Annotated in this window: 78 protein-coding genes and 1 pseudogene (1 of these 79 cut by a window edge); 46 read left to right on the forward strand and 33 right to left on the reverse strand. The window is 72.3% G+C overall.

Annotation, left to right across the window (positions count from 1 at the left end; all coding sequences use genetic code 11):
• The 3 genes from ACGFZL_RS08420 to ACGFZL_RS08430 form a co-directional block, all read right to left on the reverse strand.
• Window positions 1-59, reverse strand: partial view of a DUF4255 domain-containing protein gene (locus tag ACGFZL_RS08420; RefSeq protein WP_393690124.1) — the 5' end (the start) only. Its footprint begins 649 nt before the window's first position; 59 of the gene's 708 nt are visible here — the first part of the coding sequence; it begins with the start codon at window positions 57-59; the stop codon falls past the left edge of the window.
• Window positions 56-3307, reverse strand: coding sequence for a hypothetical protein (locus tag ACGFZL_RS08425; RefSeq protein ID WP_393690125.1), 3252 nt, complete (start codon window positions 3305-3307; stop codon window positions 56-58). The genes ACGFZL_RS08420 and ACGFZL_RS08425 overlap by 4 nt, the downstream gene beginning before the upstream one ends.
• A 575-nt stretch (window positions 3308-3882) precedes the next feature.
• A complete protein-coding gene (locus ACGFZL_RS08430) occupies window positions 3883-4629 on the reverse strand; it encodes a response regulator transcription factor (protein WP_355174465.1) in 747 nt (248 codons plus the stop codon).
• Between the two features lie 270 nt (window positions 4630-4899).
• Here ACGFZL_RS08430 and ACGFZL_RS08435 point away from each other — a divergent pair, with 270 nt between their 5' ends.
• Both ACGFZL_RS08435 and ACGFZL_RS08440 read left to right on the forward strand, forming a co-directional pair.
• A complete protein-coding gene (locus ACGFZL_RS08435; protein WP_393690126.1) occupies window positions 4900-6324 on the forward strand; it encodes a hydrolytic protein in 1425 nt (474 codons plus the stop codon).
• A gap of 155 nt (window positions 6325-6479) precedes the next feature.
• A complete protein-coding gene (locus ACGFZL_RS08440; RefSeq protein WP_393690127.1) occupies window positions 6480-7772 on the forward strand; it encodes a hypothetical protein in 1293 nt (430 codons plus the stop codon).
• 4 nt (window positions 7773-7776) lie between these two features.
• Here the strand turns inward: ACGFZL_RS08440 and ACGFZL_RS08445 are convergent, their stop codons facing one another.
• The 4 genes and pseudogenes from ACGFZL_RS08445 to ACGFZL_RS08460 all read right to left on the reverse strand — a co-directional run bounded on the left by ACGFZL_RS08445 (window position 7777) and on the right by ACGFZL_RS08460 (window position 12487).
• Window positions 7777-9069 (reverse strand): hypothetical protein, encoded by a 1293-nt coding sequence (locus ACGFZL_RS08445; protein WP_393690128.1) that lies wholly within the window; start codon window positions 9067-9069, stop codon window positions 7777-7779.
• 154 nt (window positions 9070-9223) lie between these two features.
• Window positions 9224-11212: a glycoside hydrolase family 6 protein gene (locus tag ACGFZL_RS08450; RefSeq protein ID WP_393690129.1), complete on the reverse strand. Its 1989-nt coding sequence runs from the start codon at window positions 11210-11212 to the stop codon at window positions 9224-9226.
• 569 nt (window positions 11213-11781) lie between these two features.
• Window positions 11782-11859 (reverse strand): annotated as a pseudogene (locus ACGFZL_RS08455) (DNA-binding protein); the annotation flags it as partial.
• Window positions 11860-11920: 61 nt separating this feature from the next.
• Window positions 11921-12487 (reverse strand): Uma2 family endonuclease, encoded by a 567-nt coding sequence (locus ACGFZL_RS08460; RefSeq protein WP_393690130.1) that lies wholly within the window; start codon window positions 12485-12487, stop codon window positions 11921-11923.
• A gap of 112 nt (window positions 12488-12599) precedes the next feature.
• Here ACGFZL_RS08460 and ACGFZL_RS08465 point away from each other — a divergent pair, with 112 nt between their 5' ends.
• The gene (locus ACGFZL_RS08465) at window positions 12600-14627 is read left to right on the forward strand and encodes a thioredoxin domain-containing protein (RefSeq protein ID WP_393690131.1); all 2028 of its coding nucleotides are present in this window, start codon (window positions 12600-12602) and stop codon (window positions 14625-14627) included.
• Window positions 14628-14645: 18 nt separating this feature from the next.
• Here ACGFZL_RS08465 and ACGFZL_RS08470 read toward each other — a convergent pair whose 3' ends face one another.
• The 3 genes from ACGFZL_RS08470 to ACGFZL_RS08480 form a co-directional block, all read right to left on the reverse strand.
• Window positions 14646-15368: a Mut7-C RNAse domain-containing protein gene (locus ACGFZL_RS08470; protein WP_393690132.1), complete on the reverse strand. Its 723-nt coding sequence runs from the start codon at window positions 15366-15368 to the stop codon at window positions 14646-14648.
• Between the two features lie 111 nt (window positions 15369-15479).
• Entirely contained in the window at window positions 15480-16088 is a 609-nt protein-coding gene (locus ACGFZL_RS08475; RefSeq protein WP_355174451.1) for a TetR family transcriptional regulator, read from the reverse strand.
• Window positions 16089-16109: 21 nt separating this feature from the next.
• Window positions 16110-16817 carry a hemolysin III family protein gene (locus tag ACGFZL_RS08480; RefSeq protein ID WP_355174449.1) on the reverse strand — a complete coding sequence of 236 codons (708 nt, stop codon included), beginning with the start codon at window positions 16815-16817 and terminating at the stop codon, window positions 16110-16112.
• 290 nt (window positions 16818-17107) lie between these two features.
• On the opposite strand from ACGFZL_RS08480, the gene ACGFZL_RS08485 reads away from it, so the two are divergent.
• Entirely contained in the window at window positions 17108-18928 is a 1821-nt protein-coding gene (locus ACGFZL_RS08485; protein WP_393690133.1) for a phosphoenolpyruvate carboxykinase (GTP), read from the forward strand.
• 211 nt (window positions 18929-19139) lie between these two features.
• Here ACGFZL_RS08485 and ACGFZL_RS08490 read toward each other — a convergent pair whose 3' ends face one another.
• Both ACGFZL_RS08490 and ACGFZL_RS08495 read right to left on the reverse strand, forming a co-directional pair.
• Window positions 19140-19556 (reverse strand): hypothetical protein, encoded by a 417-nt coding sequence (locus tag ACGFZL_RS08490; protein WP_355174445.1) that lies wholly within the window; start codon window positions 19554-19556, stop codon window positions 19140-19142.
• A gap of 48 nt (window positions 19557-19604) precedes the next feature.
• Window positions 19605-20816 (reverse strand): pyridoxal phosphate-dependent aminotransferase, encoded by a 1212-nt coding sequence (locus tag ACGFZL_RS08495; RefSeq protein WP_355174443.1) that lies wholly within the window; start codon window positions 20814-20816, stop codon window positions 19605-19607.
• Window positions 20817-21035: 219 nt separating this feature from the next.
• Here ACGFZL_RS08495 and ACGFZL_RS08500 point away from each other — a divergent pair, with 219 nt between their 5' ends.
• A complete protein-coding gene (locus ACGFZL_RS08500; protein ID WP_393690206.1) occupies window positions 21036-21890 on the forward strand; it encodes a serine protease in 855 nt (284 codons plus the stop codon).
• A gap of 7 nt (window positions 21891-21897) precedes the next feature.
• Here the strand turns inward: ACGFZL_RS08500 and ACGFZL_RS08505 are convergent, their stop codons facing one another.
• Both ACGFZL_RS08505 and ACGFZL_RS08510 read right to left on the reverse strand, forming a co-directional pair.
• A complete protein-coding gene (locus tag ACGFZL_RS08505) occupies window positions 21898-23508 on the reverse strand; it encodes an amidohydrolase family protein (RefSeq protein WP_393690134.1) in 1611 nt (536 codons plus the stop codon).
• A 9-nt stretch (window positions 23509-23517) separates the two neighbouring features.
• Window positions 23518-24831 carry an amino acid deaminase gene (locus ACGFZL_RS08510; RefSeq protein ID WP_393690135.1) on the reverse strand — a complete coding sequence of 438 codons (1314 nt, stop codon included), beginning with the start codon at window positions 24829-24831 and terminating at the stop codon, window positions 23518-23520.
• A gap of 141 nt (window positions 24832-24972) precedes the next feature.
• Here ACGFZL_RS08510 and ACGFZL_RS08515 point away from each other — a divergent pair, with 141 nt between their 5' ends.
• From ACGFZL_RS08515 to ACGFZL_RS08540, 6 genes are all read left to right on the forward strand, one after another.
• Entirely contained in the window at window positions 24973-26013 is a 1041-nt protein-coding gene (locus ACGFZL_RS08515; RefSeq protein WP_393690136.1) for a sugar kinase, read from the forward strand.
• Window positions 26010-26813 (forward strand): IclR family transcriptional regulator, encoded by an 804-nt coding sequence (locus ACGFZL_RS08520; protein WP_393690137.1) that lies wholly within the window; start codon window positions 26010-26012, stop codon window positions 26811-26813. Before ACGFZL_RS08515 ends, ACGFZL_RS08520 begins: the two co-directional genes overlap by 4 nt.
• Entirely contained in the window at window positions 26810-27220 is a 411-nt protein-coding gene (locus tag ACGFZL_RS08525) for a RidA family protein (RefSeq protein WP_355174433.1), read from the forward strand. The genes ACGFZL_RS08520 and ACGFZL_RS08525 overlap by 4 nt, the downstream gene beginning before the upstream one ends.
• A 119-nt stretch (window positions 27221-27339) precedes the next feature.
• Window positions 27340-28827, forward strand: a complete 1488-nt coding sequence (locus tag ACGFZL_RS08530) for a gluconate:H+ symporter (RefSeq protein WP_355174431.1) — start codon at window positions 27340-27342, stop codon at window positions 28825-28827.
• Window positions 28828-28907: 80 nt separating this feature from the next.
• On the forward strand, window positions 28908-29540 hold the full coding sequence (locus tag ACGFZL_RS08535) for a hypothetical protein (protein WP_393690138.1): 633 nt from the start codon (window positions 28908-28910) through the stop codon (window positions 29538-29540).
• A gap of 67 nt (window positions 29541-29607) precedes the next feature.
• Window positions 29608-30927 (forward strand): Nramp family divalent metal transporter, encoded by a 1320-nt coding sequence (locus ACGFZL_RS08540; protein ID WP_393690139.1) that lies wholly within the window; start codon window positions 29608-29610, stop codon window positions 30925-30927.
• Window positions 30928-31254: 327 nt separating this feature from the next.
• On the opposite strand, the gene ACGFZL_RS08545 is transcribed toward ACGFZL_RS08540, so the two are convergent.
• A complete protein-coding gene (locus ACGFZL_RS08545; protein WP_393690140.1) occupies window positions 31255-32973 on the reverse strand; it encodes a chitinase in 1719 nt (572 codons plus the stop codon).
• Window positions 32974-33272: 299 nt separating this feature from the next.
• Here ACGFZL_RS08545 and ACGFZL_RS08550 point away from each other — a divergent pair, with 299 nt between their 5' ends.
• The 14 genes from ACGFZL_RS08550 to ACGFZL_RS08615 all read left to right on the forward strand — a co-directional run bounded on the left by ACGFZL_RS08550 (window position 33273) and on the right by ACGFZL_RS08615 (window position 45360).
• Window positions 33273-34181 carry a hypothetical protein gene (locus ACGFZL_RS08550; RefSeq protein ID WP_355174419.1) on the forward strand — a complete coding sequence of 303 codons (909 nt, stop codon included), beginning with the start codon at window positions 33273-33275 and terminating at the stop codon, window positions 34179-34181.
• Between the two features lie 74 nt (window positions 34182-34255).
• Entirely contained in the window at window positions 34256-34963 is a 708-nt protein-coding gene (cpaB, locus tag ACGFZL_RS08555; protein WP_393690141.1) for a Flp pilus assembly protein CpaB, read from the forward strand.
• An 8-nt stretch (window positions 34964-34971) separates the two neighbouring features.
• The gene (locus ACGFZL_RS08560; RefSeq protein ID WP_393690142.1) at window positions 34972-36246 is read left to right on the forward strand and encodes a CpaE family protein; all 1275 of its coding nucleotides are present in this window, start codon (window positions 34972-34974) and stop codon (window positions 36244-36246) included.
• Window positions 36243-36662, forward strand: a complete 420-nt coding sequence (locus ACGFZL_RS08565) for a TadE/TadG family type IV pilus assembly protein (protein WP_393690143.1) — start codon at window positions 36243-36245, stop codon at window positions 36660-36662. The genes ACGFZL_RS08560 and ACGFZL_RS08565 overlap by 4 nt, the downstream gene beginning before the upstream one ends.
• 1 nt (window position 36663) lies before the next feature.
• On the forward strand, window positions 36664-37029 hold the full coding sequence (locus ACGFZL_RS08570; protein ID WP_393690144.1) for a TadE/TadG family type IV pilus assembly protein: 366 nt from the start codon (window positions 36664-36666) through the stop codon (window positions 37027-37029).
• A gap of 19 nt (window positions 37030-37048) precedes the next feature.
• Window positions 37049-38386 carry a CpaF family protein gene (locus tag ACGFZL_RS08575; protein WP_355174409.1) on the forward strand — a complete coding sequence of 446 codons (1338 nt, stop codon included), beginning with the start codon at window positions 37049-37051 and terminating at the stop codon, window positions 38384-38386.
• A 13-nt stretch (window positions 38387-38399) separates the two neighbouring features.
• Window positions 38400-39344 (forward strand): type II secretion system F family protein, encoded by a 945-nt coding sequence (locus tag ACGFZL_RS08580; protein WP_355174407.1) that lies wholly within the window; start codon window positions 38400-38402, stop codon window positions 39342-39344.
• A 30-nt stretch (window positions 39345-39374) separates the two neighbouring features.
• Window positions 39375-40262, forward strand: a complete 888-nt coding sequence (locus ACGFZL_RS08585) for a DUF5936 domain-containing protein (protein ID WP_393690145.1) — start codon at window positions 39375-39377, stop codon at window positions 40260-40262.
• A 689-nt stretch (window positions 40263-40951) separates the two neighbouring features.
• A complete protein-coding gene (locus tag ACGFZL_RS08590; RefSeq protein WP_393690207.1) occupies window positions 40952-42433 on the forward strand; it encodes a sensor histidine kinase in 1482 nt (493 codons plus the stop codon).
• Window positions 42430-43215, forward strand: coding sequence for a response regulator (locus ACGFZL_RS08595; protein WP_393690146.1), 786 nt, complete (start codon window positions 42430-42432; stop codon window positions 43213-43215). The genes ACGFZL_RS08590 and ACGFZL_RS08595 overlap by 4 nt, the downstream gene beginning before the upstream one ends.
• Window positions 43216-43341: 126 nt before the next feature.
• Window positions 43342-43530, forward strand: coding sequence for a hypothetical protein (locus ACGFZL_RS08600; protein WP_393690147.1), 189 nt, complete (start codon window positions 43342-43344; stop codon window positions 43528-43530).
• A gap of 5 nt (window positions 43531-43535) precedes the next feature.
• Window positions 43536-44120 carry a pilus assembly protein TadG-related protein gene (locus ACGFZL_RS08605; RefSeq protein ID WP_393690208.1) on the forward strand — a complete coding sequence of 195 codons (585 nt, stop codon included), beginning with the start codon at window positions 43536-43538 and terminating at the stop codon, window positions 44118-44120.
• Window positions 44121-44143: 23 nt separating this feature from the next.
• Window positions 44144-44722, forward strand: coding sequence for a hypothetical protein (locus ACGFZL_RS08610; RefSeq protein ID WP_393690148.1), 579 nt, complete (start codon window positions 44144-44146; stop codon window positions 44720-44722).
• Window positions 44719-45360: an OmpA family protein gene (locus ACGFZL_RS08615; RefSeq protein WP_393690149.1), complete on the forward strand. Its 642-nt coding sequence runs from the start codon at window positions 44719-44721 to the stop codon at window positions 45358-45360. The genes ACGFZL_RS08610 and ACGFZL_RS08615 overlap by 4 nt, the downstream gene beginning before the upstream one ends.
• On the opposite strand, the gene ACGFZL_RS08620 is transcribed toward ACGFZL_RS08615, so the two are convergent.
• Window positions 45349-45723, reverse strand: a complete 375-nt coding sequence (locus tag ACGFZL_RS08620) for a DUF192 domain-containing protein (protein ID WP_393690150.1) — start codon at window positions 45721-45723, stop codon at window positions 45349-45351. The two genes, ACGFZL_RS08615 and ACGFZL_RS08620, sit on opposite strands and share 12 nt — an antisense overlap.
• Before the next feature lie 153 nt (window positions 45724-45876).
• Between ACGFZL_RS08620 and ACGFZL_RS08625 the strand changes: the two genes are divergently transcribed.
• From ACGFZL_RS08625 to ACGFZL_RS08655, 7 genes are all read left to right on the forward strand, one after another.
• Entirely contained in the window at window positions 45877-46548 is a 672-nt protein-coding gene (locus tag ACGFZL_RS08625; protein ID WP_393690151.1) for a hypothetical protein, read from the forward strand.
• 524 nt (window positions 46549-47072) lie between these two features.
• On the forward strand, window positions 47073-47741 hold the full coding sequence (locus tag ACGFZL_RS08630; protein WP_393690152.1) for a hypothetical protein: 669 nt from the start codon (window positions 47073-47075) through the stop codon (window positions 47739-47741).
• Window positions 47729-48784 carry a hypothetical protein gene (locus tag ACGFZL_RS08635; RefSeq protein WP_393690153.1) on the forward strand — a complete coding sequence of 352 codons (1056 nt, stop codon included), beginning with the start codon at window positions 47729-47731 and terminating at the stop codon, window positions 48782-48784. The genes ACGFZL_RS08630 and ACGFZL_RS08635 overlap by 13 nt, the downstream gene beginning before the upstream one ends.
• A gap of 73 nt (window positions 48785-48857) precedes the next feature.
• On the forward strand, window positions 48858-49685 hold the full coding sequence (locus ACGFZL_RS08640; RefSeq protein WP_393690154.1) for a methyltransferase domain-containing protein: 828 nt from the start codon (window positions 48858-48860) through the stop codon (window positions 49683-49685).
• 986 nt (window positions 49686-50671) lie between these two features.
• Window positions 50672-51997 carry a PhoH family protein gene (locus ACGFZL_RS08645; protein ID WP_393690155.1) on the forward strand — a complete coding sequence of 442 codons (1326 nt, stop codon included), beginning with the start codon at window positions 50672-50674 and terminating at the stop codon, window positions 51995-51997.
• Window positions 51998-52413: 416 nt separating this feature from the next.
• On the forward strand, window positions 52414-53121 hold the full coding sequence (locus ACGFZL_RS08650) for a transglycosylase SLT domain-containing protein (protein WP_355174377.1): 708 nt from the start codon (window positions 52414-52416) through the stop codon (window positions 53119-53121).
• Window positions 53122-53239: 118 nt separating this feature from the next.
• The gene (locus ACGFZL_RS08655) at window positions 53240-54706 is read left to right on the forward strand and encodes an AI-2E family transporter (RefSeq protein WP_393690156.1); all 1467 of its coding nucleotides are present in this window, start codon (window positions 53240-53242) and stop codon (window positions 54704-54706) included.
• An 87-nt stretch (window positions 54707-54793) separates the two neighbouring features.
• Here the strand turns inward: ACGFZL_RS08655 and ACGFZL_RS08660 are convergent, their stop codons facing one another.
• Window positions 54794-55327, reverse strand: coding sequence for an alkyl hydroperoxide reductase (locus tag ACGFZL_RS08660; RefSeq protein WP_355174373.1), 534 nt, complete (start codon window positions 55325-55327; stop codon window positions 54794-54796).
• 6 nt (window positions 55328-55333) lie between these two features.
• Window positions 55334-55888, reverse strand: coding sequence for a peroxiredoxin (locus ACGFZL_RS08665; RefSeq protein WP_355174371.1), 555 nt, complete (start codon window positions 55886-55888; stop codon window positions 55334-55336).
• 168 nt (window positions 55889-56056) lie between these two features.
• Between ACGFZL_RS08665 and ACGFZL_RS08670 the strand changes: the two genes are divergently transcribed.
• Entirely contained in the window at window positions 56057-56995 is a 939-nt protein-coding gene (locus ACGFZL_RS08670) for a LysR substrate-binding domain-containing protein (protein WP_393690209.1), read from the forward strand.
• Window positions 56996-57380: 385 nt separating this feature from the next.
• On the opposite strand, the gene ACGFZL_RS08675 is transcribed toward ACGFZL_RS08670, so the two are convergent.
• From ACGFZL_RS08675 to ACGFZL_RS08695, 5 genes are all read right to left on the reverse strand, one after another.
• Window positions 57381-59732, reverse strand: coding sequence for an ABC transporter permease (locus ACGFZL_RS08675; protein WP_393690157.1), 2352 nt, complete (start codon window positions 59730-59732; stop codon window positions 57381-57383).
• Window positions 59729-60415 (reverse strand): ABC transporter ATP-binding protein, encoded by a 687-nt coding sequence (locus ACGFZL_RS08680; RefSeq protein ID WP_393690158.1) that lies wholly within the window; start codon window positions 60413-60415, stop codon window positions 59729-59731. The genes ACGFZL_RS08675 and ACGFZL_RS08680 overlap by 4 nt, the downstream gene beginning before the upstream one ends.
• Entirely contained in the window at window positions 60412-60936 is a 525-nt protein-coding gene (locus ACGFZL_RS08685) for a PadR family transcriptional regulator (protein ID WP_355174365.1), read from the reverse strand. Before ACGFZL_RS08685 ends, ACGFZL_RS08680 begins: the two co-directional genes overlap by 4 nt.
• A gap of 105 nt (window positions 60937-61041) precedes the next feature.
• The gene (locus tag ACGFZL_RS08690) at window positions 61042-61293 is read right to left on the reverse strand and encodes a hypothetical protein (RefSeq protein WP_393690159.1); all 252 of its coding nucleotides are present in this window, start codon (window positions 61291-61293) and stop codon (window positions 61042-61044) included.
• Entirely contained in the window at window positions 61290-62228 is a 939-nt protein-coding gene (locus ACGFZL_RS08695; RefSeq protein WP_393690160.1) for an SPFH domain-containing protein, read from the reverse strand. Before ACGFZL_RS08695 ends, ACGFZL_RS08690 begins: the two co-directional genes overlap by 4 nt.
• A gap of 238 nt (window positions 62229-62466) precedes the next feature.
• Here ACGFZL_RS08695 and ACGFZL_RS08700 point away from each other — a divergent pair, with 238 nt between their 5' ends.
• Window positions 62467-64785, forward strand: coding sequence for a transglycosylase domain-containing protein (locus tag ACGFZL_RS08700; protein WP_393690161.1), 2319 nt, complete (start codon window positions 62467-62469; stop codon window positions 64783-64785).
• 111 nt (window positions 64786-64896) lie between these two features.
• Here ACGFZL_RS08700 and ACGFZL_RS08705 read toward each other — a convergent pair whose 3' ends face one another.
• The 4 genes from ACGFZL_RS08705 to ACGFZL_RS08720 all read right to left on the reverse strand — a co-directional run bounded on the left by ACGFZL_RS08705 (window position 64897) and on the right by ACGFZL_RS08720 (window position 71135).
• Window positions 64897-66924, reverse strand: a complete 2028-nt coding sequence (locus ACGFZL_RS08705) for a SpoIIE family protein phosphatase (protein ID WP_393690162.1) — start codon at window positions 66922-66924, stop codon at window positions 64897-64899.
• Between the two features lie 238 nt (window positions 66925-67162).
• Window positions 67163-67840: a DUF402 domain-containing protein gene (locus ACGFZL_RS08710; protein ID WP_393690163.1), complete on the reverse strand. Its 678-nt coding sequence runs from the start codon at window positions 67838-67840 to the stop codon at window positions 67163-67165.
• 64 nt (window positions 67841-67904) lie between these two features.
• Window positions 67905-69290, reverse strand: a complete 1386-nt coding sequence (locus ACGFZL_RS08715; RefSeq protein WP_393690164.1) for a class II fumarate hydratase — start codon at window positions 69288-69290, stop codon at window positions 67905-67907.
• A 177-nt stretch (window positions 69291-69467) separates the two neighbouring features.
• Entirely contained in the window at window positions 69468-71135 is a 1668-nt protein-coding gene (locus tag ACGFZL_RS08720) for a fumarate hydratase (RefSeq protein WP_393690165.1), read from the reverse strand.
• A 150-nt stretch (window positions 71136-71285) separates the two neighbouring features.
• Here ACGFZL_RS08720 and ACGFZL_RS08725 point away from each other — a divergent pair, with 150 nt between their 5' ends.
• On the forward strand, window positions 71286-71960 hold the full coding sequence (locus ACGFZL_RS08725) for a DUF1707 domain-containing protein (RefSeq protein WP_393690166.1): 675 nt from the start codon (window positions 71286-71288) through the stop codon (window positions 71958-71960).
• Window positions 71961-72065: 105 nt separating this feature from the next.
• Window positions 72066-72431 carry a WhiB family transcriptional regulator gene (locus ACGFZL_RS08730; protein WP_355174349.1) on the forward strand — a complete coding sequence of 122 codons (366 nt, stop codon included), beginning with the start codon at window positions 72066-72068 and terminating at the stop codon, window positions 72429-72431.
• A 172-nt stretch (window positions 72432-72603) separates the two neighbouring features.
• On the opposite strand, the gene glpX is transcribed toward ACGFZL_RS08730, so the two are convergent.
• The gene (glpX, locus tag ACGFZL_RS08735; protein WP_393690167.1) at window positions 72604-73638 is read right to left on the reverse strand and encodes a class II fructose-bisphosphatase; all 1035 of its coding nucleotides are present in this window, start codon (window positions 73636-73638) and stop codon (window positions 72604-72606) included.
• A 125-nt stretch (window positions 73639-73763) separates the two neighbouring features.
• Here glpX and ACGFZL_RS08740 point away from each other — a divergent pair, with 125 nt between their 5' ends.
• A complete protein-coding gene (locus tag ACGFZL_RS08740; protein WP_355174345.1) occupies window positions 73764-74297 on the forward strand; it encodes a DUF4245 domain-containing protein in 534 nt (177 codons plus the stop codon).
• A 78-nt stretch (window positions 74298-74375) separates the two neighbouring features.
• On the opposite strand, the gene ACGFZL_RS08745 is transcribed toward ACGFZL_RS08740, so the two are convergent.
• Complete coding sequence (locus ACGFZL_RS08745) at window positions 74376-74966, reverse strand: malonic semialdehyde reductase (protein ID WP_355174343.1); 591 nt, start codon at window positions 74964-74966, stop codon at window positions 74376-74378.
• Window positions 74967-75120: 154 nt separating this feature from the next.
• Between ACGFZL_RS08745 and ACGFZL_RS08750 the strand changes: the two genes are divergently transcribed.
• On the forward strand, window positions 75121-75336 hold the full coding sequence (locus ACGFZL_RS08750) for a DUF4287 domain-containing protein (protein ID WP_393690168.1): 216 nt from the start codon (window positions 75121-75123) through the stop codon (window positions 75334-75336).
• A 47-nt stretch (window positions 75337-75383) separates the two neighbouring features.
• On the opposite strand, the gene ACGFZL_RS08755 is transcribed toward ACGFZL_RS08750, so the two are convergent.
• The 3 genes from ACGFZL_RS08755 to ACGFZL_RS08765 form a co-directional block, all read right to left on the reverse strand.
• Window positions 75384-75650: an exodeoxyribonuclease VII small subunit gene (locus tag ACGFZL_RS08755; protein ID WP_393690210.1), complete on the reverse strand. Its 267-nt coding sequence runs from the start codon at window positions 75648-75650 to the stop codon at window positions 75384-75386.
• A 21-nt stretch (window positions 75651-75671) separates the two neighbouring features.
• Entirely contained in the window at window positions 75672-76880 is a 1209-nt protein-coding gene (gene xseA / locus ACGFZL_RS08760; protein ID WP_393690169.1) for an exodeoxyribonuclease VII large subunit, read from the reverse strand.
• Between the two features lie 82 nt (window positions 76881-76962).
• Window positions 76963-78348, reverse strand: a complete 1386-nt coding sequence (locus tag ACGFZL_RS08765; protein WP_393690170.1) for an APC family permease — start codon at window positions 78346-78348, stop codon at window positions 76963-76965.
• A gap of 116 nt (window positions 78349-78464) precedes the next feature.
• Here ACGFZL_RS08765 and ACGFZL_RS08770 point away from each other — a divergent pair, with 116 nt between their 5' ends.
• The 4 genes from ACGFZL_RS08770 to ACGFZL_RS08785 all read left to right on the forward strand — a co-directional run bounded on the left by ACGFZL_RS08770 (window position 78465) and on the right by ACGFZL_RS08785 (window position 82045).
• Window positions 78465-79481, forward strand: coding sequence for a 4-hydroxy-3-methylbut-2-enyl diphosphate reductase (locus ACGFZL_RS08770; protein ID WP_393690171.1), 1017 nt, complete (start codon window positions 78465-78467; stop codon window positions 79479-79481).
• Window positions 79482-79533: 52 nt separating this feature from the next.
• Complete coding sequence (gene ppgK, locus ACGFZL_RS08775) at window positions 79534-80274, forward strand: polyphosphate--glucose phosphotransferase (RefSeq protein ID WP_393690172.1); 741 nt, start codon at window positions 79534-79536, stop codon at window positions 80272-80274.
• A gap of 77 nt (window positions 80275-80351) precedes the next feature.
• Entirely contained in the window at window positions 80352-80945 is a 594-nt protein-coding gene (locus tag ACGFZL_RS08780; protein WP_355174329.1) for a nuclear transport factor 2 family protein, read from the forward strand.
• Entirely contained in the window at window positions 80942-82045 is a 1104-nt protein-coding gene (locus tag ACGFZL_RS08785) for an amidohydrolase family protein (RefSeq protein WP_393690173.1), read from the forward strand. The genes ACGFZL_RS08780 and ACGFZL_RS08785 overlap by 4 nt, the downstream gene beginning before the upstream one ends.
• Before the next feature lie 6 nt (window positions 82046-82051).
• On the opposite strand, the gene ACGFZL_RS08790 is transcribed toward ACGFZL_RS08785, so the two are convergent.
• Window positions 82052-82678: a DUF6542 domain-containing protein gene (locus ACGFZL_RS08790; protein WP_393690174.1), complete on the reverse strand. Its 627-nt coding sequence runs from the start codon at window positions 82676-82678 to the stop codon at window positions 82052-82054.
• 198 nt (window positions 82679-82876) lie between these two features.
• Between ACGFZL_RS08790 and ychF the strand changes: the two genes are divergently transcribed.
• From ychF to ACGFZL_RS08810, 4 genes are all read left to right on the forward strand, one after another.
• Entirely contained in the window at window positions 82877-83965 is a 1089-nt protein-coding gene (gene ychF / locus ACGFZL_RS08795) for a redox-regulated ATPase YchF (protein ID WP_393690175.1), read from the forward strand.
• A gap of 579 nt (window positions 83966-84544) precedes the next feature.
• Window positions 84545-86206 (forward strand): CDP-glycerol glycerophosphotransferase family protein, encoded by a 1662-nt coding sequence (locus ACGFZL_RS08800; protein WP_393690176.1) that lies wholly within the window; start codon window positions 84545-84547, stop codon window positions 86204-86206.
• A 3-nt stretch (window positions 86207-86209) separates the two neighbouring features.
• Window positions 86210-86926 (forward strand): 2-C-methyl-D-erythritol 4-phosphate cytidylyltransferase, encoded by a 717-nt coding sequence (locus ACGFZL_RS08805; RefSeq protein WP_393690177.1) that lies wholly within the window; start codon window positions 86210-86212, stop codon window positions 86924-86926.
• Window positions 86926-87999: an NAD-dependent epimerase/dehydratase family protein gene (locus tag ACGFZL_RS08810; RefSeq protein ID WP_393690178.1), complete on the forward strand. Its 1074-nt coding sequence runs from the start codon at window positions 86926-86928 to the stop codon at window positions 87997-87999. The genes ACGFZL_RS08805 and ACGFZL_RS08810 overlap by 1 nt, the downstream gene beginning before the upstream one ends.
• The last annotated feature ends 130 nt before the right edge of the window (window positions 88000-88129 follow it).

Here is an 88129-nt window from a genome sequence, read left to right on the forward strand (position 1 = left end):
GCCTCCATGCCGGACTCGGAGAGCAGCCGGCGCAGCGCGGCGTCGACCTCGTGGATCACCGGCGGGTCACCTCGTCCGGGGGCTGCACGCTGCCGTTGACCACCAGGAAGTCGGTGTGCACCGGGGAGAAGCCGGGACCGCTCGCGGTGATCGTGCGCGGGCCCGTCTGGTCCTTGGCGAGGATCAGCAACTGGCCGATGAAGGTGCCGGCCGGACCCGGCACGGTGGGCGCCGCCGCCGCGGTGATGCCGGGCTTCCACTTGAAGCGCACCGGCACCCCGGGCGGGAAGTCCTTGCCGCGCACCGAGGTCACGAACCCCGGCTTGCCGATCTCCGGCACCGCGATGATCCGGGGCTGGAGGATCCGCACCCGGGCCCGGGCGGTGTTGTCGCGCGGGTTCGCGTCCGTGCCGGTGGTGGTGAGCACCCCGACGGCCCGGCCGGTCAGTGCCTTGTCCGGGCTGAGCACGACCTGGAGGACGGTGCTCGTGCCCGGCGCGAGGTCGGGCAGCGCGCAGGTCCAGGAGCGGTCGCAGCCGGGGGGCGGGCCGTTGTTCGGCACGCCCTGCGGCAGCCCGATGCTCAGCCGCAGCCCGGTGGCGAGGGCGTTGCGCCCGTTGCGCACGGTGTACGTCACCACCACGCGGCCCCCGACATAGCCCGGGGTGGGCTGCACCGTCACGCCGACCGCGGGCCCGGCGGCGGGCGCCGGCGGCTGCGGGGCGGGCGGGGGCGGCGGCGCGGGCGGACGGGGCGCCGGCGGCGGGGTCGGCGTCCGGGTCGGGGGCGGCGGCGTGGGCGTCGGAGTCGGCGTCGGGGTGGGCGTCGGCGTCGGCGTCGGCTCGGGGGCCTCGGCCACCGGCACCACCGTGCGGGCCGTGTTGTCGCCCGGCCGGGGGTCGAGCACGGAGCCGGTGACGTTCCAGTCGACCGGCTGGTCGCCCACGGTGTTCCCGGTGAGCACCACCGTCACCGGCACGGTCGTGCCCGGCTCGACCACGCCGAGGTCGCAGACCAGGGACGCGGCGTCGCAGGTGCCGCCGGGCCAGGTCATCCGCTTGACGCCGATCCCCAGCGGCGGCGCCACGGTCAGCCGGGTGCCGGGGGAGGCGGCGGGGCCGTTGTTCACCACGTCGACGCGGACCGTGGTGTCGTCCCCGACGGTGACCTCGGGGGCCGTGCCGGGCGCCCGCACCGCGAGGTCCACCGACTGCTGCACGGCGGGTTCCTTCTGCCGCCCGGGCAGGTCGGCGGTGAGGGGGGTGAGCGCGCCGGACGCCACGTCCACGAAGGAGAGGTGCTCGGGGCTGTTGGGCGCCACCTCGGCGCGCGAGCTGATCACCAGCGCCCGGCCGTCCGCGGTCCAGGCCGCGTCGCGCGGCTGGTGGGGGCCGGTGACCGTGGTGTCGGGCAGCTCCCGGCCGCAGGCGCCGGGCACGCCCCGGGCGGCGGCCGGCAGCAGCACCCGGCAGTCGTCGCCGGAGACGGAGGTCAGCAGCAGGCCGTTGTGCTCGTCGACCAGGCCGCCGCCGTTCTTGCGGTTGAAGGCGATGGTGCGGCCGTCCGGCGAGAAGGCCGGGCTGTCGTCGATCACCGCGCAGTCGCCGGGGCACATGCGCGCGCTGAGGTCGCTCTGCCGGGCCAGGTCGGCCACCGGCACGGTCCACACGTGCTTGTTGCCGCCGCCCCCGTCGATCACCTGGTTGCGGGTGAAGGCCAGCACCGTGCCGTCGGGGGACCAGGTCGGCTGGGCGTCACCCGTGCCCTGGCCGGCCGGCGGGGTGACGGCGCCGCGCAGCGCGCCGGTGGCCGCGTCCGCGATGAGGATCCGGCCAGGACCTGTGCCATTCCCGGCGCCGGTCGGCGAGGTGCGGGTGAAGGCGAGCAGCCGGCCGTCCGGGGACAGCGTCGGGTCGGTGTCCCAGTCGCCGGAGGCGCGCCCGGCCAGCGGCAGCACCCGGAGGTCGGTCCCGTCGGCGGCCGTCGTCCAGATCCGCTCGACGCGCTTGCCGGAGTCCGCGGGGGCGTCCGGGTCGTCCTCGAAGCGGGTGACGACGATCCGCCGGCCGTCGGGCGTGTAGGTCTGCCGCTCCGTCCACGGGTCGTGGTCGGCGTCGGGCTGGAACAGCGGGTCGCGGGCGGGGTCGGTGTTGGTGTCGGCCTCCGGGTCCTCCTTCAGGACCGGGATGCCGAAGTCGCGGGGGTCGGAGCCGTCCGACCGGATGTCCTGGAGCGTCACCGCGTGCGGACCCTCCGGCTCGTCCGCGGTGGTGCGGTCCACGACCACGCCGCCGCCGCCCATCGGTCCCGTCCAGGTGGGCGTGGAGACCTCGCGGTCCTCGCTGAGCACGAGGTCCGGCTCGGCGTCGGAGTGCGCGGTCACCCGGAAGACGTGGTCCCAGTCGCCCTCGCAGTCGCAGGTGCGGTTCGGGCTGAGGAACAGCAGCCCGTCGCCGTCCGGCTGCCACGCCGGGCCGTGCGTGTCCCAGTCCGCCTGCACCCCGGCGAGCAGCGGACCGCCGCCGCTCGCGCCACTCGCGTCGGCCCAGCGCAGGCGGCGCCCGTCCGGGGTGGTGGCGGTGTACGCGATGATGTCGCGGTTCTCCGCGTCGTCGACGGGGTTCCAGATCGGCTCCGACGCCGTGCCGTTCTCCGGCCCGGTGACGCGGGTCGCGGCGCCGCCGGCCGCCGGGCGGACGTAGACCTGCCGGCCCACGACCGGGTCGGCGTCGCTCGCGTAGGCCAGCCGGCCCCCGTCGGGGGAGACCGTCGGCCACTCCTCGTCGGCGGGGGTGTCGGTCAGCCGGGTCAGGCCGGTGCCGTCGGTGTTCACCCGCCACAGGTCGCGCTGGGTGCCGCCGCCGGCGCCGGTGGGCTCGGCGGAGTCGAAGAGCACCGCCGAGCCGTCCGGCGTCAGCCGGGGGTGCGCCGCGTCCCGGCCGGCGGTCAGCCGCCGTACCGAGCCGTCGGCGGCCCGCAGGTAGACCTGCGGCCGGCGCTCGTCGCGCCGGCTGGCGAAGACCAGCGTGTCGCCGAGCGCGAACGGCTGGACGTCGAAGTGGGCCGGCCCGTCCCCGAACAGCGGTGCGCTGGTGGTGTCGTCGGTCACCCGACCGAGGCTGCGGTGCCGGGTGCCGGCGTACGCCACCCGGGTGTCGGCGGCGTCCAGCACGCGCGGCCCGTCGCCCGGGGCGCCCGGGGCGCTCGGCGCGGAGGCCGCCGTCACACCGAGCAGCGGGGCCAGCAGCAGCAACGACGCGCCCACGCGCCCCGGGCGGACCCGCCCGCCGGCGCCAGTGGTGCCCATCACGGTCCACCTCACAGTCGAAACCCGCGGCCCGACGGTCCCGAGCCGCGTCCGGATCTCCCCGCGCGGCCTCGAACGCCGGCCGGGGCCCGGTCCCCGCCCAGCCTGCCCGTGCGCGTGGGCGGGCGGGGAGGGCGGCGGGGACCCAGTCGGGGGAAGCGCGGGGGGTGTGCGGGGGCAACACGGCTGCGCCGGTGGGGCGGTGGGGTCGGCCCGGGTGGCTCGGTGCCCGGGGCCCGGGGCCACCGGGGTGGCTCGTGCGGTTCCGGTGCCCTGTAGGGGCCGGGTGGCTCGTCCAGCCTCGATCGCCCCAACGGCCCAGACGTTTCCCGGCCTTTACGGGCCCCGACGCCCCCGGCCTGAACGGACCCCACGCCCCCCCGCCCCGACGCCCTTCGGCACTGACGGCCCCGCCGGCCCGGGCCAGCCGGGCCGGCCCCTGGCGACCCGAGCGCCGCCGGTCGTCCCGACGGTCCCGGTCGTCCGGGCGATCCGCTGGTCCCAGCCGCCCTGGCCGTCTCGGCGACCCGCTGGTCCCGCCCACCCGGCCGCCCCGGCGCCCGCGCCCCCGGCGGTCAGATGAGCCCGTTGCGCACCGCGTACCCCACCGCGTGCGCCCGGTTGCGCAGTTGCAGTCGGCTGATGATCTCGTGCAGGACGTTCTTGACGGTGCGTTCGGAGTACGAGGTCTTGCGGGCGATCTCGGCCGTGTCCAGGCCCTCGGCCACCAGGCGCAGCATCTCCGCCTCCCGGGCGTTGAGGGCGGACAGGGAGACGGCGTGCGGGTCGAGCGCGGAGCGTTGCAGGCGGCCGACGTGGGAGAGCAGCTGGCCGAGCAGGTCACCGGGGAGCACACCCTCCCCGTTGGCGACCGCGAGGACCAGGTTGAGCAACTGCTCAGGGCCTGCCTCGGCGCGCCGCAGCACCGCCGCGACCCCGCACTCCACCACGCGCTGGAGCGCCCCGCCGGAGTCGAGGGTGCCCACCACCAGACCGGTGCGGGTGGCGGAGTTGTGGCGCAGGCGGTTCAGCAGGGCGGTGGCCTCGTCGTCGACCGTGTCCACGACGACGAGGGAGACCTGGGCGGCCACCTCCGCACCGGCCGCGCCGTCGCCGCCGGCCAGGGCGATCTCCGGCCGCTGGCGCAGCTGTTGGACGACACCCACGTGCAGGACGGGGTCGGGGGCGTAGACGGCCACGGTCACCGGCTCGCGGCGTTCGGCGGCGCCGGTCGCGCGGCCGGGCCGGAGCTGGGCGGGGATGGAGTACGAGAAGGTCGGGGCGGGGTTCGGCGACGTGCCGTGCTCCCGGATGACAGTCATGGTGGGGCCTGTCCTCGAGTGGTGGAACGGTTGGAGGGACCGTGAGCGGTGGGGTCTGGTCTGGTCGTGGCCGCTCTTCCCGGTCGGGGCCGAGCGGGTGTCTCCTGGCAGGGAGACGGGGAGGCGCCCGGGCCGGTTCGCGGCGGACGGCACGGACCGGACGCCCCGTCCAAGAGGGGCCACCCGAACGGGCCTTGGGGGCACGGGGAGTGCCCGCCCGTTGCCTCCCCGTCTCTCGTCGTACCCGGCGCGCCGTCATAGCGTCCTGGTGTGACGTATCCAGCAGCCTCTTCCGGCCCGGGTGCGCCCGGCATCGAGATCCCCGCGGTCGCGGTCACGCCCGGCGAGACGGCCGAGACGACCCTGACGGTCCGCAACGACGGTGACATCGTCGAGGCCTACAGCATGGAGGTCGTCGGCGACTGCGCGCCCTGGACGACCGTCGAGCCGGCCCGGATCTCCCTCTACCCCGGCACCTCGGAGACGGTGACGATCCGGCTCGCGCCGCCGCGCTCGTCCGCCGTGCGGGCCGGCGAGGTGCCGCTCGGCGTCCGGGTCCTCCCGGCCGAGCACCCCGAGCTGGTCCGCGTGCCCGAAACCCTGGTGCGCGTACGCGAGTTCGCGGAGCTGCGCACGGAGCTGGCCCCGCGCCGCCGACGCGGCTGGCTGCGCGGCCGGTACCGCCTCGCCGTGCGCAACGAGGGCAACGCCCCGATCCGGCTGGGCTTCGCGCCCGGGCAGCCGGGCGAGGAACTGCGGTTCGCGCTCAACGTGCCGAAGCCGGAGCTGGAGCCCGGGGAGTCCATGGAGGCGGGCCTGCGCGTGCGCACGGGCAAGCCGGTGTGGTTCGGCAACCCGGTGGTGTGGCCGTTCACCGTCACGGTGACGACCGCCCCGGCCGGCGCCGCCGGCGACGGCACCGCGCCCCGTACGGACGCCCCGGTCGTCGCCCCCGACACGCCGGACACCGCCCCGCCTCTCGGCGCGGAGCCGGTACAGGCGCCGCTCGACGCGGAGTTCGTGCAGATCCCGGTCTTCCCGAAGTGGCTGCTCGCGCTGCTCGCCCTGATCATCGCGCTGCTGCTCCTCTGGTTCACCCTGGTGCGCCCCGCGGTACGCAGCACCGCCAAGGACGCCGCGGACGACGCGGTCCAGTCCCGCCCCACGCCCGGCGCCGACGCCGGGGGCCAGGACCAGCCGGGCGGCGGCGGCAGCACGCCGGGAACCCAGCCGGGCGGCGGAGGCAACGCCACCCCGGGCGCGCCGGGCTCCCAGCCGGGCGACGGCACCAAGCCGGGCGTACCCGGTGCCCAGCCGGGTGCCGGTGGCGGCGTGGGCGGCCAGAGCTCGGCCACCGTCGACCTGCTCACCAACGGCGCGTCGACCAACACCGGCACCTACAAGGTGCCCGAGAAGACCGTCTTCCGGATCACCGACCTCGTCGTCGCCAACTTCCAGGGCGACGAGGGCGTACTCACCATCGACTTCGGCGACCGGAAGATCACGACGATCGCGCTGGAGACCTTCCGCAACCAGGACTACCACTGGGTCACCCCCATCGAGATCGCCGCCAACGACACCGTGACCGCCGAGGTGACCTGCGCGAAGCCGGGAACTCCCGCCACCGGGCAGCGGGCGGAGCAGTGCCACGAGGTCCTGAACGTGAGCGGCGTGCTCGTCCGCACCGAGCAGTGACACCAGGGGTCTCGGACATCGTTGAACGCCGCGAGCCCCAATCGGAAGGGTGGCCCTCCGCATCGTCCGGAAATCGATCTGGTGGCCGAGTCTTGACGTGATGTGTTTCACCAGTTAAAAGGGCGTGTCCGCCGCAGGAGAGCGCGAGGAGTCGTATGCCCAGGCGACGTTCAGCGGACCCGGAGGAACTGGCGGCTGCCGCCGCCCGGGCGTCCCGGGCGGGGGTCCGCCCGCCGGACACCGAGCCCCCGGCGTCGGCGGACCCCCTGCAGAGCACCGTGGGCAACGCGGCGGTGACCCGCATGATCGCCCGCAGCACCTCGGTCCAGCGGGCCCCCAACCCCGGTCAGCAGCAGGCCCGTCGCCTGGAGGACGTGCTGCCCCGCGAGGAGTGGTACCGCGCCTACCTCGACCCCCTGCACCACGCGGAGGCGCGGGAGAAGCACCCGGAGAACCCCGGGGAGCTCTACGACCACCAGCAGTCCCCGGGCTTCCAGGCGAGCATGACGGCCACCTACGACCGCTACCTCAACGACCCGGAGACCATCAACGACCGCGTCGACTTCGCGGCGTACGCGGGCATGCACGACACGGTGGTCTCCGAGCTGAAGGAGAAGCCGGACAAGTCGGGCGCGGCCGGCTATGTCACCAGCTACCCGCTGCGCGCGGACTCCCCGACCCCCTCGGTGCTGGGCGAGACGGTCGGCGGCAGACCGCTCATGGTCAAGGCGGACCCCCTCATGGAGTTCGGCATCCGCCCCGACGCGCTCACCTGGTCCGGCCACTTCGAGCGCGGCGTGGACATGATGCTCAACCAGACCCTGTACAAGGACGACGAGGTCGAGTCCCTGGTCACCGAGGTCCTCGACCGCTTCTACGAGAAACTGGACGCGGCCTCGGCCGTCCGCGACCGCCTCAAGGCCATCGGCTGGGTGGTGCGGACGATCCACATCATCCACCCCTACGACGACACCAACCGGCGCCTCAACGTCCACGTCCTGCTGCCCCGCCTGCTCCTGGCGGCCGGTTTCCAGCCGGTGGTCTTCAAGGACATGGAGGAGCTGTTCCAGGGCGGCCGGTCACTGGAGCAGATCGCCGACGCCCTGGAGTCGGGCCAGGCCGCCGACCTGCTCTCCGACGACATCGCGGCCACCGACCCCCGGTACGCCTCCGACTGGTACGGCCGCAACCGCCCACCGGCCCGGGAGACCCAGGGCACGATCCACATCCCGTCCTTCGAGTCGATGGGCGTGACCGACGACCCCGCCCCCTCCCACCAGTACTTCGGGCAGCAGGCGGAGGACCTCGACTTCTTCGACCCGGACCTGGGCGGCCCGGGCCCGGCGATCACCTACGAGTCGGGCGCCCAGCGCGAGGAACTCCACGCCTACCTGACCGAGTCCCTGCGCCGCGCCCAAGAGGAGGCGGCGCAGGACCAGGACCGGTAGCCCGCTACCGCTGTCCGCCGGCGCGGCGACGTGCCACGACGACGGCACCCGCGCCGAGCAGCAGCGCCCCGGCGGCGGCACCGGCGAGGGGCAGGGCGGAACCGGAACCGGTCTCCGCGAGCCCGCCGTTGGCGGAGCCGGAGCCGGAGGTGCCGCCGGTGGTGGACGTCCCGCCGGTGGTGGTGGAGGGGCTGTCGGAGGGCTCGGGCGTCGGCGTCGAGCCGCTGCCGCCGGTGGAGCCGGAGCCCCCGGCCGTGTGCGTCGGCGTGGGCGTGGGCGTAGGCGTGGAGCCGGTGCCCCCGCTGCCGCCGGCATCGGCGACGTCGAGCGAGATGACCGCGGTGTCGTTGGACGTGACCTTGTCGAAAGGCCGGGGCGGGCTCACGATCGCCACCGAGCCCTCGGCCCCGGACACCGCCTTGTCGATCTTCAGCTGGAAGGTGTAGGTCGTGACCTCGTTCGCGAACATCCACGAGTTGTTGGTGCCGCACTCGTAGGTCCCCGGCTCGGACGCCCCGCAACCGCGGGCTTTCACGACGGACACGCCGGCCGGCATCTTGATGCGGACCTTCGCCGCGGAGACGCCGAGTTCTCCGTCGTAGTAGCCGGGTCCGGCGTTGGTGAGGATCACCGTCAGCGGGACCGTGTCGCCGACCTCGCCCTTGAGCCGGGCGCCGGTCACCTGGAAGTCGGCCGTGTTGTCGGCGGTCACGTTCGTGGAGACCGAGTTGCTGCCGGAGCCGGGGGTCGCCGGGGTCCCGTCAGGCCGCTCGACCAGCTTCACCGCGGGTCCGGTGCCCGGATCTCCAGGTCCCCATTCGCCCCCCGACGGCTCGATCTCGTCGGTGTCGGCCCACACGTCCAGCTCGTCGTGGAGCGCCCAGTCGAACGCCTTCAGGGACAGTCCCTCGGGTGCGTAGACGACGCCCGGTCTCACCGGCTGCTCGAACTTGCAGACCATCTCCCCGAGGTACGGCATCTCGTCCGCACCGCCGCCGTAGAGGGTCACGCAGTTGGAGGGCACCTGCGCGAAGCCGAAACCGTGGGTGACGGAGAAGCCCATCCAGACCTTGTCGACGGTCGTGGTGCCCGTGTTCGTGAAGGAGCCTGGGATGCCGACGACGCTGCCGGGCTGCACGCCGGTGATCGGGGCGATGGGGCCGAGCACCAGCGGGTTGTCCGTTTCCTCGGCGCCGGCGGGCGTGGCGCCCAGCGCCAGCAGGGCCATGGCACCGACGACACCGACGGCGCCGGTGGTGCGGCGGAGGGCGCGGGGGCCGGGGGAAGTGAGACGCATGGAGTCCTCTGGGCGGTGGCGGGATGAAGGGATCACGAACGACGGTCGCTCCACGGAACGACCTCGGCCACCGCCAAAGGGTTGTACGGCAACGCGAGGTCCCGCCCGCGCATCCGGGATGCGCGGGCGGGACCGTTGGGGTGTCGCGGCCGGGTCAGGACAGGGTGCAGGACGCCCCGTTGACGGTGACCGAGGTGGGCTTGGCGTAGGTGCCGCCGTGGGTGCCCTGGAAGCCGAAGGAGGCGGAGCCCCCGGCGGTCAGGTCCTTGTTGAAGTCCACGCCGCTCGCGGTGACCGCGCCCGACGAGGGGGTGATGACGGCGTTCCAGACGCTGGTGACCGTCTGTCCGGCGGGCAGGGTGAAGCTCGCCTTCCAGTTCTTCACCGCGGTGGTGGACGTGTTCGTGAGGGTGACGTCCGCGGTGAAGCCGGTGTTCCAGGAGTTGGCGGTCCACTTGGCCGTGCAGGCGCCCGGGGTGGTGCCGCCGCCCGCCTTCGTGGTGGCCGTCACGGCGGCCGAGGCCGCGGAGACGTTGCCCGCCGCGTCGCGGGCCCGCACCTGGTAGGTGTAGGCGGTCGACGCGGTCAGACCGCTGTCGGTGTAGCTGACGCCGGTCGCCGTGCCCACCTTGGTGGCGCCGCGGTAGACGTCGTACCCCGTGACGGCGGTGTTGTCCGTGGCGGCCGTCCAGCTCAGGGAGACGCTCGACGCGGTGGTGCCGGTGACGGTCAGACCGGCCGGGACGGTGGGCGCCTGGGTGTCGCCACCGCCGCCACCGCCGCCGCTGACCGCCGGGTAGGCGTTGGCGAGGAGCTGGCGGAACTGCGCGGAGAACCAGTGGCCCGCGAGCGGCGAGTTCGGCAGGGCGCCGGTCAGGTTGTTGCCGTTGCGGCCGTTACCGGTGTACGTGGGGTCGCACATCCGGTCGAAGCCCTTGCCCTCGTCGTTGGGCTCCGGCTGGCTCGCGCCGTCGGACTCGCCCGGCGGCTTGGCCCACACGTAGGCGTCGATACCGGCGGCCGGCGCCGCGGTCGGCCGCTCACCGAGGCCGGCACCGCTCTGGTTGCACCAGTTGCCGGCGTGGATGCGGCGGTCGATGCGCGAGCCGTCCACGTAGGCGTCGACGGAGGTCGCCGTCGACGGCCCCGTCGGCCGCGCGGCCCCGCCCCAGCCGTTGCGGGCGGTGTCGATCAGCATGCCGATGCCGGGGTCGAAGCCCTGCGCGACCAGGGTGGAGCGCAGACCCTGCGCGTAGGACTGCTCGTCGACGTACTGGTTCCAGTCGACCCACTTCGACTGGCGGACGGTCTGGCCGTTCACGGTGTCGGTGACCTTGAGATACGGCTCCACCGTCGCCGAGTTGTTGGCGGTGTTGACGATGAACCCGGCGACGTCGTTGACGGTGGCCCCGCTGCTCGTCGCGGCCTTCTTGAACTCCTGGGCGGCCGGCACCAGGTTGGAGTCCCAGCCGAGCCAGCCGTGGTGGGCGGCGTCGATGTAGTTGTAGACGTTCGGGATGGCGCCGAGCTTGTGCAGCGCGTATCCGACGCCCTTCTCGTAGTTGCCGTTCTGCTTCATCGTGGCGCACTGGGGCGTCGAACCGGCGGTGCCGCCCGCGTTGGTGACGATGTTGGGCAGCGAGTCCGGCTCGATCAGGGTGACGATGCGCAGGTTGGCGTAGGCGGGGTCGTCGAGGATGCCCGCGATGGGGTCGATGTAGTCGGACTGGTAGCGCGGCAGCTCGTCGGGGCCCAGCTCGCCGTTGGAGGCGAGGGCGGCGCAGTCGCGTCCCGGCAGGTCGTAGATGACGAGCTGGACCAGGTTGGCGCCCTGGGTGAGTGCCGTGTCCAGGTGGGACTTCAGGCTGCGGGCGCCGGTGGTGCCGGAGATGGCCGCGATGCGGTCCATCCACACGAAGGTCGGCTGGTTGGACACGGCCGAACCGCCGGGCTCGGCCGCGGCCTTGGCGGACCAGTCCGGGTTCACGTAGGGCTTGGCGCCCACGTAGGGGTTGTCCAGCCGGGCGGCGGCGGCGGCACTCTGCGGCACGGAGACCAGTGCCGTGCCGGCTGCCAGTAACAGCGCCGACAGGGCGGCGACGCGGCGGGCGGCTCTGCCGCCGCGGGGGCCACGAGATGTCATCTCTTCTCCCGAGAAGAAACGGAGGAAAACAGGGCATGCGCAACGTGCACGCCGGCGAATCGCTCAGTGCGGCGTGGCGCGGCTCAGAACTTGCGGGAGCGCTCCCACGGTGAGGGTGCGGGGAACGGGTGTCAAGGGTTCCGGATGGCTGAAGACCGCCTGAACACAGGCGAGCGCGACCGACCGGGCCCGGCCGCCACGCGGCGCGGCGGGTGACCGGCCCGGGCGGCAGGCTGGGACCTGCCGGGATCTTTTGATGTTTGCCATGGAGAATTACGAGTCGTCACCGAGACGCGGTGAAACCCTCGCCCCACGACCGCTGCGATCACGCCCCCGAACCGCGCTGGGCAGCCTCCAATGGCCGTCCGGGCCCACGTCGCCCGCCTCGCCGGGAGGCGTTCGGTGCACCCGGTCGCACCAGTGAACGTCTCGCCTTCCCGGGCGGTAGTGGGGGAGCCGGGCCGACGCGCACGATGCGGTCATCGGATTTTCGAGCGAGGGTCGGGAGAGGAACCGCACGCCTTGTCCGCACGGAACTTGTCCAGCCGGTACGGGGACGCCCCAAACCATCACACGTCTCTTATGACGACGCGCTCACCGCAGAGCTTCGGCCAGTCGTCGCGGTCGGAGGTCAGAACGATCACGGGGGGCTCTTGGGTTTGTCTGCCGACGTCGGCCGGCGAGGCTGCCTGCGAGGGATGTCGGCCGTCAGACGACTCCCAGGTCGACAGTGACGGGGAAGGGGACGGCGGCCTTGATCACGCCGGTGAACATCTCGCCGTCCTTGTATGCCTTGACGGCGGGGTCGAGGACGTAGGTGTGGACGATCGGGACACCGGTGGCGGCCTGCTCGACCCGCCAGTAGAAGGGGATGCCCGCCTTGGCGTACTGGTCCACCTTCACGATCCGGTCGGTGGTCTCCGAACCGGGCGACACCACCTCGACGACCAGGAGCACGTGCTCGGGGCGGGTGGGCGTGAGGTCGATGGTCTCCGCCCGGTAGACGATGACGTCCGGGCGGCGGTTGGTGAGCGGAACGTCCTGCAGGCGGACGTCGAAGTCCGTGTCGGCGTTCCAGTCCGGGCCCGCGGCGGCGTCCAGGGCATTGGCCAGGATCCGGGCCAGCCGGTTGTGCCGCTTGGAGGCGCTCGGGCTCACGACCACCATTCCGTCCACGATCTCGATGCCGGCGCACTGCTCCTCGGACCAGGAGTCGTACTGCTCGGCGGTGATCTGAGAATGCATCCAGGCGGGCGCCACCATCTCGGCGGTCATGGCGTGCCTCCTTCGAGGATCTCGGCAGTCCTTGGAGCTGCTCCGCCCAGCCTACTGACCCCCCGTGACAGGGTGCCCGATTCGGTACGGGCGCTGTGAGAGGCTGGCGCGTATGAACCGGCTGGCTGGTGTGACCTCGCCTTATCTGCTTCAGCACGCTGACAACCCCGTCGACTGGTGGCCCTGGACGCCGGAGGCGTTCGAGGAGGCGCGGCGGCGGGATGTTCCCGTGCTGCTGAGCGTCGGGTACAGCGCCTGTCACTGGTGCCATGTGATGGCCAGGGAGTCCTTCGAGGACCAGGCCACCGCCGACGTCCTCAACGCGCACTTCGTCAGCGTCAAGGTCGACCGCGAGGAGCGGCCGGATGTCGACGCCGTGTACATGGAGGCCGTGCAGGCGGCGACCGGGCAGGGCGGGTGGCCGATGACCGTCTTCCTGACGCCGGACGCCGAGCCCTTCTACTTCGGCACCTACTTCCCGCCCGAGCCCCGGCACGGCATGCCCTCCTTCCGGCAGGTGCTCCAGGGCGTCCAGCAGGCGTGGACCGAGCGGCGGGGCGAGGTCGCCGAGGTTGCCGGGAACATCGTGCGGGACCTCGCGGGGCGGGAGATCTCCTATGGCGACGCCCAGGCGCCCGGCGCGGCCGAGCTGGGGCAGGCGCTGCTCGGGCTGACCCGGGAGTACGACGCGCAGCGCGGCGGGTTCGGCGGGGCGCCGAAGTTCCCGCCCTCCATGGCGCTGGAGTTCCTGCTGCGCCACCACGCCCGCACCGGCGCCGAGGGTGCCCTGGAGATGGCACGGGACACCTGCGAGCGGATGGCCCGCGGCGGCATCTACGACCAGCTCGGCGGCGGCTTCGCCCGCTACTCCGTGGACCGCGACTGGGTCGTGCCGCACTTCGAGAAGATGCTGTACGACAACGCGCTGCTCTGCCGCGTCTACGCCCACCTGTGGCGAGCCACCGGCTCCGACCTCGCCCGGCGCGTCGCGCTGGAGACCGCCGACTTCATGATCCGCGAACTCCGCACCGCCGAGGGCGGCTTCGCCTCCGCCCTGGACGCCGACAGTGACGACGGCACCGGGCGGCACGTCGAGGGCGCCTACTACGTGTGGACGCCCGGCCAACTCGAAGAGGTGCTCGGCAAGGAGGACGCCGAGCTGGCCGCCCGCTACTTCGGCGTCACCCCCGAGGGCACCTTCGAGCACGGCGCCTCCGTGCTGCAACTCCCGCAACAGGACGCCGTGTTCGATGCCGAGCGCATCGCGTCGGTACGGGCGCGGCTGCTGGCCGCCCGGGAGGGGCGTCCGGCGCCGGGCCGGGACGACAAGGTCGTCGCCGCCTGGAACGGCCTCGCCGTCGCCGCGCTGGCCGAGACCGGCGCCTACTTCGAACGCCCCGACCTGGTCGAGGCCGCCGTCGCCGCCGCCGACCTGCTGGTCCGGCTGCACCTGGACGAGCAGGCCCACCTCACCCGCACCAGCCGCGACGGCCGGGCCGGCACCAACGCCGGCGTTCTGGAGGACTACGCCGACGTCGCCGAGGGCTTCCTCGCGCTCGCCTCGGTGACGGGGGAGGGGGTGTGGCTGGACTTCGCCGGCTTCCTCCTCGACCATGTGCTGACCCGCTTCCGCGACGCGACCGGCTCCCTCTACGACACCGCCGCCGACGCCGAGCAGCTGATCCGCCGCCCCCAGGACCCCACCGACAACGCCACCCCCTCCGGCTGGACCGCCGCCGCGAACGCCCTCCTCTCCTACGCCGCCCACACCGGCTCCGAGCCCCACCGCACCGCCGCCGAGCACGCCCTCGGCGTGGTCAAGGCCCTCGGCCCGCGCGTCCCCCGCTTCATCGGCTGGGGCCTCGCCGCCGCCGAGGCCCTGCTCGACGGGCCCCGCGAGGTCGCCGTCGTCGGCCCGGCGCCCGGCGACCCGGCCCTGCGCGGCCTGCACCGCACGGCGCTGCTCGGCACGGCCCCGGGCGCGGTCGTGGCCGCGGGGGCGGAGGGCGGCGAGGAGTTCCCGCTCCTGGTCGACCGGCCCCTGGTCGACGGCGGGGCCGCCGCCTACGTCTGCCGCCACTTCACCTGCGACGCACCCGTCACCGACCCGGAGGCGCTGCGGGCCGCGCTCGGGAGCTAGGCCGGAGCTGGGCCAGGGCTAGGTCACGTGCGCGAGGGCGCGCTCCACGATCGCCTCCAACTGCTCGTGGTGCGCGCCCTTCCAGTACGCCCGCCCGCACGAACCGCACTGCGCGAAGACGTCGTACGACCGCTGCGTGCCGCCCTCGATGCGGTCGGCGACCTGCTCCTTGGTGGCCGGCGTGAGCAGGCCGTTGCAGGCGGTGCAGCGGGTCCAGGGGCGCAGGGCGGGGCGGTACCGGTCGAGGACGCCGGTGAGCTGGTCCTCGGGGCGGGTGCTGTAGACGAAGCCGCCGGCCCACAGCTCCCGGCGCCGCAGCAGCCCCCGGTCCCGGCTGAGCAGCACGCGTCGCTCCGCTGCGGACAGGGCGGCCAGGGCGGGGTCGCCGAGGTCCGTCGACTCGTAGGCCGTGTCGACGCCGAGGAGGCGGAGGCGGCGGGCGAGGGTGCCGAGGTGTACGTCGAGGAGGAAGCGGAGGGGGGCGCCGGGCACCTCCTGGGGGTACGTGACCGAGCGTACGGTCACCGACTCGCCGCCGCTCGGTGTGTGGCTGCGGGGTGCCTCCTGGCCGTTGACCAGTAGCGTGCCGACCTCCGTGAGTGGCACGCCCAGGGACTCCACTACGTGGCCGAGTGTGGAGATGCCGTCGACGGCTGTCCGGGTCGTGCCGGTGGCGCGGGCGCGGGGCACGAAGACGTGCAGTTCCGGGGCGAAGGCGACGTCGATCGAGGGTCGTTCCACCCGGCCAGGATCGCACGATCACTCGAGTGGCCTGAGTGCGCGGGCGGGCGCAGGTGCGTCGTGGTTGCTCGCGCCCCGCGGCGGTGCCGCATATGTGACGGCCCCGCGCCCCTAGGGGGCTGGTGGCAGCCCGTGTTCCAGAACCGTCAGGGCGCGGTCGAAGAGTACGGTCAGGTCGTCCTCATGGCCCCGCTCCGCCCAGTAGCGCGCGACCTCCGTCAACCCGCCCACCAGCGACATCGACAGCACCCGCACCTCCAGGTCGTCCCGGTCCCGCCCCGTCCGCTCGGCCAGCGCGCCGGCGAGCAGACGCGCGGTCGCCGACATGCTCTCCAGCATCCGCGACCGCACCGCCGGCACCTCCGCCATCAGCCGGGTCCGCAGCCGCGCCACCTCGGGCTCCTCCGCGATCCCCGCGGCGACGGCCTTGCGCAGGACGTGCCGCAGGGACGCCCGCCAGGGCTCGCCGGCCGGGCGGGCGGCCAGCTCGGCCGCCATGACCTCGTCGTGCTCGTCGGTGACGACGATGTCTTCCTTCACCGGGAAGTACCGGAAGACGGTCGACGGCGAGACCTCCGCGCGGTCCGCGATCTGCTCGATCGTCGTGGCCTCGTAGCCCTGCTCCCGCACCAGTGCCCAGGTCGCCGTGCGGATCGCCTCGCGGGTGCGGATCTTCTTGCGCTCCCGCAGGCCGGGCCGGGAGGGTGTCGCTGCCGTCATGGGTCCATTCTCGGCCGGTGGCTAGTACGCCACCAGCGAGATCCCCACGTAGTGGGCGATGAAGGCGGCCAGCGTGAAGGAGTGGAACACCTCGTGGAAGCCGAACCAGCGCGGGGAGGGGTTGGGGCGCTTGATGCCGTAGACCACGCCGCCCGCGCTGTAGAGCACGCCGCCGACGATCACCAGGACCAGGACCGCGATGCCGCCGGCCCGCATGAACTCGGGCAGGTAGAAGACGGCGGCCCAGCCCATGGCGAGATAGCAGGGGGTGTAGAGCCAGCGCGGGGCGCCGACCCAGAAGACCCGGAAGACGATGCCGGCCAGCGCCGCCGCCCAGATCCCCCACAGCAGCCACTGCCCGTCGGCGCCGGGCAGCAGGAGCATGGTGAGCGGGGTGTAGGTGCCCGCGATGATCAGGAAGATGTTCGCGTGGTCGAGCCGGCGCAGCACGCCGTCGGCCCGCGGGCCCCAGTTGCCCCGGTGGTAGAGCGCGCTGACGCCGAAGAGCAGACAGGCCGTCAGCACGTAGATCGCGCAGGCGACGCGGGCTCTGGGGGAGTCGGCCAGGGCGGTGAGCACCAGGCCGGCGATGACCACGGCCGGGAACATCCCGGCGTGCAGCCAACCGCGCAGCGCGGGCTTGACCGGGTGGGGCAAGGAGAGCGGCACCGGGCCCCGGCCGTCGCCGGCCGGCGTGTCCCTGGGCGCGTCGGGAGCGGACGCAGTCATGTCCGCATCGTACCTACGGTCCCGTAAGTTACGCGTCAGTAGGCCGTCCTGACGGTCGGTAAGTGGCCAGCCTCTCACGCCCACCCGAGTGCCCGCGATGGCGGGATTCGAACGTGGCGAGCCTCACGCCGCTCAAGTGTGATGCCCTCTGGACAGATGGGCACTATCATCGGACGATCAAATGAGTGCGGTCGGCACCGGATGAGCGCCGTCGATGTCCGCATCGTCCTGCATCCGGGTCGCAGCCCCCACGGGGCCTCCAACACACATCCCCTCATCTAGGAGCAATCGTGGCGCGCGACATCGCGGCTCCCTCCGTCCCCACCCGGCACCAGGAGCTGATCTCGTGGGTGCACGAGATCGCCGAACTGACCCAGCCGGACGCCGTGGTCTGGTGCGACGGATCCGAGGCCGAGTACGAGCGGCTGTGCGAGGAACTGGTCGCCAAGGGCACCTTCCGCAAGCTCGACCCGGTCAAGCGCCCCCACTCCTACTACGCGGCCTCCGACCCGAGCGACGTCGCCCGCGTCGAGGACCGCACCTTCATCTGCTCCGCCAAGGAGGAGGACGCCGGGCCGACCAACCACTGGAAGGACCCCGCCGAGATGCGCGAGGTCTTCGCCGGTGAGAAGGGCGTCTTCCGCGGCTCGATGAAGGGACGCACGATGTACGTCGTCCCCTTCTGCATGGGCCCGCTCGGCTCCCCGCTCTCCGCCCTCGGCGTCGAGATCACCGACTCCGCCTACGTCGCCGTCTCCATGCGCACGATGACCCGCATGGGCCGCCCCGTCCTGGACGAACTCGGCGAGGACGGCTTCTTCGTCAAGGCCGTGCACACCCTCGGCGCCCCGCTGGAGCCGGGCCAGGAGGACGTGCCCTGGCCGTGCAACAGCACCAAGTACATCTCGCACTTCCCCGAGGACCGCGAGATCTGGTCCTACGGCTCCGGCTACGGCGGCAACGCCCTGCTCGGCAAGAAGTGCTACGCCCTGCGCATCGCCTCCGTCATGGCCCGGGACGAGGGCTGGCTCGCCGAGCACATGCTGGTGCTGAAGCTGACCCCGCCGCGCGGCGAGGCCAAGTACGTCGCCGCCGCCTTCCCCTCCGCCTGCGGCAAGACCAACCTCGCCATGCTGGAGCCGACCATCTCCGGCTGGACGGTGGAGACCATCGGCGACGACATCGCCTGGATGCGCTTCGGCGAGGACGGCCGCCTCTACGCCATCAACCCCGAGGCCGGCTTCTTCGGCGTCGCGCCCGGCACCGGCGAGCACACCAACGCCAACGCCATGAAGACCCTGTGGGGCAACTCCGTCTTCACCAATGTCGCCCTCACCGACGACAACGACGTGTGGTGGGAGGGCATGACCGAGGAGACGCCCGCCCACCTGACGGACTGGAAGGGCAACGACTGGACGCCCGAGTCCGGCACGCCCGCCGCCCACCCCAACGCCCGCTTCACCACGCCCGCCGCCCAGTGCCCGATCATCGCGCCGGAGTGGGAGGACCCCAAGGGCGTGCCGATCTCGGCCATCCTCTTCGGCGGGCGGCGCGCGACCGCTGTGCCGCTGGTGACCGAGTCCTTCGACTGGAACCACGGCGTCTTCCTCGGCGCCAACGTGGCCAGCGAGAAGACCGCCGCCGCCGAGGGCAAGGTCGGCGAGCTGCGCCGTGACCCCTTCGCCATGCTGCCGTTCTGCGGCTACAACATGGGCGACTACATGGGTCACTGGATCGACGTGGCCAAGGACAAGGACCAGGCGAAGCTGCCGAAGATCTACTACGTCAACTGGTTCCGCAAGGACGACGCGGGCCGGTTCGTCTGGCCCGGCTTCGGCGAGAACGGCCGCGTCCTGAAGTGGATCGTGGAGCGCCTGGAGGGCCGCGCGGAGGGTGTGGAGACGCCGATCGGCGTCCTGCCGACCAAGGAGTCCCTGGACACCGACGGGCTCGACCTGCCGGCGGCCGACCTGGACTTCCTGCTCAGCGTCGACAAGGAGGTGTGGCGCGAGGAGGCCGCCCTGGTCCCCGAGCACCTGAACACCTTCGGCGACCACACGCCGGCCGAGCTGTGGGACCAGTACCGCGCCCTGGTGGCCCGCCTGGGCTAGCCACAGCCCCCGAAGAGACTCCGCGGCCGGTCCGGCTAGCCCTGACCTGCATAGTCGTCACGAAGGCCGGTCGCGAGGGGGTCTCCTCCCGCCCCAGTAGCTCACCCTCAACCGGGGCGCGGGGGAGCAACCCCGTTCCGGGCCGGGACCCCGCACAACGGCGTGCGACGGTCCCGGCCCGGGCCAGTTCCAGCGGGCCGTCTCGGGAGCGTCAGTGCGCGGCCAGCTCGCGCGGCTCCAGGGCCGCGCTGTGCGCGTCCATCCGCTCGGCCGCCAGGATCGCCGCCGCCGTGTCGGCGCGGGAGGCGGCCACCACCAGCGCGCGGCCGGCCGCGGTGTGAGCGCGCCGGTGCAGGGCCGCGGCCCGGGGCCTGGGTCCCGCCGGGGTCAGCCGGGCCGGTGGCACGCCGTCGCGCAGCCGGGCCACCTGCTCGGCCAACCGCTCGGCGGCGGTGTCGAGGTCGGCGGAGGGCGCGGCGGCGCGCAGCTCGTCGGTGACGGCGAGCAGGGCCGCGAGGTGGCCGGCGAGCTGGATGTCCAGCTCCTCCTCGCGCGAGCGGTGCGGGAAGTCCGCGGGGGTGCCGGCCGGTGTGCTGTGGACCGACTTGGTGCGGATCGGTTCGTACATGGACGGCCTCCTCAACGTCTCAGGAAGCCATCCTACCTTGGATCGAGTCTAAAGTTGGCTGTAGCCGTCGAGGAAGTGGCCGATCCGGCCCACCGCGTCGTGCAGGTCGCTCGCCGAGGGGAGTGTCACGACCCGGAAGTGGTCGGGTTCCGGCCAGTTGAAGCCGGTGCCCTGCACCACCATGATCTTCTCCCGGCGGAGCAGATCCAGGACCATCTGGCGGTCGTCCTTGATCTTGAAGACCTTGGGGTCGAGGCGCGGGAAGAGGTACAGCGCGCCCTTGGGCTTCACGCAGGTCACGCCCGGGATGGCGGTCAGCGCCGCGTGCGCCGCGTCGCGCTGCTCGCGCAGCCGTCCGCCCGGCAGCACCAGCTCCTTGATGGTCTGCCGCCCGCTGAGCGCCGCGACCACGCCGTGCTGGCCCGGCATGTTGGCGCACAGCCGCATGTTGGCCAGTACGGTCAGGCCCTCGATGTAGGACTCGGCGTGCGCGCGGGGCCCTGAGATCGACATCCAGCCGACCCGGTAGCCCGCCACCCGGTACGCCTTCGACATGCCGTTGAAGGTGAGGGTGAGCAGGTCGGGGGCGATGGACGCGGTGGGGACGTGCACCGCGTCGTCGTAGAGGATCTTGTCGTAGATCTCGTCCGAGCAGACCAGCAGGTTGTGGCGGCGGGCGATGTCGGTGAGGCCGCGCAGCACCGCCTCGTCGTAGACCGCGCCGGTCGGGTTGTTCGGGTTGATGATCACGATCGCCTTGGTGCGGTCGGTGACCTTGCGCTCGATGTCCGCCAGGTCCGGCATCCAGTCGGCCTGCTCGTCGCAGCGGTAGTGCACGGCGGTGCCGCCGGAGAGCGAGACGGCGGCCGTCCAGAGCGGGTAGTCGGGCGCCGGTACGAGGACCTCGTCGCCGTCGTCGAGCAGGCCCTGCATCGCCATGACGATCAGCTCGGAGACGCCGTTGCCGATGAAGACGTGCTCGACGTCCGTCTCGATGCCGAGGGTCTGGTTGTGCATGACGACCGCGCGGCGGGCGGCCAGCAGGCCCTTGGCGTCGCCGTAGCCGTGTGCCGTGGAGACGTTGCGGAGGATGTCCTCCAGGATCTCCGGCGGGCACTCGAAGCCGAACGCGGCCGGATTGCCGGTGTTCAGCTTGAGGATGCGGTGACCGGCCGCTTCCAGCCGCATCGCCTCCTCGAGCACCGGGCCCCGGATCTCGTAACAGACGTTGGCGAGCTTCGTCGACTGGATCACCTGCATGCCGCGAGCTTACGGGCCGTCGGTGCGGCGTGCGCCGTGTCATCCGCCACGTGGGACGCGGGGCCGCGTGGGGCCGGGGGGCCGTTCACTCGCACGTGTGACGGGAGGCGTCGCGCGTCCGTTTCCCGCCGTTTCCGGTCCTCGCGTTGTCGTGTCCTTGTCGGGTGGGTCCCGCATCCGAACAATGTGCATGACAATCCGTCCATGAGGGGACCCCACATGAACAAGCCTCTCCTTGCCGCGCTCGCGATCCTGGCCACAGCCGGGACGGGCCTGGCACCCGCGGTCGCGGCACCCACGGCGACCGCACCCACGGCGACCGCACCCGCCCCCGCCGTGCGGGCCGTCACCTTCGCCGGCACCGTCTCGCTCAGCAACTGCTCCGGCTCCGTCGTCCGCCTCCCCGCTTCCGAGGACGACGACCCGGCGCTGGTGATGTCCAACGGCCACTGCCTGGAGACCGGCTTCCCGGCGGCCGGGCAGGTCATCACGGACCGCGCCTCCAGCCGCACCTTCGGCCTGCTCAACTCCGCCGGCACCAAGGTCGGCACCCTGCGCGCCAGCAAGATCGCCTACGCGACGATGACCGACACGGACGTCTCGCTCTACCAGCTCACGACGACGTACGGCCAGATCCGCAGCACCTACGGCATCAACGCGCTCACCCTCAACGCCACCCACCCTGTGGCCGGCACCGCGATCACCGTCGTCTCCGGCTACTGGAAGCGGACCTACGCCTGCAACGTCGACGGCTTCGTCTACCGGCTGAAGGAGGGCCAGTGGACCTGGAAGGACTCGGTCCGCTACACCTCCGCCTGCCAGACCATCGGCGGCACCTCCGGCTCGCCGGTCCTGGACACCGCCACCGGCCGGGTCGTCGCCGTCAACAACACCGGCAACGAGGACGGCGGGCGCTGCACCGACAACAACCCCTGCGAGGTCGACCAGAACGGCCGGGTGACCGTCCGCCAGGGCATCAACTACGCCCAGGAGACCTACCAGATCCCGGCCTGCTTCGGCCTGGACAGCAAGCTCGACCTCAGCAAGTCGGGCTGCGTGCTCCCGAAGCCCTGAGAGCTGATCAGCGCGGGGTGCGCCGCACCGAGCGCCCCGCGAGGACGTCCGTGCGCCGCCCGTCCTCGATGACGAACCGCCCGTCCACCAGGACGTGCGGGATGCCGGCCGGCAGGCGGCGCGGGGCGTCGTAGGTGCTGCCGGCCGCGACGGTCGCCGGGTCGAAGAGCACCAGGTCGGCCCGGTGGCCCTCGCGCACCAGGCCCCGGTCCGGCAGGCGCAGCCGGGCCGCCGGGCGCCCGGTGAGGTGGGCGACGCACTCCTCCAGGGACAGCACGCCCAGCTCGCGCACGTAGTGGCCCAGGTAGTGCGGGAAGGTGCCGTACGCGCGCGGGTGCGGCTTGCCGCCCTGGAGGATGCCGTCCGAGCCGCCGGTGTGGGCGCGGTGCCGCATGATCGCGCGGACGTTCTCCTCGTGCCCCACGTGCTGGAGGATCGTCGGCGCGAGGCGGTCGGTGAGCAGCAGGCGGCGGGCGACCGTCCAGGGCGTCTCGCCGCGCAGCCGGGCCGCGTCCAGGACGGTGTGGCCGACGTACTCGGCGAGGGACGGGTCGGTGACGCCGGAGACCTCGATCGTCTCCCACTCCACCGGCACCCCGTGGCAGCCGTCGGAGCCGGTCACCTCCAGGTCGTGCCGGATGCGCTCGGCGCTCTCGTCGTCCGCGAGGCGTCCGAGCACCGCCTCCGGGCCGCCCTCGCTCGCCCAGCTCGGCAGCAGGGCGACCAGGGTCGTGCAGCCGGGGGTGTAGGGGTAGGTGTCGAGGGTGATGTCGGCGCCGGCGGCGAGGGCCCCGTCCAGGAGGGTCAGCAGCTCGGGGGCGCGGCCCTCGTTGACGCCGAAGTTCATGGTGGCGTGCGCCAGGTGCAGCGGGCAGCCCGCCTCCCGGGTCAGCGTCACCATCTCCTCGTACGCCTGGAGCGCGCCCGCCCCGTACGAGCGGTGGTGCGGGCAGTAGTAGCCGCCGTACTCGGCCACCACCCGGCACAGCTCGGTCAGCTCGGCGTCCTCGGCGTACATGCCCGGCGTGTACGTCAGCCCCGACGACATGCCGACTGCCCCCTGCGCCATGCCCTCGGCCACCAGGGCGCGCATCCGCGCCAGCTCGGCCGGGGTGGCCGCGCGGTCCTCCCAGCCCATGACGAGCGCGCGGACCGTGCCCTGCGGGATCAGGTAGGCGGCGTTGACCGCGATGCCCCGGTCGAGCCGGTCCAGGTACCCGCCGACCGAGCGCCAGTCGAAGTCGATGTCGTCGCCGGGCCCGTTCCAGCCGGTGATGGCGCGGCGGACCTCGGCGAGGGTGCGGTCGTCCACGGGGGCGTAGGAGAGCCCGTCCTGGCCGAGCACCTCCAGGGTGACGCCCTGCGCGGCCTTCGCGCTGTGGTCGGGGTCCCGCAGCAGGGCCAGGTCGCTGTGGGCGTGCATGTCGATGAAGCCGGGGGCGAGGGCGAGGCCCTCGGCGTCCAGCGCGCGGCGGGCGGTGGGCCGCTGGCAGCCGGCCGCCGCCGCCTCCCGCACGATGGACGTGATGCGGCCGCCGTCGACCACCACGTCCGCCCGGTAGGACGGGCCGCCGGAGCCGTCGACGACCTCCGCGTCCCGGATGACCAGCTCTGCCACGGCCGCCTCCTAGAAGAACGTGCGGATGTAGTCGACCACCGTGCCGTCCGCCTCGGCCACCGGGATGAGCTGCCACTTGTCGAAGGACGTGCACGGGTGGGAGAGGCCCAGCCCGATCCAGTCGCCGACCGCCAGCTCCGCGCCGGGCGCGGTGCGCAGCCAGGCGTGCTGGTCGGACAGGGCGGTCACCTCGACGCCCTCGGCCGGGCGCTCGGGGCCGCCGTCGGCGGGCCGGACCACCTGGGCGAAGGGCAGGTGCAGGTCGTACGCCGCGTCCCGCTTGCCCGCGTTGGCGAATCCCTGCTCGGGGGTGGGGCGGGAGACGACCTGCGTCCACAGGCGGAAGGCGGGCTCCAGGGCGCCCTCCTCGGGGACCCGGTTGAAGGGGGTCAGCTCGCGGTAGTGACCGTCGTCGTGGGACACGTAGGCGCCCGAGCGCAGGAGCTTCAGGACCGGCGCGGAGAGCGCGGGGACCTCCGCGAAGACCTCGGCGACCGCGTCGAACCAGGCGCTGCCGCCCGCGCTCAGCACGATCTCGTCCAGGCCCGCGAACCGGCCCGCCGCGTCGAACTCCCCGGCCAGCGCGACAAGCCGGCGCAGCCAGGCCCGGACCCGCTCCGGGTCGGCGTCCGGGACCTCGCCCTCGTAGCCGGCCACGCCGGCCAGGCGCAGGGTGCCGGTCGCGGCCACCGCGTCGGCGACGGCCGCGCACTCGGCCTCGGTGCGCACGCCGGTGCGGGCGCCCTCGCCGGCGGCCAGCTCGACCACGACGTCCAGGGGGCGGGTCGCCCCGGCGTCCGTCAGGGCCGCGTCCATCAGCTGCACGCCGGTGACGGAGTCGACGTAGCAGACGAAGCGGAAGTCCGGGTCGGCGTCCAGCTGGGCGGCGGTCCAGCGCAGGGCGGCCGGGTCGAGCAGCTCGTTGGCGAGGAAGACGCGCTGGACGCCGAAGGCGCGGGCGACGCGGACCTGGTGGGGGAGGGCCAGGGTGATGCCCCAAGCGCCGTGCTCCAGCTGGCGGTGGAAGAGCTGGGGGGCCATGGAGGTCTTGCCGTGCGGCGCGAAGGCGAGGCCGTGCCGGGCGGAGTACGTCTCCATCAGCGCGAGGTTGTGCTCCAGGCGCTCGGCGGACAGGGCCAGCACGGGGGTGGTGAACCCGCCGGTGAAGAGGTTGCGGCGCTGGCCGGCCAGCTCGGCGACGGTCAGGCCCTCGGCGTCCGGGGGGAGGCCCTTGAAGCGGTGGTCGACGTGCTCCTCGGCGAGACGGGTGAGGGCGGCGTCGGCGCCGGTGCCCGTGTCGCTGATGCCGGTGGCGTGGGCCATGCGGGGCCTCCGTGAAATGGAATGTTGCATTCTGTGCAACAGTCGTTGCGTATGTCGCTCTGAGCTGTCTAACATCTCGGCCGACACCCGGTCAACGGACCCGCGGTGCCGCAGCAGCCCACCGAAGGAGCCTCAGCCATCGTGACCGCCCCCGGACCCACCCGCACCGCCCCCGGCGTCGTGGACGTCGTCGCGCTCGGCGAGTCCATGGTCACCTTCCTGCCCTCCCGCCCGGGGCGCCTCGCCGACGTGCCCTCCTTCGAACGCGGCATCGGCGGCGCCGAGTCCAACACCGCCTGCGTGCTGGCCGCCGCCGGGCACACCGCCCGCTGGGTCTCCCGGGTCGGCGCCGACGGCTTCGGCGACCACCTGGTCGAGACGGTCGGCGGCTACGGCGTCGACGTCTCCGCCGTCCGCCGCGACCCCGCCCGCCCGACCGGCGTCTACTTCCGCACCGCCGGCGACCGCGCCACCGACGCCCACGAGGTCGCGTACTACCGGGCCGGCTCCGCCGCCTCCGCGATGTCCACCGCCAACCTCGACCTGGCCGCCGTCCGCGCCGGGCGGGTGCTGCACCTCTCCGGCATCACCGCCGCGCTCTCCGCGGACTGCCTCGACCTGATGCGCGAGCTGACCGCGCCCCGCCCGGACCGGCCCCTGGTCTCCTTCGACGTCAACCACCGCCCCGCCCTGTGGCGAGAGGCCGCCGACGGGCCCGAGGTGCTGCGGGAGCTGGCCCGGGGCGCCGACCTGGTCTTCGTCGGCGACGACGAGGCGTGGGGCGCGGGCGATCCCGAGGCCGTGCGGGCCGCGTTGCCCGAGCCCGAGGTGCTGGTCGTCAAGCAGGGCGCCGCCGGGGCCACCGCCTTCCACGGCACCGAGTCCGTCTTCGTGCCCTCCCTGCGCGTCGACGTGGTCGCCGCCGTCGGGGCCGGGGACGCCTTCGCCGCCGGGTTCCTCTCCGCCACCCTGCGCGGACTGCCCGTCCGCGACCGGCTCCGGCACGGCCACCTCATGGCCGCCGCCGCCCTCACCGCCCCCGGCGACCTCGCCGCGCCCCCGGCGCGCGCGCACGCCGACCGGCTGGCCGCCCTGGACGACACGGCGTGGGGGAGACTGCGACTCGGCCCCGGCTGGACACAGGCCGACCGACGGGCCGACGAGGAGGTACCCACGCCATGAGCCAGACCGTCGACCGCGCGCTCAGCATCCTGCCGCTGCTCGCCGAGGGCCCCGCCGACCTGGGCCGGGTCGCCGACCGCCTCGGCGTGCACAAGTCCACCGCCCTCCGGCTGCTGCGCACCCTGCACGACCACGGCTTCGTCTACCGGCAGGACGACCAGCGCTACCGCCTCGGCGCCCGGCTCATCGCCCTCGCCCAGGAGGCGATGGAGAACCTCGACGTCCGCGAGATCGCCCACCCCCACCTCGTCCGCCTCAACGAGCAGTGCGGGCACACCGTGCACCTCGCCGTGTACGAGGAGAACGAGGTGCTCTACATCGACAAGGTGGAGAGCCGCTACCCGGTCCGGATGTACTCCCGGATCGGCAAGCCGGTCGCCCTCACCGTCGCCGCCGTCGCCAAGCTGCTCCTGGCCGACCTGCCCGAGCACGAGCGCCGCGCCCTGGTCGAGAAGCTCGACTACCCCCTGTACACGGCCCGTTCGACACCGCACGCCGACGCCTTCCTGGTGGAGCTGGCCACGGTGCGCGAACAGGGCTGGGCCACCGACCTCGGTGGCCACGAGGAGTCCATCAACTGCGTCGGCGCGCCCATCCGGGGCGCCGACGGCAGGGTGGTCGCCGCGATGTCGGTCTCCGCGCCGAACGTCGTCGTCACCGCCGAGGAACTCCTCACCCTGCTCCCGCTGGTGCGCCGTACGGCGGACGCCATCAGCGGCGAGTACTCCGGCCGGACCCCCGTGCCGCACGATGCCGCGCACCACGCGAAGAACACGAAAGACACGAAGGACACGGTATGACCGACAAGATCGCCCTCACCCCCTCCACCCACACCGTCCCGCCGGCGAAGTTCTCCCACGGCGTGAAGAAGGGCAACATCCTCCAGGTCGCCGGCCAGGTCGGCTTCCTGCCCCACGAGGAGGGCAAGGCCCCCACCCCGGCCGGACCCACCCTGCGCGAGCAGACCCTCCAGACCCTCGCCAACGTCAAGGCGATCCTGGAGGAGGGCGGCGCCTCCTGGGACGACGTGATGATGCTCCGCGTCTACCTCACCGACGTGGACCACTTCGCCGAGATGAACGACATCTACAACGCCTACTTCGCGGAGCAGGGCCTCACCCAGCCGCCCGCCGCGCGCACCACCGTCTACGTCGGCCTGCCCGCCGGCCTGCTCATCGAGATCGACGCGCTCGCCGTCCTCGGCTGAGCCCGCGCCTCCCTCTCCACCCGCACGTCCCGCACGGCGCGGCGCCACCCCTTCCCGGGGCGCCGTGCCGCGCCCCGCCCTGCCCGAAAGCAGTATGTGTTTACCGCGAGGTCCCCCGAATGCCCCATCCGCTCCTCCCGCTCGCCGCACCCGCCGCCCCCGAGACGCCCCCGCACACCGGTGGCCTGCTCCTCCTGATCGACGGCACCCCCGGTCTGCTGACCGTCGCCGCCCTCGGCATCGGGCTGCTGCTCTTCCTGATCATCAAGGCGAGGCTCCAGCCGTTCGTCGCGCTGCTCGCCGTCTCCATAGCCGTCGGCCTGCTCGCCGGACTGTCCGTCACCGAACTCTTCGGCACCGTGCAGAAGTCCGACGCCGTCTCCACCATCGAGTCCGGCATGGGCGGCATCCTCGGCCACGTCGCCATCATCATCGGCCTGGGCACCATGCTCGGCGCGATCCTCGAGGTCAGCGGCGGCGCCGAGGTCCTGGCCTCCCGGCTGCTGCGCCTCTTCGGCGAACGCCGCGCCCCGCTCGCCATGGGCCTGACCGGCATCATCTTCGGCATCCCGATCTTCTTCGACGTCGGCATCTTCGTCCTGGCGCCCATCGTCTACGCCGCCGCCAAGCGCTCCGGCAAGTCGATCCTCCTGTACTGCCTGCCCCTGCTGGCCGGCCTGTCCATGACCCACGCCTTCCTCCCGCCGCACCCCGGCCCGGTCGCCGCCGCCGGCCTGCTGCACGTCGAACTCGGCTGGGTCATCCTGATGGGCGTCGTCTGCGGCATCCCCGCCGTCCTCGCCGCCTGGGCCTACGCCGCCTGGATCGGCCGGCGCGTCTTCGTGCCCGTCCCGCAGGACATGGTCGAGGCCGCCGAGGAGGCCAAGCAGGCCGTCATCGACGAGCAGCGCAAGGCCGGCGTCGTCCCGCAGGAGAGCCCGGTGCCGCTCGGCGCCGTCCTCGGCATCATCGGCACCCCGCTGATCCTCATCCTCGCCGCGACCTTCTCCTCCATCGCCCTTGACCCCTCCACCCTCCGCTCGGTCCTCGAGTTCTTCGGCAACCCCTTCGTCGCCCTCACCATCGCGCTGCTCCTCGCCTACTACCTCCTCGGCATCCGGCGCGGCTGGTCCCGCAAGTCCCTGGAGACCGTCTCGACGGCCTCCCTGAAGCCGGTCGGCAACATCCTGCTGGTCGTCGGCGCCGGCGGGATCTTCGGCGCCGTCCTCAAGGCCAGCGGCGTCGCCCAGGCCCTCTCCGACACCTTCAACGGCGTCGGCCTGCCGGTGATCGTCCTCGCCTACCTGATCTCCCTGGTGCTGCGGGTCGCGCAGGGCTCGGCGACGGTGGCCATCGTGACGACGGCGGGCATCGTGGCCCCGCTGCTCGCCGAGGGCGACCACTCGCAGGCGTTCACCGCACTTGTCATCATGGCCGTCTCCGCGGGCTCGATCTTCGCCTCGCACGTCAACGACGGCGGCTTCTGGATGGTGGCCAAGTACTTCGGCATCAGCGAACGGGACACCCTCAAGTCCTGGACCGTACTGGAGAGCGTGCTCTCCCTGGCCGGGTTCGCGGTGGCGGCGGTGCTCAGCCTCTTCGTGTAGCCCCCTTCGGTTGTAGGCGTCTGATAACGAAGTTGGGGCTGGCTGTGTCCCGCACAGGATCTTCGACCATACTGCCGCTCGTGGAGCAGCGCAGAGGATCGAGCAGCCAGCCCCTGGAAGGCGCCGGATTCGACCCGGCCTTCATCCCGGGGCTCACCGCGCCCGTGTCGTCCGGTGAGCCCGAGGACGCGAGGCCGACCGAGCCGGCGGAGCCGACCGAGCCGGCGGAGCCGGTGAAGGTACCCGGGCAGGCCGAGGCGCCCGAACAGCCGGAACCCGGGGCCGAGCCGGACACCGAGGCCGGTGAGGAGCCCGAGGACGGTCCCGTCTTCGAGGCGGCCGACCGACGCGCCCGGATCACCGCCGACCACAACGGCGTCCGGCTCGCCCTGGACGACCAGGCGTGCGAGTTCCGCTGGGACGAGATCGGCGCCGTGGAGACGGAGACCGGTCGCTTCGGCAAGCGGTTCACCATCACCGTGCACACCCCCGACCGCCGCTGGTACCCCATCGAGATCGAGGCCCCCTCGCGCGCCAGCTTCCCGGAGTGGGAGAAGGCCCTGGACGAGGTCCTGGACGCCTACTTCGACGACGGCGCCGACCAGGCACCGGCCAAGGAGGACGGGACGCCGGCCTCGGACCACGACGAGGCACCGGACGAGAAGGCCGACGCCCCGGCCGAGGGCGCTGTCAAGGCCGACACCGACGACTGAGCCCATCGCGTGAAGATCCGCGCCCGCCCCCTTGCCCTGCCGGTTCCTTTGCGGTTTGTTGACCCGCATGGCGGACACCGGCACCGGCGCGGACACCACGGCCTTCCCGGCCACCCCGACTCCCCGTAAGGCGAGTTGGCGCCACATCGGCCCCGGCATGGTCGTCGCGGCCACCGGCGTGGGCGCCGGGGACCTCGTCGCGACGCTCATCGCCGGTGCCAACTTCGGCTACACCCTGCTCTGGGCCGCCGTCCTCGGCTGCCTGGTGAAGATCTCCCTCGCGGAGGCGGCCGGCCGCTGGCACCTGGCCACCGGCCGCACCCTCTTCGACGGCTGGGCGAGCCTGGGCCGCTGGACCGCCTGGTTCTTCGGCGTCTACGCCGTCGTCTGGGGCTTCGTCTACGGCGCGGCGGCGATGTCGTCCAGCGCGCTCCCGCTCCAGGCCCTCTTCCCCGACGTGATGGACCTGGAATGGTGGGCGGTGGCCTGCGGCCTGGTCGGCCTGGTCTTCGTGTGGTTCAACCGGTACGCCGTCTTCGAGAAGGTCATGACGGCCCTGGTCGGCGTCATGTTCGTGGTGACGGTCTACCTCGGAATCCGGGTGACCCCGAACCTCGGCGAGGCCCTCGCCGGGCTGCTGCCGGTGCTGCCGGACGAGAAGGACTCCGTCCTCAACACCCTCGGCCTGATCGGCGGCGTCGGCGGCACCATCACGCTGGCCGCGTACGGCTACTGGGTCAACGCCAAGGGCTGGACCGACACCGGCTGGATGAAGGTGATGCGCCTGGACAACCGGGTCGCCTACGCCACCACCGGCGTCTTCGTGATCGCCATGCTGTTCGTCGGCGCCGAACTGCTGCACTCGGCGAACGTGGCCATCTCCAGCGGCGACAAGGGCCTCATCCAGCTCGGCGACATCCTGGCGGCGGAGTACGGCACGGCGACCGCCAAGTTCTTCCTGGTCGGCTTCTTCGCGACCTCCTTCACCTCCCTGATCGGCGTCTGGCACGGCGTCAGCCTGATGTTCGCCGACTTCACGGCCCGGCAGCGGGGCGGCGCCGTTTCCGCCCGGGGCGAGGAGGTGGCCGAGGGCCGGCACGAACGCTCCTGGGCCTTCCGCGGGTACCTGCTCTGGCTCACCTTCCCGCCCATCGTGCTCCTCTTCCAGGGCGAGCCCTTCCGCCTGATCATCCTCTACGGCGTCCTGGGCGCGGCCTTCCTGCCCTTCCTCGCCCTCACCCTGCTCCGACTGCTCAACTCCTCTCGTGTCCCGGCCCCATGGCGCAGCGGCGTCGTGAGCAACTCCATGCTGGTGATCGCGGGCCTGCTCTTCCTGGTGCTGTGCGTCAAACAGATCTGGGACCAGCCATGGTCGGACGTCTTCTGACCTCGGCCCCGGCCGGTCCCGGCGGCCCCGGCTGGCCGACGCCCTTGGGCAGCAGCGATATCACGGTCTTGCTGATGTCCGCGGACGACACTTCCGGACGCGAGGACGACGGGTCCGCACCCCTTGAGGTGCCCCGCCCGTGCCGCCGCGAATACCGCGTACTCGTCCGCTTGTGCCGCCTTCATGCGATGGTCCCCCGCCGCCGTCCCCGTCTGCTGTCACTTCTTTGATGCCGTGGCCACCGCCGAATGTTTCACCCGGACATGACGGAACCCCGCCCGCGTCGCCGCGGGCGGGGTTCCAAGGGGCCGGTGAGGACCGGCAGGGCTACGGCAGGGCGTGCACCTTCGCCCCCACCGCGTTCGACCAGGCGTTGCCGGCCGTCGCGTCCCAGTTCGTCGACCAGGTCATCGCGCCGCGCAGGTCCGGGTAGGTCCGCGACGGCTTGAAGGAACCGCAGTTCACCGCCTTGGTCAGGCAGTCCAGGGCGTTGTTCACGACCGACGGCGCCACGTAGCCGCCGCCCGCCGCGCGGGTCGAGGCCGGCAGGCCCAGGCCCACCTGCGAGGGGGCCAGGCCGCCCTCCAGCTGGATGCAGGCCAGCGCGGTGAGGAAGTCCACCGTGCCCTGCGAGTAGACCTTGCCGTCGCAGCCCAGCATGGCGCCGCTGTTGTAGTACTGCATGTTGACGACCGTGAGGATGTCCTTCACGTTCAGCGCCGTCTGGAAGTAGGAGCCGGACGTCGACTGCATGTCGATGGTCTGCGGCGCCATGGTCAGGACCATGTTCGGGCCCGCCTTGGCGGACAGCGCGTGCAGGGCCTGCGACATGTAGGTGGGGTTGAGGCCGTTCTCCAGGTCGATGTCGACGCCGTCGAAGCCGTAGGTCTGCATCAGGGACCAGACCGAGTTGGCGAAGTTCGTCGCGGAGGCGGAGTCGTTCACCGAGATGGTGCCCTTCTCGCCGCCCACCGAGATGATGACCTTCTTGCCGGCCGCCTGCTTGGCCTTGATGTCCGCCTTGAACTGGTCGACGGTGTAGCCGTTCAGCCCCGCCGAGTCCAGGTTGAAGGTGACCGCGCCCGGCGTGCCGGTGGCGTCGGCGAAGGAGACCGCGATGATGTCGTACTGCGCGGACACGTCGGAGATCCGCTGCACCGCGGCCCCGTTGTTGAAGTTCTGCCAGTAGCCGGTCAGCGCGTGCTTGGGCACCGAGCCGCCGCCCCCGCCCCCACCGGTCCCGGCGGTGCGGGCCGTCACGGCGCCGGACTTCGGGGACTCGCCGGCCGCGTTGGTCGCCGTGACCTGGAAGGAGTAGGAGGTCGAGGCGGCGAGGCCGGTCACCGTGGCCGACGTGCCGGTCACCGCGGTCACCTTGGTGCCGTCGCGGTAGACGCTGTAGCCGGTGGCGCCGGAGACGGCGTTCCAGGAGAGGGAGGCCGAGGAGGACGTCGTGCCGGTGACGCTCAGGCCCGCCGGCGCGGCCGGGACCGTCGGCCCCGGGTCGGTGCCGCCGCCCCCGCCGCCGTCCGGGCCGAAGACGCTGACGTCGTCGGCGAAGTAGGCCGCCTGCCCGTACCAGCCGTGCGTGTACACCGTCACCGAGGTGGTGGAGGCGCCCGTCGTGAAGGACGTCGACAGCTGCTTCCAGGAGGGCGCGTCCGGTGTCCAGGTGGAGACGTCCGTGGTGCCGGTGCCGGTGACGCCCAGGTAGGTGTAGCCGCCCTGGACCCAGGCGCTCAACGAGTAGGAGGAGTTGGGCTTGACCTTGACCGTCTGGGAGCAGCGGGCGTTGTCCTGCCCGGCCGGGGTGGCCTTGAGCGCGGCGGAGCCGCCGTGCGCGGGGGAGGCCACGGTGGTGCCGCTGTTCGCGGAGCAGGTCCAGTCGCTCAGGCCGGACTCGAAGCCGGCGTTGCGCGCGTTGTTGACGTCCGCCGCGGACGCCTGGCCGACGGCGGTGAGAGTGAGCGCGAGGGCGGCGGTCACGGCGCCGGCGCCGTAACCGAGTCGGGTCCGTCTGCCGCGCCGCTTGAGTACGGGCTCCACTGGGGCCTCCGGTGGGGAGTGGGGAGGGATGGGGAGAGGGGGGAAGAGGGGGGAGGACGGTGGCCACCGCTGGGGTACAGAGTTGGTCCAGACCAATTGCCTGTCAAGGGGTCGGGCCAGGCACGGGCGTTCGTGACCGCCGAGGACCCCTGAAATGCTCAACCTGTCCCGTTTTGCCGCCCGTTGTGCCACAAGAGTTGTTCCAGAGCTGCTGAATCGCTGTTCTCCCGTCCGAGCTGGATGGTTACAGTGCTCAGGTAGTCACGCAGTGAAGTCATCCGGGTGACGGGGAGCCGCTCGTGCCAACTGCCATCGCCGTGACCGGTGCCGACCTGGCGCTGCCACCGCAGGACGACCGGACCGTGCCCGCCGTCGTCCTCCAGGACCTCGACCGCCGCCCGTTGGAGCAGGCGCTCGGCGAGGTGCAGGCGCTCCTCGACCAGCACGGCCATCTGATCGTGCTGTGCTCCCAGGCCGCCCCCACCGCCCTGGAACACCGGCTGCACACCGTCCGCGCCCTGCTGGAGAGCGACCGGATCGCACTGTTCCGGCCGCCCCTGCCCCCGCTCGGACTGGCCGTGCTGGCGCGGCAGTTACGCCAGCTCGCCTCCTGCGACCTGAGCCCCGGCGTGCTCGCCTCGGCCGGCCGGCTGCTCACCCACTACCTGCACGCCGGCGCCCTGCTCGGCTCGGTCGCCCGGCTCGACCGCGTCCCGGTCGACCTCACCGCGCACGCCCGCTCCTGGATGCCCGGCACCCGCTTCGCCGCCGTCGCCCACCCCGTGCCGCAGCTCGTCCGGGTCGAGCCCGGAGCCGCCCTGGCCGGACCGGAGTTCGGCACCTGGCTGCTGGTGTCCGAGGGCCGGCTCGAACCCGACTGGGTCACCGACACCCTCGCCCCCGCCTGGCAGGTGCAGGGGCTGCGCGACGCCCCGCTCCCGGCCGACTCGCCCGCCTGGTGGGGGACCGGCAAGGTCACCGAGTTCTGCGCCTACCTGCCCGACCTGTCCGTGCTCTACCAACTGGTGATGTCGGTGCGGCAGAGCACCTGCCACTGGTGCGGCATCGACGTCATCGGCGACCGCTGCGTGTTCTGCTCCGCCACCCCGCCCGCGTACGACCACCCGCCCGCGCACGACCGTTCGCTCGCCGCGGACGCCGGCCGCCGCGCCCTGCGCCACCGGGAGCGGCGCGCGCTCACCGGATAGCCGCCGTTCCGCCCCGTACCCGTGGTCCCCCTCCGCTCCGGCACGACCGATCCCCCAACGAGGTTGCACGGTTCATGAACTCCCGTCAGCGCCGCGGCGTCATCCTGCTGATCCTCTCCGTCCTGTGCGCCGCCGGCGCCTTCGCCGGGGTGCTCTCCGTCATCGACGACGTGCGGTCCAAGGTCGGCCCCGAGGTCGCCGCCTACCGGCTGCGGACCGAGGTCGAGCCCTACACCGCGCTCACCGACGACCAGTTCGAGAAGATCGAGATGCCCGAGCGGTGGCTGTCGAAGAACGCGGTCACCGATCTCGCGCAGATACGCGGCAAGATCGCGGTGACCACGCTGCGGGCGGGTTCCCTGCTGCAGAGCGACATGATCGTGGACCGGCCGGCGCTGCGCCCCGGCGAGCAGGAGGTCGCCATCATGATCGACGCGGCGACCGGCGTGGCCGGCAAGATCACCGCGGGCGCCACGGTCAACGTGTACGCCACCTTCGAGGGGCAGCGCGAGGGCGACCCCGACCAGTCGAAGATCATCGTGACCAACGCCCGGGTCATCGACGTCGGCCGGCTCACCCCGCTCACCCAGGACGAGAAGGACCGCGGCCGGCAGCCGACCGAGGCCGTCCCCATCACCTTCGCGCTGTCCACCCTGGACGCCCAGCGCATCACCTACGCCGAGTCCTTCGCCCAGCGGGTCAGGCTCGCGCTGATCGCGCCCGGCGGGGCCCCCGCCGTCCCCGGCAAGGACCGCACGTACGAACTCGCGAAGGACAAGTGAGAGCCCGCATGCCCACGAGGATCCTCCCCGCAGTCGGCGACGCGGACGCCGTACGGTCCCTCACGACCCTGCTCAGCCAGCTCCCCGACGCCGAACCGGTCGCCCCCGTCACCGACTCCACCCAGCTGGTCGACACCCTCGCCCGGCTGGCCGCCGAGTCGGTGGACGAACTGCCCGAGGTCGTCGTCGTGCACGAGCGGATCGGCCCGGTCCCGGCCCTGGAGCTGATCCGCGAGGTCGCCCTGCGCTTCCCGGCGGTCGGCGTCATCCTCGTCACCTCCGACCCCGGGCCCGCCCTCTTCCAGGCCGCCATGGACCACGGCGCCCGCGGCCTGGTCGCCCTGCCGCTGTCCTACGAGGAACTCGCCAGCCGCGTCCAGGCCGTCGCCCAGTGGTCGGTGGGCGTACGCCGGCACCTCGGCAGCGGCGGCGACGTGTTCACCGGCGCCGGCGGCACCGTCGTCACCGTCAGCGGCGCGAAGGGCGGGGTGGGCGCCACCCTGACCGCCGTCCAACTCGCGCTCGCCGCACAGGCGTCCGGCCGGGCCACCGCCCTGGTCGACCTCGACCTCCAGACCGGCGACGTCGCCTCCTACCTGGACGTCCAGTTCCGCCGCTCCGTCGCCGACCTGGCCGCCATCGCCGACATCTCCCCGCGCGTCCTGGCCGACGCCGTCTTCCGCCACGACACCGGCCTCGCCCTGCTGCTCGCCCCGGGCGAGGGCGAACGCGGCGAGGACGTCACCGACCGCGCCGCCCGGCAGATCGTCGGCGCGCTGCGCTCCCGCTACGAGGTCGTCGTCATCGACTGCGGCGCCCAACTCGGCGGGGCGGGCGCGGCGGCCGTGGAGATGGCCGACACCGCGCTCCTCGTCACCACCCCGGACGTGGTCGCCGTACGGGGCGCCAAGCGGGCCGTGCGGATGTGGGACCGGCTGCAGATCCGCAAGGCCGAGGAGACCACCGTGGTGGTCAACCGGCACACCCGGGCGACCGAGATCCAGCCCGCGCTCATCCAGAAGATCACCGGCACGGCGGTGGCCGCGACCACGGTCCCCGCCCACTTCAAGGAGTTGCAGGCCGCGGTCGACGCCGGACGCGTCCACGAACTCGACGCCAAGGGCACGGTGAAGCAGGCGCTGTGGCGGCTCGCGGGCGAACTGGGGCTGGTGACGCCGGTGGAGGGCGGCAGGGGCGGCGGCCGGCGGGCCGGGGGCGGTGGGCGGCTGCGCGGAGACCGGGGGGCCACGGCCTTACGGCGGCGGAAGGACGGCGCGGGATGAGGGGGCGGGGGTATGGCGGGGCACGCCTGCTGGGAGGCCGGTTCGCGGACGACCGGGGCCAGGTCGCCGTCGAGTTCCTCGGCATGCTGCCCACCGTCCTCATCACGCTGGCGGTGCTGTGGCAGCTCGTCCTCGTGGGATACACGTGGACGCTGGCGGGTAATGCTGCCGACGAGGCGGTCCGCGCGGCGACGGCGGCCGGGCCGGGGGCGTTCCAGGGCGCCTGCCGGGAGGCCGGCGTCGACAAGCTGCCGGGCGCGTGGGAGGGAGGCGCCGAGGTGAGCTGCGGAGGTTCGGGGAGCGGCTTCGTCACCGCCGACGTACGGCTCAGGGTCCCGGTCCTCTTCCCGGGCGTGCTCGGCTTCCCGGGGCGGGTGCACGGGCACGCGGGGGCCGTGGAAGAGGAGGACGACTGAGATGCCGTACCTCCGTCCGCGGCTCCCGGGCCGCCTCAGGGACCGGGGCCAGGCGGCCCTGGAGTATCTCGGCTTCCTGCCGGTCCTGATCGTCGTCGCGATGGCCGCCGTACAGCTCGGGCTCGTCGCCTACGCCGCACAGCAGGCCGGTACGGCGGCCCGGGCGGGGGCGCGGGCGGCGTCGCTGCGGGAGAGCGCGCAGGGGGCGTGCGCGCGGGCGGTCAGCCCCCGGCTGAGCGTCGACTGCGGCGGGGGAGCCGCCGGGGCCGACGAGGTGACGGTCACCGCCCGGGTCGGCATTCCGACGATCATCCCGTGGGACCTGGGCGACGCGACCCGGACGGCAACCATGCCGGTCGACCACTGACGAGGAGGAGGACCAACGCATGAGTCTGCGCGCACGCATCCACGCCCCCGAGGAGCACGGCAGCCGGGGCGAGGACGGACACCTCGTCGGCTCCTACCGGGCCAAGCTCCTGGAGGAGATCGACCTCGCGGAGATGAGTTCGCTGGCCCCGGCCGAGCGGCGGGCCCGCCTGGAGCGGGTGCTCGGGCACATCATCAGCCGCGAGGGTCCGGTGCTCTCCACCGTGGAGCGCTCCCAGCTGATCCGCCGGGTCGTGGACGAGGCGCTCGGCCTCGGCATCCTCGAACCGCTCCTGGAGGACGCCTCCATCACCGAGATCATGGTCAACGGCCCCGACGCGGTGTTCGTGGAGCGCGGCGGCCGGGTCGAGCAGCTCCCGCTGCGCTTCGCCTCGCACGACCAGCTGATGCAGACCATCGAGCGCATCGTCTCCACGGTCAACCGCCGCGTGGACGAGTCGAATCCGATGGTCGACGCCCGGCTGCCCTCCGGGGAGCGGGTCAACGTCATCATCCCGCCGCTCTCCCTCACCGGCGCCACGCTCACCATCCGCCGCTTCCCGCGCTCCTTCACCCTGCACGAGCTGATCGGCCTGGGCTCCCTCGACGAGCACATGCTGTACCTGCTGGCGGGCCTGGTGCGAGCCCGCTTCAACGTGATCGTCTCGGGCGCGACCGGCACCGGCAAGACCACCCTCCTCAACGCCCTGTCCGGCCTCATCCCGGAGACCGACCGCATCATCACCATCGAGGACTCCGCCGAACTCCAGCTCCAGCAGGCCCACGTGATCCGCCTGGAGTCGCGCCCGCCGAACGTCGAGGGGCAGGGCCGGATCACCATCCGCGACCTGGTGCGCAACTCCCTTCGCATGCGCCCCGACCGGATCGTGGTCGGCGAGGTCCGCGGCGGCGAGTCCCTGGACATGCTCCAGGCCATGTCCACCGGCCACGACGGCTCCCTCGCCACCGTGCACGCCAACAGCGCCGAGGACGCCCTGATGCGCCTCCAGACCCTCGCCTCCATGTCCGAGGTCGAGGTGCCCTTCGTCGCGCTGCACGACCAGATCAACAGCGCCGTCGACGTGCTCGTGCAGCTCACCCGGTTCGCCGACGGCGCGCGGCGGATCACCGAGGTCGCCCTGCTGGCCAGCCACGGCGGGGAGCCGTACCGCCTCACCACCGTCGCCCGCTTCGACGCGCAGCCGATGACCGCGGACGGCCGGGTGCACGGCGCCTTCAGCCACCACCCGCTGCCGCGCCGCACCGCCGAACGCCTCTACATGGCGGGCCAGCCCATCCCGCAGGCGTTCGGCGTGGCCCACACCGCGGAACAGCTCGCCACCCGAGAGGCCAGGTAGTCAGGTGCCCGCCATGGAACTGCACAGGCTCGTCCAGCTCACCACCGGCGTCACGCTGCTGACCTGCGTCCTGGCCGTCGTCGGCCTGCACGCCTACGCCTCCGGCCGCGCCCAGCGCGCGGCCCTGGTGGACCGCCTCTCCGCGGCCGGCCAGCTGCCGCCCGGCGGACGCCGGCGCCGATTCCGCACCCTGGACCGCCGCCTGCGCCGCACCGGCCTGGGCCGCCGCCTCGAACTCCGCCTGGCGGCGACGGGCCTGGACGTCACGCCCGGCGAGTTCTTCGCCTACCTCCTGGCCGCCGTCGCCGGCCTCTGGCTGGTCGGCCAGGCCACCCTGGCGCCCTTCTTCGGGCCGCTGGCCGGCCTGCTGGGCGTCGCGGTGGCGGTACAGTTCCTCAACTGGCAGCGGCAGAAGCGCATCGAGAAGTTCATCAACCAGCTCCCCGAACTCGCCCGCATCCTCGCCAACGCCACCCAGGCCGGACTCGCCCTGCGCACCGCGATCGGCATGGCGGCGGAGGAACTGGAGGCGCCGGCCGGCGAGGAGCTGGGCAAGGTCGCCGACAGCCTGGCGATCGGCGCCTCCCTGGACGACGCCCTCGGCGAACTCGCCGACCGCCTGCCCTCCCGCGAACTCGTCGTCCTGGTCACCACGCTGGTCCTCGCCAACCGGGCCGGCGGCCAGGTGGTCGGCGCGCTGCGCAACCTGACGGAGACGCTGGAGGAGCGCAAGGAGACCCGGCGCGAGGTCCGCACCCAGCTCTCGCAGGTCAACATGACGTCGTACGCCGTCCCGGTCCTGGGGGTGGGCTCACTCTTCCTGATGAACGGGGTGAAGGACGGCGCCCTGGAGCGCATGACGGGCTCACCCTTCGGACAGGCCGCGGTCATCATCGCCTTCGGCCTGTACGCCATCGGCTTCGTGCTCATCCGCCGCCTGTCCCGCATCGACGTCTGACGACTCTCTCCGAGGAAGGGTGCTGTTCCCATGGGTCTGCTGCTCGCGACCGTGATGGCCCTGGCCGTCTGGGGCGTCTTCGCCGGCATCCGCATGTACCGGGCGGAGGCGAAGCTCCCCGGCGACCTCGCCCTCGCCCTGGAGGTCGGCGCGACGCGCACCGGCGCGGTGGACTCCGTCGTGGACCGCCTGGGCATGCGGTACGCCCCCGCGGTGCTGCGCCTGATGGGCCCGGCGCTGGTCGCCCGCTACCGCCGCAAGATCGACCTGGCGGGCAACCCCGGCGGCCTCACCATCGACCGCTACGCCGCCCGCCGCGCGGTCTACGGCTTCCTGGGCGCGGTCGGCTTCCTGGTCTTCCTCCTCCGCGGCCAGTTCCTGGTCGCCCTCCTCCTCCTGGCCTTCGGCGCGTTCTGGACGGAGGTCGGCATCTGGTCGGCGATCCGCATCCGCAAGGACGTCATCGAGCGCACCCTGCCGGACTTCCTGGACGTCCTCGCGGTCGTGGTCAGCGCCGGCCTCGGCTTCCGCCAGGCCCTGGACCGGGTCGCCACGCACTACGAGGGCCCGTGGGCCGACGAACTGCGCATCACCCTGCGCCAGATGGACCTCGGCATGAGCCGCCGCCAGGCCTTCGCGGAACTGCGCCGGCGCAACGAGTCCGAGCAGGTCGCCATGTTCGTCACCGCCCTCCAGCAGGGCGAGGAACTGGGCGCCCCCATCGTCGACACCCTCGTCTCCCTGGCCCGCGACATGCGCCGCACCGACGCCCAGAACGCCCGCCGCAAGGCCGCGCGGGCGGTGCCCAAGGCGACGCTGATGATCACGACGTTCATGGTCCCGGCGACGATGCTGCTGCTGGGCGCGGGCCTGATCCTGGGCTCGGGCACGGACTTCGGCACGATCACGGGGGAGTGAGGCGGATGCCCGTGCCGATCACCGACCCGTCCATGCCCCACCTGACTCCCCTTGCCGACCCCCTCTGCCCGACGGCGGGGGCGGGGAGGGGGGAGGCTCGGGGGTGGCCGTCTGCCGGGGGGCGGGGCTTCGGTCTCGGTGGGGCGCAGTCGTACGTCGAGGTGGCGGCGGTCGGCGGGGAGCCGACCTCTGCCGGGACGTCGCCGACTCGCCCCGGGTGGGATCCCGGCGGGGCGCGGCCGCCTGCCGGGGGGCGGGCGTACGGCGAGGCGGGGTCGCCCGGGGAAACGGGGCCGTGGGGGGAGGGACGGCCGTCTGCCGGGGGGTGGACAGCGACGGGGGGTCCGGGGCCCGGGCCGTCGGCTCCTGCTCGGCTGCCGGCTTCTGCCGCCCCTCTGCGGGCTTCGGATGCTCGGCCGTCGGCTTCTGCCGCCCCTTCGTCGGCTTCGGATGCTCGGCCGCCGGTTCCTGCCGCCCCTTCGTCGGCTTCGGATGCTCGGCCGCCGGTTCCTGCCGCCCCACTGCCGGCTTCGGATGCTCGGCCGCCGGTCCCTGCCGCCCCTCCGCCGGCTTCGGATGCCCGACCGCTGGCTTCTGCCGCCCCACCGCCGCCTCCGGATGCCCGGCCGCCGGTTCCTGCCGCCCCACTGTCGGCCCCTGCCGCCCCACCGCCGGCTTCGGGTGCCCGGCTGCCGGCCCCCGCAGCGGCCTCCGCGCCCTGTGGTCCACCGACACCCGCCGGGCCGCCGGGGCCGCCGGGGCCTCCGGCCGCGGCCGGGACACCCACCCCCCTCGGTCCTCCGGCCGGCTCGGCGGCCTCCGCCGACAAGTCCGCCACAGGCGACCCCTCCGCCTCGGCCACCTCGCCGGAGTCAGCGGCGTCCACCGGGATCCCCGACGTGCCCGCCCCACGGCCACCCGCCACCCACGCCCCCGACACGCTCCAGCTGAGCGCGTTACAAGCCCTGTGCCGGCAGGTGTTCGGATTCCGGCTCGCGATGATCGCCCTGACCGCCCCCACCGCGCTGCTCAACGCCGGCCCCGGCCTCGGCGTACGCCTGGTCGGTGCGGCGGTGGTCGTCACCTTCATGGGGTCCTACGTCCTCTTCCGGGACTGGGAACGCTTCGGCCCCCTCCTCCTGCGCCACCCCACCCTCCTGGCCGTCGACGCCCTCCTCGGCTCCCTCCTCCTCGTCTCGGCCGGCCCGAGGACCCCCCTCGCCTACGTCAGCGTCTGCACCCCGCTGCTCGCGGGCCTGGTCTACGGTTGGCGCGGCGCGGCCGTCTTCGCGTCGCTCCAGTCGCTGATCCTGCTCCTGGTGCAGGCCACCCCGGCCGCGGACCTCGGCCCCGCCGAGGCGTCGTTCCTGCCGGGCCTCTGCGTCATCGCCGGAGCCGTCGGCTCCAGCCTGCGCGGCCTGCTGCTCCGCTTCGGCGCCGCCACCCGCGCCCTGACCGCCGTACAGGCCCGCCTGGCCGCCACGGAGGCGGTCAGCGCGGAACGCGCCCGCCTCGCCCGCGAGTTGCACGACTCCGTCGCCAAGACCCTGCACGGCGTGGCCCTGGCGGCCGACGGCCTGGCCGCCACGGCGGGCGACGACCGCATGGACCCGGCCCTGGCCAGGACGCAGGCGGAACTCATCGCCCGCGCGGCCCGCCGCGCCGCCGCCGAATCCCGCGAACTCCTCACCGACCTCCGCCGCGAGACGGCCCCGGCCCGCGGGTCCGACCTCCCCCGCGAACTGGAATTCCTCGCAGTCGACTTCACGACCCGCACCGGCCTCCCCACCACGTACCGCACCACCACTGGCGGCGCCGACGCGACCGTCCCCGCCCTCCCACCCCCCGTGGCCCGTCAACTCCTCGCCATCGCCACGGAAGCGATGGAGAACGCCCACCGCCACGCCGCCGCCACCCGCGTCGAGGTCCGGGCCGGCATCCACGGCGACCAACTACGCCTCACCGTCCACGACGACGGCCACGGCCTGCCCCCCGACACGACGCTCGAAGGGCTGCGCAGGGCAGGCCACTTCGGCCTGGTCGGCATGGTCGAGCGGGCCGCCTCGGTCGGCGCCCGCATCCGTATCGGCCGGGGCGGGCGGTCGAACGGCACGGAGGTCCGTGTCGACGTCCCCCTCGCGGCACTGCCCCCGCTGCCGGGAACCCCATGAGGAGGCCCCCGATGCCCATCCGCCCACCCGGTGCGACGCCCCGCCTGCGGGTCGTCGTCGCGGACGACAACCCGGTGGTCAGGGCCGGCCTGACCGCGCTGCTCTCCGGACGCGGGGACATCGCGGTGGTCGCCGAGGCAGCCGACGGCCGCGAGGCCTGCTCGGCGGCGCACCATCACCGCCCCGACGTCGTCCTGCTGGACGTCCGCATGCCCGAGCTGGACGGCCTGTCGGCGCTGCCGTACCTGGCCTCGATCGCGCCGGTGCTGATGCTGACGTACAGCACGGAGCCGGAGACGATCCAGGAGGCCCTGCGCCGGGGCGCGGGCGGTTACCTGGTCCACGGCGAGTTCACGGCGGCGCAACTGGTGGCGGCGGTACGGGACGTGAAGGCGGGCAGAACGCACGTCACCCCAACGGCGGCGGACGCGCTGGTGGCCCGACTACGCCGGGACGCCACCACACCCATTGCAGAGGCACACGCCACTCATTCGCCAACTGGTCCTCCATCACAGCCCTTCACAACTCACCCCCTCCCTCCTCTTTCGCGATCGCAACGCCACATGAGACAGTCGAAGGCGGCACCCGCTCCCGTCCACCAACTGAGCACGAGGGAGGTGGAGATCATGGACCTGATCGCGTCGGGCCTGACCAATCAGCAGATCGCGACGACGTGCTTCATCAGCGAGAAGACCGTCAAGAACCACATCAACCGCATCTTCGCCAAACTCCACAGCCACAACCGCTCAGAGGCCACCGCCAAGTGGCTGGGCCTGGGGTGACCGCCGCCATGAACCGACCCCCCGCACCCCTTTGGGCCCCCGATTGGGCCCCGGGACCCTCGGAACCTCCGCCTCCACCTGCCTACGTTCCCGGCGACGGCCCCGCCCATCCCGAAGGGGAACCCCATGACCAACTGGCTCCGCACCACAACCACACACCTCCGAACCCGCCCCGACACGGGCCAGACGGCAGTGGAGTACCTGGGCATCATCGCGGTGGTGGTGGCCATCGTCCTGGCGATCACGGGGACGGACATCGGGCAGACGATCTACAACGCAATCGCCGACAAGATCACAGAAGTGACGGGTGGCTAAGGTCCATCCGTAAGCACCGGGACGCCGGGCAGGCTTTTCCCATCTACCTCACGGTGGTGGGAGGCCTGCTCTTTCTCGCGCTCGCCTACTTCGCGGTGGGCCAAGCAGCGACGACTCGTAGCCAGGCTCAGACGGCAGCAGACGCCGCAGCGCTGGGTGCCGCACTGGAGACGAGGGACGAGCTCACTGACCTGTGGCTGGCGAACATCGCGCATCCGGACGAGTGGCTTGCCATCTTCCAGGGCGATGCTCCAGTGACGAACGCCTGCTGGCGGGCGCAGGACCTGGCCACGCGCAACAAGGCCACCGCGAAATGCTCTTGGCTCGCGCCGTTGCGTTATGAGGTAGAGGCCGAGACCAGTGATCCGGTCGGAAAGACCATCATCCCCGGTACGGAAGGGCAGACCGCCACGGAAACCGCTACGGCGTTGATCGAGTTCCGCTGCTCTTTCACCCTGCCTACGGAAAACGCTGATGACAGCCCCTTGCCTCCCCTTACCTGCGGAGGCAAGGAATGGCCCCTCAAGCCCGACGGCCGGCGTGACCTGCCGAAGGCGGAAGACCTGTTCGATGTTCATCTGGCCAACTGATGAGGGAACGAGGGAGTGGGTTCATGAAGTCTCGGTATGCCACGAAGTCTCCTATGCGACTGACTGCCTTGATGCTCACCATTGGACTGACTGTCGGTCTGGCCGGCTGTGGCGGTGGTGATGACGACGACAAGCCGCAGGCGTCTTCCGCGCCCTCCCGGAGTGACGGTTCTCAGCCGACTGCTCAGGATGAGGGACCGTCGCAGACACTGGCGGAATTGAAGGGGCCTACAGGCCTCATGCTCAAGATCACCAGTGCCCAGCGTGACACGGGCGGATTCGTCACGGTGAGCGGCGACCTGAAGAACGACGGGAGCAGGACGCTCAACATCCCGTCTCAGCTGAGTGGGAACGAGACGGAGATCATCAAGAACGGGAGGTCGCTCGGCGGAGCCACTCTCGTGGACTCCGTCGGCAAGAAGCGCTACTACGTCCTGCGAGACACCGAGGGCCGCCCGCTCACCACGACCAACCTTCCCGCGTTGAAATCTGGTGACTCGCTGCCCGTGTTCATGCAGTTCCCGGCTCCGCCGAGCGGCACCACCGAGTTGTCCCTCCAGTTGCCGATGTTCTCGACTGCCGCCATCGAGGTTTCCGGGTGAGGCGCACCGTGACCCCGACGCCGCGTATAGGGGCGGTCCTCTCCACCGTCACCCTCGTCCTGGCCGCCGGCCTCCCCGGCGCCACCCCCGCCCGTGCCGACGACGACCCCACCACCCCCCCGGGCACCGAGCCCACCGCCACCGCCCCCGTCGAGGTGGACCCCAACGACCCCGACCTGAAGCTTCCGGACGGTGCCACGCTCGCGCAGGCCAAGGTGCTGGACATCAAGTCGGTCGTCGAGGACCAGAGCGGTGACGAGCGGCGGGAGGACACCAACACCGACGTGAAGTTCGCCCTCCAGGCGGAGGTCCTGTTCGGCAAGGACAGCGCCAGACTGGGCGCCGAGGCCAAGTCCCGCATCTCCGGCATCGCCGAGGAGATCAAGACCCAGAACGCCACCCGCGTCCGCGTCTTCGGCTTCACCGACGACCTCGGCTCCGCCGCCCACGGCGACGTCCTGTCCAAGAAGCGCGCCAACGCCGTCGAGGACCTCCTCGCCCAGACCCTGAACGACGCCGACATCACCTACGAGGTCCGCGGCTACGGCGAGCAGTACCCCATCGCCGACAACTCCACGGAGGCCGGCCGCAAGAAGAACCGCCGCGTCGAGGTCACCTTCCCCCGCTCAGCCCCCTGACGCCCCGCCGACCCGCACCTCCACCCGCTCCCCGACCCGAACCCCCCACCGCCCCATCGCCCCGGCCTCCGCCTCCAGCACATGCCGCGCCCGCACCCGAGGCAGCCCCAACCGCCCCGGCACCATGGTGCGCACGGCGAGGACGGTGAGCCGCCGGTCGAGATACGCCACATCGATGGGTATCCGCATACGAAACGTGTGCACCCCACTGGCAGGCGTCAACAGCAACGCCCCCGCCACGGAGTCCCGCCCGAGCAGCCCCCTGGTCCGGGCCCGATAGGACGCGGCGACCTCCAGCGGCAGACACACCCCCGCCCCCACCACCAGCGTCCCGCGCCCGTCCCGCCAACGCCTGCGCCACATCGCGGTATCCACCCCCAGCCAGACACAGCCAACGTACCCGTCGGCTCCCACCCCCACCCCTGTTACGCAGCCGTGACTGCCGCCCCGCCCCACGACCGCCCCCACTGGATAGCGTGGTCTCGCTCAACAGAAGCCCCACCCCCGGGAGCCACCGTGACCCGCCGCCGCCCCACCACCCTCACAGCGCTGGCGCTGACCGCCGTCGCGGCCCTGAGTCTGACGGCATGCGGCGGTGGTGATTCCTCCAGCGACAAGGACCAGGCCACGGACAAGATCGCAGGCGCCGACACGTCCGAGGCGCCCTCCGCGAGTTCGAGTCCCTCCCCGAAGCCCACAGCCGACGCCGGACGCCCGGAGATCCAGCTGCCAGCGGACCTGAAGCTGATCTTCGAGGAGACAAAGACCGGCGATCCGGTGAAGGACGCCATCCTCTCCGACAGTGCGGAGCGGCTGCGCGCCGTGGACGCGGCGATCACCGGAACGGACCGAGAAAGCAAGGCGTTGCACTTCTACAACGCGGACAAGGCGCTGGAGGCCGCTCTGTCCTGGGTCGCCCGGTTCAAGGACGCCGATGCGTCCATGACCGGCGAGGTCCACTACTACGACCGCAAGGTGACGCGCAACGGAGAGACGGCCGTGGTCACCTTCTGCGGCGACGAGAGCAAGGGCTTCGGCAAGGACCGCAAGACGGGCAAGGTCGCCAAGACCCCGGTCACCAAGGACAGCTATCTCCTCTACAACACCAAGCTCGTCAGGAACGACGCCGGAGTGTGGCGGACGACGCAGATCATCTCCACGAGGGGGGCGGCCCAATGCCAGCCGTAACGAGATTCAGCGCGTGCGCACTCGTCCTGGTCGGCGTCTCCGTGCTCGGGCAGGGCTGACCGACGAGCCGAGGCCGCCGGACAGCGTTGCGTCACTCAAGAGACCCCCCTCTTCGCCTGGGAGCCCAGCTTGGCCCGCCACCGCCCCACCACACTCACCGCGTTCACGCTCAGCGCCGTCGCGGTCCTGACCCTGACAGCGTGCGGTGGTGGCGACGACGGCTCCACGGCTGACCTTGACAACCTCCCCAGAGCCGATGAGGGAACTCGGACATCTGCGTCGTCATCCCCGGATCCGGGCCGCTCCGACGAGGCAGTGGCGGTGAAGCGACCGAAGATCCCAGTGCCGGCAGACGTTACGTACAGGTTCGACTGGGCGAAGTCAGGCGACTCCGCCACGGACGCCGTGGTGCACGACTCCGACGAGCGCATCCGTGCCGTCGACCCTCAACCTGGTGCCTCAACTCCCCACTGGATAGCGTTGCCTTCGCTCAGTAGAAGCCTCGCCTCACCCGGGAGCCCACCGTGACCCGCCGCCCCATGCCTCTCACCGCGCTCACGCTGACCGCCGTCACGGCCCTGAGCCTGACGGCATGCGGCAGCGACGACTCGTCCAGCGACAAGGACAAGATCGCGGGAGCGGACACAACTGACACGCCCTCGGTGACCGCGACCCCGACCGCGTCCGCCGAAGCACCAGCAGCCGGGAGCGAGCGCCCGGAGATCGACCTGCCGGCTGACCTCTCCTACACGTTCGAGTGGCCCAAGACGGGCGATAAGGACAAGGCCGCCGTGCTGAGTGACAGCCAGCAGTCGATCAAGGCGGTGGACCTGGCCACCGTCCACCAGGACGCGCTCGACAAGGCATACCGCTTCTATTACGAGGGCGAGGCCGCCGCTCTCACGGAGGAGTACATCGGGGAGTACGTCAAGGCCAAGGCGCGGGTGACGGGTGCCTACCGCTACTACGACGCCGTGGTCAACGTCCGCGCCAAGGGCCGCGCCTCGCTCGTCTACTGCGAGGACCAGAGCAAGGCGTTCGACTTGTACTTGGAGTCGAAGAAGGTCAACAAGACTCCGGTCAACAAGGACAGCTACGTCCTGTACAACACCCAGTTGACCAAGAACGCAAAGGGCGTCTGGGTCATCGAGAGGATGCTCACACAGAGGGGAAGTGACCAGTGCCAGCCCTGAGCCTCGCCTCCCGCGCACTGATCGTGCCTGTCGGGATCGGATCCGTACTCCTTGGCGCCGCCGTCTGCCCCGCGTACGCCAACAACGACATCGGTGATGGCAATCCGGCGCCCGCCACGAAGGTGCACGGCGACGTGAACGACAAGGGCACCCTCTCCTCCACCGCCCAAGGCACCGGCGTGGTCATCGACCGCACCTACAACGGCTCGGGCCCCTCCGCCGGCCCGGTCACCTCGCAGTCCAGCTGGACCCCGCCCGCCTGCTACTACGCCCCGAGGTACACCCCGGCACAGCTCCAGAAGGAGAAGGAGGCGACCTGGGGAGTGGACTCCACCGGGCCCGAGTGGGATGCCACTCAGCGGGACCGGTACGTCGAGGGGCATCCCTACAAGGACTTCAACAAGGACAAGGCCGGCAAGGGCTACTGGTGGGACTCGTTCGTCACGCCCGGGCGCGAGGGTGACCCGGGGGCGCTCGACTGCGACGAGGAGACGTTCTGGGTGGACACCGGCGACGCGCCGCCGCCCGACATCCCCCAGGCGGTCACGCCGGAGATGCTCGCCCAGCTCGCCTACGCCGAGATCCGCGTGCCAGGTACCCGCGTGGACCTCGCCCCGGCGAACGCCACCAAGGTGAACCTTCCGACCTGGGCCTGGCTGGACGCGGCGCAGTTCAAGCCGGTGTCGGTGACCGCCTCCGTGCCGCAGCTGGACATCTCGGCGACCACCACGGCCGAGCCGGTGTCGGTGAAGATCGAGCCGGGGACGTCCGACGCCAGGACCTACCCCGCCTCGGGCGTCTGCGAGATGGCGGGCACGCACATCGGCGAGCCGTACGCCCGCGGCAAGGCCGACCGGACGCCGCCCTGCGGGGTCACGTACCTGCGTTCCTCCGGCGACGGCGCCTACCGCCTGCGGGCGACGATCACCTGGAAGATCCACTGGACCGGCACCGGCGTCGACACCCCGCAGGGCTTGCCCGACGGCGCTTTCGGCGGGGAGCAGGAGGTCGTCGTCCAGGAGATCCAGTCCGTCAACCGGTAATCGACGTGAACCGGGGCGCAGGTGTCGATACGGTGGCGAACCGAACCGCCTGAACCGATCGGAAGCCTGAACCGTGTCCTCCTCGCCCGCACCCACCCCCCGCTCCTTCGACGACCTCCTCGCCGAAGGCGCCGCCGTGCCCACCGAGGGGTGGGACTTCTCCTGGTTCGAGGGGCGGGCCAGTGAGGAGCGGCCCTCGTGGGGGTACGCGCGGGCGCTGGGCGGGCGGCTGGCCGGGGCCGGTGCCGTGCTGGACGTGCAGACCGGGGGCGGCGAGGTGCTCGCCGGCGCCCTCGGCGCCGCAGTGAGCGCGCCGCGGCTCGTCGTGGCCACCGAGGGCTGGGCGCCGAACGTCGCCAAGGCCACCGCGCTGCTCCACCCCCGCGGAGCCGTCGTGGTGGCCTCGCCGCAGGACGCGCCGTTCCCCTTCGCGGAGGCCGCCTTCGACCTCGTCAGCAGCCGGCATCCGGTGCGGCCCGAGTGGGCCGAGATCGCCCGGGTGCTGCGGCCCGGCGGGACCTACTTCGCCCAGCACGTCGGACCCGCCAGCGTCTTCGAGCTGGTCGAGCTGTTCGTCGGGGAGCAGCCGCGGGAGGTGCGCGAGGCCCGGCATCCCGACCACGAGCTCGCCGACGCGGAGGCGGCCGGGCTGGTGGTCGAGGAGCTGCGGGCGGAGCGGCTGCGGATGGAGTTCCACGACATCGGCGCCGTCGTGCACTTCTTGCGCAAGGTGGTGTGGATGGTCCCCGGGTTCACCGTCGAGGCGTACCGGCCGCAGCTGCGCCGGCTGCACGAGCGGATCGAGTCCGAGGGCCCCTTCGTGGCCCACAGCTCCCGCCACCTCTTCGTCGCCCGTCGCCCGGAAGGGAAGCCGGAAGGGAAGATGGCCGGGAAGGCGTGACCGGGCGGAGCGGTGGACTGGCCGGGTGCGGGGCGTCGCCGCCGTCCGGCCCGGCCGCGCGGGCCGACGCCGGCCGTGGGTGACGGGCGGTGCGGGGCCGCCGTACACGCCCGGCATCTTCGCCGCCCCGGCCCGCGCCCACATCGTTATCCATCGTTGTCCTGGACGGGTTCAATCCGCCCGGGTCGATCACGTACATTCGGCGCCAGGTCATTCGCGTCAGCAAAGCCGCGCGGGCGGCACCGTGCGGCGGAGGGGGCCGCGCGGTGCCGGACCACCCGGGTGGTCAAGCGGGCGTTCCGAGGCGTGTCACCCGTTGGAGGGGTCCGCGTCGGGAGGGTGGAGGCCGCGCGCTCGTGTCCCTCGACCTTTCGAACGTCCCCCGTGCCCCACCTTTCCCTGTGATTCCGCTGTGATTCGGCCACTGGGCGACGGAAACGGGGGCGAAATCGCCGGATCTGCGGCCCTTGTCGAGTCGTCGACCGACTCCGGAGAGTAATTGTGGCGTGCCGATGTGCGCGTCGGCACTTACGAAGGGTTATGGTGGAAACCCCCCCTCGGGCCGGTCCGTATCCCCCCCACGGACCGGCCCGATTTCTCTTGCTCCCCAGCGGCCCCTCCCCGGCTCTCCCGGCAGCCGCTCCCGGCGACTCGGTGCCCCCGGCCCGCTGGACCCCGTAACCAGGAGTTCACCGGCATGCCCCGGCCTCCGTTGCATGGCCGCGCTCGGAAGAGGGAATAAGCCATGCAGGTCGACGCCCGAACCACGGGTGTCGGATCTCAGCGGACGGCGGAGGAGCCGTCCGCCCGGGAGGCCCTTTGCACCAGCCCTACCGTGCGGTCACGGCACGGAAGAAGCAGCGGAGGGCCGGTCCCCGGCCCACGCCCGTGCAGGGCGGCCGGCGACCGGCCGGCTCGTCTCGGCCTCTGCGGCCCAGCATCCACTCCGTCGCTCCCCGACCTCTTCCGAGGGGGTACGTCTCTCCGTGGTGACCAGCGCAAAGCGCCACAAGCCCGACCGGCGCACCTATGTTCTCGACACCAGCGTCCTGCTGGCCGACCCAGGCGCCCTGAGCCGCTTCGACGAGCACGAGGTCGTGCTCCCGATCGTCGTGGTGACGGAACTGGAGGCCAAGCGGCACCATCCCGAACTGGGCTACTTCGCCCGGCAGGCCCTGCGCCTGCTGGACGAGTTCCGGGTGCGGCACGGCCGCCTCGACGCCCCCATCCCGATCGGGGATCTCGGCGGCAGCGTGCGTGTCGAGCTCAACCACTCGGACCCCGCCGTGCTCCCCAGCGGCTACCGCCTGGGGGACAACGACTCCCGCATCCTCGCGGTGGCCCGCAACCTGCAGGCCGAGGGCTTCGACGTCACCGTCGTCTCCAAGGACCTGCCGCTGCGGATCAAGGCCTCCTCCGTGGGCCTCCTCGCCGAGGAGTACCGCGCGGAGCTGGCCATCACCGACGCCTCCGGCTGGACCGGCATGGCCGAGCTGACGCTGCCGGGGGAGCAGGTGGACGTTCTCTTCGAGGAGGGCCGCGTCCATGTGCCCGAGGCCGCCGAGATGCCCGTGCACACCGGCCTCACCATCCAGTCCGAGCGCGGCAAGGCCCTCGGCCGCGTCGCGCCGGACGGCGGAGTGCGGCTGGTGCGCGGCGACCGGGAGGCGTTCGGCATCAAGGGCCGCAGCGCCGAGCAGCGCATCGCGCTCGACCTGCTGCTCGACCCGGACGTCGGCATCGTCTCGCTCGGCGGCCGGGCCGGCACCGGCAAGTCGGCGCTGGCGCTCTGCGCCGGCCTGGAGGCGGTCCTGGAGCGCCGCCAGCACCAGAAGGTGATGGTCTTCCGGCCGCTGTACGCCGTCGGCGGGCAGGAGCTGGGCTATCTGCCCGGCAGCGAGGCCGAGAAGATGAGCCCCTGGGCGCAGGCCGTCTTCGACACGCTGTCCGCGGTCACCAGCCGCGAGGTCATCGAGGAGGTCACCGCCCGCGGCATGCTGGAGGTCCTGCCGCTCACCCACATCCGCGGGCGCTCGCTGCACGACGCGTTCGTCATCGTGGACGAGGCCCAGTCCCTGGAGCGCAACGTCCTGCTGACGGTGCTCTCCCGGATCGGCGCCGACTCGCGTGTCGTCCTCACCCACGACGTGGCGCAGCGCGACAACCTGCGGGTGGGGCGGTACGACGGTGTCGTCGCCGTCGTGGAGAAGCTGAAGGGCCATCCGCTCTTCGCGCACGTAACGCTGACGCGCTCCGAGAGATCCCAGATCGCGGCGCTTGTGACCGAAATGCTGGAGGACGGACACCTCTGAGCGGCGGGCCCGACTACGGGCCGATGTGGACGGTTGGCGCCGTCCGGAAGGCGAAGAGCCTATCCGGGCGGCGCCGCCGCGTGTGGGAGTTTCGCGTAAACCGATGGGCCGAAAGTGGTGTGAGCTTTCACACGCAACGCAGAATTGCCTCCCGGCGTCGGGTTACGGCAGAGTCTCGTTCCTGTCAGGCCCCGCATACGGCACACCTGTACCCACAGGGGTACGGCACCACGTGAGCACCACCCCCCAACTCCATAGCAGCGCCGTATGCCGCCCGAGCACCACGCGGCGCTCCCGTCACGGGAGTCGTCCACCGGGTCCGTGCCTCCCGTGACCAGCAGTTGGGGAGGCCAGCGCCAGGGGCACAGAGGCGTCCGCGAAGGTCATCGAAGCGGGCGACGCTGGAAGGAACCCGTGTGAGCCGGATCTCGGTCCGGGGATTCGCGGTGGCCTCGGCCACCGCGGTCACCGCTGTCGGAAGCGTCGTCGGAGTTGCCTCGGGCAGCACCGCGCAGAACAACGACGCCGAGGCGACGGCCAGCGGCACGACGCTGCTCGCCGACATCCCCGTGGGCCGTCAGGCCACGGTGCAGACCGCTTCCCTGACGCAGCAGGCCGACGTCCAGGCCATCGCCGCGGACGCCAGCGCCAAGAAGGACGCCGAGGAGGCCGCCCGCAGGGCCGCCGCCGAGACGGCCGTGGCCAAGCAGGAGCAGGCCAAGGAGAAGGCGGAGCAGGCTGCCGCCGAGGCCAAGAAGCGCAAGGCGGAGGAAGAAGCCGCCAGCCGCGACGCCAAGCGCGAGTCGGTCAGCTTCTCCGTCCAGGGCTCCTACAGCACCGGCCAGATCCAGTCGATGGCCCGTCAGATGGTGCCCAGCGGCCAGTTCCAGTGCTTCAGCAACATCGTGGACCACGAGTCCAGCTGGAACTACCGCGCGGTCAACGCCTCTTCCGGCGCGTACGGCCTGTTCCAGGCGCTGCCCGGCTCCAAGATGTCCTCCGTGGGCGCCGACTGGCAGACCAACCCGGCCACCCAGATCAAGTGGGGCCTCAACTACATGAACGGCCGCTACGGCAGCCCGTGCGGCGCCTGGTCCTTCTGGCAGGCCAACCACTGGTACTAGGCCGCGTCCGGCCCCCGGCCCCGAACAGCCCCTCCCCGTCCTTCGGTGAGGGGCTGCTCCCATGTACCGTCGCCGGGGACGGGGAGTGGCGGGGGCGGACGGGGGAAGAGGACGGAACGTGTCTCGAGTGCCAGAGTGGATCGGCCGGCTCGGCGCCGAGCTGACGCAGGTGAGCAGAAAGCTGGACGAGCGCCGCGCCGAGGTGGCCGACGCCGACGAGCGGCGGACGCCCGACCCGGTGACCGCGGGCCGGGGGCCGGCGACACCGGCCGCCGCCGAAACCGCCGTACCGCCACAGCCCCAGCCCCCGCGCCCCGACCCGGCGCAGGCCGTGCCGTGGGGCGTGCGGGTGGCGGCGGAGGCCGGCTGGCGGCTGCTGGTGCTGGCCGGCACGGTGTGGGTGCTGATGCGGGTGATCAGCGCGGTGCAACTGGTGGTGCTGGCCTTCGTCGCCGCGCTGCTGATCACCGCCATGCTCCAGCCGACCGTGGCCCGGCTGCGCCGGCACGGGGTGCCGCGGGGGCTGGCCACCGCGCTCACCGCGTTCCTCGGGTTCGTGGTGATCGGCCTGATCGGCTGGTTCGTGACCTGGCAGGTCATGGAGAACATCGACAACCTCTCCAGCCAGATCCAGGACGGCATCGACGAACTGCGCAACTGGCTGCTGAACAGCCCCTTCCACGTCACCGACAAGCAGATCAACGAGACCGCCAAGAACCTGCGCGAGGCGGTCGGCGCCAACACCGAGCAGATCACCTCGGCGGGCCTCGAGGGCGTCACGGTCGTCGTGGAGGCCCTCACCGGCATCCTGCTGGCCGTCTTCTCCACGCTCTTCCTGCTCTACGACGGCGCGCGCATCTGGCAGTGGACGCTGAAGCTGGTGCCGGCGGCGGCGCGCCCGGGCGTGGCCGGGGCCGGGCCGCGGGCGTGGCGGACGCTGACCGCGTACGTGCGCGGCACCGTCATCGTGGCGCTGATCGACGCCATCTTCATCGGCATCGGCATCTACTTCCTCGACGTGCCGATGGCCGTGCCGCTGGCCGTGTTCATCTTCCTGTTCGCCTTCATCCCGCTGGTCGGCGCGGTGGTGTCCGGCGCGCTGGCGGTGGTGGTCGCGCTGGTGACGCAGGGCATGTTCGCGGCCGTCATGACGCTGGTCGTCGTGCTGGTGGTGCAGCAGATCGAGGGCCACATCCTGCAGCCGTTCATCCTGGGGCGGGCCGTGCGGGTCCACCCGCTGGCGGTGGTGCTCTCGGTGGCCGCGGGCGGCATGATCGCGGGCATCGGCGGCGCGGTGGTGGCCGTACCGCTGGTGGCGGTGACCAACACGGTCGTCGGCTATCTGCGGACGCACTCCCGGGAGGCGGCGCTCCCGGACTCCCCGAAGCCGCACGGCGCGACGGCCCTGGGGGCGGTGCCGACGGAGGCCGCCCCGCCCGTCGTGACGGACGCCCCGCTCACCCCCGACGCGCCCCTCGACCCCGGCGTGTCCCCGGACCCCGGCGCCCCGCCGGTCGCTGACCCCGCCCCGGCGGAGGAGCCCCCGGCCGGGCCGAGGCCGCCGCGGACCGACCCGCCCGCGTAGACGGCGTACGACGCATAGGCGGCGTACGACGAAGGGCCCCGCCCACCGCTCGTGGTGGACGGGGCCCTTCGCTGTCACGGGGCCGGACTACTCGGCGAGGACCGCCTCGGCGTCCAGCGTGACGCCGACTGCCTGGATCACGGAGGCGATCTTGAACGCCTCCTGGATCGTGTCGCGGTCCAGGCCGGCCTTGCGCAGCACCTGCTCGTGCGAGTCCAGGCACATGCCGCAGCCGTTGATCGCGGACACCGCGAAGGACCACAGCTCGAAGTCGACCTTGTCGACGCCCGGGTTGCCGATGACGTTCATCCGCAGGCCGGCGCGCAGGGTGCCGTACTCGTGGTCCGACAGCAGGTGCCGGGTGCGGTAGAAGACGTTGTTCATCGCCATCACCGCGGCGGCCGACTTGGCGGCGGTGTACGCCTCCGGCGTCAGGTTCGCCTTCGCCTCCGGGGCCAGCTCGCGCAGCACGATGGGGGAGCGCGAGGCGATGGCGGTCGCCAGCACGGTGCCCCACAGCTGCTGCGGCGGGAGGTCGGAGTTGCCGATGACCGAGCCCAGGTTGAGCTTCAGGTCCTTGGCGTAGTCCGGGACGGCGGACTTCAGGGTGTCGAGGGACATCTCAGCTCACTCCCCGGAGAGCAGCGCGACCGGGTCGAGCGTCTCGTCGCCCTTGCTCCAGTTGCACGGGCACAGCTCGTCGGTCTGCAGGGCGTCGAGGACCCGCAGGACCTCCTTGGGGTTACGGCCGACGGAGCCGGCGGTCACCATGGAGAACTGGATCTCGTTGTTCTGGTCCACGATGAAGACGGCGCGCTTGGCGAAGCCGTCCTCGCCCTCGATGCCGAGGTCGCGCATCAGCTCGTGGCGCGAGTCGGCCATCATCGGGAAGGGCAGGTCACGCAGGTCGGCGTGGTCCTTGCGCCAGGCGTGGTGCACGAACTCGGAGTCGCCGGAGAAGCCGAGGACCTGGGCGTCGCGGTCGGCGAACTCGTCGTTCAGCTTGCCGAAGGCGGCGATCTCGGTCGGGCACACGAAGGTGAAGTCCTTGGGCCATGCGAAGACGACCTTCCACTGACCCTCGTAGGTCTTGTGGTTGATCTGCTGGAACTCCTCGCCCTTCTCCAGCGAGACGCAGGCGGTCAGATCGAACTCGGGGAACTTGTCACCGACAGTGAGCACGCGCTCTCCTTGCAACGAAGGAACGCCCGGATTGCGAGCGTTCCTCACGGGTTGGACGTCGATGATGTTGGCACAGGGTGCATTGATTCGGGAAATAGCTACACTCGGTCGGGTTGATCGGAGTTGGCTATAGGTGGCAGGTGATGACCAGTGAAGGTCCGAGAGCCGGTGGCGGCCCGGAAGAGGCAGCCCAGCCTCGCGCAGCTCCGGGCGTTCGCCGCGGTCGCCGAGCACCTGCACTTCCGCGACGCCGCCGCCGCGATCGGCATGAGCCAGCCCGCCCTCTCCGGCGCCGTCTCCGCGTTGGAGGAGGCACTCGGTGTCACCCTCCTCGAGCGTACGACGCGCAAGGTGCTGCTCTCGCCGGCCGGTGAGCGGATCGCGGTGCGGGCGCGGGCGGTGCTCGCGGAGGTCGGGGCGCTGCTGGAGGAGGCGGAGGCGGTACGGGCGCCGTTCACGGGGGCGCTGCGGCTGGGCGTCATCCCGACGGTGGCGCCGTACCTGCTGCCGACGGTGCTGCGGCTGGTCCACGACCGCTATCCCGACCTCGACCCCCAGGTCCACGAGGAGCAGACCGCCAGCCTCCTGGAGGGCCTGGCCTCCGGCCGGCTCGACCTGCTGCTGCTCGCGGTCCCGCTCGGCGTGCCGGGCGTCACCGAACTGCCCCTGTTCGACGAGGACTTCGTACTCGTGACACCGCTCGACCACCAGCTCGGCGGCCGGGAGGGCATCGACCGGGCCGCGCTGCGCGAGCTGCGGCTGCTGCTCCTGGACGAGGGGCACTGCCTGCGCGACCAGGCGCTGGACATCTGCCGCGAGGCGGGCCGCGCGGACGTCCCGGCGACCACCACGGCGGCCGGCCTGTCCACGCTGGTGCAGTTGGTGGCGGGCGGCCTCGGCGTGACGCTGCTGCCCCGCACGGCGGTCCGCGTGGAGACCGCCCGCTCCACCCAGCTCCTCACCGGCTCCTTCGCCGCCCCCGCCCCCAGCCGCCGCGTCGCCCTGGCCATGCGCACCGGCGCGGCCCGCTCCGCGGAGTACGAGGAGCTGGCCGCGGCCCTGCGCGGGGCGATGACGGACCTGCCGGTGCGGCCGGTGGGCGCCTGAGGGGACGTACGGGGGAGGGTGCGGGGCCCTCGTCTGCACCGGCCTGCCCCCCTTGCGGCTCCGTCGCCGACCCGGCGTCCCGGAGCCGGTCGCGCCGGCTCTGCGGGGGCGATGACGGACCCGACGGTGCGGCCGGTGGCCGCCCGAGCCGGGGCGGACGCGGGCGCGTTCTGGTGTCGGCCGTCTGTGGCGAGGTGGGCGAAGGTCGGGGCCGGGGTGCCGGCTGCCTGACGCGGGACGCGGGATACAGGACGGACGAGGGCGCGGCCGGCCCCCCCCCGCCGGTCGCGCCCTCTCGTGTCCGCCCCGCTCGGTGCGCAGCGCCCTGCTCGGCGCCGCCCCTGATCCGGGCGCAGGCCCCCTGCTCGGCGCCCCCCGCCGCCCCCTACTCCGTGCGCAGCCCCTCCGGCCGCATCAGCCGCATCAGTGGGGGCAGGCTGAGCAGGGTCACCGCCAGGACGACGCCCGCGGCGATGCCCGTCATGGACAGGACGCCGGGCCAGTCGACGCGGATCGGGGTGGCGGTCATCTTGAGCAGGATCGCGCCCAGGCCCACGCCGACCACCCCGGCCAGGACCAGGCCGAGCGCGATGGGGAGCGCCGTCTGCCACAGCACCGACAGGCCCAGCGTGCGCCGCCGGGTGCCGAAGGCGACCAGGGACGACAGCAGCTTCCGCCGCTCCCGCAACTGCTCCAGCTGGGAGACCAGCAGGCTCGCGCCGATCAGCGCGAGGACGCACGCCGCGCCCACCAGGAGCCCGGTGCGGACGGCCTCGAAGCGGTCGGTCTGCCGGGTGCTCACCCAGGTCATCGGGTACGTCAGCGGGTCGATGGCCTCCGCGGTGTTGCGCACCCGCTCCTGCACGTCCTTCGCGGACATGTCGACGTCCAGGTAGGTCTCCCCGGTCAGCCCGGGCGCGATCCTCTCGTGCACGGCGGCCGCGGCCTTCGGCGTGAGCAGGAAGCCGCCGCGATCCACCCCGGGCTGGAGGCCGGCCATGGCCTGCGCCGGCCGGACACCCGCGGGAACCGTCCAGGGGACGGGCTTCCGGTCCGGCCGCCCGCCCTGGGCGTCGAGGTACAGCGTCCGCCCCGCCGTGCCCAGCTTGTCCAGGTCCACGCCCTGGTCGTTGACGGCCCCGCGGACCAGGAACACGTCGCCGTCCCGGCACGCGGACACGCGGGCGATGCGGGCGAGGGACGCGCAGTCGCCGATCGTCATCATGGTCCCGTCCTCAGGGTCCTTGGCGCGGTCGCTCAGGAAGCCCTCGTCGAAGGCGTGCACCGCCTTCACCCCCTGGGTGTGCCGCAGCTTCTCCGCGGCCGGCGCGAGCGGCACCCCGCTCGGCAGAGACACCTGCATCTGCGCGAAGGTGAGGTCCTGCCCGGTGTCCTCGGTGTAGTCGCTCTCCACGCCGGCGAACAGCATCTGCAGCGCGATCGCCCCGGCCACCGCGACCGCGACGCCGTTGACCATGCGGGCCGCCATGCCGCTGCTCAACTGCAGCCGCCGCACGGCCAGCTGCCAGGAGACCCCGCCCCCGCCCATCCGGGCGACGACCGACTCCACGATCCACGGCAGCAGCGCCGTCACGCCGAACAGCAGCAGCACGACGCCGCCGATCACCAGGTACTCGTTGAAGTCGCCGTTCTCGCGCCCCTTGCCGAGCATCGGCAGGAGCAGGCCCAGGCCGCCCAGCGGCAGCAGCAGCCGCCACCACAGCCGGCGCCGGCGCGGCGTGCTCGACCGCACCACGCCGAGCGGCTCGATGACCACCCCGCGCAGCGCGAGCAGCGTCACCAGCACCGCCGCGGCCGGCACCGCGACCGCCACCAGCAGGGCGAGCACGGGGGAGGGGTTCAGATAGCCGGGGAAGACGCTGATGTCCCGCACCTCCAGCTCACCCGCCAGCTGACGGCCCGCCAGGAAGAACCCGGCGCCGAAGAGCAGCCCCAGCACCGCGCCGGCCAGCGCCTCGCCGGCCGCGATCCGCCGCGTCATGCGGCTGTCGGAGCCCACCAGGCGCAGTGCCGCGAGCCGCCGGTCGCGCCGCTCGCCGCCGAACCGCACGGCCGCGGCGATGAACACCGCGATCGGCATCAGCAGCACCACGAAGACGACCAGGATCAGCAGGATCATCACCGGGTCGGCCCGCTCCGGCGTCGGGTAGGTCTGCTTGCCGAACGCGTCGATCCGGTCGACCCGGCCCCCGTCGATGCTCCGGGCGAGGTCGTCGGCGCCCCGGTAGAAGGTGAGTTCGCCGGGCCCGACCAGGCCGCTCTCGGCGACCGTGCCGACGATCCGCCCGGGCAGCCGCTCGCGCAGCAGCGCGCCGGAGTCCGAGTCCAGCAGCTCCTTCAGCGCGGGGGAGACGACCATCTCGCCCGGCTTCGGGAAGGCGGCCACGCCGGGCGGCAGCGGCGCCCGCGCGCCCTCGGGCTCCAGGTCCCGGCCGCGGACGGTCCTGTCGCGGTAGTCGGTGTCGACGTTCGCGACGACCAGGGTGTCGTTCGCCTTGGGCATCCTGGTCTCGGCGTAGGTGATGTCGACGCGCTCGTCGCCCTTGCGGTCCCGCGCGGCGAGCGCGTTCGGCACCGCCGTGGTCAGCAGCAGCAGTGCCACGCCGAGCCCGACGCCGACGGCGGTCAGCAGGGCGCGGGTCCAGCCCTCGCGCCCGCCGGTGAAGGCGAAGCGGACGCCGAGGCCCAGGTCGCCGGCCCACTGCCGGACGTTCATACGGCGCGCTCCATGTCCCGGGACCTGCCGTCGCGGACGACGATCTCGCGGTCGGAGTAGGCGGCCACCCGGGCCTCGTGGGTGACGAGGACGACGGCGGCGTTGGTCGAGCGGGCGGCGTCCGTGAACAGCTCCATCACCCGCTCGCCGTTGAGGGAGTCGAGCGCGCCGGTCGGTTCGTCGGCGAACAGCACGCGCGGCCCGGTGACCAGCGACCGCGCCACCGCGACGCGCTGGCCCTGGCCGCCGGAGACCTCGCCGGGGCGCTTCTTCGCGAGGTCGTCGACCTCCAGGCGCTCCAGCCAGCTCAGCGCGGCCCGCTCGGCCTCCTTGCGGGAGGTGCCGTTCAGGCGCAGCGGCAGGGCGACGTTCTCCACGCAGGTCAGCTCGGGCACGAGCTGGCCGAACTGGAAGACGAACCCGAACTCGCTGCGGCGCAACTGGCTGCGCTGGGCGTCGCTCATCGCGGTCAGCTCGCGGCCCTGGTAGGTGATCGTCCCGGCGTCGGGCGGCACGATGCCGGCCAGGCAGTGCAGCAGCGTCGACTTGCCGGACCCGGAGGGGCCCATCACGGCGACGACCTCGCCGGCGTGGATGGAGAACCCGGCGCCGTCCAGGGCCTTGGTGGGGCCGTAGGTCTTGGTCAGGCCCTCGGCCGTGAGCAGCGAACCGGCGGGGGTCATCGGGCCACCGCCTCTCGGAGCTTGTCCAGGCGGGCCGCGGTCAGCTCAAGCCAGCGCAGGTCGGCCTCCAGGTGGAACAGGGCGTGGTCGCAGATGAGCTGGTCCGCCAGGTCGCCGCCGCGCTTGCGGTCGGTCAGGATGCGCATGCTGCGCAGGTGCTCCGAGCGCTGCGTGTCGAGGATGTCGGCGGCGTTCCGCTCGGTGAGCAGGGCGAGGACGACCTTGGTGTACAGGGCCGACTGGAGGTAGGGCTCGGGCTTCTCCGGCGTGCCGAGCCACTGCTCGACGTCGGTGATGCCGGCGTCGGTGATGGCGTAGCGCTTGCGCTCGGGGCCCTCGCCCGCCTCGACGCCGTCGACGACGACGAGGCCGTTCTTCAGCAGCCGGGACATCGTCGAATAGACCTGGCCGTAGTGCAGCGGCCGGTCGTGGCCGAATTTCGCGTCGAAGGCGCGCTTCAGGTCGTAACCGTGACGCGGCCCGGACTCCAGGAGCCCCAGAAGGGTGTGACCGATGGACATGAGGAGCACTCTACACACGGTGTATACGTGCCATGTATACGCCGGGTGCAGAGTGGGTGGCCCTGGGTACGGGATCCCAGGTCGGGGCCGATTGTCACGATTGCGCTACGTGCCCGGGGGCCGCCCGCGCCGGGGCAGCGGGCCGGTGTCGCCGGGCAGCCGGCCCGCCTCGGCCAGGGCGCGGCGCAGCAGGTACTCGATCTGCGCGTTGGCCGAGCGCAGGTCGTCGCTCGCCCAGCGGGCCAGGGCGTCGTAGACCCGGGGGTCGAGGCGGAGCAGGACCTGCTTGCGCTGCTGCGCGGCCCGGCGCCGGCGCGCCCCGGCGTCCTCGGCCGTGCCCTCCGTGCCGTCCGTCACTGGTAGAGCGTCCCCGTGTTGAGCACCGGCTGGGCGGCGCGGTCCCCGCAGAGCACGACCATCAGGTTGGACACCATCGCCGCCTTGCGCTCCTCGTCCAGGGTCACGATGTCCTGCTCGCTGATCCGGGCGAGGGCCGCCTCGACCATGCCGACGGCGCCGTCCACGATCTGCCGGCGGGCCGCGACCACCGCGCCGGCCTGCTGGCGCTGGAGCATCGCCGAGGCGATCTCGGGGGCGTAGGCGAGGTGCGTGAAGCGGGACTCGATGATCTGCACGCCGGCCGCCTCCACGCGCGCGTGCAGCTCGACGGCGAGCTTCTCGGTGATCTCCTCGGCGTTGCCGCGCAGCGACAGGCCGGCCTCGTCGTGGGCGTCGTAGGGGTACTCGATGGCGATGTGCCGCACGGCCGCCTCGGTCTGGGTGGAGACGAACTCCACGTAGTCGTCGACCTCGAAGGTGGCCTGCGCGGTGTCCTCGACCCGCCAGACCATCACCGCGGCCAGCTCGATCGGGTTGCCGTACGCGTCGTTCACCTTGAGCACGGCCGTCTCGTGGTTGCGCACCCGGGTGGAGATCTTGGTGCGCGAGGTGAACGGGTTCACCCAGCGCAGCCCGTCCTCCCGGATCGTGCCCCGGTACCGCCCGAAGAGCTGCACCACGCGGGCCTCGCCCGGCGCCACCATGTTCAGCCCGCACATCGCGAGGAAGGCGGCCAGGGCGACCAGGATCCCGGCGACGATCAGCGCGGCCTTCGCGCCGGTTGCCGAGACCGTCGCGCCGGCCGCCACCAGGCCCGCGCCGGCCACCAGGCCGAGCAGTCCGAGCAGCAGCGCGAGGCCGCCGCCGATGCTGTGCGCCTGCGTCTCCCGTACCCGGGGCGCCGGCATCTCGGGCACGTCGGCGTCGGCGTGCGCGGTGTCGTGTGCGGTCATGGGTGTCCCCTCCCATAGCTCAGGAATAGCTAAGTGATATCACTTTACCCGGTAGCGGCAACCCCGAACCCCGTTCGCACGTCGGTTCCCTAGGGGTGGGTGCTGATTCTCACGTCCCCACAAGGGCGGATCGATGGCTCTTTGTCACATCTCCCGGTGTTAGCTTTCTGAGCTGACCTGAGCGGCGAACCTGTGTGACGTCTGAACACACATGACCGAATCGGAGCGGATCGGACCCATGGGGCGAGCGGAAGAGAGAAGAGCGCGACAGCGCGGTGGGCACCGCGCGGCGCCCAGGCGTCGCCGCTCGGCCCCGGCGGACGGCCGGGGCCGGATACGCCGGCTGTTCACCTGGAAGAAGATCCTCGGCACCGTCTTCGGTCTGGTCCTGCTCGGCATGGGCGCCTTCGTCGTGCTGTACATGGTGATCGACATCCCCGAGGGGAACGCCGACGCCGAGCGCCAGGGCAACGTCTACAAGTACAGCGACGGTTCGATCATGGCCCGCAAGGGCTACAACCGCGAGAAGGTCGACCTGGCCAAGGTGCCCAAGGGCGTCCAGCACACTTTCGTCGCCGCCGAGAACAAGACCTTCTACCAGGACTCCGGCGTCGACCTGAGGGGCACCGCCCGCGGCCTCCTCAACACCGTCTCCGGCAAGGGCGCGCAGGGCGGCTCCACGATCACCCAGCAGTACGTCAAGAACTACTACCTGACGCAGGACCAGACCGTCTCCCGCAAGCTGAAGGAGATGGTCATCTCGCTCAAGCTGGACCGCGAGAAGTCCAAGGACTACATCCTGGCCGGCTACATCAACACCAGCTACTACGGCCGGGGCGCCTACGGCATCCAGGCCGCCGCGCAGGCTTATTACCGCGTCGACGCCGAGGACCTCACCGTCGAGCAGGGCGCCTACCTCGCCGCGCTGCTCCAGGCGCCCAACCAGTACGACTGGGCGATCGCCAGCGAGACCGGCAAGCGGCTGGTCCAGGAGCGCTGGAACTACGTGCTGGACAACATGGTCGGCCAGAAGTGGCTGGACGCCGGCGACCGCCAGGCGATGAAGTTCCCCGTGCCCAAGGAGCCGAGGCCGGCCCCCGGGATGAGCGGTCAGGCCGGCTACCTGGTGGAGGCGGCCAACACCGCGCTGGAGAAGCAGCTCGTCGCCGACGGCACCGCCGCGAACTCCACGGAGGCGGAGGCCCTGGTGGAGGCGGGCGGCTACACCGTCACCCTGAACATCGACAAGAAGAAGCAGGCGGCGCTGGAGCAGTCGGTCAAGCAGCAGTTGACCAGCAAGCTCGACCCGAAGAAGCGCACGGTCGACGCGGACGTGCAGGCGGGCGCCGCCTCCGTGGACCCGAAGACCGGCGCGGTCGTGGCGATGTACGGCGGCGTGGACTACGTGAAGCACTACACGAACAACGCCACCCGCGTCGACTACCAGCCGGCCTCCACCTTCAAGCCGGTGATCCTCGCCGCCGCCGTGGACGAGGACGCCGAGACGCAGGACGGCGTCCCGATCACGGCGGACACCATGTACGACGGCACCAGCGAACGCCAGGTCCTGGAGGACGGCAAGAAGGTCGGGTTCGCCCCGGAGAACGAGGACGACGGCAACTACGGGCCCATCGACGTCCAGCAGGCGATGAACCAGTCCGTCAACTCCGTCTTCGCGCAGATGGGCGTCGATGTCGGCATGCCCGAGGTGATCGACGTGGCCGGCAAGCTGGGCATGGACACCAAGGGCGTGGACCCCGTGCCCGCGCAGACCCTCGGCAGCATGGGCGCGAGTCCCCTCCAGATGGCCGGCGTCTACGCCACCCTGGACAACCACGGCAAGAAGGTCACCCCGGCCGTCCTGAAGGCCGTCGAGCACAACGGCCGCGAGACCGACCTGCCCGACCCCATCGGCGACCAGGTCATCAGCCGCGAGGCCGCCGACACCGTCACCAGTGTCCTGACCGGAGTGGTCGACGACGGCACCGCCAAGAAGTCCGTCCGGGACAACCCGCTGCGCGACGGGCAGCAGGTGGCCGGCAAGACGGGCACCTCCGACGAGAACAGGTCGGCCTGGTTCACCGGTTTCACCCCCGGCCTGGTCACATCGGTCGGCCTGTTCGGCGAGGACGACAAGGCCCCGCACGGGCACGTCCCCATGTACAAGGCGGCGGGCGAGCCCCGTATCAACGGCGGTCTCTTCCCGGCGCGGATCTGGTCGGCCTACACCTTCGGCGTCATGGACGGCGTGACCAAGTTCGACCTCGACACCAAGCAGGGCGCCGCCGTGCGGCCGACCCGCCCGCCGACGCCGACCAGGACCCCGACCGAGACGCCCTCCAAGGAGCCGACGCCGACGAAGACGCCGTCGAAGGAGCCGACCACCCCGGCGCCGCCCACCGACGAGCCGACGACGACCCGGCAGCCGACGCAGCCGCCCACCACGCCGCCGACGAACCGGCCGACCACCCCGGCGCCGCCCACGGGCACGCCGACCGCGCCGGGCGACGACGACAACCCGCTGCTCCCGGACGGCGACCGGCGCGAGCAGCAGTAGCCGCGCCACGCGGAAGGGGCGCCCGGTACTCGAACCGGGCGCCCCTTCCGCGCGTTCGGCGACGCTCAGCCGGCCGGACGGGACACGCTCGGCCGGCCGGAGCGGACGCGCTCAGCCGCTGTTCAGCTCGAACCACACCACCTTGCCGGTGCTCAGCCGCGTCGCGCCCCAGCGCCGGGCCAGCCGGTTGACCAGGACCAGGCCGCGCCCGCCCTCGTCCGTGGCGCGGGCCTGCCGCAGCCGGGGCAGCTGCGGCACGTCGTCGCCGACCTCGCAGCGCAGCACGTCGGTGCGCAGCAGCCGCACGGTCACCGGCCGGGAGGCGTACCGCACGGCGTTGGTGACCACCTCGCTGACCAGCAGCTCGACCGAGTCCGACAGCTCCTCCAGGCCCCAGCGGGCCAGCGCGCCCCGGGCCATCCGGCGGGCCTTGCCGGGGGCCCGCTCCTCCGGGTCCACCGTCCAGTACGCCACGTCGCTCGGCGCGATCCCGTCGAAGCGGGCGGCGAGCAGCGCGATGTCGTCGTCCCGGTCACCGGGGCCGAGCATGTCGAGGACCTCGTCGCACAGGGCCTCCAGGGGCGGCGGGTGGTCCGGGCCGGTGAGCTGCGCGGTGGCGGCCAGGCGCTCGCGGAGCTGCTCGATGCCGGTCCACACATCCCGCAGCCGGGACTCCACCAGGCCGTCGGTGTACAGCAGCAGCGTCGCCCCGGCCGGCGCGTCCACCTCCACCGCCTCGAAGTCCACGCCGCCGACGCCGATCGGGGCCCCGGCCGGCACCCGCAGCACCTCGGCGCGGCCGCCCAGGTGCAGCAGGACGGGCGGCGGATGGCCGGCGTTGGCGACGGTCATGCGGTGCGCGACCGGGTCGTACACGATGTACAGGCAGGTCGCCATGCGGTCGGAGCCGAGCCGCTGGGCCTGCTCGTCCAGGTGGTGCAGCACCTCCTGGGGCGGCAGGTCGAGGCCGGCCAGGGTCTGCGCGGTGGTGCGCAGCTGGCCCATGATGGCCGCCGAGGTCATGGAGTGGCCCATGACGTCCCCGACCACCAGCGCGACCCGGCTGCCGGGCAGCGGGATCGCGTCGTACCAGTCCCCGCCGACCCGCGCCGTCTCGGCCGCCGGCAGGTACCGCGAGGCCAGCCGGACGCCGGTGCAGCGCGGCAGGTTCTCCGGGAGCATGGTGCGCTGCAGCTCGTCGGCGATGTACGCCTCCCGCCCGTACAGCACCGCCTTGTCGATGCCGAGGGCGCTGTGCGTGGCGAGCTGTGCGGCGACCAGGAGGTCGTCGCCGTCGAAGGGGACGCGCTCCGGGCCGCGCAGGAACAGCGCCGCGCCGATCACCCGGCGCCGGCCGCGCAGCGGCGCGAGGATCGCCCGCCGCCCGTCGGGTACGACGAAGTCACCCTCCTCGCCGAGGAGTTCGGGCAGCGCGGCGCGAGCCGGCGCCGAGTCGGTGAAGACCGGGCGCACCCCGCGCAGCACCTCCGCGAGCGCGCTGCCGGGCCGCACCTCGCACAGCTCGGCGCCCACCGGCTCCAGCTCGGGCGCCGGCTCGGGCGGTGCCGCCGCCGCGAAGCCGGTCTCGGCGTCCCGCTCGGCGGGGATCCGGTCGGTGCGGCGCAGCCGCAGCACCAGCGGCCCGGTGGGCCGCTCGTCGCCGACCGGCAGCGGCTCGCGCAGGTAGACGAGGATGGCGTCCGCGAAGGTCGGCACGGTGGCCCGGCACAGGCCCATCACGATCTCGTCCAGGTCCATGCCCCGGGCGATCCGCCGGGTCGCCGCGCCCACGAAGCGCAGCCGGTCCCCGTCCCGTCGCATGGGTGTGGGCCGCCCGGGCCCGAAGGCCCGGCCGGTGCGGCGCTCGGGCCCGCCCGCCGGCTGGTCAGCCGCTCCGGCGCCCGGCTGCACCGGGACGCCCTCGGCGGCCGGCCGCGGGCGGTGCGTGTCGGGCTCGGCGGCCTGCCGGGGGCCCGGCTGGGAGTGCTCGTGGGCGCCCGCCGACGCCGCGCCCGCCCGGGGCGCTAACGCGTCCCCCGAGGTGCGCGGCGGCACGGGGGAACGCCGCAGTGCCCCGTGGGTTTCCACGGGGTCGGCGCCCGGCAGCGGGCGCTCGAAGGAGGTGGGGTGCTCCGTCACGCGTGTCGCATCCGTCCGTCCGGGACTGCGCGCGGCGCGTGCGGTCCGTCAGAGGCTGTTCCCGTGTCACCGGCGGGGCGGTCATGGCCGCCCCTGGTGTCCTCGTACCCGTCGCTCACGACTTGCCGCCCCTCGGTGACGATCGGTCAAGCACAGCGTGTACTCCGCCGGTTGCCCCTGCCGCGCGCCCTTGCGGAGGACGATCCTACGTTTACCGCCGGGGGGCGCATCAAGGGTCTCATGAGGACACATGCGCGGGCGTACGATCCCAGTCCCCCGGCAGTGACGGTACCGCCCAGGACGGATCCGGGCGCCAGTGCTCCCAGCCCTCGGAGAACGGCGGCCCCCAGTCGCGGATCCGTGCCACCGCGGCCCGGCCCGCCCGGCGCACCCGCTCGGCGAGCGGCGCGTCGATCAGCCGGTCCCGCTGGGCCTGCGCGAACTCGTCCTCGTCCCGCCAGTGCCAGGTGCGGTCCGGCAGCACGGTGATGTCCAGGAAGTGGTCCTCGGAGTCGACGCCGCCCGCCCAGCGGACCAGGGGCTCCTCCAGGTTCACGTACCAGTTCTTGAACCGCCAGCCCGGCTCCCAGAACAGCCACACCGACCACGGCTCGCCGGGCCGGGCCAGCTTGAGCACGCCGGTGCCGAACCAGCGGTCGCGCTGCACGGTGCGGGGCTTGGTGTAGCGCGTGGCCAGCGGCTCCAGGTGCACGGGCGTGCCGTCGGCGAGCACCGGGCGCACGCACTCGGTGCCGGGCGCCATCCACACGGCGAGCAGCTCGGCGTCGTCCCGGACGACGGTGACGGGGCGGGCGATGTGGAAGTGCCGGCCCCCGTTCTCCCGGTACCGCCACAGGATCCGGTCCCCGGGCTTGAAGAAGGCCGTTGCCCCGCTCATCGCTTCACCGTCTGCCATGGACAGATATTAGGTGCCCGGGCCATGCGACGCTCGGGTGATCGCCGATCCTTCCGGGCGGGCGCTACGGCCGGGTCATCCGCAGCACGTCCAGCGCCTCGTCCAGCTGCTCCCGGGTGAGGTCGCCGCGCTCGACGTACCCCTCCGCCAGGACCACCTCGCGGATCGTCCTCCGCTCGGCCAGCGCCTTCTTGGCGACCTTCGCGGCCTGCTCGTACCCGATGTACTTGTTGAGCGGCGTGACCACCGAGGGCGAGGACTCGGCGTACTCGCGGGCCCGCTCGCGGTGCGCGGTGATCCCGTCCACCGTGCGGTCGGCCAGCAGCCGGGTGACGTTGGCGAGCAGCCGGACCGACTCCAGGACGTTCTTGCCGATCACCGGCAGCATCACGTTCAGCTCGAAGTTGCCGGCGGCGCCCGCCGTGGCCACCGTCGCGTCGTTGCCGACGACCTGGGCGGCGACCATCAGCACCGCCTCCGGCACCACCGGGTTGACCTTGCCGGGCATGATGGACGAGCCCGGCTGGAGGTCGGGCAGGGAGATCTCGGCGAGCCCGGTGCGCGGCCCGGACGACATCCAGCGCAGGTCGTTGGCGATCTTCGTCAGCCCCACCGCGATGGTCCGCAGCTGCCCGCTGGTCTCCACGACGCCGTCCCGGGCGCCCTGCGCCTCGAAGTGGTCGCGCGCCTCGGTCAGCGGCAGCCCCGTCACGGCGGCCACCTCCTCGATGACGGCCGCGGAGAAGCCGGGCGGGGTGTTGATGCCGGTGCCCACCGCGGTGCCGCCCAGCGGCAGCTCCGCGAGCCGGGGCAGCGAGGCGCGCAGCCGCTCGACGCCGTACCGCACCTGTGCCGCGTACCCGCCGAACTCCTGGCCCAGGGTGACGGGCGTGGCGTCCATGAGGTGCGTGCGCCCGGACTTCACCACGTCGGCGAACTCCTCCGCCTTGCGGCCGAGGGCGGCGGCGAGGTGCTCCAGGGCCGGGATGAGGTCGCGGGTGACGGCGGCGGTGGCGGCGATGTGGATGGAGGACGGGAAGACGTCGTTGGACGACTGGGAGGCGTTCACGTGGTCGTTCGGATGCACGTCCCGGCCGAGCCGCTCGGTGGCGAGGGTGGCGACGACCTCGTTGGTGTTCATGTTGGACGAGGTCCCCGAGCCCGTCTGGAACACGTCGACCGGGAACTGCTCGTCCCACTTCCCCTCGGCCACCTCCGCCGCAGCCGCCTGGACTGCCTCGGCGATCTCCGGGTCGAGCACCCCGAGGCGCGCGTTCACCTTCGCCGCCGCCCCCTTGATGCGGGCCAGCGCCTCGATGTGCGCGCGCTCGATCCGCTGCCCGGAGACGGGGAAGTTCTCGACGGCCCGCTGCGTCTGCGCCCGCCACTTGGCGTCGGCGGGCACGCGGACCTCGCCCATGGAGTCGTGCTCGATGCGGTAGTCGCTCATGACGGGTACAGCGTGTGAGGCGACGCGAATGTTCCGCCGATCCAGCCCCTCCGGCGTTTGAGGAGCGGGGTCCGGGGCGGAGCCCCGAGGCGGGGCGGGGTCGAAGGGGCGGAGCCCCTGGAGGAGGGACGGGTAGGGGCGGCGGGGGCGAGATCCGTCCCCGCCGCACCCGGCCGACTACGCCAGCCCCGGCCCCCGCACCGGAATCGACGTGAACGTCGGCGCCGGCGCCGGGTCCTGGAAGAAGTCGTCGCCCTTGTCGTTCACCACGACGAACGCCGGGAAGTCCTCGACCTCGATCTTCCAGACGGCCTCCATGCCCAGCTCCTCGTACTCGACGACCTCGACCTTCTTGATGCAGTCCTGCGCGAGCCGCGCCGCAGGCCCGCCGATGGACCCGAGGTAGAAGCCGCCGTGCTCGGCACACGCGTCGGTGACCTGCTTGCTGCGGTTGCCCTTGGCCAGCATCACCTTGGAGCCCCCCGCGGCCTGGAACTGCGCCACGTAGGAGTCCATGCGCCCGGCGGTGGTCGGGCCGAAGGACCCCGACGCGTACCCCTCGGGCGTCTTCGCCGGACCGGCGTAGTACACCGGGTGGTCCTTCAGGTACTGCGGCATCTCCTCGCCCGCGTCCAGCCGCTCCTTGATCTTCGCGTGCGCGATGTCACGGGCGACGACCAGCGGCCCGGTCAGCGACAGCCGGGTCTTGACGGGGTGCTTGGCCAGCTCGGCGAGGATGTCGTCCATGGGCCGGTTGAGGTCGATCTTGACCACGTCACCGTCCGACTCGAGGTGCTCGTCGGTCGTCTCCGGCAGGAACCGCGCCGGGTCGGTCTCCAGCTGCTCCAGGAAGACCCCCTCGGCGGTGATCTTCGCGACCGCCTGCCGGTCGGCCGAGCAGGACACCGCGATGGCGACCGGGCAGGACGCGCCGTGCCGGGGCAGCCGCACCACGCGCACGTCGTGGCAGAAGTACTTGCCGCCGAACTGCGCGCCGATGCCGATCCTCTGCGTCAGCTCGAAGACCTTCTCCTCCAGCTCCTTGTCCCGGAAGCCGTGCCCGAGCGCCGAGCCCTCGGCGGGGATCTCGTCCAGGTAGTGCGCGGAGGCGTACTTGGCGGTCTTCAGCGCGTACTCGGCGCTGGTGCCGCCGACGACGATCGCCAGGTGGTACGGCGGGCAGGCGGCCGTGCCCAGCGAGCGGATCTTCTCCTCCAGGAACCTCATCATGGAGGACTCGTTCAGGACGGCCTTGGTCTCCTGGTAGAGGAAGCTCTTGTTGGCCGAGCCGCCGCCCTTGGCCATGAACAGGAACTTGTAGGCGCCGCCGTCGGTGGCGTACAGCTCGATCTGGGCGGGGAGGTTGGAGCCGGTGTTCTTCTCCTCCCACATGGTGAGCGGCGCCATCTGCGAGTAGCGCAGGTTCAGGTTCTGGTAGGCGTCGTAGATGCCGCGGCTCAGCGCCGCCTCGTCGCCGCCCTCGGTGAGCACGTGCTGGCCGCGCTTGCCCATGACGATGGCCGTGCCGGTGTCCTGGCACATCGGGAGCACGCCGGCCGCCGCGATGTTCGCGTTCTTCAGCAGGTCGAGCGCGACGAACTTGTCGTTGCCCGACGCCTCCGGGTCGTCGACGATCCGGCGCAGCTGGGCGAGGTGGGCCGGGCGCAGGTAGTGCTGGATGTCGTGGATCGCCTCTTCGGCGAGCTTGCGCAGCGCCTCCGGCTCCACCTTGAGGAAGGTCCGCCCGTCCGCCTCGAAGGTGGACACGCCCTCGGACGTCACCAGCCGGTAGGGGGTGGTGTCCTCGCCCTGGGGGAGCAGATCGGTGTACGCGAACTCAGGCATCGCAGCCCATTCCTCACTCTGACAGACAGCGGCCCGCCGACACTGGCGAGCCCCACCAGCGTAGAACCCGCCGCGCGGCCGGCGCGGGTGAGGTAAGGCTCAGTCGTGCGGGGAGTGTCGCGTTCTATCGTGTGTGGGTACGCTGCTGTCGTGGACCTTCAGAAGCAGACCGCCCCCGCGCCGGCCACGGAGCTGCGCGCCTCGGACGCCGACCGCGACCGCATCGCCGACATCCTGCGCGACGCCCTCGCCGAGGGGCGGCTGACCGCCGAGGAGCACGCCGAGCGCGTGGAGGGCGTGCTGGCCGCCAAGACGGTCGGCGAGCTGGACGCCTTCGTCCGCGACCTGCCCGCCGGGCACACCCCCCGGACCTCCGCCGCCCCGCCGCACCGCCCGGCGGCCGACGCGGTCCCGGCCGTCGCCGACGAGAACGTGGTGGCGGTCCTCAGCAGCGCCGTCCGCCGGGGCCGCTGGCGCGCGGGGCGCCGCATCCACGCCTACGCGGTGTTCGGCAACGTCGAGATCGACCTCAGCGAGGCCATCTTCGAGCACCAGCAGGTCGTGATCAAGGCCCTGTCGGTCTTCGGCAACGTCGAGATCGACGTCCCGGAGAACGTGTCGCTGCGCGGCACCGGCGGCGGCGTCCTCGGCAACTTCGACGTGCACCCCCTGGACGCGTCCGACACCGACGCGCCCGTGGTCTACGTCGACGGCTGGGCCGTCCTCGGCAACGTCGAGGCGCGGGCCAAGCGGGGCCGGTTCGTCGCCGACATCCTGGAGCGGGTGCAGCGCAAGGTCGACCGGAGTCTGCGCAAGGCCCTGTGAGGAAAGGGGTGTTGGCGGGCGCCAACTCTGTGCATAGGCGCGCGCACAGCGGGTAGGTCTCGACGCGTCGTCTCTCGCTCGCGAAGCCGTCGTCAGGAGTAGACCGTGCTGCAACCGCCGCGTCCGACCCTCCAGGTAGCCGCCGTTCCGGCCCAGCGGGAGCCCGCGCGGGACAGGGACCAAGACGCTCCCTGGCACACCGAGGCGGTGTGCCGGCGCGACGAGGCCGGCCTGTTCTTCGCCCCCTCCAAGGAGCCGACCGCCGCGCGCCTGTCCCGCGAGGAGGCGGCGAAGCGGGTCTGCGCCCGGTGTCCGGTCATGGTCGAGTGCCGCGAGCACGCCCTGCTCCAGCCCGAGCCCTACGGCGTCTGGGGCGGCCTGACCGCCGCCGAACGCCGCGTGGTCCTGGCCCGGCGCCGCCGCCGCGAGGTCGAACTGAAGAAGCAGACCCGCATAGCGGCGGCGGGCTGACAGAGGCCTGGCCAGTAGGGCTGTCAGGGGCGCGGGGCTGTGACATGTGCGGCTCCGCTACCAGGCGCTCCGGACGGCGCAGCCGTCCAGGGGCGCGGGGAACTGCGCGACCAGCCACAACGCCCCCGCAGTCGCGATCGATCCGCAGCCCCCCACCCCCTGGGCGCCGAAACTACTTAGCCCGCTCGAAGTCGATCGCGCTGTACGCCCGCAGCTTGCTCAGCCGATGCTCGGAGCTGATCCGCCGCACCGTGCCCGACTTCGACCGCATCACGATCGAGTCGGTCGTCGCGTTCTCCGACCGGTACCGCACCCCGCGCAGCAGCTCCCCGTCCGTGATCCCGGTCGCGACGAAGAACACGTTGTCCCCCGACACCAGGTCGTCCGTGGTGAGCACCCGGTCGAGGTCGTGCCCCGCGTCCACCGCCCGCTGCCGCTCCTCGTCGTCCTTGGGCCACAGCTTCCCCTGGATGGTGCCGCCCAGGCACTGCACCGCACAGGCCGAGATGATGCCCTCCGGCGTCCCCCCGACCCCGAGCAGCAGATCGATCCCCGTGCCCTCGCGGAGCGCGAGGATGGATCCGGCCACATCACCGTCGGAGATGAGCTTGATCCGCGCCCCGGTCTCCCGGACCTCCTTGATCAGCCTCTGGTGCCGCGGCCGGTCCAGGATGACGACGGTGACGTCCTCCGGCGTGGACCGCTTGGCCTTGGCGACCCGGCGGATGTTCACCGACACCGGCGCGTCGATGTCGACGAAGTCGGCCGCCTCGGGCCCGGTGACCAGCTTGTCCATGTAGAAGACGGCGGACGGGTCGAACATCGACCCGCGCTCGGCCGCCGCGAGGACCGCGATCGCGTTGGTCATGCCGTTGGCGGTCAGCGTGGTGCCGTCGATCGGGTCGACCGCGATGTCGACCTCGGCCCCGGTGCCGTCGCCGACCCGCTCCCCGTTGAAGAGCATCGGGGCCTCGTCCTTCTCGCCCTCACCGATGACGACGACGCCGTTCATCGAGACGGTCTGGACGAGGGTCCGCATGGCGCGTACCGCGGCACCGTCGGCGCCATTCTTGTCACCGCGCCCGACCCACCGCCCCGCGGCCATCGCCGCGGCTTCGGTGACCCGCACGAGTTCCATGGCGAGGTTGCGGTCGGGGGCCTCGGAGGGGACGTCCAGTTCGGACGGCAGATGATGATGCTCGGTCATCGGAGCGCACCTTTCTGATACGACGACGGCCGGATGAGGGTATGGCCCCGACTCTATCGTCAGTCCGACAAAATGAGCAGGGGACCCCACGTATGAGCGGACCGGGCACCTGCGACGATAGGGGGGTGGCAGGAAGCAACGGCAAGCAGAAGTCCGCCCGGGACATGGTCCTCTCCCTCGGGCTCATCGTGCTCGCGGCGGGCGTCGTCTGGCTCTTCATCCCGCACCAGGACGGCAAGCCCGACGTGAAGCGCGTCGACTACCGGGTCGAGCTGCTCACCGCGCGCCGCGCCGCGAGCTACCCGGTGGCCGCGCCGGAGGGGCTGGCGAAGGAGTGGAAGCCCACCTCGGTCCGCTTCCGGGGCGAGGCCCACGACGCCTGGCACCTGGGCTTCAGCGCCCCGGACGGCGAGTACGTGGCGGTCGAGCAGTCCACCGACAAGCCGGCCGTCTTCATCGACCAGGCCAGCCAGGGCGGTCGGGCGACCGAGCGCACCGAGAAGATCGACGGCCGCACCTGGACCCGGTACGAGGGCGGTCGCTACGACGCGCTGGTGCTGCGGGACACCGGGGGCGTCAAGGGCGCGACGACGGTGGTGGCGGGCACGGGGTCCTTCGCGCAGCTGCACCAGATGGTGTCGGCGCTGGAGCTGCGCTGACAGCGGCGCCCCCCCCGCGAGCGCGAATCAGCCCCCGGCGAGAACGCCGGGGGCTGATGCATGTGCGGGGTGCGCGACTCAGACGGTCGTGACGACGTCCTCGTACGCAAGGCGCGGGGAGCGCGGGAACCAGGCGTCCGGGCCGGGGCGGCCGATGTTGACGATCATCAGCGGGGTGTGGTCGTCGTCCAGGAACTCCTTCTGGACGCCCGCGAAGTCGAAGCCGGTCATCGGGCCGGCGGCCAGCCCGGCGGCGCGGACGCCGACGATGAAGTACCCGGCCTGCAGGGCGGCGTTCAGACCCGCCGCGCCCTCACGGGCCGGGCGCTCGCTGAAGAAGGCGTCCTTGGCCTGCGGGAAGTGCGGGAAGAGCTGCGGCAGCTCCTCGTGGAACTCGTTGTCCGCGGAGAGGATCGCGACCAGCGGGGCGGTGGCGGTCTTCGGCCGGTTGCCCTCGGCCATCAGCGGGACCAGGCGCTCGCGGGCCTCGGGGGAGCGGACCAGGGTGACGCGCAGCGGCGACTGGTTGAACGCGGTCGGCCCGTACTTGACCAGGTCGTAGATCGCCTGCACCTGCTCCTCGGTCACCGGCTCGTCGGTGAAGGTGTTCGCGGTGCGGGCCTCGCGGAACAGCAGGTCCTGGGCGGCGGGGTCGAGAACGAGAGACATGCGTGATCTTCCTCAAGACGTGCGTCGGCTCGAAGCGGAGCCGTGAACGGGACCGACCTTACGTCAGATATGTTCAACGTTCAACAAATGAAGTGTGGTGCGCATCACAGCGTGGTGCCGATGCGTCGACCGCCCGGCGCCGGTCCTATCCGACATGACGACCGACACGCCCAAGGGCCCCGCCAGCTACTTCCCGGCCATCGAGAAGAAGTACGGCCGCCCGATCACGGAGTGGCAGGACCTGATCCGCTCCTCGCCGCTCACCAAGCACATGGAACTGGTCACCTGGCTCAAGACCGAGCACGGCCTCGGCCACGGCCACGCCAACGCCCTCGTCGCCCACACCCTCGCCGAGGACAGCGGGAAGTGAGCGGGTCCTGAGGGGCTGAGCGACTGAGGGGCTGAGCGACTGCCGGGCTAAGGGGCCTCTTCGCCGGGGGCCTCCGCGTCCGCCTCCGCCGCCTCCTCCTCGGCCAGCGCCGCGTCCAGGCGGGCGCGGGCGCCCCGCAGCCAGCGGCGGCAGACCTTGGCCAGCTCCTCGCCCCGCTCCCACAGGGCGAGGGACTCCTCCAGGGTCGTGCCGCCCGCCTCCAGGCGCCGCACGACCTCGATCAGCTCGTCCCGCGCCTGCTCGTACCCGAGCGCCTCGGACACCGCCGCCGACTGCTCCACCTCGCTGGTCACCTCGCTGGTCATCCACCCACCTTACGTATCGACCCGAACGGAGAAATCGCCCTCGGCGACCCGGGCGCGCAGCTCCTCGCCGGGGGTCACCTCGCCGGGGTCGCGGACGGCGTGGCCGTCGGCGCGCTGGAGCACCGCGTACCCGCGCTTCAGGGTCGCGGCGGGGGAGAGGGCCACCACGCGCGCGTGCGTGTGCGTCAGCTCGGAGTCGGCCCGGTCCAGGCCGTGGCCCAGGCAGCGGCGGGCCCGGTCGAGGAGGGCGGCCACCTGGTCGGCGCGCTCGTCCAGCATCCGGTGCGGGTCCTGTATCGACGGCCGGGCCAGCGCGTGGGCCAGGCCGCGCTCCTCGCGGTCCACGAACGCCGCCACGCAGCGCCGCGCCCGGTCGCGCAGCTGCCGTACCCGCTCGGCCTCCTCCCCGACGTCCGGCACGACCTTCTTGGCCGCGTCGGTCGGGGTGGAGGCGCGCAGGTCGGCGACGAGGTCGAGCAGCGGGCTGTCCGGCTCGTGCCCGATCGCCGAGACCACCGGCGTACGGCACCGGGCGACCGCCCGCACCAGCTGCTCGTCGGAGAACGGCAGCAGGTCCTCCACGCTGCCCCCGCCGCGCGCGACGACGATCACGTCCACGCCCTCGTGCGCGTCCAGTTCCTCCACCGCCCGCACCACCTGCGGCACGGCGTGCACGCCCTGCACCGGGACGTTGCGCACCTCGAAGCGGACGGCGGGCCAGCGGTGCCGGGCGTTCTCCAGCACGTCCCGCTCGGCCGCCGAGGCCCGGCCGCAGACCAGGCCGATCAGCTGCGGCAGGAAGGGCAGCGACCTCTTGCGCTCCGGCGCGAACAGGCCCTCCCGCGCGAGCGACTTCTTCAGCTGCTCCAGGCGGGCGAGCAGCTCCCCCACGCCCACCGGCTTGATCGCGGACGCCCGCAGCGACAGCTGCCCGCGCGGCGCGTACCACTCCGGCTTCGCCTGCACGACCACCCGGGCGCCCTCCCCGACCACGTCCGCGACCGCGTCGAAGACCTGCCGGAAGCAGGTGACGCCGACCGAGATGTCGTGCGACGGGTCCCGCAGCGTCAGGAACACCACCCCGGCGCCCGGCCGCCGCGACAACTGCGTGATCTGCCCCTCGACCCACACCGAGCCGAGCCGGTCGATCCACCCCCCGATCAGCCGCGACACCTCGCCGACGGGCAGGGGCGACTCCGGGGTCGAGTTCACAGCCATGCGCCCGAGCGTAACGGCCGGGTACGACAACGCCGGGCGGGCCGGCACCGGGGACGGCGGCGCCCGGCCGCTGCCGCGGGCCTCAGCCGGGCGTGTCGGCCGTCCGGCGCCGGCCGCGCGACTGGGCCGCCAGGACCACCAGGCCGACCGCCAGCCAGATCGCGCCGACCACCTGCGCGGTGCCGGACGCCTCCACGATCACCGCGACGGTGATCGCGGCGCCGAGCACCGGGACCAGGACGTGCCGCCACCAGCTCACCGGGCCGCCCGCGCGGCGCACCGCGAACCAGCCCACCACGCTCGCGTGCAGCAGCGTGAAGGCGGTCAGGGCGCCGACGTCGACCACCGACACCAGCTGGTCGAGACCGTCGTCGCGCCGGGCCGCCCACACCGCCGCGACCAGCGTGATCACGGCGGCGACCAGCAGCGCGAGGCGCGGTACGCCGCCGTTCGTGCGGGACAGCGCCCCGGGCAGCCGCCGGTCGCGCCCCATGGCGAACAGCAGCCGCCCGGCCGCCGCCTGCCCCGCCAGCGCGGCGAACGCGGCGCCGATCGCCTTGCTCACCGCCACCAGGTCGTGCAGCCAGCCGCCGACCGAGGCGTCCACGGCGTCGTAGAACGCCGAGCCCTGCTTGACCGGGTCGGCGGCCAGCCGAGCCGACGAGACCGGCTCCAGGAGCGCCGCCAGGTAGGTCTGCGCCACGAACAGCACGCCCGCGAGGGCCAGGCAGAACAGCAGCGCCCGCGCCACCTTCGCCGACCCCCCGGTGACCTCCTCCGCGAACGAGGCGATCGCGTCGAAGCCCAGGTACGACAGGACCGCCACCGACACCGCGCCGACCACCGCGGAGAGCGCGAACGCGCCCTGCGTGCCGTCCCCGGACAGCGGCGACAGCCAGCCGCGCTCGGCGCCGTCGCGCGCGAGGACCACGATCGCCGAGGCCACGAAGACCAGCAGCACCACGATCTCCAGCGCCAGCACCAGGAAGCCCACCCGGGCCGCCGCCCGCACCCCCCACAGGTTCAGCGCCGTCGTGATGACGACGGCGAGAGCCGTCCACACCCAGCGCGACACGTCCGGGACCAGGGCCTCCATGGCGATGCCGGAGAACAGGTACGCCACCGCCGGGATGAGGACGTAGTCCAGCATCGCCATCCAGCCGGCGATGAACCCCGCCCCGCCGCCGAGCCCCACGCGCGCGTAGGCGAACACCGAGCCCGCTTGAGGCACCACCCGGACCATCTGGGCGTAGCTGAATGCGGTGAACGCCATCGCCACCGTGGCGATCAGATAGACCAGAGCCACCGCCCCGTGCGACTTGGCGTCCAGCGTGCCGAACACCCCGACCGGCGCCATGGGCGCGATGAACAGCAGCCCGTAGACGACCAGGTCGCGGAAGCCCAGGCTGCGCCGCAGGCCGCGCTCCTCCCCGGCCTCGCCCTCCGCCGTCGTACCGGTCTGCGCCATCGTGCCTCCGCCAGTGCCTCGCTCGGTTCCGGACGTACTGGTTCCGGACGTACCCGTCAGTCTCCCCGCCGACGCCGTCCACAGGCGATCTACGACCCGCCGAACGCGGCCTTACGATGGGTGCCATGACTGCTTCGACCGGCCGCCGTGTCCTGCTCGCCGCCCCCCGTGGCTACTGCGCGGGCGTGGACCGCGCGGTGATCGCCGTCGAGAAGGCGCTGGAACAGTACGGGGCGCCCGTCTACGTCCGGCACGAGATCGTCCACAACAAGTACGTCGTGCAGACCCTGGAGAACAAGGGCGCCGTCTTCGTCGAGCGGACCGAGGAGGTCCCCCCGGGGAACATCGTGATGTTCTCCGCGCACGGCGTCGCCCCCGTCGTCCACGAGGAGGCCCAACGCGGCCGGCTCGCCACCATCGACGCGACCTGCCCGCTGGTCACCAAGGTCCACAAGGAAGCCGTCCGGTTCGCGAGCGACGACTACGACATCCTGCTCATCGGCCACGAGGGCCACGAGGAGGTCATCGGCACCTCGGGCGAGGCCCCCGACCACATCCAGCTGGTCGACGGCCCCGAGGACGCCGCCAGGGTCGAGGTCCGCGACCCGTCCCGGGTCGTCTGGCTGTCCCAGACCACGCTCTCCGTGGACGAGACCATGGAGACCGTCGACGCGCTCAAGGACAAGTTCCCGCAGCTCATCTCCCCGCCGAGCGACGACATCTGCTACGCCACGCAGAACCGCCAGCTCGCGGTCAAGCAGATGGGCGCCGAGGCCGAGCTGGTGATCGTCGTCGGCTCCCGCAACTCCTCCAACTCCGTGCGCCTGGTCGAGGTCGCCAAGCAGGCCGGTGCGCGCGCCGCGTACCTGGTCGACTTCGCGAGCGAGATCGACGAGGCATGGCTGGAGGGCGTCTCCACGGTCGGCGTCACCTCCGGCGCCTCGGTGCCCGAGGTGCTGGTCGAGGAGGTCCTGGAGTGGCTCACCGGGCACGGGTTCTCGGACGTCGAGCTGGTCAGGGCGGCCGAGGAGTCCATCACCTTCTCGCTGCCCAAGGAGCTGCGCCGCGACTTGCGCGAGGAGGCGGCGTCGCTGGTGGCGGAGCGGGGCGGCACGGGCGCGTCCGGATCGTAGGACGCCCGCCGTCCGGGTGATGGCCGCGGGTCCCGCGTCGTAACGTGGGGCCATGCAGATCTTCGGTGTGGACATCGGCGGTTCCGGCATCAAGGGTGCCCCGGTCGATCTCGACAGGGGCGACCTCGCGCAGGAGCGCCACAAGGTACTGACCCCGCACCCGGCCACGCCGGACGGCGTCGCCGACGGGGTCAAGCAGGTCGTGGACCACTTCGGCTGGACCGGCCCGGTCGGCCTGACCTTCCCCGGCGTGGTCACCGGCGGCGCCACCGTCCGCACCGCGGCCAACGTCGACGGCAGCTGGGTCGACACCGACGCCCGCGCCCTGTTCAGCGAGCGTCTCGGCGGCCTGGACGTCACCGTGGTCAACGACGCGGACGCGGCGGGCGTCGCGGAGATGTCCTTCGGCGCGGGGCGCGGCCGGCGGGGCACGGTCGTCCTGCTCACCTTCGGCACGGGCATCGGCAGCGCCGTCTTCGCCGAGGGAGTGCTCGTGCCCAACACCGAGCTGGGCCACCTGGAGCTGGACGGGCACGAGGCGGAGAAGCGGGCCTCCAGCAAGGTGAAGGAGGACCACGACATGTCGTGGGAGCACTGGGCGCACCGGGTGCAGAAGTACCTCGCGCACGTGGAGATGCTCTTCTCGCCCGAACTGTTCATCATCGGCGGCGGCGTCAGCCGCAAGGCCGACAAGTTCCTGCACCACATCGAGGGCATCCGCGCGGAGATCCTCCCCGCGCAGCTCCAGAACAACGCGGGGATCGTGGGCGCGGCGATGCGGGCGGCGGGCTGAGGTCCCATCGCCAAGACCGATCGATCCATCACATCTAGCGGTTTGACCTCACACGGTACCGGGCCGACGCTGGAGTCATGAACGCGTACTTGCAGGACAAACAGGACATCGCCGACCTGATGACCGGATGGATCCACCGGGACCTCGGACAGTGGGACGAGCTGCGGGGACTGTTCCACCCGGACGCCCGGATCGAGATCACCTGGTTCGAGGGCCCGGCGCAGGAGTTCGTCGACGCCTCGGCGCGGATGGGAGCCTCCGACTTCCGCACCAAGCACCTGATCACCACGCCCGTGGTGACCTTCTCGCCCGACGGCTCACGCGCCGTCAGCGAGACCAACGCCGTCATCATCGGCGAGAACGGCGGGCTCCGCCTGGGGTGCGAGAACCACAACCGCTTCATCGACCGCCTGGAGAAGCGGGACGGCGTCTGGCGCATCCTCGACCGCAAGAGCGTCTACGACTTCGGCACCTTCACCTTCCCCTCCGGTCTCGTGGAGGTCGACCGGGCGGCCGTGGACCGCTACCCGCGCGAGTACGCGCCGCTGGCCCACCTGCTGGAGAAGAGCGGCTTCCCCGTCCGCCGCGTCTTCGCCACACGGGGCAGCGACCTGGAGCGCGACATCAAGGAGACCGCCACCGACTGGCTGCACGGGAAGAGCGAGGCATGACGACCACCACCGTCACCGGGGTCGAGGTGTTCGACGGCACCGAGCACCTCGACGGCACCTGGGACGTCACCTTCGACGAGAACGCCGTCACCGCCCTGAGCCCGGCCGGCACCCACCGCGTCGAGGGCCCCGCCGTCGACGGTGCGGGCGCGACCCTGCTGCCCGGGCTGATCGACGCGCACGTGCACTTCCTGGACGCCGGGGAACTCACCGCGCTCGCCCGCGCCGGCGTGACCACCGCGCTGGACATGGGCACCTGGCCGCCGCCGTTCGTGGCCGCGCTGCGGGCATCCCGGGCGGGTGCCGACATCCGCAGCTGCGGCGCCCCGATCGCCGGCCGCGGCGGCCCGCACGCCCGCATCCCCGGCTTCCCCGCGGACAGCCTGGTGTCCACCGCGGAGGAGGGTCGCCGCCGCGTGGCGGCCCGGGTCGGCGAGGGCGTCGACTACATCAAGCTGGTCCTCGAACCCGACGGGGCGGGCGGCCCCGACGCGGCCACGGCGAAGGCCGTGGTGGAGGAGGCCCACGCGGCCGGGCTCCGGGTGGTGGCGCACGCCAGTCACACCGGTGCCGTGGCGCTCGCGCTCGAGGCCGGGGTGGACGTCCTCACGCACGCTCCCCTCGACGCGGTCCTCGCCCCGGACCTGGTGCGGCAGCTCGGCGGGCGGGAGTCCGGGCACGTCGTCGTGCCGACGCTGACGATGATGCGGGGCGTCGCCCGCAACCTCGGCAACCCCGCCGTCGACTACGCCCACGCCCGCGACACGGTGACGGCGCTGCACCGCGCCGGCGCCGTCCTCGTCGCCGGGACCGACGCCAACCGCGCGCCCGGCGTTCCCGCCGCGGTGGCGCACGGCAGCAGCCTCCACGACGAGCTGGCCCTCCTCGTGGAGGCCGGCCTGAGCCCCGTCGAGGCGCTGCGCTCCGCGACGAGCACGGCCGCGGCGGCCTTCGCCCTGCCCGACCGCGGGAGCATCCGCCCGGGCCTGCGCGCCGACCTGCTCCTCGTCACCGGCAGCCCGGCCACGGACATCACGGCGAGCCGTGCGGTACGCGGGGTCTGGACGGCGGGCCGGCCCGTGGACCTCGACACCCCCTAGGGGACCTCAGGAGACGCTCGCCGCCCCGGTCGCCGTGCGCCTGCGGGCGGCGGCGGTCCGGCGGCGGCGCAGCAGGCGGATCCGGCGGACCAGCACCCCGGCCCCGGCGACCAGCGTGCCGCCGTACAGCCACCCCGCCTCGGTCGCCAGCCCGGTGACCAGGCCCATCAGCCGCGCCCCGACCCCGCCCGCCCCGCTCTCGGCGACGGTCGTCAGGCCCACGGCGAAGCCGATCGGCACGACGACCGGCGCGGTCAGCAGATCGCCCCGGCGCACCCAGAGCGCGGTGAGCGCGCACACCGGCACGAAGAGCACCCCGTACACGGTGAGGGAGGCGCCGAACAGCAGCCGGTCCAGATAGCCGAGGACCAGCATCGCCGAGGCGCAGAACAGCCCGGTGCCGAGTCCCGTCAGCCGGGGGTTCGGCATCGCGCGCAGGGCTCGCAGCGCCCGCGGCACGAGCGGCGCCCGGCGGGCGGCCGGCCGTGCGGGGGCGGCCGGCGCGGCGCGGGGCCCGCGGCCCGCCCCCCGCCCCTGCGTCGGCAGCGGCGCCCGGCCCGGCCGCCGCACGCCGTACGGCACGATGTCCTGCCCGTCCCACTGCTGCGCGGGTCGCGTCCTGTAGTGCTCCACCGGACCAACTTAGGTCGGTTTATGTGCCGAATAGGCTGTTGGACACGCCGTCGGACCGGACCGGCCAGCCGTTCGACGCCACATGGGGCCCGGTCCGGGCACCCCGTAGACTGGTGGATCGGTCCTGCCCGGCCGCCCCGGCCCCCATCTGGTCCGCTCTGGTCCGCCTCCGCATCCTCACGTACGGGAAGTCGCAACGTGTCGCTCACGATCGGAATCGTCGGTCTGCCGAATGTCGGCAAGTCGACCCTGTTCAACGCCCTGACCAAGAACGACGTGCTTGCGGCCAACTACCCGTTCGCCACGATCGAGCCCAATGTCGGCGTGGTCGGCGTCCCCGACCCCCGCCTGGCGAAGCTGGCCGAGCTGTTCTCCTCGGAGCGGGTGCTGCCGGCCACGGTGGACTTCGTCGACATCGCGGGCATCGTCCGCGGCGCCTCGGAGGGCGAGGGCCTGGGCAACAAGTTCCTGGCGAACATCCGCGAGTCCGACGCGATCTGCCAGGTCATCCGGGCCTTCAAGGACGAGAACGTCGTCCACGTCGACGGCAAGGTCTCGCCCAAGGACGACATCGAGACCATCAACACCGAGCTGATCCTCGCCGACCTCCAGACCATCGAGAAGGTCCTCCCGCGGCTCCAGAAGGAGTCCCGGATCAAGAAGGACGTCGCCCCGAAGGTCAAGGCGGTCGAGGAGGCCAAGGAGATCCTGGAGCGGGGCGACACGCTCTTCGCCCACGGCATCGCCCAGGGCACCGAGCGCGACGCGCTCCTGCACGACCTGCACCTGCTCACCAGCAAGCCCTTCCTCTACGTCTTCAACGTCGACGAGGACGAGCTGGTGGACGAGGACTTCAAGAACGCCCAGCGCGCCCTGGTCGCCCCCGCCGAGGCGATCTTCCTCAACGCCAAGCTGGAGGCGGACCTCGCCGAGCTGGACGAGGAGGAGGCCCTCGAACTCCTCAACTCCGTCGGCCAGCAGGAACCGGGCCTCGCCACCCTCGCCCACGTCGGCTTCGACACCCTCGGCCTCCAGACCTACCTCACGGCAGGCCCCAAGGAGTCCCGCGCCTGGACCATCAAGAAGGGTGCCACGGCCCCCGAGGCGGCCGGCGTCATCCACACGGACTTCCAGAAGGGCTTCATCAAGGCCGAGGTCATCTCCTTCGACGACCTCGTCACCACGGGCTCGGTGGCGGAGGCCCGCGCGAAGGGGAAGGCGCGGATGGAGGGCAAGGACTACGTGATGCGGGACGGGGACGTCGTGGAGTTCCGCTTCAACGTGTAGCGGTGACGTGACGCCCCCTTCGGGCGTGGCAGGGCTGGTGGCCAACGGGGCCTTCGGGCGGTGTTGTTGCCTCGTTCGTCGCGCTTCGTGGCCGTCATCCGAACCGTGGCCGGCAGGCCAAAGGGTCCGACTCCGCAAGGGGCGGGCCCTTTGTGCATTTCCTGCAATTCTGGGGTGGCGGCATTTGTGAATTCATCGGCGGCGGTTAATTCGCTTCGGCGGGTGCGGCGCAGGGTGGCGTGAGAGTGCGGCGCAAATTGTGGAATGCTCAGCGTGACGTGCTGCGTATGCTCTGTAGTCGGTGCGCGGGCCGGCTTCGACGGGTGGCGTGACTGCAGTCACAAGCAAAGGGCGTCGGGTGTCCGGTTGGTGGGGGATGGTCGTGGTCGATGTCGGTTGGTGCCCAGGACCGGCCTGGCGTCGGCGCGACCGCGTGCACTAAGCTCCGCTGACCGTCTCATCTGGCGCTGGCAGGCTGCATCAGCCGTCGCGCGTACCTCATAGGGCGAGGCATGACGGTTCTCAACTGGAAGGACAGTAATGGCGCGTTGCTCAATTGCGGCCATATCCTGGGAGCGCGTGCATCTCACTCTGGTGGTGAACGTCTCCGGCTTCACCGGCGATCCTAGCGCTCTGCGCTTTGTCATCGTGGACAAAGACCGGGAATTCCCGGTGAACGCTCGGCAAATCGACGCCGAACAGCACCAGCTGGAGATCAACGTCACTAACTTCCGGGACCGCCGCCAGGTGCCGAACGGCACGTGGCGGATCGTCCCGGTGCTGGGTGAGGAGCGCCTGCCCGAGGCCACCTTCGACCTGACGCAGGCGGACCGGCTCGACGCCGACTCCCGCACCTTCCTGTACGACCAGAACCGCTCGGTGTACGTGATCGCGTTCGGCATCTCGGACGACGAGGACCACCCCGCGTTCCTGATGCGCACCTACCAGCTGTTCCGCGGCGGCGGCGGCAAGAAGAAGCCGGCGCGGAAGAAGCCGATCGGCCAGCGGATGGCGCTGAAGGTGCTGCCCCGCGCCCGGCGCCGCAAGCTCGCCCAGCGCGTCTACACCACGGCCCGCCGACTGAACCCGCCGCGCGGCAACCGCGTCCTGTTCGCCTCCGAGATGCGCACCGACATCGGCGGCAACCTCGCCCGCGTCCACGACCGGATGGTCGAGCGCGGCATGGACAAGACGCACACGTTCAGCCGCTCGTTCCGCGTCCCGAAGACGGCGAACAAGCGCAGCACGCTGCGCCTGATCTACCTGCTGGCGACCTCGGACACCGTCCTGATGGACGACTACTTCGGGCTCCTGGCCAACCTGAGCATCGCGCCGGAGACGAAGATCATCCAGCTCTGGCACGCGGGCAGCGGGTTCAAGGCGGTCGGTTACAGCCGCTTCGGCCGCTACGGCTCGCCCAAGCTCTCCAACGCGCACCGCAAGTACACCTACGTGATCACCGGGTCCAAGCACCTGGTGCCGGTGTACGCCGAGGCGTTCGGCATCGAGGAGTCGGCCGTGGTGCCGACCGGTCTGCCGCGCATCGACACCTTCCTTGACGAGGGCCACGCGCAGAAGGTCAAGGACGACTTCTTCGCCGCCTACCCGCAGTTCCGGGGCAAGAAGATCGTGCTGTTCGCGCCGACCTTCCGCGGCAAGAGCATCGGGGACGCCCACTACGACTACGACCGCCTCGACTTCGCGAAGCTCCACGAGGTCTGCGGCGACGAGTACGTCGTGCTCTTCCGGATGCACCACTTCATCGCCGAGGCCCCGCCGATCCCCGCCGAGTACGCGGACCGGCTGGTCGACTTCGCGGCGTACCCGGACACCAACGAACTGCTGCACGTGACCGACGTGCTCATCACCGACTACTCCTCGGTGATCTACGAGTACACCCTGCTCGACAAGCCGATCCTGTTCTACGCGTACGACAAGGACACGTACTCGGTGGTGCGCGGATTCCACCGGGACTACGACTCCGTGGCGCCCGGCAAGATCTGCACGACCTTCGACGAACTGCTCAAGGCTCTGCAGGACAAGGACTTCGACCTTTCCAAGGTCGAGGAGTTCCGGCGGGACAATTTCGATTTCGTCGACACCAACTCGGCGGACCGTGTCATCGACTGGCTGATCGTCGGTGATCACGGAAGCGAGCCGGACGGCCGCCGTCCGTGGCTCGAGCCCGTGCCGGACGACACGCCCGAGGACCAGCCGCTGAGTGACCAGTCGGAGGTATGAGTAATGAACGTCGCCCTGCTTTTCGCCGGTGGCATCGGTTCGAGGATGAACAGCCGTGCCCTTCCCAAGCAGTTCCTGGAAGTCCACGGCAAGCCGGTCATCATCCACACCCTTGAGCACTTCGAGATGCACCCGGAGATAGACGCGATAGCCATCGCGATCCTCCCGGAGTACCGCGAGCACATGACGAAGCTGCTCAACCGGTACGAGATCCAGAAGGTCAAGTGGATCGTCGACGGCGGCAGCACCGGCCAGGAGTCGCGCCACAACGCGCTGAAGACGGTGGCCGCGGAGTGCCCCGAGGACACCGTCGTGCTGGTCCACGACGGCGTGCGGCCGCTCATCGACGCCAAGCTGATCAGCTCCAACATCGCGACCGTCCTGGAGCACGGCTCGGCCATCACCTGCACCAAGTTCAACGAGACCGTGGTCTCGAGCGAGCACGACCACATCGACGACGTGATCCCGCGCGACCACATCTACGCCGCCCAGGCCCCGCAGAGCTTCCGGCTCGGCGAGATCCTCTCGCTGTACGACCGGGCGGTGGAGGAGGGCGAGCACGACAGCATCGACTCCTGCTCCCTGATGCACCGGTACGGCCGCAAGATCTACCGCGTGGTCGGCCCCCGCTCGAACATCAAGATCACGACGGCTGAGGACTTCTACCTGTGCCGGACGTACTTCGAGATCATCGAGAACCAGCAGATCGTAGGCATGTGATGTCCGTGGCCACCGTCTCCAGCCCGGTCGTGGCGCGCGACCTCGACGAGATCCTCGGCCGCGACCTGCCGTGGAGCGAGCTGGCCGGCCGCACCGTCCTGGTCACCGGGGCGAGCGGCATGCTGCCGTCGTACGTCGTCTACACGCTGCTCGCGCTCAACGACCGGCACGGTGCGGGGATCACGGTGCACGGCCTGGTGCGCAACGGGGAAAAGGCCCGGCGGCTGCTCGCCGACGTGCTGGACCGCCCGGACTTCCACCTGGTCGTCCAGGACGTGTCGGCCCCGCTGGAACTCGACGGTCCCGTCGACCACGTGATCCACGGCGCGAGCGCCGCCCGGCCCGCGCTGCACGGCAGCCAGCCGGTCGCGACGATCAAGGCCAACCTGCTGGGCACCTTCAACCTGCTCGACCTGTGTGTGGAGAAGGGCAGCCGCAGCTTCGTTCTGATGTCCTCCGCCGAGGTCTACGGCGCCCAGCCGCCGGAGACCGAGCTGATCGACGAGCAGAGCTACGGCGGCTTCGACATCCTCAACCCGCGGGCCTGCTACGCCGAGGGCAAGCGGGCGGCGGAGACCATCTGCACGACCTACCAGGCGCAGCACGGCATCGACAGCCGCGTCGTCCGGTTCGGCCACGTCTACGGGCCCGGCATGGCGCTCGACGACGGCCGGGTGCAGGCCGACTTCGCGGCGAACGTGGTGGCCGGCAAGGACATCGTGCTCAACAGCGACGGCTCCGGCGTCCGGACCTACACCTACGTGGCCGACGCCATCGCCGGGCTGTTCTACGCGCTGCTCCGCGGCGACCAGATCGCCTACAACGTCGCGGACCCGGCCGGCCTGGTGTCGATCCGGCGGCTGGCGGAGCTGTTCACCGAGGTGCGCCCGGAGCGCGGGCAGCGGCTGCGGTTCACCAACGAGTCCGACGCGCGCTCCTACAGCCTGACGAAGAAGCAGGGCCTGGACAGCGCGCGGCTCGCGGCGCTCGGCTGGAGCCCGGTGGTCGCGCTGCCGACCGGTCTCGACCGCATGGTGACGCACCTGGAGTCGACGACCGCCCAGGCCCTCTGACGCCTGCGGCGCAGTACAACGAGGTGGGGGGGGGGGGGGGGGGGGGGGGGGGGGGGGGGGGGGGCGGGCCCGCGCCCCCCCCCCCCCCGGCGGCCCGGCGCGGCCCCCCGCCCCACCCGCCCCCCCGACG

The sequence above is a fragment of the Streptomyces sp. NPDC048182 genome, from assembly GCF_043202555.1.
Lineage (GTDB): Bacteria > Actinomycetota > Actinomycetes > Streptomycetales > Streptomycetaceae > Streptomyces.

Bases quoted from the DNA above. Each gene is read 5' to 3' on its own strand.
- ACGFZL_RS08425 (WP_393690125.1), bottom strand. From the start codon at position 3,307: ATGGGCACCACTGGCGCCGGCGGGCGGGTCCGCCCGGGGCGCGTGGGC.
- ACGFZL_RS08430 (WP_355174465.1), bottom strand. From the start codon at position 4,629: ATGACTGTCATCCGGGAGCACGGCACGTCGCCGAACCCCGCCCCGACC.
- ACGFZL_RS08440 (WP_393690127.1), top strand. From the start codon at position 6,480: ATGCCCAGGCGACGTTCAGCGGACCCGGAGGAACTGGCGGCTGCCGCC.
- ACGFZL_RS08445 (WP_393690128.1), bottom strand. From the start codon at position 9,069: ATGCGTCTCACTTCCCCCGGCCCCCGCGCCCTCCGCCGCACCACCGGC.
- ACGFZL_RS08450 (WP_393690129.1), bottom strand. From the start codon at position 11,212: ATGACATCTCGTGGCCCCCGCGGCGGCAGAGCCGCCCGCCGCGTCGCC.
- ACGFZL_RS08460 (WP_393690130.1), bottom strand. From the start codon at position 12,487: ATGACCGCCGAGATGGTGGCGCCCGCCTGGATGCATTCTCAGATCACC.
- ACGFZL_RS08465 (WP_393690131.1), top strand. From the start codon at position 12,600: ATGAACCGGCTGGCTGGTGTGACCTCGCCTTATCTGCTTCAGCACGCT.
- ACGFZL_RS08475 (WP_355174451.1), bottom strand. From the start codon at position 16,088: ATGACGGCAGCGACACCCTCCCGGCCCGGCCTGCGGGAGCGCAAGAAG.
- ACGFZL_RS08480 (WP_355174449.1), bottom strand. From the start codon at position 16,817: ATGACTGCGTCCGCTCCCGACGCGCCCAGGGACACGCCGGCCGGCGAC.
- ACGFZL_RS08490 (WP_355174445.1), bottom strand. From the start codon at position 19,556: ATGTACGAACCGATCCGCACCAAGTCGGTCCACAGCACACCGGCCGGC.
- ACGFZL_RS08495 (WP_355174443.1), bottom strand. From the start codon at position 20,816: ATGCAGGTGATCCAGTCGACGAAGCTCGCCAACGTCTGTTACGAGATC.
- ACGFZL_RS08500 (WP_393690206.1), top strand. From the start codon at position 21,036: ATGAACAAGCCTCTCCTTGCCGCGCTCGCGATCCTGGCCACAGCCGGG.
- ACGFZL_RS08510 (WP_393690135.1), bottom strand. From the start codon at position 24,831: ATGGCCCACGCCACCGGCATCAGCGACACGGGCACCGGCGCCGACGCC.
- ACGFZL_RS08520 (WP_393690137.1), top strand. From the start codon at position 26,010: ATGAGCCAGACCGTCGACCGCGCGCTCAGCATCCTGCCGCTGCTCGCC.
- ACGFZL_RS08525 (WP_355174433.1), top strand. From the start codon at position 26,810: ATGACCGACAAGATCGCCCTCACCCCCTCCACCCACACCGTCCCGCCG.
- ACGFZL_RS08530 (WP_355174431.1), top strand. From the start codon at position 27,340: ATGCCCCATCCGCTCCTCCCGCTCGCCGCACCCGCCGCCCCCGAGACG.
- ACGFZL_RS08540 (WP_393690139.1), top strand. From the start codon at position 29,608: ATGGCGGACACCGGCACCGGCGCGGACACCACGGCCTTCCCGGCCACC.
- cpaB (WP_393690141.1), top strand. From the start codon at position 34,256: ATGAACTCCCGTCAGCGCCGCGGCGTCATCCTGCTGATCCTCTCCGTC.
- ACGFZL_RS08560 (WP_393690142.1), top strand. From the start codon at position 34,972: ATGCCCACGAGGATCCTCCCCGCAGTCGGCGACGCGGACGCCGTACGG.
- ACGFZL_RS08565 (WP_393690143.1), top strand. From the start codon at position 36,243: ATGAGGGGGCGGGGGTATGGCGGGGCACGCCTGCTGGGAGGCCGGTTC.
- ACGFZL_RS08570 (WP_393690144.1), top strand. From the start codon at position 36,664: ATGCCGTACCTCCGTCCGCGGCTCCCGGGCCGCCTCAGGGACCGGGGC.
- ACGFZL_RS08575 (WP_355174409.1), top strand. From the start codon at position 37,049: ATGAGTCTGCGCGCACGCATCCACGCCCCCGAGGAGCACGGCAGCCGG.
- ACGFZL_RS08580 (WP_355174407.1), top strand. From the start codon at position 38,400: ATGGAACTGCACAGGCTCGTCCAGCTCACCACCGGCGTCACGCTGCTG.
- ACGFZL_RS08585 (WP_393690145.1), top strand. From the start codon at position 39,375: ATGGGTCTGCTGCTCGCGACCGTGATGGCCCTGGCCGTCTGGGGCGTC.
- ACGFZL_RS08595 (WP_393690146.1), top strand. From the start codon at position 42,430: ATGAGGAGGCCCCCGATGCCCATCCGCCCACCCGGTGCGACGCCCCGC.
- ACGFZL_RS08600 (WP_393690147.1), top strand. From the start codon at position 43,342: ATGACCAACTGGCTCCGCACCACAACCACACACCTCCGAACCCGCCCC.
- ACGFZL_RS08610 (WP_393690148.1), top strand. From the start codon at position 44,144: ATGAAGTCTCGGTATGCCACGAAGTCTCCTATGCGACTGACTGCCTTG.
- ACGFZL_RS08620 (WP_393690150.1), bottom strand. From the start codon at position 45,723: ATGTGGCGCAGGCGTTGGCGGGACGGGCGCGGGACGCTGGTGGTGGGG.
- ACGFZL_RS08660 (WP_355174373.1), bottom strand. From the start codon at position 55,327: ATGTCCCTCGACACCCTGAAGTCCGCCGTCCCGGACTACGCCAAGGAC.
- ACGFZL_RS08675 (WP_393690157.1), bottom strand. From the start codon at position 59,732: ATGAACGTCCGGCAGTGGGCCGGCGACCTGGGCCTCGGCGTCCGCTTC.
- ACGFZL_RS08680 (WP_393690158.1), bottom strand. From the start codon at position 60,415: ATGACCCCCGCCGGTTCGCTGCTCACGGCCGAGGGCCTGACCAAGACC.
- ACGFZL_RS08685 (WP_355174365.1), bottom strand. From the start codon at position 60,936: ATGTCCATCGGTCACACCCTTCTGGGGCTCCTGGAGTCCGGGCCGCGT.
- ACGFZL_RS08695 (WP_393690160.1), bottom strand. From the start codon at position 62,228: ATGACCGCACACGACACCGCGCACGCCGACGCCGACGTGCCCGAGATG.
- ACGFZL_RS08700 (WP_393690161.1), top strand. From the start codon at position 62,467: ATGGGGCGAGCGGAAGAGAGAAGAGCGCGACAGCGCGGTGGGCACCGC.
- ACGFZL_RS08710 (WP_393690163.1), bottom strand. From the start codon at position 67,840: ATGGCAGACGGTGAAGCGATGAGCGGGGCAACGGCCTTCTTCAAGCCC.
- ACGFZL_RS08715 (WP_393690164.1), bottom strand. From the start codon at position 69,290: ATGAGCGACTACCGCATCGAGCACGACTCCATGGGCGAGGTCCGCGTG.
- ACGFZL_RS08720 (WP_393690165.1), bottom strand. From the start codon at position 71,135: ATGCCTGAGTTCGCGTACACCGATCTGCTCCCCCAGGGCGAGGACACC.
- glpX (WP_393690167.1), bottom strand. From the start codon at position 73,638: ATGACCGAGCATCATCATCTGCCGTCCGAACTGGACGTCCCCTCCGAG.
- ACGFZL_RS08745 (WP_355174343.1), bottom strand. From the start codon at position 74,966: ATGTCTCTCGTTCTCGACCCCGCCGCCCAGGACCTGCTGTTCCGCGAG.
- ACGFZL_RS08750 (WP_393690168.1), top strand. From the start codon at position 75,121: ATGACGACCGACACGCCCAAGGGCCCCGCCAGCTACTTCCCGGCCATC.
- xseA (WP_393690169.1), bottom strand. From the start codon at position 76,880: ATGGCTGTGAACTCGACCCCGGAGTCGCCCCTGCCCGTCGGCGAGGTG.
- ACGFZL_RS08765 (WP_393690170.1), bottom strand. From the start codon at position 78,348: ATGGCGCAGACCGGTACGACGGCGGAGGGCGAGGCCGGGGAGGAGCGC.
- ACGFZL_RS08770 (WP_393690171.1), top strand. From the start codon at position 78,465: ATGGGTGCCATGACTGCTTCGACCGGCCGCCGTGTCCTGCTCGCCGCC.
- ppgK (WP_393690172.1), top strand. From the start codon at position 79,534: ATGCAGATCTTCGGTGTGGACATCGGCGGTTCCGGCATCAAGGGTGCC.
- ACGFZL_RS08780 (WP_355174329.1), top strand. From the start codon at position 80,352: ATGAACGCGTACTTGCAGGACAAACAGGACATCGCCGACCTGATGACC.
- ACGFZL_RS08785 (WP_393690173.1), top strand. From the start codon at position 80,942: ATGACGACCACCACCGTCACCGGGGTCGAGGTGTTCGACGGCACCGAG.
- ACGFZL_RS08805 (WP_393690177.1), top strand. From the start codon at position 86,210: ATGAACGTCGCCCTGCTTTTCGCCGGTGGCATCGGTTCGAGGATGAAC.
- ACGFZL_RS08810 (WP_393690178.1), top strand. From the start codon at position 86,926: ATGTCCGTGGCCACCGTCTCCAGCCCGGTCGTGGCGCGCGACCTCGAC.